Genomic DNA, 110,375 nt, shown 5'->3' with positions numbered 1-110,375 from the left:
CAGACGTCGCTAATGCACGGCCGCGCAAATAATTTTTTCCTTTGTCACTTCCGCCTACTCAGGACAGCCCCTAAGCGAAATTAGCGCCTTCGGCTGCCGCCGATTCAATTCCGCGGAAGATGGCCCGAAACCTCGGCACCCGCGGTGGCCGGCAACGCCAGGAAACGCAAGGCGGCTACCAGCCCGATAGCGCCGATCGCCAGGAAGGCGAGGCGGAAGTCTATGAGGTCGAGCGCCGGCCCGCTTCTCGCGATCTGCGACAGGTTGAGCAGCGCCGCCGCAACCGCCACGCCGAACAGCATCGCCACCTGCTGCAGCATGCTGGACAGCGTCGCTGCCGAACTGCGCTGCGACGAGGCGACGTCGGCGAAGGCCAGCGTGTTGAGGGCGGTGAACTGCATCGAACGCGACAGTCCGGCGATCAGCATAAGCGCAACCACCAGCGCTTGCGGCGTCTGCGGCGAGATCGCCGCGCAGGCCATGATCGACAAAGAGGCGATCACGCCGTTGACGACCAGCACAGAACGGAAGCCGAAGCGCTTCAGCGTCGGCGTCGTCACCGCCTTCATACCGAGATTGCCGAGGAAATAAGCCAGGATCATCATGCCGGCATCGACCGGACTCAGCCCGAAGCCGACCTGGAACAAAAGCGGCAGCAGGAACGGCGTGGCGTTGATGGCGATCCGGAAAATGGTCCCGGCCGACAGCGTCGATAGGGCGAAAGTCTGCACCTTGAACGCTGTGAGATCGAGCAGCGGATTTTTTGCGCGCGCCAGATGCCGCACCGCCAGCCAGCCGAGCAAAGCGCCGGCGGCAAGCAGCGCCACGGTCGGCAAGGCGCCGTCTTCCGCATGCGCGATGCGTTCGAGACCGTAAAGCAGGCAAGCGAGCCCGACCGAGGTCAAAAAGAAGCCCGGCCAGTCTAGCGGCTTGGTTTCGGACTCACGGTCACCGGGAATGAAACGGGCGACCAGCGCCAGCCCGGCCACGCCGAGCGGAATGTTGATGAAGAAATTCCAGTGCCAGGACAGATAGGTGGTGATGAAGCCGCCGAGCACTGGCCCGATCACCGGCGCGAACAGCGCCGGCCAGGTGATCAGCGCCGTGGCATTGAGCAGCTCGGACTTCGGTGCGTTGCGCAGCACCAGGATACGGCCGACCGGCGTCATCAGCGCACTGCCCAGGCCCTGTACCGCACGTGCAGCGACGAACTGGGTCAGGTTCTGCGAGACGCCGCAGGCGATCGAGGCCAGCGTGAACAGCGCGATTGCTACGAGGAAGATGTTGCGCGCGCCGAAGCGATCGGCGAGCCAGCCTGACAGCGGCACGAACACCGCCATGGTCAGCATATAGACGGTGATGCCGATGCTCATCGCCACCGCCGGCACGCCGAAGGATTCTCCCATCTGCGGCAGCGATGTCGAGATGATCGTCGAATCCAAAAGCTGCATGAAGAAGGCGACGGCGACGATCAGCGCCACGCGACGCGCCTGTGTCGCGCTTTCGGGCAAGGCTTCGTTTTCGGGAATGGCGGTCATGCACAGAACTGTACGAGAGTTTTTTCCCGCGCCACTGGGACCAGGCAATTGTCCGGCAAATCGATGACGCACCGGTTTGAACAGCATTTGGGCGGCGCCGTCCAGACATGGCCCAACAAACTTTCGTGTCGCGTCATGGCCTGTTATGGAATGAATTGAGCTCGCGTTCACAACCCACGGCTCGTTTCGTTTCATCAGGACCGATCTGCGCATGAAACCCATCTACATCGATTATCTCAACGCCCTCGATATCGAAGCGCTTGATATGACCGATGCGGAAATCATCGAAGCGGTCGAGGCCGGCCTGGTGGCGCAAGGCAATGGTCAGACGGTGATCGAGCCGCGCGTTCATCTCGAGCCGGACCCGTCCTTCAACGGCCATTTCAACGTCCTGCGCGGCTACGTCGCGCCGCTCGATGCGGCCGGCGTCAAGATCGTCGGCGACTATGTCGACAATTACCTACACGGCCTGCCATCGGAATTCGGCATCCTCAACCTGTTCGATCCGCGCACCGGCACGCCGCGCGCCATCCTCGACGCCACCGTCATCACCGACATGCGCACCGGCGCCGTCACCGCCATTGGCGCCAAACATCTGGCGAAAAAGACGTCGAAAGTCCTTGGCCATGTCGGCGCGCGCGGTACCGCCTATTGGAATGTGCGTCTGCTCGACCATCTCTTCGACTTCGACGAGATCCGCGTCCATTCGCGCCGGCCGGAAAGCCGCGACGGCTTTGCCGCGAAGCTTGCCGCCGATCTCGGCAAGAAGGTCACGGCGGTCGCTGACTGGCGCGCTTGCGTCGAGGGCGCCGACATCGTCGTCGAAGCCTCGCGGCTGCCGGAACCGCAGCCGCTGCTGAAGACTGAATGGATAAAGCCCGGCGCGCTGGTGGTGCCTTACGGCACGATGAGTGCGGTGGAGCTGTCGTTGACCGACATCATGGCCAAGATCGTCGTCGACGACTGGGGCCAGTGCAAGGGCGGCAAATTCGGCTCGCTGCGCGCCCATGTCGAGACCGGACGTCTGAGCGAACAGACGCTGCACGCCGAACTTGGCCAGATCGCCGCCGGCCGCAGGCCGGGGCGCCAGAGCGATGACGAAACGATCCTGTTCTGGCATCGCGGCCTGTCGCTCTCCGATATCGCGCTGGGCACGGCAATGCTGGCCAAGGCGCAGGCGCAAGGCATCGGTCAGCGGCTGCGCTTCGCATGAGTGCGCTCATCCTCACCGGAGCCGGCATCAGCGTCCAAGATGTCGCGGCGGTTGCCCGCGACGGGCGCAAGGTCGAGGTGGCGCCTGCCGTCCACGAGAGGCTGGACAGAGCGCGCAAAGTGCTCGATCGCGCCGCCGCCTCGGGCCAACCGGTCTATGGGCTCAACACCGGTCTCGGCGCAAATCTCGGCACGTCGGTCAGTGGCGACGCCAGCGCCTTCCAGCGCCAATTGCTGGAAGGGCGTAGTGGTGCGGTGGGTGACGTGCTGCCGCAAGACATTGTGCGGGCGACGATGCTTGCCCGCGCGGCGATGTTTTCGGCCGGCGGTTCGGGCATTTCATCGCCGGTTTTCGTCGCACTCATCGACGCGCTCAATGCCGGCGTGCATCCCGCAATGCCGTCGCTAGGCTCGATCGGCGACAGCGACCTGGTGCTGATGGCAGCGCTCGGCCGCATGCTGATCGGTGACGGCGAAGCCGACTTTCAGGGCCGGCGCATGCCGGCGGCCAAGGCGCTGGCCATGGCGCGCCTCGCCCCCGTCAGCCTCGCCCCCAAGGACGGGCTGTCACTGATAAGCGCCTCGGCGGTGTCCGCCGGCAGCGGTGCGCTGGCGGTGGCTGACGCACTGTCCGCCTTCGCGCAACAACAGCAGGCGGGCGCGCTGACGATGGAAGGCATCGGCGCCAACCAGACGATCCTCGATCCGCGCTTGCAGGCGGCGCGACCGGCGGCTGGCCAGCAGCAGGCGGCAAAAGGCTTGCGCGATCTGCTGGCACGCGACAAGGCGCCGATGCCGACGACCTTGCAGGACCCGCTGTCGATCCGCTGCATGCCGTCGATCCATGGCGCGCTGCTGCAGGCAATCGTTCAGGCCAGGCAAGCCGTCGAGATCGAGCTTAACGCCGCCGCCGACAATCCGCTGGTGCTGGGCGACGACGACATGGTGCTGTCGACCGGCAATTTCCATACCCCGTCGCTGTCGCTTGCCTTCGAGACGCTTGGTCTTGCCATCGCTCACTGTGCGGCTGCCTGTGCTGCCCGCTTCGTCCAACTCACCGGCTCAGGCCGCAACGGCCTGCCCAAATATCTGTCGCCGGTCGGCGGTGCTTCGGCCGGCTTCGTGCCGCTGCAAAAGACAGTGAGCGCGATCCTCGCCGCCATCCGCCACAAGGCCAACCCGGTGATGCTCGACTTCTTAGCCGTGTCGGAGGGCGTCGAGGACCATGCGACGCAAGCGCCGCTGGCCGTTTCGAAATGCGCCGGCATGATCGTGCTGTGGCAGCGGCTGATCGCCTTCGAACTGATGGCGGCCGCACAGGCCGTAGACCTGCGCAACGGGCTGACGCTAGCGCCGGCGACTGCCGCGATTCATGCGGCGGTGCGCGCGCTTGTCCTGCCGCTCAAGGAGGACAGGCCCCAAGGCATCGATGCCGAGGCGATTTACGCAGCGCTCGCCAGTGGATCGTGGCAGGCGTAGCGTCGAACGACCGCTCGTCAAAAGACGATTGTCTTGTGGCCGTTGAGCATGACGCGAGCCTCAAGATGCAGCTTGACGGCGCGCGCCAGCACGCGGCTTTCGATGTCGCGGCCAACCGCCACGAAATCCTCCGCGCTCATCGCATGGGTGACGCGCTCGGTCTCCTGTTCGATGATCGGGCCTTCGTCGAGATCGGACGTCACGTAATGCGCTGTCGCGCCGATCAGCTTGACGCCGCGGTCGAAGGCCTGGTGATAGGGCTTTGCGCCCTTGAAGCTCGGCAGGAAGGAATGGTGGATGTTGATCGCCCGCCCGTAAAGCCGGTCGGATAGTCCCTTCGAAAAGACCTGCATGTAGCGCGCCAGGACGACGAGCTCGGACCCCGTCTCCTGCACGAGGTCCAGCAGCTTCTGCTCCTGTTCGGCCTTGTTTTCCCTGGTCGTCGGCCAATGGTGGTAAGGGATATCCTCCATCTCGGCGAAGCGCCGGGCATCTTCATGATTGGAGACGACGGCGGCGACCTCGGCATTCAGCCAGCCGACTCTGATCTGGTAAAGCAGATGGAGAAGCGCATGATCGAATTTCGAGACCATAACGATGATCTTGGGGCGACGAGCCTGATCGACCAGCGCAGTCTTCATCCCGAACCGGTCGATGGACGATTTCAGGGCTCGCTCCAGATCGTCCTTGGTCGAGCCTGCCGGGCTGGTGAAGGCGATCCGCATGAAAAAGCGATTGCTCTGCCGGTCCCAGAACTGGCTGCTTTCGGCGATGTTGGCGCCGTTCGCGGCAAGCTCGGTGGTGACCGCGGCAACGACCCCCGGCCGGTCTTCACACGATAGATTGAGGATATGAACCGGCTTCACATCGTCGGTTGCGGCATTGCTGTCAGATTTCACGCGCCGTCGACCCTTTTCATGAACAGACCGAGTTGGTCGGGGTCCATATGCACCACATGCTTGTCTTCGGGATAGGCCAGACTGTTCACGTCGGCGACATATTCGGAAAAAGCAGCCACGCGTTCCGCCTGCAGGCGGTCATATTCAGCGGCAAAGTTGCGGTAGACCTTGGAATGGCGGGGCATGTGGCCGCGGTTCTGGCCAAGAATGTCGTCAGCGAACAGATATTGCGCGTCGCAGCCGGTGCCCGCCCCCATCGACAGCATGATCAGCGAAGTGCGTTCCGAGATCGCCTTGGCCACCTCGACCGGCACCACTTCGATCTCGGCGCCGACAGCACCTGCGGCCTCGTACTGCTTGACCGCCTCGAAAATCTGCATGGCGCTGTCGGCGGTCTTGCCGACGGCCTTGAAGCCACCGGTCCAGGTGGCGCGCGACGGGATCAGGCCGACATGGCCGATCACCGGTATATTGTCGTCGGCCAGCCGTTTGACGGTGGCGTAGCCGGCGCTGCAATAGACCGCGTCGGCGCTCGCCTTGTAGAGCCGGAACGCCCAACGCACGAAATCGTCTGATGTGCCGATCTCGTAGAAATTGTCTCCCGGCATGGTGAACAGGCTGGGTGCGGCATCGCGATATTGCGGGTTGAGCACCAGCTCCGGCGGCACCGAAACGATGTCGATCGCGGCTCTTTCGGCGGCCTCGGCCTCGTCCATGGTCAGCACGCGCAGCATGGTCAGTTGCCGCTTGCCCTTCATGGCGCGCAGATCGGCGATCGTCGGTCTTTTGCGGCTCATCGATTTGGTCCCTTTTGTTGCGTGAATGGAAGGCCGGTCAGCCTTCAATTTGCATGATCTTTCCCGAAAACCGGTTCCCACTTTTCGGGATCATGCCCTAGATCTGGATCATCACCTTACCGGCCTCGACCTTGACCGGGTAGGTCACGAGATTGACGCAGACGGGAGCCCCTTTGGCCTGGCCGGTCTTGTAGTTGAAGCGGCCATTGTGCTTGGGGCATTCGATGATGTCGTCCATGACCAGCCCGTCGGCCAGATGGGCCTTCTCATGCGTGCAAAACCCGTCGGTAGCGAAAAACTCGTCATCAGGGGAACGGTAGATCGCGAAGGTGCGGCCACTATGGTCGAAGCGGATGACATCCTCTTCTTCGACATCGTCAACGGCGCACGCTTCGACCCAATCGGCCATTTCTGTTTCTCCTGAAATTTCTGCAATGCAGCGGTGCGCAGTGGCTATTCCGCCGCCGCCGACATATTCACTTCGTGGAACTCGCCACGATAGGGCCGCGCCGTCGGCGGCAGTTCGCGTTTGAGGAAATAGTCCTCATATTTAAGCTGCCTGAGCAGGACCGGCCAGACTTCGCGATAGGCATGCCAGATAGACGGGTTCGGCTCCGGCAAATCGTGCTTGATCAATTCATGCAGCCTGGGCAACGCGTGATAGGGCACCATCGGGAACATGTGATGTTCCACGTGGTAGTTCATGTTCCAGTAGATGAAGCGGCTGATCGGATTCATGTATACGGTGCGGGTGTTGAGCCGGTGGTCGATCACATTGTCGGCCAGGCCGATGTGCTGCAGCAGGCCAGTCAGCACCATGTGCCAGGTGCCGTAGAGGCGCGGCACCCCGATGAGCACCAGCGGTATCCAGGACTGCATGGTGAGGGCGAGCGCAATCGTGGCGACATAGATGGCGACATGCCAGCGCGCGGCGATAACTGCCTTGTGCTGTTCCATATCGGGAACGTAGCTTTTCTCGTCGGGCGTGAGCTTGCCGAACGCTTGGCGTACCAGCGCCGGAAGCGAATAGCGAAAATCAAGGATACCGGTGAAAGCGAGCGCCGCACGCAAAAGGTCCGGCGGGCGCATCACGGCGATCTCGGCATCGCGTCCGACGATGATGGTGTCGGTGTGATGGCGGGCATGGCTCCAACGCCAGGTCACCGGATTGCGCATCAGCATGAAGCTGGCGATCTGGTAGACCACATCGTTCATCCAGCGCGTCCGGAAGGCGGTGCCATGGCCGCATTCGTGCCAGCGCGAGTCGCTGGAGGAGCCGTAGAGCACGCCATAGACGAAGAAGAACGGCACGCACCACCAGGTGCCCCAGAAATAAACACCGCCGGCGGCGGAACCCAGGATGGCGACCATCCAGATGATCGTGTCGCGGATCGCGGGGCCGTCGGAGCGCTGCATCAATTCCTTCATCGCCTTGCGGGGGACGTCGGTGTGGTACCATTCGGCCGAGGCCAATCCGGTTTCGATTGCCCTGCGCGTGCTTTCGCCGACCAGGCTGTAATCGCGCTTCATCTTGTCAGCCATTGTGACCTCCAAATCCTGATGGCCGCGAGCCCTCCCCGATTCGGCCGGATCCAAGCTCCCAACTGGTGCCTCGCATCGACCTCATCACGACCTGCCTCCAAGAACCGGAAAATTGCCTGACGGCTGCGGATAGTCCTGCTGCGGCTGCCTAGCGATGCCGGCGATCCGGCGCTCCGCCGCGGCAATCTCATCGGCGCCGTCGAGGACGCGGAAGACCGCATCGTAGGAGCGGCTCTCGCCGTGCTCCAGCCAGATCATCTCGCCGCGTTCGCGGGCGGCCAGATTGCCAAGCACATGATGCGTCGACGGCTCGATGCCCAGCGCATACTGCCCGGCCTGGAAATTCTGCCATTCATAGGCGCAGGGCAACTGGTCCTTGCGGGTAACGACTTCAAGGCCGAGGCCAAGACGGTCGTTGACCACCGCCACCGGCACTTCGCCCTTGGCATCGGCGCCGAGCTCATGCTGCCAGACCTGCTCCTGGAAACCCAGTTGCGGCGCCGGCACCGTGCGATAGCCGACCTTCTGCGCCTCGTAGCGCTCGCCGGCATGGCCGGCCCAGACGACATCACGGATCGGCGCCAGATAGCGGGAACCCTCGTCGAGTACCGGGTGGCTGACATTGATGTGGTAGAAATACATATGCGGCGTGCGGCTGAAGCCGTGATTGACGACGCGGTCTGACAACCGGATCTCGTTGCCGCCGACATCGGCCTCGATCCGCCGCAGCAGATGCAGGTCCTCGCCGAACACTGTCGACTGCTGGACGATGGCCTCGGCCCACAGCACGCAGCGGTCGCCGTCCCAGGCCTCGCCATAGCCGGTCAGCCGCGCCGGGATGGTGCTGACGCGGCCATGCAGCGAATGGCGCACCGTCGTCTTCGGCGGGTAGTTGTAGCTGTCGGCCGGTACCTCGTTCATGAACAGGATATGGTCGAGGCCACAGGTCAGTAGCAGTCCGGAAAATGACCGCGCCCAGGCCAGCCCCTCCTCACCTTCATATTCGTGCAGGCCGGGATGGCGAAAGCCGGTCGGCGAATGCCAGCCGATCGCCTGCCCCTTGAAGTCGCAATCGGCGATATCGAGCGCCCGGTCGACGAGCGCGGTGAAACGCAGCCCGGAGCCGGTGCGGAATTCGAGCATGCGGATGCCGCGCTCGACGCCGTCGCCAAGCGTCATCAGCCGCACGCCGGCGAATTGCGACAGCATGCCGGACCGCTCCGAGACCTGGCGGCGCGACAACGTCTTGCCGTAAAGCTCTACCATGTGACGGCCAGTTCCTTCACTTTGCTCTCGTCTCCTTGAGCAGGGCCGACATGTCGGCGCCGGTGATGATGCTCTCCACGGTCAACAGGTCGGTATCGGCGACCGTCTGCTCGGCGACGATCTCGCCGCGGCGCATGACGATGATGCGGTCGGCAACCTGGAAAACATGGTGGATGTTGTGGGTGATCAAAAGCACGGAATGACCGGCCGCGCGCACCTCCTTGACGAAGCGCAGCACGCCGTGTGTTTCCTCGACGCCGAGATTGTTGGTCGGCTCGTCGAGGATGATGACCTTGGCGGCAAACTGCATGGCCCGCGAAATGGCGATCGACTGGCGCTCGCCACCCGACAGCGTGCTGACCAGTGCATCGGCGTCGAGCTTTTTCGAAATGCCGACGCGCTTTAAAAGCGCCGATGCGGCGTCGCGCAATTTGGCGAGATCGAGTGGCGCGAACACGCCCAGCCATTTCAGATTGACCGGCTCGCGACCGAGAAAGAGATTACGCGCAATGCTCAGGTCCGGCGCCAGCGACGTGTCCTGATGGATGGTCTCGATGCCGAGATCCATCGCGTCGCGCGTCGAGCGGATCAAGACTTTCTGGCCGCGCACATAGATCTCACCGCGGTCGACGGGAAACACGCCGGAGATGGCCTTGATGAGGGTAGATTTGCCGGCGCCATTGTCGCCGAGCAAGGCCACGACCTCGCCCTCGTTCAGTGTGAAGGAGGCGCTCTTCAGGGCGCGGACGCTGCCGAAGGATTTTTGCAGATTCTGCAGCCGAAGCACCTCCATGATCAGCTCCTTGCGGCGTTCTTCTGCAGCAGAGCGTGCAGGATGAGCATGGCGAGGATGATGACGCCGACGAAGATGTTGTAGGCGAGCCCCGGCACGCCGATCAGCACGATGCCGTTGCGAATGGCGCGCAGCATCAACGCGCCGACGATCGTGCCCAGGATCGTGCCGCGCCCGCCGGTCAGCGCCGTGCCGCCGACCACCACCATGGCGATCACTTCGAGCTCGTAGCCGGTGCCGGCTACCGGCGACGCGGCTGAGATGCGGAAGGCGCTGATCATGCCGGCCAGCCCCGCCAGCACCGAGGTCAGGATGAACAGCCAGATCTTGACCGCATCGGCCGGCACGCCGCGCGCCACCGCCGCGTTTCGGTTGGAGCCGATGGCGCTGATCCAGTTGCCGAGCTTGGCGTAGTGAAGCACGTAGATCGCCAGCAGCGACAGGCCGACGAACCACCACAGCGAGGTGTAAAACCGGAACGACCCGATGTTGAAGCTGCCGGCCAGCAGCGTCACGAAAAAGCCGGGCTGGTCCCATGACTTCAGCGGAAACCCTTGCGTGATGTAGAGGGCCGCCCCTCGCACCACGAGCAGCATCGACAGCGTGACCAGGAAGGAAGAAATGCCGATCTTGGTGACGATCAGCCCGTTGATCGCCCCGATCGCCACGCACAGCAATAGCCCGGCCAGCAGCGCCATGCCGATGTCGACCTGCCCGCTCTGCACCAGCAGCATGACCACGACTGGCGCCAGTCCAAACACGGCCCCGACCGAAAGGTCGAACTCGCCCGCCGTCAGAAGCAGCGTCATGCCGAGCGCGATGATGCCGAGTTCCGGCAGGAACGCCATCATGTTGGAGATGTTGAGCGGCGACAGGAAATTGGCGTCGGCGACTGCGAACACCGCCAGCAGCACGACGAGGATGACGAGCGAGGAGAATTGCGGCGAGCGGATCAGGCTCGACCTGCGCTTGACGCCCGGCATTTCCTCTTCTGCGGCAATTGTCATAACGGTTTGAATCATACCTTGGAGCGACGCCCGCCGCCTGCGCGGCGGACGTCAATTTCCATCACTTGTTATAGAGTTTCAGGATCGGCTCGACGCTTGTCGCGTCGTAGAGGCTGAAGGTGTGGATGTCGTAGCCGATCGGTTCACCCGAGGCGGCAAGGCCCAGCAGCGCGACCGGCATGAAGCCCTGCGCCGACGGGAACTGCCAGGCGGCCGCGTTGACGAAGCCGGCCTTGACGGCTTCGGCGGTTTCCTTGGAATTGCCCCAGCCGACGACCGGGATCTTGCCGGCCGGCACGCCGGCGCCGTCGAACACCCGCTTGATGCTGGCCGCCACGGAATCGCCGAGCGCGATGATCGCCGGCGGATTGTTGGCGACCATATAGTCGGTCATCTTGGCGATGATACCGGCCGGGTCCGTGCCGCAATCGACCACGTCATATTTGATGCCGAGCGGATCGAAGACGCTGGCGATGCCTTCGGTCTCGAGCTGTTGATAGCTGGCTCCAGGCACTTCCACCGGCAGGAACACCTTGTCGCCCTGCTTCACCATCTTGTTGTCGACCAGGTACTTGGCCCAAATAGCGCCGGCTTCCTTGAGGTCGGCGCCGACATAGGCTTGCCGCCCGGTTGCCGGATCATCGGTGTTGAAGAACACGATCGGGATGCCGGCGGCCTTCGCCGCCTTGACCTCTTCCGTCCACAGCCCGGGCTGCGCCGATGTGGTGCCGATACCGTCGGGCTTGGCGGCAAGTGCCGAGTTGAACGCTTCCTTCTGCGCCGCCATGTCGCCGCCGCTGAAGGAAATCTTGCAGGTCACCTTGAGCTGGTCACAGGCCTTGGTGGCGCCGGCATTCCAGTCGAGCCAGAATGCATCCGATGGACCGCCATGCGACAGGAGATAGAACGTCTTCTGGCCGTCCTGTGCGAATGCCGGCGAGCCCAACCCTATCCCTGCAAACAAAGTCGCGGCCACCGCCAGTTTCAATCCGAATTTCAACATTTCGCTTCCTCCATTGTTGGTTCCTCCCGGCCGAATGCGCCGCCGCATGGCGGCGACGCAGGACCGCAGTCAGAGGCCGTTGGCGCGGAACTTGGCGTCGAGGAATTTCTTGGCCCGCGGCACGTCGTCTTCCGAAAGATGCTCGATGATGACCGGGATGTTCGGGTGCTTTTCGGCAAGCCGCTTGAGATAGAGGTCGTAGTTCAGCGAACCTAGGCCGGGCGCCGGCAGCTCGATCTCGCCGACACCACGGAACGTGTGGCTCTCCAGCGCGTCCTCGTCGCCGATATCGGCGTGCTTCTCCGACTTGTCGCCGCCCGAACGCTTGACGTCCTTGGCGTGCGCGATCTTGATCTTGTCGGTCAGCGTGTCGAACACCTGATTCAGGATCTGGTCCATCCTGTCGATGTTGTGCGTCTCGAAATAATTGGTCGGATCCATCAAAAGGCCGAGACCGGGATGGTCGACCTGCGCGAACATCTTCACCGTCTCCTCGACAGAGCCGACGACGTTGTTGACATAGGTTTCGAGCAGAAAGACTGCGCCGTGGTCATAGGCGGTCTGGGCAAGGTCGGCGATGACCTTGCGGCATTCCTCGAAGCCTTCCTCGGTCTTGTTCTTGGGGTGATGCACCCAGTCGGACTCGGTGTTGTAGGTGCCGGTTTCCGAGATCACGTAGGGCGAGCCGAAGTGACGGGCGTTGCGGATGATCTCCTTGAGATAGCCGACGCGCTTCTCGCGCTCGCCCTTGTCCGGATGGATGATGTTGGTGTAGCCCGATACGCAGCACACCGGCAGATTGTGGTCGCGAAAGACGTCGCGGACTTGTCTTGCCTTGTCCTTGGTGATCTGCCCGGCCGACAGGTCAACATCCCTGAAATGCAGGTCGAGCTGCACCGTGTTGAAATCAAGCGCGCGGATCTTCTGCGCGGTTTCCTTGAGGCTGTACGGGAAATAGCCCGTGAAAATACCTGCCTGCATCATGATGTGAAATCCTCCCTGTAAGTGATTTAGTTGATTGAGTTTGTCGAGATTTCGGAAAGCTTGACCGTGCGGCCCTCGTCGATCGAGCGGTAGCCGGCTTCGATCAGCGCCATGGTCTTGACGTTGTCGGCGACGGAGAGCGCAGGCGGCTCACCCGTCTTCACCGCGTGCTGGAGCTGCTCCATCACGCCGATGAAGGCGTGCGGAAACCACATCGTGTCCCAGCTGGGTGTCACCCATTCGCCGCCAGTGGTTTCAGTCGAAGCATAGGTCAGCGTCGAGGCGGAACCAGTCGGCCAGCCGATCGTGCCCTTGGCGACGCCCTTGGTGCCATCGACGCGCCAGTTGATGTGCTGGTCGTCCTTGTAACCGTCCTGGCGCGGACCGGACCAGACATCCTCCAGCGACACGGCGAGCACGCCGGACGGGAACCGCAGCGTCGACACGGTGATGCCGTCGGAATGGTCGAAGCGGGTGCGCGGGTCCTTGCGGGTCAGCGTGGTGATCTCCTGGGGATCACCGAATAGGAAGCGCAGCACGTCGAGGTGGTGGACGCTCATATTGGCGAGCGTCAGCCGGTCGTAGTCCTCGAGGAAGCTCTGCCAGTGCGGGATCGCATGCATGTCGATCTGCGCGAAGACGATGTCGCCGAGCGCGCCGCTGTCCATGATCTGCTTCAGCACGCGCATCGACTGGTCGTAGCGCATGTTCTGGTTGACCGAGAGGATCTTGCCGGCCTTGGCCGCCTCGTCGCGCAGCTCGATCGCATCCTTGAGCGACAACGCCAGCGGCTTCTGCGCCAGGATCGCCTTGATATGCTTCTGCTTCAGCGCATGGCGGATCAGCGCCGGCTGCTGGTCCGGTGGAAAGGCAAGGTCGATGATCTCGACATTTTTATCCTCGATGAGCTGTTCCGGCGTGTCATGGACGGTCGGGATCTCCCAGCGCCTGGCGACCTTCTCGGCGCTGGCCTTGGTCCGCGAGGCGATCGCCACCACCGGAAAGCCCGCTTCGTGATAGGCGGCAAGATGGCATTCGGCCATGATCATGCCGGCACCGACGCAGCCGATTCTGTACTCTTTCGTGCGGACCTTCACATCCGGCTCGAAGTCGTTGCCCGCTATTTCTTCGCTTGCCATCTGATCCTCCCGAAGCTCGTTTCTTAAAACCGCTGTCATCGTGCCAGCGCTCCGCCGCTTTGGCCGAAATAATGCACTCTGGCCGGCTCACAGGATATCGCCACCATGGCGTCCGGCTTGATATCAGGCTGGCCGCGCAGCAGCGCCCTCAGGCGTGCCTGCCCGGCAGCGAGCGTCACGACGGTATAACCGCCGAGCGGCTCGACCTCGAATACTCGCGCCGGGCGCCCCGCGCGCCCATCCGATATTTCCCCGTCCAGCCAGGGCCGGACCTTGAGATCTTCCGGCCTGAGCCCGATCTCGACGGCATCGGCCGGAGCAGCGCTGTCCGCGATACGGATGGTGCCTTCGGCCGCCTCGACACCGCCCTCGCCGCGCACCGACGTCAAGATATTCATCATCGGCGAGCCGAGCAGCCGCGCAACGTAGGTGTTCGCCGGGCGATCATAAATCTCGGCCGGCGCGCCGATCTGCCTGATCTTGCCGTTCTCCAGGATGGCGATGCGGTCGGCGACCGACATCGCCTCTTCCTGGTCGTGCGTGACATAGATCAGCGTCTTACCGAGCTCGCGCTGGATGCGCTTCAGCTCGACACGCGTCTCTTCGCGCAGCCTGGCGTCGAGCGCCGAGATCGGATCGTCCATCAGATAAGCGGCGGGATCGCGCACCAACGCACGCGCAATCGCCACGCGCTGCCGCTCGCCGCCCGAAAGCTGCGCCGGCGGCTTGTGCAGGATATGGCCGATATGCAGCTTGGCCGCGACGTCGGCGACACGCTTTTCGATATCGGCCTCGGCGATCCGGCGTTCGACGAGGGGAAAGCGGACATTGTCGCGCGCGCTCATATGCGGAAACAGCGCCAGGTTCTGGAACACCATCGCGACATTGCGCTCGGCCGGCGACACGGTGTTGACCGGCCTGCCACCGATCAGGATCTCGCCCGAGTCAGGCGTTTCCAGTCCGAGCACCAGGCGCAGCACCGTCGACTTGCCCGACAGCGGCGGGCCGAAGAAGCAGAAGAACTCATTGTCGTTGACCGTGAACGAGGCGTCGTCGACGGCGAGCGTGTTACCGTAGCGTTTCGTCACATTGCGGAAGACGATATCTGCCATGGTCTCAGCCCGCTTTCATCGCCAGGCCGGTCGCGGCGTCGAAGACGCGCACCGACTGCGCCGCCGGCGCTACGACTGCCGTTTGTCCGATCGCCAGCCCGACATCATTGTCGAACACCGCCTTCATCGCGCTCTCGCCCTGGCCGAGATGCACGATGGTGCGCGCGCCGATACGCTCGACGAAAGTCACCGGCAAGGAGAGACCTTGGCCGCCTTCAACCAGCGTCGCCTGTTCCGGTCGGAAGCCGTAAAGCACATCGCCTTGCGCGCGCCGCACCGCGGCAGCGACTTCGTCCGGCAGCGGCGGCGTCGCGCCGAGCGGCCCGAGATCGACGACCAAGCCTCTGTCGCTTTCCGCGGGCCGGCCCTTGAGCAGGTTCATGCCCGGCGCGCCGATGAAGCGGGCGACGAAGACATTGGCCGGATTGTTGTAGACCTCGAGCGGTGTGCCAACCTGCTGCAGCACGCCATGGTCCATCACCGCGATACGGTCGGCCATGGTCATAGCCTCGAGCTGGTCGTGGGTGACATAGACCATGGTTTGGCGGAACTGCCGCTGCAGTTGCTTCAGTTCGGTCCGCATCACCGCCCGGAAGGCTGCGTCGACGTTGGACAGCGGCTCGTCGAGCAGGAATATCGCCGGCTCCATGATCGCCGAGCGGCCGATCGCCACCCGCTGCAATATGTTGACCGACAGCCTGTCGGCCTTGCGGTCGAGCAATGGCGTCAGCTGCAGCATTTCGGCAATGGCGCCGACGCGGCGGTCGATCTCAGCTTTCGCGGCGCCCCGCATCTTCGGCCCGTAGGCGAGGTTCTGGCGTACCGTCATATGGGTGAAGATCGCGTAGTTCTGAAAGACGAAGCCGACGCCACGCCGCCCCATCGGCACACCGGCCATGTCGCGCTCGCCAAACAGGATGTTGCCGCTGGTCGGCTCTTCCATGCCGGCGATCATGTTCATCGTTGTCGACTTGCCGCAGCCCGACGGTCCGAGCAGCGCCATGAACTCGCCATCGGCGATGGCGAGGTCCATTGTCTTCAGCGCGGTAAAGTCGCCGAACTTCTTGACCAGGTTCTGCAGATGGATCGCGCTCATGCCGGCACCTCGCGCGCTCGGGCCATGCGCTTCATGGCAAAGACCGCGGCGATGGACAGCACGATCAGGATGGCCAGCGCGATCGCCGCGACATAGCCCCAGATCAGGTCTTGGGTGGTGAGCTTGTAGATGTAGACGGAGATGGTCTCGGTGGCAACGCCGGGGCCGCCGCCGGTCATAATGTAGAGCGTGTCGAATATCTTGAAGTTCTCGATCACCCTTATCGCCAGCGCGATGATGATGATCGTCTTCATCTTCGGCAGCACGATGGTGACAAAGCGCTGCCAGGAATTGGCGCCAAGCAGCGTCGCCGCCTTGATCTGGTCCTCGGGCACGCCGACCAGACCGGCAAGCAGGATGAGGAACATCAGCGGCGTCCACTGCCAGATATCGGCGACCATGACGGCGATGAGCGCTAGCGTCGGGTCCGAAAGCCAGGCGATGGTGACGGGGAAGCCCGATATCGACGACAGGATGTCGTTGACCGGTCCACCCGACTGGAACAGCATGAAGAACATGTAGCCGGCCACCGCCGGCACCACCATCATCGGCATCAGCAGGATCGAGTAGAAGATCCGCTTGCCCGGAAACTCGTCGGCAAACAGCGTTGCCAGCACCAGTCCGAGCAGAAACTCGACGGGCACGCAGACAATCATGACGATGGCCGTGCGCTTTAGCGCACTCCAGAAGCGCGCGTCGACGGCAAGGTCGGTGTAATTGGCGAAATTGTTCCACATCGACCAGGCATTCCACCAACCGGTGCCCGAAAGCGGCGACCAGTCGGTCAGGCTGATGTAGAGCTGCATGAGCAGCGGGAAGACGGCGATGAACAGCACCAGAATCTGCGCCGGCAGCGTCAGCCGGAAGCCAAGCTTTGCCCCTTCGTCCCGCAAGGTCGGCTTTGCCTGGACGGCCGTCATCACGTCCTCCGAAATCGTCGCAGTCACCGTGCTCATTGCTTGAGCGCCCCGAAGGTCAGCCCGCGCACCAGATGGCGCTGGATGGCGATGCCCATGATCACAGGCGGCACCGCCGCGATCAGGCCGAGCGCCGCCTTGGCGCCGTAGAGCTGTCCGGTCATCGAGGAGGACAAGGACGCCATATAGACCGGGATCGTCACCCATTCGCGCGTCGTCAAAAGCAGCGCGATCAGATAGTCCGACCAGTTGAGGATGAAGACGAAGAGCGCGGCGCTGGCCAGCGGCGCACGCATCATCGGCAGCGTGATGCGGGTGAAGACGCGCAGCCGCGAGCAGCCCTCGACCAGCGCCGCTTCCTCGATCTCGCGCGGCATGTCGTCGAAGAAGGTCTTCATCAGCCAGAAGGCGAAAGGCAGTGTGACGATCCCATAGATCAGCGACAGTCCCCACCAGCTGTCGGTGAAGTTGAGGAAGGCCCACATGATCATGACAGGGGTCATGACCGCCATCGGCGGAAACAGGCGAAGCTGGATTAGCGCCAGCGGCAGGTTCTGGCCCGAGCCGAAGCGCGACAGCCCGTAGGCGGCTGCCGTGCCGGCCGACATGGCGATTGCCGTGCCGAATGTGGCCGACAGCAGCGACGACAGGATCGGTTTCAGCGCGGTGCGGTCGAGCGCGACGATCAGATTGTTGGTCGATTCACCGAAGACGAAGCGGAAATTGCTGAGCGTCGGGTTCTTCGGCCACCAGGTCAGGTCGGCACCGGTCGCCGACCATTCGGCGATCGGCTTGAAGGCCATCGACACCATCCACAGGATCGGCACCAGCGTCACCGCTATTGCCGCAAGGATCGCGGCATAGCGGAATATCTCGAAGGGAATTGAACGCTTCATCTTGCAGCTTTGCTGGAGTCATCGTTTGCGGAGGGGAAGAGCAAACTCCTCCCCTCCCTTGGCGCGATCCTGGGAGGAGGATCAGCTGATCGGATCGAGAACGGTGGGCCATGCCTCCTTGTTGGTCTTGATGGCTTCGAGAAGCTTTTCCTCGCCGGTGCGGCGCGCGATCTTCTTCCACTCGGCTTCGGTGTCAGCCATCGCCTGCTCGGCGGTCTTGGCCTTGGTCAGCGCTGCGACGAGGTTCTCGTCCAGCGCATTGTGGAACGCGGTCGCGCCGGGATAGTTGATGCTCGGCACGGTGCGGGCGACCGTCTCGCGCACCACATCCATGTGGTAGGCGTGGTAGGTCTGGCGGACCAGCGGGTCGGAGAAATCCGATAGCCGGAACGGGTCGAAATAGCCGCCCGGATTGGCTGTCATCCAGGCATAGATGCGGCTCGATCCCAGCCATTGCAGGAACAGGTAGCAGGCCTCCGGATGCTTGGCCTGCGAGGACACCGACGCCGAAAGATTGAGCCACAGCACCGAGCGACTGATGAGCTTGCCGTCGATCTCGCGGCCCGGCGGCAGCATCGAGCCGATCTTGCCGGTGACAGCTGAATCCTTGTTGGCGGCATTGTCGAGGAATTTCGGCAGGTTGGAGAAGGCGCAGGTCATGGCGGCTCCGCCCTTGGCGAAATTGCCGTACTGCTCCGGCCAGCCCCATGAGATCGCATCCGGCGAATGATGGACCAGCGATGCGATGTACTCGTTGGTCGCAGCGATGCCTTGCTCGGAATTGATCAGTGGCTTGCCGGTGTCGTCGAACAAGAACTGGTTGGGCGACGCCATTGAGACATAACGCTGATACCAGTTGGTGTAGCCCCAGCCCTGGTTGCGCAGATCGGTCGATCCGAACAGGCCCTTGTCCGGGCGCTGGAAGAAGGCGGCGATCTCGTCATGCTGCTTCCAGGTCTTCGGCGGCGCCAGTTCGTAGCCATGCTTGTCCGAGAAGGCCTTTTTCTCTGCCGCGTCGCCGAACAGATCGGTGCGGTAGACCCAGGTCTGGAAATCGCCGTCCAGCGACACGCCATAGGTCGAGCCGCGATACTGATTGAGCAGCGACACGCCCTTGGCGCCATTGACATAGCCGCGCTCGGGATCGTCCCATTCCGGCTTGTGCTGGGCGACGAAGTCGTCGAGCTTCAGGATGCCGCCGGTTTCGGCGAGATCGCCGAGGCGGTTCCACTCGACCGCATAGATGTCATAGGCCCCACCCTTGGTGGAGATATCCTGCATCGTCTTGGTGAATTCCTGGCCGTTCGGCACGCCGACGATCTCGAGCGGAATGCCGGTTTCCTTTTCCCACAGATCCTTGATCGACGGTGCGCCGGCCGGGAACGGCTGCGTCAGCTGGCCGATCGAACCGTCCGACAGGCCGAGCACGATCTTGGCCGGCGCCTTGCCGGCGCCCTTCATCGCCTTGGCCGCCTCGATGGCGCGGCCTTCCGGCGTGTCGGGACCATATTGATAGCGCTCCGAGCCGTCGAAGCCCGTCGGCCCGCCGATCATGCCCGGTGAGAGCGCATCGGCCGCACAGGCGCGGCCTGGACGGATGAATTGCGGCGCAATACCTGCCGCGGCCACGAGCACGGCCGCCTTTCCACCGGACGCCAGCAAACGGCGCCGCGACACGCGGATCAAATTTGACATTGGAAGTCCTCCCTCAGGGCCCTGTTCCTCCACGACCCTTATGATGGATATTGACGGCAGTATGCGAAGGCTGTCAACATCATAAATACTCAAAACACATCACAACGTCGCAAATGAGGGAGAAAATGCAGTCCACCAGGGTCATCCAGCCGTACCTATTGCTTGAATTTGAGGGGACCATGCGCCGCGCCGGCCCTTTTCGGCCCGGCGCGACGGTTTGGTGTAGCGCGCCGGCTTGCGCATCGGCTAAGGCCGGATACATCATTTCCCATCAGAATCGCGGATGGTGATGAAGCCGTCTTCCGATCCGTGGCATGCGCGATTTTGATGCGCCCGTAGCGCACTAGCAATGAGGTGATCGACTGTGCGGTCCACCCTGACAGACATAGCCCGCGAAGCTGGCGTTTCCGCCGCCACCGTCGACCGTGTGCTGAACAACCGCCCCGGCGTTCGGGCGCGCACGCGGGAAATCGTGATGGAGATGGCGCAGCGGCTTGGCTATATCGCCGAGAATTCGAACAGCCCGACCCAGCGCCCCACCTTGCCCGGCGCTGTCATACGGCTCGACTTTGCCCTGCCCGCCGGTACCAATTCCTTCATCAAGATGCTGCACCGGCATATCGAGGCGCAGGCGCAGGCGCGACCCGACCTCGATGTGCGCGTCGCCACGATCGAAGGCTTCAATCCGGACCGGCTCTCCCGGCTGCTGCATGATCTGCACGGCCAGACGCAAGGCGTCGGCGTCATCGCGCTCGACCATCCGACGGTCCGCGAGGCGATCCGCTCACTGTCGGCCAGCGGCGTCAAGGTCGTCACCATCGCGTCCGACATCCTGCATGTGCCGAGGGTTGCTTATATCGGCATCGACAACCGCGCCGCCGGCCGGTTGGCCGGCTATCTGCTTAATCGCTTCATGGGCACCGACCGTCCGGGCAAGGTCGCGCTGTTCGCCGGCTCGCTGTCCTATCGCGGCCATGAGGAACGCGAGATGGGCTTCCGCCACATCCTGACGGAGGAATCGCCCAATCTGCAGATCGTCGAAATGCGCGAAATGCTCGACGACCGTGAGAAGGCCTATTCCGAGGCCTCCGCGCTGCTGGAGCGGCATCCCGACCTTGCCGCGATCTACAATGTCGGCGCCGGCAACACCGGCATCGCTAGGGCGCTGAAGGAGCGCGGCCGCCAGCACTCGATCGTCTTTCTCGGTCATGAGGTGACGGAAGGCACCAAGGAGCTTCTGCTCGATGGTACGCTCGACGCGGTCATCGACCAGAACCCGCGCGTCGAGGCCCGCGAAGCGCTCAACACCCTGACCCATGCAGTCAGGGGCTTGCCCTACGAGCTGCACCAGCCGAGGCTGCAGGTGATCTTCAGGGAAAGCATCCCGGAGATCTGAATGGAAACTCTGGGATGAGAGAGGCAGCGCCTGTCGGCGCAAGCCCGGAACGCTGCGGCTCTCCTACTGGACGGCGGCGACTTCGGTATAGGCGCCGTCGACAAAGCTCTTGTCGACCCATTTGTCATAGTCGATCGAGCCCTTCAGCAAACCGGCGCCGGCCATGAACTTTTCCTCGCCTTTGAGTGCGGCGATCGCGTCATCGGTAAGTTTGGGATCCTGGTAGAACAGGCCCTGGCTGTAGGTCTTGCGGACGGATTTCTCCGACGACTTGGTCGCCTCGACAAAGGTCTTGATCGTCTCGTCGGGATGGGCGTCGGCCCAGCGCGAAATCTCGATATCGACCTTCAGCAGCCGCCTGACCAGGTCAGGATATTTCGCCGCGAAAGCGCCATTCACCGAGATGACGTTCGGCACGTTCCATTCCGGATGGGTGCTAGTGTCGTAGAGCACGCGGGCCTCGCCGGTATCGACGAGCTTGGCCGCCGTCGAGTCGGTCTCGACGATGGCGTCGATGTCGCCGCGCAACAGTGCCGGACCTGACGCCTCGAAGGGCAGGTTCAGCCCTTCGACATCGGCGGTCGTCAGGTCGACGCTGTTCAGCGCCTTGCTGAAGTTCGAATGCCGCACCGTGCCGGTGAGATAGGCGACCTTCTTGCCCCTCAGATCTTGCAGCGTCTTTAGTGGCGAGTCGGCCTTGACGATGATGGAGGAGCCGCCTGCCTTCACATAGCTCGACACGCCGATCAGCTTGACGTCGGCGCCGGAGGCGGCGACGCGCAGCGCTGGATTGTTACCGGTATAGGTGACCTCGATTGCTCCGGTCGCCAGCGCTGTTGTCGCCTCGGAACCGCCATTGAAAGTCACCAATTCGACTTTGATGCCGTCCTTGGCGAATTCCTTCTGCCACCAGCCATCCTGTTGGGCGAGGATGAATTTGAGGTGGCCCGGTGCGGTGCTGCCGATGCGGATGACCTCGGGCTTGTCCTGCGCAAAAGCGGGGACGCCACCGAGCCCGACGATCACGGCGATGGCGCCTTGCAAGAGCAATCTGCGAACTGCATCGAACGGTATCCTGGACATCTGAAATTCCTTCCTGATTGGACGAATGGCCTGATTGGGATGGATGGCTGGCTTAAATAAGTGAGGTCTCAGACTGGCCCTTCCAGGCGGTTGCCCAGCGTTCGAACCAGACGAGCAGGTAGTTGACGACAAGGCCGATGACGGTGAGCGTCAGGATGCCGGCATACATGTCGGCCGTTTCCATCATCAGTTGCGAGTTCTGGATGAGGAAACCGAGACCGGATTTGGCGGCCAGCATCTCGGCGCCGATCACCGCAAACAGCGAAGATTTCACGCCGAGCCGCGCACCAGCGACGATCGAGGGAATGCTGGCCGGCAGGATGATCTTCCGGAACAGGTCGAAGTCGGACGTGCCCATCGAGCGTGCCGCCTTGATCAGCAGCGGATCGACCGACTTGACACCACTGATCGTGTTGACGAGCAGGAAGAACACCGAGGAGTAGAACGTGATCGCCACCTTCGATTCCTCGCCGATGCCGAGCAGCAGGATGAACACCGGCAGCAGCGCGAACTGCGAGGTGTTGCGCAGCGTCTGCACCAAAAGGTCGGAGACCTTTTCGAACAGCGAATAACGCCCCATCAACAGCCCGAGCGGAATGGCCACCACCACGCCGAGCGCGAAACCAATCGCCGCGCGCTGCAGGCTGATGCCGATATGCTCGACCAGCACGCCCGAGGCGAGCAGATCCCACCAGGCGACGAGCACCTCGCTCAGCGGCGGAAAGAAGATGCGGTTCAGCCAGCCGAGCCGCGGCGCAATCTCCCAGGTGAGGAAGAACAGGCCGAGCAAGGGCAGGCCGTAAATGAAGGTGCCGAAGCCGGCTCCTCGCCTGCGTCTGACGGCCGGGGTAGCGCTGCGGGCCCTGATTGCCGGAACCCTGGCGGCGGCCACCGCTTCACCGGCTCCAGCAAACGATTGAAAGCCGCCGGCGGGGCCAAACTTTTCGGTCAGAAAGGCCATGCCAAAACTCCTCAGTGGCTGAACGCCGGCGACAGCGTCCAATCCTTCTGTGCCTTGTTGACTTCGTCGCGCAGCACGTCCCAGACGCGGGCGCGGTGATTGTTGAAGGCAGCACTTGCCCGAATGTCGCCGGCGCGCGGCCGCGGCAGGTCGATGTCGATGATCTCCTTCACCGTGCCCGGACGCGCGGTCATCACCACCACCCGATCGGCGAGGAAGATCGCCTCGTCGATCGAATGGGTAACGAAGATCACCGTCGTCTTGATCTTGCCCCAGATCCTGAGCAGCTCGCCTTGCAGGATCTCGCGGGTCTGCTGGTCGAGCGCGGCGAACGGCTCGTCCATCAACAGCACTTCCGGGTTGCTGGCGAGCGCGCGTGCGATCGCCACGCGCTGCTGCATGCCGCCGGAAAGCTGGTTGGGGAAGCGGTCCTCGAAACCGGCAAGGCCGAACAGCGACAGAAGATGGCGGGCCGTGGCAGTGCGCTCCGATTTCGGAACGCCGCGCACCTCCAATGCATATTCGATGTTGGCCAGCGCCGTGCGCCAGGGAAACAGCGCATATTGCTGGAAGACATAGCCGGTTTTGGGGTCCGGCCTGGTGATCCGCCTGCCGTCGAGCTGGACGCCGCCGCTGGTCGCCTGCGTCAGCCCGCCGATGATATCGAGCAGCACCGACTTGCCCGACCCGCTCGGCCCGACCACCGTGATGAACTCGCCCTTGCGGATGGCGAGATCGACGCCGTCGAGCACGGTGACGCGGTCGGTCGCCTCGCCGTCGACGGTGACGAATTGTCCCGGCTTGAGCTGGAAGGTTTTTTTGATGTCGCTGACGACGATACGGTCCATGCCTGCCTCCGGTCGCTCTATTGCGCCACGCGGATGCGGTGCGTCGGGTCGAATTGCGAGCCGCCCGCCTTGCCGCGTTTCCAGCCGAGCGCGCTTGCATAGCCGCCAAACAAATGACGTGCCTCGACCTCCGCCTCGCTGATGCCGGTTGGACCTTCGGCGACCTCGGCCACGTAGAGCGCGTCGGTCGGACAATAGATCTCGCAGAGGAAGCAGGTCTGGCAATCTTCTTGGCGTGCGATCACCGGCACGCCGTCCGTCGCGTCGAAGACATTGGCCGGGCAGACCTTGACGCAGATGTCGCATTCGACGCAGCGCGTGGCCGAGACGATCTCGATCATGACGCCAGCTCCGCCAGCCGCTCGGGCGCCCCGGCGATGCGGAAATCATCGACGCCGGTGATGAGCAGCCGGTGTGCGAAGGCGGAGTTCTTGCCCGGAAGATCGGTGCGACGATGCATGCCGCGGCTCTCGCTGCGATGAAGCGCAGCCGCCACCGACCAGCGCCCGGCAGCAGCAATCGACGCCGCCTCGCGCGTACGGATCCGATCCAGCCCCTCGCCCTGCAGATGGTCGCGGACATCGCGCCAGACACTCTCCAGCCGCTCACCGCTCCTTTCCAGGCCGGCACCGGTGCGGAAGAAATTCTTGTCCAGCGGTGTCACCTCTTCGCGCACGGCCTCGATGATCTCGCTTGCCGCGATATCGGCACGCGGCGAAGCCGCCGGGCGCAGGCCGGCCTGGCCGAGCGGCTGGACCTCGCTGCGGAACGCCTTGCCAACGCGGCGCCTGGCATGGGTCGAGGCGCCCTTGCCGGCCCACCAGCCGCTGGCCAGCGCCCAGGACGAATTGACAGCGCCGCCGCCCGAAACCGCGCCGGTCATGATCTCGCGGCTGGCGGCATCGCCGGCGGCGTAAAGGCCAGGCACGCCGGTAGCGCAGTCGTCAGAGACGATGTCGATGCCGCCAGTGCCGCGCACCGTGCCTTCGGCCCGCAGCGTGACGCGGAACAGCTCGGCGAAGGGGTCAATGCCGGCGCGGTCATAGGGTACGAAGCAGTTCGGCTGGCCCTGGCGCAGCCAGCCTTGCAGCGCCGGATCGGCCTGGTCGAGCCGCGCATAGACCGGCCCCTCGATCAGCGCACGCGCCACTTCTTCCTCGCGGTCGCCGATGCCATTGCGCAGCGGTTCACCAGTCGGACCGAGGATGGGCGAACCGTCCTCGCGGTGGAACGAGGCCCAGCGGAACGGCAGGCCCTTGTTCAGCGACGAGCCATGCGGCGCCAGCGTGTACTTGCCGGTGAATTCCATGCCCGAAAGGCTGGCGCCAGCTTCCGCCGCCATCAGGTGACCATCGCCAGTGAGACCGGTCGAGCCGAGGATGCGTTCGCGGAAAGCACAGCCACCGGTTGCCAGCACCACCGCCTTGGCGTCGACGCGCCAGTCGCGCTCGACCTGGCGACCGACGCCGGCGGCACCCACGACCGCATCGCCGTCCGACAGAAGTTCGAGCGCCGGATGATGGTCGAGCACGGTGACGCCCGCCATCAGCACCCGGCGGCGCATGAAGCGCATATAGTCCGGTCCGCGTAAATTGGCGATGTAGAGCCGCCCGTCATCTTCGCTCGGAAACGGATAGCCCCATTCGGAGAGTTTCAGGAGGTTGCGGTACGCCGTGTCGACGCAGCGCAGCATCCAGCGTTGGTCGGCGAGTTCGCCGGTGCGCTGCCAGCGCCGCTCAACCACCGCGAGCCGGTTGTCGCCGGGCGGCACGCACCAGGTGCCGGTGTTGGACGGCGCGGTGGCGCCGCTGGTGCCGAGATAACCCTTGTCGGCCAGCACCACGGTCGCACCGTTCTCAGCCGCGGCGACCGCCGCCCAGGCAGCCGACGGACCGCCGCCCAGCACCAGCACATCGGCGGTCAGGTGCAACCCTTCAGGCGCGGATCGGACGGCTGTGGCAGTCTTCGGCATGATCACTCGCGGAAGGGATTAGCGGTCAGCTAAGGGCGGCAGGTCGGCTAAGGGCGGCAGGTTCGGTTCAGGCCGCCCTGGAGAACCACACCGGCTCGTTGCCGGCGCTCCATTTGATGTTGCAGCCGATCGACGGCAGTTGCTCAGCGGCCGGCGTTTCGCCCTTCAGCACCGTGTCGACCGCGGCGCGCAGATCGGCACCAGTCACCGACTTGCCGTTGCCCGGCCGCGCTTCGTCGAACTGGCCGTGATAGGCGAGCCGCCGATCGGCGCCGAACAGGAAGAAATCGGGCGTGCAGGCCGCGCCATAGGCGTTCGCCGTCTGCTGCGAGGCATCCTTGAGATAGGGGAACGTGTATCCGAACTTTTCCGCCTCTTCGCCGATCCTGGCCAGCGTCTCCTCGGGATGCGCCTCATGGTCGTTGGCGTTGATCGCCACCACTTGCAGGCCCTTGCCGGCATAGTCGTTGGCGAACGCCGCGAGAGCCTCGCGAATCAGCACGACGAAGGGGCAGCGATTGGAGATGAAGGAAACGAGCAGCGCCGGCTTGGCGTCGAAATCGGCCAGCCTGTGAAGCACGCCTTGCGCGTCCGGCAGCAGGAAATCGGCAGCCTTCGTACCAAGGTCGATAGGATTGGATTCTGTCTTCGGCATCGATGCGCTCCCTTTGTGTCTCGCAGTCCAGCCGCGAACGCTCATGCCGTTCGCAGTTAGTCTATGAATTTAGTAGAATTATAGGCTGGAGATGCCGTTCGCGGTCAAGCTGGCGGGATGGAATATCGTGCCAATGTTTAGCCCGGCCCCGCAACTTTGTTCGGCCGGCAAGCGTCCTGGAGAAATCGGCGCTCCGGACCGGCGTCCGACCACGACGGTCGGCGCCTCGACATTTCGCGTCAAATGGCCGTCTCGCATATTGGCCTTAGTCTGCGTCCGCGACTTCTGGATACAGCGCCTGCGCCAGGTCGCGGATCGCGTCGGCGGTGCGTGGGCCGAAGCCGATCATGTAGGCGCCGTCCAGCACGATCAGCGCCTTTGTCTTCGCGGCTGGCGTGGCGCTCAGCGCGCGTGTGCCGAACACCTGCTCGGCGGTCGGCCCGCCCTTGCCGTCGCTCATCATCAAGATGACGTCAGGTGCCATTTCGATCAGCTTCTCCTCCGATGCCGGCTTGTAGCCCTTCACGACAGCCATCGGATTGACGCCGCCGGCATAACGGATGATCGCATCGGCCGCCGTGCCGGCGCCGGCTGCGCTCAGCCGCACGAGGCCGTGGAAGAACACCACCTTCTTGCGGCGCTCCGGCGCAATTTTCGACGCAAGATCGGTGGCCGCTTGAAAGGCGGCAAGCACCTCGGCGGAGACCACCCTGCCCTTGTCCTCGCGCCCAAGCGACGCGGCGATCAGCGTGATCTTGCGCTCGATGCCTTGCGGACTGTTGTCTTCCGGCACGAAGACGACCGGGATCGCCAGCGACCTCAGCACCTCGACGGCCTCCGGCGGCCCGCTGTCTTCGGCCGCCAGGATCAGATCGGGACGAAGCCCGACCAGACCCTCAACCGAGAGCTGGCGCCGGTAGCCGACATTGGGCTTTTGCGCGACGGAAGCGGGATATTTGCTGCCGCGATCGACCGCGATGATCCGTTCGCCGGCGCCCAGCGCATGAACGATCTCGGTTACGTCGGAGCCAAGTGTCAGGATTCTCGAAGCTGCTCCCGGCGCGACGGTGCGTCCCAGCGCGTCGACCACTGTCTCGGCGGCCAGCGCCTTGAAGCCGCAGGAAGGCGCCAGGACAGATAGTGTCAGAATGAACGCCAGCACGATCCTGCCCGGTTGAAACCAGTGCATCCCCCTACCCGCATTGCCGACCATGCCATTCACTCCCATCCAGGATGCTTTCGCCAATGGTGTGGCCTATAAATTTAAAGTTGACTCGTGTCATCATGTTTTAATATGTGACCCATGCCCGGACCGATCGGTCGAGGGATTTCCATCATGCCAGCCAAGGCCGTTCAGCCACCGCCAGCAGTTTGCTTTGCCAGGGGGCTGAGATCACATGAGAACGAACACGACCTTGATGGCGAGCACCGCGTTCGCCTTCGCGCTCGGCTTATGCGCCGTGCCGCAGGCCAATGCGCAGGAACAGGAAAAGAAGGCCGCCGCCAAGACCGGTCGGCTTGCGCCGGCCAACGCCGCTCAGGACCAGCCGGCGACCATGCTCGATGTCATCACCATCTCGGCAACAATGATCAAGACAGCAGTCATCGAATCGATGGCCGCCATCAGTGCCGTCGATCAGGAAGAGCTCGAGCGCATCCAGCCTGACACCGCCGCCGACATCTTTCGCACCACGCCCGGCGTTGCCGCCTCGATGAACGGCGACGATCCGGCGACCGCCATAAACATTCGCGGACTGCAGCAGTATGGCCGCGTGGTGGTGACACTCGACGGCGCCCGCCAGGATTACTGGCGCGTCGGCCACGGCTCGGGCTCGTTCTATGTCGAACCGGAACTGATCAAGGAAGCCACCGTCATTCGCGGCCCGGTCTCGAACGCCTATGGCTCGGGCGGTATCGGCGGCGTCGTCTCCTTCGAAACCAAGGATGCCGGCGACTTCCTCAAGCAGGAGGAGCGCTGGGCGCTGAGCGAGAAGCTCGGCTATGAGGATAATGGCGACGGCTTCACCACCAGCACCACCGGCGCCTACCGCTTCAGCGACGACGCCGATATCATCGGCAATCTCATCTACCGCGACCGCGACAGCTACACCGACGGCAATGGCGACACGGTGCCATGGACCGGCGAGAGCATCACCAGCGGCTATATGAAGGCGACGCTGCGTCCCGCCGACGGCCACGAGCTCAAGCTCGGCGCGATCCTGCAGCGCTACAGCGACCAGATCACCGGATCGAGCGGTTCGACCTCGCCGACGCTCAGCCGTTACGACACCGACACGACCAACCAGACCTACACGGCCGCCTACACCTGGAAACCTGACGACAACGAGCTGATCGACTTCAGCGCCAATGCCTACCACAACCGCACGCGCGCCGAACAGACACAGGTCTGGCCGACTTCCGCGATCGGCAACTTCCGCTACTATGACGTCGCCACGACGGGCTTCAACGTCAAGAACTCCTCGCGTTTCGACGCCTGGGAGATGGCACACACGCTCACCTACGGGCTCGACTACTACTATCTGGAAGCATCATCGGAAGCCGCACATTTCGGCGCCGGCGAACAACAGGGCTATGGCGGCTTCCTGCAATGGCAGGGCGACTATGAGAACTGGCTGCAGCTCATCGCCGCCGTGCGCTATGACGGCTACCAGCTCGACGGTGAGACAAAAACCGTGCCGCCGGAGGAAGCCTCGATGTCGGGCGACCGCTGGTCGCCCCGCCTCACCGTAGGCGTGACACCGCTCGAAGGCTTCCAACTCTACGGCACTTATTCCGAAGGCTACCGGGCACCGGGCTTGCAGGACGTCTATCGCGGCGGCGGCGCGCATGGCGGAGGCGACAGCTACGAGCCCAATTTGCTTCTTCAGCCCGAAACGGCGAAGAGCTGGGAAGCCGGCGTCAATCTGAAATACGATGATGTGCTGACCGCCGGCGACCTGTTTCGTGCCAAGGTCAATGTCTTCCACACCGATATCGAGGACTATATCGATGTCGACCTGACCGTCCTGCCGCGCACGGCGATCAATATCGGCGACGCGCGGCTGAAAGGCATCGAGGCCGAGGCCGCCTACGACTATGGCTGGGGCTTCGTGAACCTCACCGGCGCCCTGATCGACGCCAAGGTCGTCAGCGGCGTTTACTCCGGCCAGGCGCTGAGCAACACACCGCTCGACCGCTTCTCGGCAACACTCGGCTTCAGGATGCTCGAAGACCAGCTCACCGTCGGCGCGCAATATCTCAGCGTCGGCAAGATCACGCGCACCAACCGCACCCAGCCGAACGAGCCGACAGTCGTCGATGACGGCTTCGATCTGGTCAACGTCTTTGCCAATTGGCGGATCAACGACCACGCCAAGCTCGATTTCGCTGTCGATAACGTCTTTGACACCGCCTACACCGACCCGCAAAGCGCATGGTCGACGTCGGCAGCGACGGAACAGGGCAAGGGCCGCACTTTCAAGGTGGCGCTGACCGGCAGGATCGGAGGTTGAGCGTGAGCGAAGCATCGGCAAGCGGACTGGCCTGCGAAGCACGTCTGAACCTGCGCAACCTGCCGCTTTACATCGGCCGCATCAGCGACAGGCTGCAGAGCTTCGATGCCGATGCCTCGCAAGACGGACAGCGGCTCGACTTCCGCTTCGCCTTCGGCGGCGCTTCCTTCGACATGGAGCGGCTGGTGATGCGGGCCAATGCCGCCGACCGCGATGGGCTCGCGCGCATCAAGGATCTGCTGGCCACCGCGGTCCAGGTCTATGCCAAGGAAGAAAACCCCGAGATCGTCTGGACCGGCGATCTCGCCGGGGAGACCCGCCTCGCCCAGTTTCGCGAGATGACCGTCACCCATGTCGGCGATCTCACACCGCACATGCGCCGCATCCGCTTCGCCGGCGAGGATCTCTCTCGTTTTGCGAAATTCGGCGGCATGCATATCCGCATGCTGTTCCCGACCAGCGAAGTGCCCGATCCCCTGTGGCCCATGCTCGGGAGCAATGGTCTGCCGGTCTGGCCTTCGGACGACAGGCGCCCGGTGGCGCGCGTGTACACGATCCGTGCGCTCGACGTGGTCAATGGCATCATCGATGTCGACTTCCTCGTCCACCCCGGCGAGAGCGTCGGCGCCGCCTGGGTCATGCAAGCGGCACCAGGCATGAAGGTCGGCATCATGGGGCCGGTAGGCCGTCCAGTACGGCCAGCGTCATGGTATGTTCTGGGTGCCGACGAAACCGGCATGCCGGCGCTCGCGCGGCTGTTGGAGACGCTGCCCGCAGAGACCAAGGGTGTAGCCTTTGTCGAGATCGCCGATGATGGCGAACGACAGGAGATCGACAACGCCACTGGCATCGAGCTGCACTGGTTGCCGAGAAGTGGTGTAGCGGCCGGCCTCGACGAAAGGCTGGCGCGTGCGGTCCTGTCAGTGGAATGGCCGCAGACCGGCTCGGCCTTCGGCTGGTTCGCGGCGGAAGCCGCCGCCGCCAGGATCGTTCGTGAACATTGGCGCGGTCAGCTTTCACTCGGCCGGGACCAGACGTTGGCCGCGGCCTATTGGCGCCTCGGTGTTGCCGGATTGATGGCCGGCTAAATCTTGCTCACCGTTGCTCGCGCATCCGCGCCCAGGCCGATCGCGATCCGATCGCCGGAGACAATGCCCGATATGTCGCAGACGACCAGCGGCATGCTGACATCGTAGAGGAACTCGGCGACGATGGCGCCGACGGCGAGGATCGGATCCGGCCGCTCCAGGACAATGCCGGCCGGCGCCGTGCCCCTGCGGATCGCCTCAGCGAGGACGGAGGACGAGGACGACGAGCCCCGCCCGCTTGGCATGACCAAGATCCTGCCGGCGACATTCTGGCCGAGATCCGGATGCGAATGATCTGTTATGTCGCCGGTCTCGGCGTCGATCCCGCCCCAGAAGCTGAGCGCTTGCGAAAGTACCAGCGCCGCTCCTTGCGCCTCACCGGCAAGCTGGAAGGTGCCAACTCTGTTCAGGGCTCGACTTTCCTGTTCGCTCACCGCGCGCCTCGCACGACGCGGCCGGCAGCGGCCGAGCGAACGCAGTCTTCCATGTCGCCGAACGCCACAGACACGCCGATATTGCCCGGTGCGTAATGCGCCCATTTGCCGGAATTGGTCATCACCACGCCCTCGAGATGCTCAAGGATCGAGGTGACATAAGTGCAGGTGTCGGCGACCGGAACGAGGCCGAACGCGTCCATGCCGGCCAGCGCGCCCTCGTCCTGAAGCCGCGTCAGTGTCGCGCGCCCGGTGTTGACATAGATCGGGATCCCCCCGCCCGGCGCGATATGGCGCAGCATCGGCAGCAGGCGCATCCACTCGTCGTGGGAAAAATGCGGCGTGCCGAGCGACACGGCTGCAAGCGGCGCGCCGTCTGGGACGCTCGACAGCCTGGCAAGCGCATGGTCGATGTCGGCGCGAGAGATCGGGATCGTCTCCTCCGGCGCGATGCCGCGAGACGCCTCGTCGAGCGTCTTTGCTTCCGGCGTGATGCCGACCGCATGGAACAGCGCCACGGCGCCCGTCGTTGCCGCCGCCGCACCTAGCGCCTTCAACTGGTCCTCGTCGCGCGGCTGCGGCAGGCCCGATATGACCGGGATGCGGTCGCCGCTCTTTTGCCCGATGATCAGCCCGACGCCGACGAACAGGGCATCGGTAGGCTCGAAAGAACCGGTCAGATCGAACAGGATCTGGCCGCGCCGGTTTTCGCTCAGATGCAGGCCCCAAGCCGGCGCGCGCCCAGTCATCGCGCAGCACAAATCGATGAAATCGCCATAGCGGTTGGTGCGCGCTCCAATCACCGAATTGGCAAAGACGATGGCGTTGGACTCGCCCCAGGCGATCTGCTCGCCAAAGCCCGGCCGGAACCGCGTCTGATAGGGCGCGCAGGTGAAGGTCGCCTGGCAACCGAGTTCCAGATGCGCCTTCATCAGACGGCGTGCCGGTGCCGCTTGCGACGGCGGCATCTTCACCAGTCCGGGATGGATGAGGTCGAACGAGCCGACATTCAGCGTCGTCGGCACAAGCACGCGACCGCCGCCCTCGACCAGCCTTTCGACGAAATCAAGGCTGGCTTGGCCATGATAGAGACAGCCATCGATATGGGCCCCTGCAATGTCCAACAACTTGTCCGCGCCGACCGCCTTGGAAAAGGCGATCAGTATTTTCATCGCGGCGGCCACAGCCGGGCCCTGCTCGCCCTGCAGCATCGACTGGTCGCCCGCATTCAGCTCAAGCGTCATCAGGTGTTTCGCTTTCCCGCACTGTGCCCGACCATGCTCTCACTGATTGCGGTCCGCTTGGCAAGATCAGCTCGCGGCGATCAGCACCGTGCTCTCCGGCGACCAGCGCAGCACCACCTCTTGTCCTTCCGCCAACCTTTCAATGCCGGTGTTCTGCACGATAACCTTGAGCGTTTGCCCGTCGCGCTCGACGAAATAGGTGCTGTTGTTGCCGGCGAAGATACGCTTGGAGACTTGGCCACGGAGCACATTGCCATTGGCCTGGTCCGCGCTTCCGGTATCGATGGCGATGCGGATGCGTTCCGGCCGTACCGCGCAGCTGGCCTTGGCGCCGGCGGCAAGCGTCGCGCCCGCGCCGGCGGCGATCGCCGTTCCGTCAGGCAAGCGGATGCCGGTGCCGGTTGTCGCGCCACGCAATATATTGGCGTCGCCCAGAAAGGTGGCGGCGAACTCGCTCTTCGGGCTGTCGTAGATCTCTTCCGGCGGCCCCTCCTGCACCAGCCGGCCATCGCGCAGGATACCGATGCGGTCGCTCATCGTCAGCGCTTCTTCCTGGTCGTGGGTGACGAAGATGGTGGTGATGCCGATCTCGCGCTGGATGCGCTTCAGCTCGATCTGCATGTCGACCCGCAGCGCCTTGTCGAGCGCGCCCAGCGGCTCGTCGAGCAGAAGCACGCGCGGCTTGGTGACGATGGCGCGGGCGAGCGCGACCCGTTGGCGCTGGCCGCCCGACAGCTGGTGCGGGCGGCGGCCACCGAGCTTGCCGAGTTGCACCAGATCGAGCGCGCGCTGCACCTCGCTGGCGATAATTGCCTTGGCCTCGCCACGCACAGAGAGGCCGAAGGCCACATTGTCGGCAACGCTCATGTTGGGAAACAGCGCATAGTTCTGGAACACCATGCCGATGCGCCGCTTCTCGACTGGCACGCGCTCGACGCCTTCACCGCCGATGAAGATACGGCCGGAGTCCGGAAAATCGAAGCCGGCGATCTGGCGCAGCAGCGTGGTTTTGCCGCTGCCCGACGGCCCGAGCAACGCATAGAAACCGCCGTCGGCGAAGTCGATGGAGACATCGTCCAGCGCCTTGTGTGCGCCGAAACTGCGCGACAAATTCGATACCTGCACGCCGGCCATTATTTCTCTCCGCCGAATTTGAAGAACCGCGCCGTGAGCAGCATCAGCGCCATCGAGAGGACGATGATGATGGTCGAGACCGCGTTGATCTCGGGGGTAAAGCCCTTGCGGATCGCGGCGTAGATTTCGACCGGCAACGTTGTCTGGCCAGGCGTCGACAGGAAGTAGGACACCACGAACTGGTCGAACGACACGGCAAAGGCGAACAGCCCGCCGGCAATGACGCCCGGCATGATCCAGGGCAGCGTCACGCGCGAAGTCACCTGCCACTGGTTGGCGCCGAGCGAACGCGCCGCTTCTTCCAGTTCCGGCGCAAAGGTCTGCAGCCGGGCCGAGACGACGACGATGACATAAGGCAGCGCCAGCGCCACATGACCGAGCAGGATTGCAAACAGGCCACGCCCGATGCCGATGCCGAAGAAGAAGATCAGCATCGCCGTGCCGGTGATCAGCCACGGAATGGCGATCGGCGGAAACAGCAGTGCCTGCAGGAGTTTCTTGCCTGGAAAGTCGTAGCGATAGAGCGCCAGCGACGCCGCCGAACCAAGCACAACGCTAATGACGGTCGTGATAATCGCTATTTCGAGGCTGTTCCATGTGGCCGAGATCAGTTGGTCGTTCTGCCACAGCGAGGTGTACCACTCGGTCGTCCATTCGAGCGGCAATTGGTAGAAAGGCGAGACGTTGAACGACATCAGGGCCATGATGATGATCGGCAGGTAGAGGAAGGCGAGCAGCAGCCAGATGTAGAGCCGCCCGATCCATTCGAGGGTACGCGTCGTCGCCATCACGCTGCTCTCCGCAACACTGGCGCGGCCAACGCCAGGATAAACAGAACCACCGCCAGCAGGATGAAGGACAGCGCTGCACCCAGCGGCCAGTTGAACACAGCGACGAACTGGTCCTCGATCACCGTGCCATAGAAGGTGCCGGTGCGGCCGCCGAGGATGCGCGGTTCCATGAAGGAGCCGACGACGGGCACGAAGATCAGCGCGGCTCCGGCGATCAGTCCGGGCATGGACAGCGGAACGATCACCCGCTTCAGCATTTGCAGCCGCGACGCGCCGAGCGAGCGCCCCGCCTCGATCAGCGAGTCGTCGATGGCCTGCAGCGTAAGGTAGCAGGTCAGCACCATGTAGGGCACGTAGGAGTGCACCAGGCCAATGATGACTGCAGGGTAGGAATACATGAGGTCGATGTTGATCTTGAACGGCAGCACCGAGTTGAGCGCGGTGTCGAGAATGCCGCCTTCGCGCAGCACCATCGCCCAGGAGAAGATGCGCACCAGCCCGTTCGACCAGAACGGCAGGATGACAAGCAGGAAGATTGCCTCGCGACTTCGCCCCTTCAGCACCTTGGCCAGCACGTAAGCCGCGGGATAGCCGATGACGACGCACCACAGCGTCACCTCTAGCCCGAGCCTGAGCGACGCCAGCAGCAGCGTCAAATACAGCCCTTGCGAGAAGAAGGTGGTGTAGTTGTCCAACGTGAACGACCATGCCTTCCCCGACAGCGGCAGCTCCGTCATGAAGGAGAAGAACACCATGGCCGATAGCGGCAGGAAAATCGCCACCGTCAGCCAGAGATAGGCAGGCAGGAGCAAAGGCAAAGCCGATCGCAATCCGCTCCTCGAACCGCTCGCGACCTGTCCAGCCATATGCCCTCCTCCCCGAAAAGCCGGCCCTACTTCACATTCACCTTCAGTTCCTGCCACAGCGCCAGATAGACTTCGCGCTGCGCATCGGTGATCGGCGCCTGGAACTGGATGCGCTTGGCGACATCGGGATCCCCCATCACCTTGCGGTTGAAGGCATCTTCCGGAAGCGCCGCGACCGCTTTGGTGTTGGCCGACACCGGCGCGCCAACCTTGGTGACCCATTCGACATAGAAGGACGGGTCGATCATGTAGTTGATGAAGGCCTCGGCGCCGGCGACATTCTTGGAGCCGACCGGTATGGAAAAAGCGTCGAGCCACGCGACGGCGCCTTCCCTTGGGATGACCAGTGAGACCGGCAGCTTGAAATGCGTCTTGGCGCGGTCGGCCGAGCCGCTCCAATAGGTGCCGATATCGATCTGGTTGGAGGCGACCATCTGGTTCCAGTCGTTCTCCGAGCTCCAGAACGTCTTGATCTGCGGCATCAGCGAGGTCAACTTCGCCTTGACCGCTTCCATGTCCTTGATGTCGTTGATGTTCTGGCCGGTGGCGATGGCGCCGAACTGGACCGCTTCGACAGCATCGTCGCGGATGACCACCCGGCCCTTACGGGCTTCGTTCCACATCTCGGCGATGCTGGTCGGCGGCGCGTCGAAGGATTTGTCGTTGATGGCAAGCGCGGTCAGGCCCCACACCCACGGCACGCCATAAACCTTGCCGTCGCGGGCGAGCATCGGCGACCCCGATTTGTCCGGGCTGATGTCGGCGTAGTTTGGGATCTTCGAGACATCGATCGGCTGGATCAACTTTTCCGCCATCGCCTGGTCGTTGAAGGCGGCGTTGATCATGACAACGTCGTAGAGGCCGGGATTGGTCCTGAGCTTGGTCAGCATTTCCTGCTCGGAATTGAAGAAGTCGTTGACGACCTTGTTGCCGGTTGCCTTCTCGAAGGCCGCGATGGCCCACGGCTCGTCGGCCCCGTAGCCCTTCCAGTTGAGCACATGCACTTCGGCGGCAGTGGCGGCCAGCGTGAGTGCAGAGGTGAAGACGGCAGTCGCCGTCAGGAAAGCAGTCAGTTTGGGCATGCGCATGTTCGTTCCTCTCATTGTTTGCCCGGTTGGCGGGGCTTGTTACGTCTTTAGGCTGTCAGGCCTCTTGCTTCCGTCCGTGCACGGTCGTCGTTTGATCGTGGATGGCTGAGGAATGTCTGGATTTCCTGGTCGCTCGGCGCCGACGAGCCGCCATGGCGGGTGACCGAGAGCGCCGCCGCCGCATTGGCGTAATTTGCCGCTTCGAAGGGCGGCACGCCGCGCGACAGCGCGCTGACGAAGGCGCCGATATGGGTATCGCCGGCACCGTTGGTATCGACGGCGGTGACGTTGAAACCCGGTATGGCCTTGCCGCTCCCATCCGCCAGCCGCACGAAGCAGCCTTTTGCCCCGGCGCGGATGATGACCCCCTCGGCGCTCGAGCAATGATTGGAAAGAAGCCGAGCAGCAATGGCCTCGACATCGCCGGGCCCGGCGATCTCAGCCGCTTCGACGGTGTTGCAGCTCAGCCAGGTCGTGCGGGCAAGCACCCGGTCGAGAATGGCGCGAGGAATATCTGAGATGACAGGCGTCGGATCGAAGACGAAGGGAATTTCCGCCGGCAGCGCCTCGACCCACTCGGCCAGCGCATCGCGGCTGCCGACATAGCTCAGCGTGTAGCCGGAGGTGAACACCCAATCCCCCGGCGCAACACTGACCGGCGCCATCATGCCGAGGCTAAGCACACTCTCGGCGCCTGGCCATGACACGAAGGTGCGTTCCGCATCACTGCTGATCATGGCGACGCAATTGCCGCTGTCCATCACAGGTGACGCCGGCGTCAGCGTGGCGATGCCTTCCGTGGCGAAGGCGGCGCGCAGGAAATCGCCGTTCGGTCCGCTGCCGAGCTGGCCGCCGAAGACGACCTTCATCCCGGTGCGGCTGGCCGCCACCATCATGTTGAAGCCGCCGCCGGCGACCTGGGCAAAGCTCGATGCAGTTTTTTCGGTGCCGGGCGCCGGCAAGGCATCGATGCGGTAGACGTAATCGACCACCGCGCTGCCGATATGGACAAGACGGCCGCTCACACCGCCGCATCCTTGCCGGAGCTGCTTTTCGCCATCCGCGCGGTAACCAAGTCAGCCGCAAGCGCGCGTACTTCGGCAATGTCGATGCCCTTCAATCCAGCGATACGGTCCTGTGGCAGCCGGGAAAAGCCCGTGCAGGCACCCGCCATGCCGGCGGCAATGGCACCGATCGTATCGGTGTCGCCGCCAAGATTGGCGCTGATGATGGCCGCCCGCCAGGGATCGCCTCCAGCGATTTCCAGCACGGCGAAGGCGGCCGGAACCGATTCTTGGCTGGCAACACCGGTGCCGACCAGATCCACGATCAGCCGGATGCCGTCTGAGACAGTCTTGCCGCGAACGAGGCCCCTCGCCCAGTCGATGCGCGCGGCAATGTCGCCGCCGGTGACCCAGTGGCCGAGCGCCACCCCTCGCCTTGCCGCCTTAACGGCGCAGTCTGAGGCGGCACGCCAGTCGCCGCCGGCAACGCCGCAGCTGACTGCGGCGGCGACGGCGGCGGCCGAGGCGATGGCGATCGAGGTGTTGTGCGTCGCCCGGCAGGTCTCCGCGACCTTGGCGACCAGTGCGTCGAGCGGCTCCGGCGGCATCATGATGCCGACCGGCGCGATGCGCATGGCCGCACCATTGGTGTCGCCGCCGCTTCCCGCCTCCTCGGCCGGCACGCCCTCGTTGATAGCGTCGATAGCGCGCTTGGTCGATGGACCAAGCAGATCGTAGCTGCCACGCGCCTTGACGTCGCGTTCCCAGTCCAGCAGCGCGTTGACCCAGCGCGCATGATCGAAGCTGTCACCTGAAACAACCAGGATGCGGCCGAGCAGCAGCGCCTGTTCGGTGTCGTCGGTAACAGTGCCGGCGGCCAGGCCTTTCGACACTGGATGGTTGGCGAGCGGGGCGACGAAATCCTCGACATGCCCGTAAAGCTCGGCGATGCGGGCCGGCGACAGAAGCTGCGTCGGCATGCCGAGCGCATCGCCCAACGCACCGCCGATAAGTGCGCCCATAGCCCGGTCGATCGCCTCGGCCGTGTCCATACTCAGAACTCCAGGTGAAGGGCGAAGTGCGCCGGGTTGAGCAGGCTGGTGACATATTCGACGGCGCGGCCGTCGGCGGCGCGAGTGAGGCGCCGCGTGCGCAGGAACGGCGCGCCGGGCGCGCAATCGAGAATGGCCGCGTCCTCGGCGCTCAGCATTTCGATGTCGACCCATTCTTCGCCGTGATCGGGAACAAGCCCGGCGCCACGCAGCGTCTGATGCAGCGAACCCTCGCGCAGGCCGCGCAGCGGTACATCCTCCAGTTCAGGCGACAGTGGCAAGCGGCTGCGCTCGATCGAAATGGCGTGACCGTCATCGGCGTTGGAGCGGACCCGGTCGACGGCGATGAAAAACGGGCTTTCGACGCCAAGCCTGCCGGCAAGATCCGCATCCTGTATCACTTCGAGCCTCAGCGTGCGGGTCTCGGCGTTAGCGCCGGCGTTAGCCAGCGCGCGCGACCAGCCGACGGCGTCATCGACCGGCATGCCGTCGAAGGTGACGAACGAGCCGATGCCGACCTTGGTGGTGATCAGCCCACGGCTCGACAGTTCCTCGAGACCCTTGCGGATGGTGTTGCGGCTGACGGAGAAGCGCTGGACGAGCTCGTTTTCGCTCTGCAGGCGATCGCCGAAACCGAGCACGCCGGAGCGGATTTCATGTTCGAGGACTGTGGCGATCCGTTCGGGCTTGCCCGTTCCGGGAGACGGCAGAGTCGTGCGACGCGCCATGAGAAATACCTGTTTAGTAAACCTGTATGATCCTGTTCAATATCGTGATGTGGCAGTTGCGTCAACGGCTCTCGGCCAGCGCGCTTGTCAAGTTTCCGGCATCTCCATGCCGGTCAAAATTGGGCTGCTGTTTTACGAACGGTTCGTCGCAGGCTGGAATTTTATGGGAACCTTCACCACACCCGAGCGGTTTTTTCTATAGTCGCAAATGCGGCGACAACCGAAAATGGAGACAAACGGAGACAAGCTATGCTTATGAAAATTCTCGCAGCGTCGGTACTTGCCGCCGGTCTGGCCACTTCTGCGATGGCCCAGAATGTCAGCGACCCAAACGCTGACATCGATACCGGCAGCGACAGAAGCGTCGTCATCGACCCGGCCCCGGTCGATCCGGATCTGGCCGATCGGAACGCTGTCGATCCGGGGATTACCGGTAGCATTATTGCCGGTCCTGACGGCTTGAATTCCAATGCCGACCAGAACTGCCCTATAGGTCCGCAGGGCGCGATGCCTGACGCAACGAACAAGGCTCCCGGCACGGTTTCACCGACGGTCAACGATAACCATTGCGGGAAGTAGTAGCCGAGATCGATCTTGATAACTCACGCTTCGGCTGCGGCTTCGTCCCGCGGCCGAAGCTCTATATGCTTTAGTCTGCTGAGGTCTTGCGCGGCTGGGCGACCTTGGAGTCGGTTTTTTGGGGGGCGCTGACGACCGCTGGCTTCTTTGGCCGAGCCGCCCTCCCTTTCGGCTGGCTGTCCTCACCGTCGATCTCGGCGGCGGCTTGATCCCAGTGCTGCTGATGCGCGCCGTCTGGTCGGCCGGCTTGCTCCCAGATTGCGTGAGCCCGCTGACGAATGCGTTCCTGCCTGTCGTCCGTCACTGTTGCCTCCATCGGTTCAAGCCTGAGCAACAGCTGTTTTAGCTGAAATTTCGACTGCCGTCTTGAGCTGCCTCAGCCTAGTCGGACAAAACCGCGACACCGAGAAGTGCCGCCTTCTTGGTGATCAGCCCCGCCAGATCCGCGTCCGAGCGCTCCGTCCCGGTCCGCTTGCGCACCGCTGCGATCACGTCCTTCATCGACAACAGGGAAGTGCCCCTTTCAGCAAGCAATTTATCGACAGATGCGGCTACATTGGATGACTCGACATGCGGCAACATGGAAATGGCTCCTTTCCGTCCCGCGACAAGACAATCAGCAGCCGGTTTTCTGCCGGCAAGCCGCCGCTCCCCTTGAAGGGAGCGGCGGGTGAAGGTCAGTCGATGACCTGCACGATCCTGCGCGTGCCTGGATCGACCAGCACGGTGCGGTCGTCGACGACCACGTATCTGTATTCGACATCGGGAACCTCGATCGGCTGAAGTTCAACCGTGTCGGGCAAGGTGGAACCGACATTGAGCTCCACTCCCAGAAGGCTGATCGACGCCAGCGGGTGCCTGTCCACATATTCGCGGATGACTGTCTGCTGCTCGGGCGTGACAATCACCTGGTCTGCGGTGGCCACGCCGACACCGGTGAGCAGCACCAGCCCGGCGGCGGCAGGAACAAGGTGGATCTTCATCGTCTTCTCCTGTTCTTGTTGGCGGACTTCGCCTTCCGGCTTGGCAACAACAACACATAGTCGGAAGCGGCGGGCCCTGTTTGCAAACGCTCACGCAACCTTCTTGTTCCGTGAGCGGCGGCTAAATGATCGCCGCCCTGATGCGGGCTGCTGCGAGCGACCGCAGTGGCCCGCGTTCCTGTCGCAGGCACGCGGGCCGATCGGATTGCCCGACCAGCAGCGATACCGGAGGGGGGTGATATCGACTGCTTCGAAAGAAACATTTAGCTATAGCTAATGTTCCGCCTGGCGGCAAAAAAGCCTGCCGGCGCTGGACACCCGTCGGGGTGCGAGGCGGCAAAAAATGCCTAATTATTGCTTCGGCGGCTGCGCCGGCACCTCGCCGGGCTTGAGCACCGGGGTCTTGCCTTCGTCCGGCGGCGGCGCGGCCATGCCCCGATCGCCGGTCGGCGGCGGCAGCAGCACGCCGTTGCAAGGATCAAGCGTTTCAGTCAGGCTGCTGCTACCACCGTTGTTGGCGGGCGGCGGCTTTTGCTGCTGGCCGTTCTGCGGTTGGGCCTGGCAAGGGCCGGACTGGGCCGGCGCCTGGTCGGGTGGCTGGTTATCCGCTCTGGCGACAACCGGCGCCGCCAACGCCGTCGCCAATACCAGCGCGCCGAGCATCACCGAACTGCTTGGCAAGAATGCGAAAGGTTTCATACCGAACTCCTTTCCCGCGGAGGATCACCTCCTTGCCAAAGCAGGTGGGCGGCGATTGGTTCCCGCATGCGGCAACGCGTCCGGCACCATGCTGGATTCAAGGAAACGCCCGCAAAATTTTGGGCGGCAATGCGGAATGACATCAGTTCGAGACGCCAAAAAGCCGCCCCGTTGCCGGGGCGGGCGCGGCGTATCTGGCAATCGTTGATCAGCGATTGCTACTGTAGCGGCATCGACCAAGCGTCGTGCTTATAAACCGAGGATCGAGCCCCGGCTGCCTCTCAGTCCGGAAAATCGAAGACCGGTTCCTCGCATCGATGGAGCCGACATTGACCGTCACGCGTCCTGACATAGGAGGTGACAGGTACTTCGGGCCAGTCGCACTCGTTGCCGAACTGACGGACATACCGGTCATAGGTGTTGCGGCCGGTGGTGAGGACGACCGCGCGCCGGCTTCGGATCAGCTGCTGCGTCTGTTCGCATGTCATGGTGCGTGCGTCCGGCCGGGCGTAAGCCATGCTTGTGGCGGCGAGCAGGGTCGCCGCGGCGGTCGAGGCTATTGCGCGAGCTGGCATGATGCATCCTCACAAGGGTTGTGTCTAACGCGCACCTTCGCCCGTGGTTCCGCAACCTTCAACCTAAGCCGCCTTTCCGGCGGATCCTGTGTTGCGGCACAACAAGGCAGGAAAACAGGCGCGATCTCACTCCTCCTCCCCCGGCTTGAACCGCCTCACCACCACCTCGAAGACGATGTCCGAGATCCACATCGCCGAGACGCCGATGAGGAACGCCGCGGCCAGCGTCGTGGTGTCGTCGTCTGTAGCCGGAACCGGCAGGCCGGTGGCGCGGAAGTAATGCACCACCGGAAGCGTCAGATAGGCGGCCGCCAGCGCGCCGCAGATCGGCGACGCCACCATCTCGCGGACCTTGTAGCGGTGGCGCGACAAGGCCCGCAAGATACCGCCGGAAAGGCCGGCGACCACCACCGGCGCCTTGATGCCGAGAGCGTCGAGAAGCTCCTGTATCATCATGGCTTCCACCGGCACCATTTGGCGCCCTTCCCGTTGTAAGCATTCACCTCATCAAGTTCAGGCCGCGTCATGGCGGCGACGACGGCAGCGGACGGACGGCGCGGCTGGTTGTGGTCGCACCAGACCTGACGTGGGTTGCTAAAGGAAGCCGGTGTGGTGCATCCGGCGAGCAACAGGCAGACAATCAGCGCTTTGCCCATCTAATCGCCTCCCGTCGTGCGGCTTCGTCCGGCAGGTCGCGCGCCGCACGTTCGGTACCGGTCGCCTCGCGGCCCATTTCGAGGCGATCCTGCGCAGCGGCAAATTTTTCAGCCGCCTGCTTTGCCGCCTCTTTCTTGGCCCGGCTGATGCCGCCGGCGACGTACAGCCCTAGCCCGCCGATCAGCGCGGCGAAGATCGCCATGATAGTCTTGTTGCCGATGATGGCGCCGAGAATGGTGAGGGTCGTGGTCACAGGATATGCCTCCCCGTCGCCACGCAAAAAGCGATGTAGAGGATCAGGCCGGCCATGCCGAAGCCAAGCCATCCGGCGATTGCGGTCAGTATCCAGAAGGCGGTTGTCATCGGCGTTCCCTCACGAAATATCCGACTGCGAATCCGACGATGATGGGAAACGGCTCCCAGATCATGGGGTCGGCGAATTGCGGCCATGCATTGGTCACGACAGCCTTGATGGCCCCGGCGAGCGAAGCCGAGATCATGGCGGCAGTGAGTTTGCGCGACGGCATCGCGTTGGGTTGATCGACAAGCATGGTCTTAGCCTTTCTGACGAAAGATGAAGCCGAGTACGGCGTTGATGATGCGCCACAGCCAGTTGCGTTCGACGTATTCGGAGGCAGGGCTTGGTTTTGCCGCTGGCGTGAGTACAGGGGCGGGTGGACTGACGAGCTTCGGCGGCTGCGGAGCTGATGGCATGTGCTGTGGAGGCACTGGCGAGGCTGCCTGCGGCCACGGGGTGTCCTTGGTGCGCGACCACTTGGCGAACGCGTTGGCCAGCTTGGTGTCATAGGCGTTTTTCTTGTAGCCGGACCCGTTGTAGCCCTTGGCGAATCCGGCCCAATCGTGGTTGCGCAATTTGTCGTCTAGCCGGTTCGCTGCGATGAAATTGACCGCCGCCGCCAGTTGCAGCGCCTCGTCTTCCATCATGGCTTCGACCATCGCCTGCACGGTGAGGAAGCCGGCCGCCTTGAAATTCTCGCCGAGAACCTGGCCGAGCCCCCACGACGCCGATCTGAGCGCCGCCGTCTGGTCGATGGCGCAGGCGGCTTTCAGGCGCGGATAGCTGTCCCGGGGATAAGGTTTTTCACCCCACCGGGGATAGGCAAGGCCGGCGGCGACGGCTTGCGCCCGCGCCGCGCCCGAGAGGTTGCGGAAAAAGACATGCGGCTCAAACAGGATGATGGGCCGGCCCTGCGCGTCGAAGCCATGCCCGCTGGTCTCGACATCGAGAAAGGCATGGATCTCATCCTCGCCGACGCCAATCCTGGCGCCTAGCCTCGGCAGATCGAGGTCGTCCAGGCGCCTGGCAGCGCCCTTGAATGTAGTGTCCATGGCCTTGTCCTTTCCGCCCTCGCGGGCAGGTTGATGTTTGCAACCGATTGTGTGAAATGAGCCGAACGGGAGGATGGGGATTTGCCTATGTCGCAAGACGAAGGAACAGCCGCGGCGCGCTGGACGGTGAAGGCCGAACTATGCGCGGTCGGCCGCGACAAGCCCCTGCTTGTGGCGCTGGCAGCGATCTTCAGCCTCTATTGCGGGCTGGTCGCTGGGCCGATCCTCTACGCGTTCCTGGCCATCCAAGGCATGGCGGATTTCTTCAAGTGACGGTGTCGACCATCTGAAAACAGCTCGATCCGTACGTCGCCTGGACCGAAATTGCTTAGCCGGGATGAAACCGCTCCCATGAACCGTTCGTACCTTGTGGGACGCATGGTGCGGGAGGGCACGTGACAATAAGGATCAGGCTTCCGGGCGGGACCTTGAAGATCAAGACCAGGGACGAGCTGCGCCGTCGCGAACAGAAGCGCGAAGTCCCGGTCTGGCAGGTCGGAAATTACTTCATCATCTGGTGGCCGAGCAGCATGTCGGATCGTCCATCCCGACGCCCGCCAGAACGATGAGCCGGCGCTGGCGCCCGGATCCTTCTGGAATCAGTCCGGGGAATAGCCCCAGAAATAGTCAATGATCGCCCATTGACTCTTCCCCAACGGAAGCTCTCTATTTGCTGCACTGCACAATGGAGTTGGGCTGATGGCGGTTCGTATCAAGTTGCCGGGCGGCACCTTGAAGATGAAGGTGTATCGGGAATTGCGTGAGCGCGAGCGCGCTCGCCGCATACCGATGCTGAAAATTGGGTGGCTGTATTTCACCTGGTGGTCGAACCGGCGGCGTCCATTGAACGACCAACCCAGTGTGCTGGACATCCCGGCACGCGACGCGCTGTAACCCCGTCGTGATCATAAAACCGTTATCCGACGCCTGTACCGTGGGTCGTCACAGAAATAGTCAGTGATGCGATGTTGACTCTTCCGCGAGGGAAGGTCTCTACTTGCTGCATTGCACATCATCATTGCGTTGCACGGCGGGAGTTGAACCGATGGCAGTGCGTATCAAGTTGCCGGGCGGCACTCTGAAGATGAAAGTCTATCGGGAATTGCGGGCGCAAGAACGCGAGCGCCGCGTGCCGGTCATGAAGATGGGTTCGCTGTATTTTGTCTGGTGGTCGAACAGCCAGCCTCACGGTAAGCCGCAGGACGGCCATAGATAGCCGCTGCGTATTTGGCTGGCGAAGTGTTACCTGTGACTTGCAAAGCAGCGCGGCTTGCCTCAAATGTCGAGGCGACATCCCGCCGAGGGCAATCTCAGATGAGCATCCAAACACGTGCGCATTCGTTCCTGCGCAGCACGCCGCTCCGCTACTACTATCATCTGCTGAAGGCCCGCGTAGGCGGCGCGCCACAATCCGATGAAAGTGCCATCCTCTCCCGGCTGGCCGTCAATTGCCCGCGTACCTTCGTCGAGTTCGGCTTCCACCCCACCGAATACAACTGCATCGGCCTAAAAGATTTTAATGGCCTGCTTGTTGATGGCGACGACACAATTGTCCGCCTCGCAAAAGCTGTCCTCCCGAAGCGCATTGAGGCTCGGCAGAACTTCATCACGCTTGACAACGTCAAGAGCCTTGGATTGCATTTCCCCAAGCTCGGCGTGCTCTCCGTCGATGTTGATGGGAACGATTACTGGTTTCTCAAAGAGCTGCTGCCCGCGCGTCCAGCCGTGATCTCCGTCGAGTACAACGCCAGCCTTGGCCTCAATCCGATTACAGTGCCGTATGATCCGTCGTTCGATCGAAAGCAGAAGCACGACAGCGGCTGGTATCACGGCGCTTCGATCATCGCCCTAACGAAGCTCTGCAGAGATCAAGGATATAAACTGGTCGCTGTTTCGGCGGCTGGCGGGAATGTTTTCTTTCTACCTCACGCTTCGGACATGCCCGAGTTAGATCCCGCCCAAGCCTATCGAGAGAGTGCCCTCCGCAACCGTTGGTCCGGCACGACAGCAAAAGACCAGTGGGAGCGGATCAAACACATGCCGTTTATCGAGGCGCCCTGAGATTGAGACGGCAACGTACACTTGCCCACCACTTCGCTTCACAGCAGCCAAACACATCATTTTACTAGTAGCGCCTCAGGCCGAACTAAAGCGTCGGCGGGGACGTCCGAACGTACGATCGATCCGGCCGAAATGACCGCTCGACTGCCGATTGTTACACCCTTCATGATCATGGCCCCGGTCCCGATCCAAACATCATCGCCGATCGTCACCGGGGCCGAACGAATCCCGGGATCGATTCGCGGGTGTCCTGTACGCCAGATTGCTTCCGTTTGGGCGAACCGCTTTTCCGCATCCATCGGATGAGAGTTGGTGTCGTGAATTGCAACGTATGACGAAACAAGAACTCGATTGCCGATCTTGATCCCGGTGGGGTCCGAGGACCAAATCGTCGATCCTGCTCCCAGATAGAACCAATCGCCTATCTCAATCCGACCCTCGTGGGCGAAGACTTGCAAATGCCCATCCAAATGGCTGTCCGCCCCAATTGAGACCCGAGACCGGTCGCCGTGGATGTTGAAGATTTCCGCCCCTGCACCGAAGCAGGTTCGAGGCCCGATGGTTGCGTTCTCCTTGGCTGCGCCGGTGGCGATCCATGACCAGAAGCGACGACGAAGAGCAAGAATGGCAGAGAAGATGCGCATTCACCGATGTCTGCCATACTGGAGGGTCTCGGTCTAGAGAGATCAAGTCCCGAAAAAGCCGGAACGGACCAGCCACCGCAGAGCCTCCGCCACGAAAGCGGCATACCGAGCACCGCCGAAACCGTTAAGATGCAGTTGGTCAGACATATACAGCAATGGGGTGAAGTAACCGATACCGCTCTTGCCGCCGACGTCGACACAGGGCCAGCCGGTCAAGTTCGCGACGTCCCGAACCGCTTGCATGAACTGGCCCAGGGTGTTCCCTTGGCCGTTGACCCTCAATATCTTGTGGGTCGCGTGGCCGGGTCCGCCGCTGAAAGGCGTGATGAACACGATCTTTGCACTCGGTGCTTGCGCCCTGATGGCCCCAACAGCAGCGAAGAGCGCTCCATAGAAGGAGGTTTCTTTTGTGATGTCGTTTAGCTCGCCGAGTGTGCATTCCTGCGCGCCGAAGTCGTTGATGCCCGCTTCTAGGGTGACGAGCTCCGTATCGGCTGGAATGTTGGCAATCTGGTCAAAGATGCCGAAGCTAGGATAGGCTGTGTTCGACGCACCCAGTGCCGCGCCGCCGACACCGAGATTTGTCTCAAGCATACCGGTCTGTTCGGCCAGTGGATCGGTGTACTGGTTCTGTGCGGTGATGCTGGAACCTAGGGCCGCCCACTTCTTGCCGATAAGCTCTGTGCTACCATCATCATAAGATCCTCCACCGATGTCGGCCGGGTCGGATAGGATGCCCAAGTAGAGGCTATCGTTGGGGCGTGCCGTTGTGCCCACGCTGCGTGTCCACGGCACAATCGAAAGGTTTTCCGGAAATACATTGAGGTTCGGCCCGCCGTTAACCTTGAAGACCGATGACTGCACATGCAGTCCGGACACGCCGTCACCAACATAGGGGTGGCCTCCTGTAGCAGAGAATATCCGGTGCTGCGGGTTCATGCCGCCAGCAACATCTACCTCTTGATTTATCTTGATCTTGTACCATGAATTGCCAAGCGGGGTGATCGAGGCTGTAGCCGGCAACGGAAACGTCGGGTTGACTGTAAGGGATCCTACTTCGAGATTGACCGTCACATCATACCGAGCGCCTGAGTTGGAGAACAGGTTGAGCCGGGCACGTTCATCACGCTTTGCAATAACTTCGATCTCGACATCATCGCCGATAACAAGTCCCGCACGGGGTTGCCAGAAGGCCGGGCTTCCCGAACCTACCGGTTCCACCAGCTTGGTTGCCGTGAGCCTGCCGTTGATCAGCACGTCCAGTTGGTTCACGATGTCTTCAAGTGCTGGGATAGCAAGCGCCTCTGGCGTGGTCGTGTTGATCACGTCTACAAGGTTCTGTCTAGTGAAGGTCAGGCTCGTCGGATCGCTACTCGGGAACAGGTTGGCGGTCGTTCCCTGCTTCCGGATGAGATGCTTGCGGACGTATATTCCAGACACGCCATCGCCTGTGTAGGCGGTGGGTGATATGCGGCACTGTGCGCTGCTAGATACACTTGCGGTAATCTGTGCAGTCACCTTTAGCTCGTAGAACCGACCACCGAGGGCTGTGGCAATGGCGCTGACCAGATTGGCCCCGCCAGAGGCAATGATGGTCCCTTCCAAGAGATTGAGCGTAGCATTGTACGCCGCCCCCGGCACCGTGCTGATAATCTGGACAGTCCCGCGTTCATCCGCCCTGGCCTCGACTATATGCTCAAGGATGTCACCATTGACGTATGAAAAGTTGGCTCTGTAGAGAGACGGGTTGATACCGGCCCCGGCTGCCTCGATAAGCTTCGCAGTCGGGACACTTAGCCCTCCGAGCATCGCTAAGCCATCGACAGTCGATGTAGTCGCGTCGAGCGCCGCCTTGCTCGGATAGCTAGCGATCAGCGTCGCGACGCCGGCGACGTTCTTACACATCAAGGCATAGGTCGAAACGCCATCGCCTTTGACGATGAAGAACTGCCCATTGACCGTTGCGGCAATGCCGAGCGCTGTGGTGTCATAGATGACGCCACCAGCAGCGGCGGCAGCCTGTCCTGCAAACGCAGCCGCTGAAACGACATCGGCGGCGGTCGCCGTACGGTCGGCGGCGGTCAGCCCAACATTTGTTGTTGAGATCGCGGCTGCGTCGATAGCGACCTCCGCTACTCCCTCGATATCAGGAGGCAGGAATGGAATGATCGTGATTGGGTCATTGCCGATCACCGGCTCATCAGTGGTGAACGAAAACACCCGGTCGGCATTGGCGGTCCCGATCTGGGTATGGACTGTCGTACCCTTCTGCATTTCGCGCGAGGCGCGCGCATCGGCGGCGCGGTACCAAGTCCCTTCCGAGGCGGTGTAAATGCCATTCTGTCTTGCGTCGGTCTGGTTCTTGACCAGCACTCGATCGCCGACTTCGGTCATGACACCGTCGATGGTTTTGAGTCCCTGGAGGATAATGTTGGCCGTGGTCGCCAGGCGCACGGGTTCGCGTTCGCCGGTCAGAAGTCGAACGGCGGCAGTTGCAGGTCGGGCCATCAGGCTTGCTCCATGAAAAAAGCCCCGCGAAGCGAGGCCTGAAAAGTGCTCTATGATTTCAGCGCGCCCGCAGGACGTGCGGGTCCATGGCGTATCCGGAGTTTAGCCGGGGTCTTGTCTCGAAAGAAAAAGGGCGCCCAAGACCGCTTCGACCTACGGCAACCCGCCAACGCGCCCCTTTGTCCAGCCGGCGATTGTCAGCCCGAACGCCATGCCGGCGCAGTCGGCAACCCAGTCGAGCACATCCAGATCGCGCCCTATCAGCTGCGCGCCCTGGAGAATCTCGATCGCCGCGCCGATAAAAGCGAGGAGAACAATCAGCCTTACCTTGTGCTCAGGCCAGCCAAGACCTCCCAAGGCCGCCAAAACGGCGAAGGCGGCGGCGTGATTGAGCTTGTCATCATGAACGGCCATGCCGAGATCCGGCAAGAACCGCACCGGCAGAAGAGCGAGCATGAGAACGCCGGCCAACGTGACCAGAAAAACGATCCTTGCCGCCATCGGATAAGAGTCTAAACGCAACAAGATAGGGACAGTCCTTCATCTGAAAAGTCGGCTGGCCTGGCATGGTCTCCCGGCCACCCGCTTGCGCGACAGTTGGAGCCTGCCATAGGCTACCATCATGACCACAATCAGACCACCGCCCGATGACAGCGCGACTGAACGCGGCCGCCCGGCGAATCAGAGCGTTTAGATCCGAAACGGGATTACTCATATATAGCAACGGCTCTACTGCGACGGGCCGCATTCTCGCAAACCTCAACGGTCCTCCTGCCCACCGTCGAACGGCTTGATGGTAGCGGAAGGGAGACCTCTTTCATCAAAGACATCGAAGACCCGCTCTGATAAGACGAGGTTAAGGTTCTTGGCGATCCCGAAATCATCCTGCCCCGCCTTCCCGTTTACCTTCAGCCACACGAAAGATGGAAGCTCTACCTCGGGCTGAAGTTCGCGGAAATCTTCGGACGTTACGACTTCCACAGGGGCGAATGTCGCTCCGGTGAAGCCGATTTTTGATAATGCGTGCGCGGCGTCTTCCGTCACAAGAAAGCATGGAAAGCTTGTTATAAGAACGTCACCGAACCATCCCTCCATCTGGTACACAAGCTTGCTTACGATAGGAGGATGTACACTTGTATCCATGACCGTACCGTCGCCTAATCCGCCAGCCACATCGGGCAGAATGTCATAGTATCTCATCATTCACCTATTGGCGGATCGAACAAATGACCGTACTTCTTGTCGATTTCGGTAACATAGTCAAGGACATTCTCACGGGTAGCATGAGGGTTTTTCTTGTAAAAGCTATCCCACTCGCTCCGAAGAACCTTAAGGTGCAAATTTATGTCGAACTCCTTTCGGACTCCACGAAGATTCTCGATTGAATTTAGCTCTTGCTCTGTAAAAAGCCCGGGATACTTTTCAAAAACTCCCTGCTCGACACCATGATGCACGACATATTCGCTTTTGTTGAGGCCAGGATTCGCGTCGAAGAAGGTTTTTCGATAGTCCTTTGATTTCGCCCATCCAACTTTCGCCCCGGCATGTTTAACAGTTGACGGGTTCCTGGCAAGCATCGCACCTAGTAGCGTGGTCTCAATGGCACTATCGGATATTTCACCGGCTCGCGTCTTCCGGCGTGGAGCTCGTGGCGAGACCGACCGAGCTAAGTCTTGTTGGAACCGAAAGGTTTCAGCGTCGACTCCGCGAACAAGCGCCTCGCCACCTTCGGCTAGGTCTGTCGGCAGCCTCGAAAATACTGAGAGTTTCTCTACCCAGGGCTTGGCAATCTTCCCGGCGGCGCGTTGCAGGGGCACGGCCACCAACTTGCCGCTAGGAATTGCCCCTGCGGCATTGAGCAGTGCTTCGCCGTAATTGCCTTCCAGCGCTGCATTTCCAGCCTTCTCCAGTGCAAACGACGTCCCCAACGGTGTGAAGTCGGCCACCGAGACGCTGTCTTCGCCGAGCCCGTCGGAACCCACGAGCTTTTGCGCGAGAAGACGCCACAGGCTCCCCCTCTCACTGTCGCCGGCTATCAATCTCCCGAGCCACTCTTGATTCGTCGGGATGTAGTTGGTGAGTTCCGCGTTTGCTGCCGATCGTCCTGGATCGACAGTGTTGGCTAGATCGAGCAGCACCATCGGGTCGACTACAGCTGCTCGGACCGACCTGTCCGCTATGCTCTTGTCCGTTTGGGACGCACTGGTCTGAAGCAAGTGGCTCAGTACCGCTTCGCGCGCTGCTTGATGCGGTAGCGCCGCGAACACATTGCGCAGCTCTGCGGTCTGGTTTTGCGGCTGGGCCTTGAGTTCGCCGACAATGTCCTCAGCGACAGAATTGGGTAGCGGCTGGGCGGTCTCAAACCCCAACTGTTGCTGGGCGGCGATAGAGCCGATGATTGCCGCCTGATAATCTTCAGGCTTCGTCAGATTGTTCCAGGCGGCATCCAGGTTAGCGAATACCTTGCGGGCATAGCCGCCCGGATCGGCCTGCCTTGCCTTGAACGTCAGGTCCGCAGCAGTGGCGATAGCGTCGTGACGCGCCTTGTCCTCTTCCGGCGTTGAACTGTCTGCCGTGGGGTCGGCGTCTTTGACCATGGCCCGCACGGCGCTATTCGACAGGTCGCGCATGCCGTGGAATTGGCGGCTGACCTCGACGGTCCTGTTGAAGTCTTGGAAGCGCTTGACGCCTTCGGTGGCGCCATAGAGAGCGACGAACTGTTCCGGCGTTGGGATCGGGCCGGAATAGGTTCCAGTGTCCCTGATGGCGGCTGGCGCATTCTGCTCAGCCAGGCTGATGCTGGTGCGTGTTTCGACTTGCCGTGTCGCGTCGGCGGCTCGGGCCTGCTGTGCCAATGCTGGGCGGTCTTCGGGCGCGATGTCGTCCCGAAAGGCCTGCGCCACGATTTCGTCCGGCGTAGGCCTGCCAACGCGGTTGCCACGCATCGCCAGCACGCCAGACCCACTCGCCTGCGGTCCACCCACCGCCTCGACGGTATCGTCCTTGGTCCTGCCGCCGTTGACCGGCTCCCCACCCAGCATCTCGGCAGCGCGCTTCGGGTCCTGGGCGATCATCGCCTGGACGAGCGCCTTGGCCGTGTTGCTGCGCCAGGCCGCTTCGGCCGCTTGCCTGGCTGCCGGATTGCCTATCTTGGCGATCAGGTCGTGCCCGCTCTGCCGGATCGCTTCGAACGTTGCGGTGTCGTTGGGATCGCTCTGCGCGATGGAGCCGGTGTAGAAGTTATCGACCTTGCTCCACTCGGCCTGCTCATACTCGTCGCGGCGCGCCTGCTGCCTGGTGGCCATCCGCGCCGAACCGGCCGCGCGCAGGATTTCTTTCTGCTTGCTGAAATTTGCGCGCTGGCCCTCGGGTATTTTCGGCAAGGTGCCATCGAAGAGCGTGTCGAACAGGCCTGGCTTGACCACCTGGCCGCTGCGAGGGTCGACCTGGCCATACATTGTGTCGTGCAGGCCGCCCCCGTCTGCCGGCGCGTTCTGGGTCGCGTCATTCTCGGCCTGCGCGATCTGGCCGTCGAACTGCCGGCGCAGGATCTCGGCGTCGAACGCTTCCTGCTGCTCTTTGCGCTGCCGATAGCGCTCGGCGACGGCCATAAGCTCGTCGCCAAAGCCTTGCATGGCCGCACCGAGCGGCGAGCCGCCGGGATAGGAAACCACGCTACCGGTATCGAGCCGACGCTGGGCAAGCTGGAGAGGGATGGTGGCCATCTAGTTGTTCCCTGCCCACGGGGCCCTGAGGGCCGAGCTGCCGAAGATCACGGCTCGGCTCGGCACCGCGCTGGCTGCCGCGCCTGGGACCGACGCCTTGGTCGGGTCCTGGATTTTGGAGAGGCCGTCGACGAGATTGCCGCCGGCCTTGAAGATCGAGGCGGCCACCGCCTGCTTGCCGGAAAAGCGCGAGATCGCGGCTTGCGTGGTGAGATTATTCTGGCGCAGCTGCGAGCCGTACTGGATCGCCTTGATGTCGAGCTGGCCCTGCCTGGCATTGGCGGCCAACACCTCGGTCGGCGAGCCTGATATGCCGACGCCCGAGGCGCCGGCCTGGGCGCGCGCCTGCGACAGCAAGAGTTCCTGCTTGTGACGCTCCTGGCTCTGTTCAAAGGCCGCGCTTTGAGCGTCGGCCTGCGCTTGCTGCTCATAGGCCTTGGCCTGATAATCGGCCATCTGCCGCGACTGCTGGCCCTCGGCCAGCGCGCCGCCGACCGAAAGAGCCGTGCCGATAAGGGCAAGTGTGCACATGGTTAGCCTCGTTCGCTGGCGGGAGTGAACTTGCTTTTGACGCCTTCCACAGGCGCGCCGAGCGCCGGGCGCGGGTCGAGTGCGCCGCCGGGGCTGAGGAAGGACAGAAGCAGTCTGTCGGCCTGGATCGCCGGCCGGCTGAGACGGGCAGGCACTGCCGCGCGCGATCCGGCCATGGCGGCGCGCCGCATGGTGGTCAGATTGATCTTCAGCTCGGCAACGCCGGCGGCGTCGAACAGGCCGTTTGCGGTGGCAATGGTGCGGCTCAAGGCATCGGCCTCGAACAATTCCTGGCGCAGCTGTTCGACCAGCCGCTGGACGGTGCGCCAGCGCGCGCCGAGCGAAGCGGCCTTGGACTTGATCTCGTCGCCAAGTGCCGTGACGTCGGCCCAAGCTTCCCTTTCGGCGGCTTCGGCGCGACGCTTGTTCGCTGCCTCTACGGTTTTCTCCAGCAGCGCGATTGCTACATTGCAGTCGGTGAGCGCGGCGCGCACCTCGCCCAGGTCGCCGTCGCCGAAGATCGCGCGATCCTCGGCCTGTTCCAGTTCCTGCTTGCGGGCCGCAGCAGTGTTGAGATCGGTGTCGAGCAAAGCGATGACGGCAGCGAAATGGTCAGCCGTCCGCGCCCTGCCGAGATTTTCGGCACGGGGGATTATGTTCACGGGGAGTTCCTTGTGGGAAAGCGATGGAGGGCGGAGCGGGTGATCTCCCCCCTCGAGGGGGAGATGGCCGGTAGGCCAGAGGGGGTCGTCTCGCGAGGAGCGTCGGCGTTCTCGCCCGCGATGGAAGCGATGGGGGCCGCGTCAGGACGTGCCGACCCCCTCTGTCGCCTTCGGCGACATCTCCCCCTCAAGGGGGGAGATCAGCGGTTGCTAAGGCTCGGCATCAAATACCGGCGTGAACGCCCGGATGGTGCAGGGCGTCGGGTTGACGTGGCGGATCTTCACTCTGCCCTGCCCTTCCCAGCTGTCGTCGATGGGTACCTCGACGTTGCCGGTGAATAGCGTCGCCCGGCCGTCTGGCGCGACGATGCTCGGCATGCGCACCTTTTCCCAGCGGCCGCGCAGGAAAGACTGCACTTCGAGCCCTGACGTGTCGGTCTCGAGCAGCGACAGCATCACCTTGGCGACCTTCTTGCGGCGGCCGACAATCGAACCGTCGCGGCCGCCGACATCGAGTTCCAGCGTGTTGGCCTCGCAGTGGTAGCCGAGCCCTACCTGCCATTTCGCAGCCAGGGCGCCGCCCGGCAGCGCCACCTGGCCGGCAGCGACGGGCAGGCCTTTATAGACCTTGCCGCCGGCCAGCACGTCGACGCTCTCGCCGTCGAGATGATCGAGCCCGGAGACTGCGTTGACGGCGGCCCCCGAATAGGTCAGGCCGCAATCGACCTGAAAGGCGTCGTCGATGCCGCCATATTCGAACGGCGCCGTCATGATCTCGATGGTGCGCTTGGTCACGCCGCCGATGCTGCGCTTGACGAACAGCCAGATATCGTCGGCGCCGTTCTGGCCTGGCGTCACAACCGCACTTTCAACGATCGCCCATTCCGAACCAGTAAAGGCGCCACCGAGGTGATGCCGGTGCATGCCGCGCACGTCCTGCGACGGCTGGTGCGTGTAGCCCCCGAGCTCACCATTTTCGAGCGGGAACCACAGCACCGGGTCGGGGTCGGTCTGGAACGCCAGCTCGACGACGCCTTGCTTGGGAATATGCTCGGAGATCTGGCCGATGTCGTCGGAGGTGAACTTATTGACCGAGGTCTGCACCAGCTCGGCGATCGATTTGCGGCTGCGGGTGACATAGAGGAACGACTGCCCGGCAGCGACCGGGCGGATGCGGGCGCAGCCGAAGGTGCGCGAATTGCGGTTCTTGAACGAGGACGGCGTCAGCGCCTCGTCGATGCCGGAGCCCGACAGCGCCCGGATGCCGCCTGATGTGCCGATCAAAAGCGCGCCGTCGGAATCGGCGATCCAGACGATGTCGTTGGCCTGGCCGCCGCCGGCCTGGACGAATTCCAGCGCGGCGTCATCCTTCTCGCCCAGCGCAAAATTGTCGAAGTCGCCGGTCGCCGACGCATAGACCGAAAATCTGCGGCTGAAGGCCAGCCGTTCCTCATGGAGCGAACCGCTTTCGACATATTTTCCGGGCACGAATGTCCCGAGCCGCCAGCGGGTAATTGGGCTAAGGTCGGGCAGCGCATGTCCATAAAGCTGGATGGTGACGACCGTGCCGCTGGTCCGGCTGATGATCTTCGCCCAGCGCCAGCGGCCGTCAGAGCCCAGCAAGCGGACAGCCCGCCCGACATCGCTGTTTTGAAAACCAGCATCGTCATTTATCCCGACGATCGAAGAGGCTGTGAGATTGAACGGCGTCTGGCTCGCCGCCGCCTTGTTCATGGTCACTTCGGCGAACTGGGACGATCCTTGCCCGTTGACGCTCAACCAACGGAAGCGGTGATATTCGAACGCCGCTTTGTTGAAGAACTCGTAATATCGCGTCTCCCCACCAAACCAGCCGGATTGCCCGGTCTGGCTGTCAAGCGCCGTCCATGTAGAGCCGTCGTTCGAACCTTCAATCTTCCACGAAACAGGCTGGCGGCCAACATTGACGCTGTCTGTTGCGGTGACATAGTAGGCGTCGACGATGACCTGTGCCCCGCCAGCTTGTTGATATCCAACAAAGCCGGATGTTACTCCGCTCCATTCAACGTCGGTGCCGACGTCCTTGTCGAAAGCCTCCCATGCATCGGCCGCCGCGCTGGTCGATGTAACAGTTCCCGATGGTGAGATGAGACCCGTCATCGCCGGTGTCAGCGAACCGTAATCGGCCGGCGTCAGCGTCGTCGAGGTATCGTTGATCGGGTCGTAGGGACCGTCTTCAAATTGGTAATCCTCCAGCGTCCATGTCGTGTGCGCTGTCCTGGTCAGCACCTTCAGCGGATAGTCCTTGTGGCTGATCCACATCTGGTCGGCCGATTGCAGATAGGCGAGATCGAAGAGGTCGGCTTCCGCATAGGGTGAAGCGAGCTCGACCGTGCCAACGCGGGCGCCATATGCATAGACCCGGATATAGAAATCGCCGAACTCCAGGCAGTAGGCCTGCTCCGAGGAGAAGATGAACGGGATGCCGCGTGTTGTCTTGGCCGCGTTCTTTACCTCGCCGACGAATATGGTGCCGCCGCGTTTCCTGATGCCGCCATGCGGCAAGGTCACGAAGTTCTCGCATTTGGAAAGCGCTGCCCGATAAAGATCGAGCGAAGCGCGCGCGTGCAATCGCGGACTGATCTCGCCACGAACGAATGTGTCCTGGACCGGATAGAGCGTCGTCATCAGCGCACACACCTGATATCGCCGCGCTGGATCGCCCAGGACGATGTCGAAAGCCTGCAGCCACGCTGGATGGCGTTGGCGTGGAACGCCGCGTCGAGCGCCCGGTCATAGGCGCCGCGGGCGATATCGATCATGCCGCTCTTGTGGGTCAGCGGATGCGCGATCTTGATGGCGAGCGCTGCAACCAGCACTTCGGTGAACAGCGCGTCCCAGTCGTTCGGATCGGTCAGATTGGCGACGTAGCGGATGAGGCGCGGCCCCGGCTGGTCGCAATAGATCAGCCCGGCTTCTTGCCGCCACGAGATCGGCACGCCGTCCGGCTCGCCATTGTGGGACAGCGGCAAGGGCCGCAGACAGTCCACGGGCAATTCATAGGCAAAGTTCAGCGTGCCCTCGCCGCTGCCGGTATCGGACCCGGCGACGGCAGCCGCCAGGATGGCGAACACCCAGGCGTGTTTCGTCAGTTCCGCCTCCCGCGTCAGGTCGAAATGCAGATTGAGCAAACGCGCGGGTTTCACATCTTGGTCAAGTGAATCGATCGGTGCCTCATCGAGGACGCCAAGCGCCATGTTGGCGATGTCGAGCGGGGTGATGGCCATGGTTTAAGGGCCTCCGTCAGTGTGGATCGGGAAAGGCAGGGCATGGCGGCCCCACGGCAAAAAGCCGCTTCGTAGCGGCTGGGGATTTGGAATTTTTGGCTTGAGCAAAACGTTCGCACGTCTTGTGCGAGGAACCCGTCACGATACCGACCACCCGTCAGGAACGGGTGACTCGGGCAGCATTTTTGGTCCCTTGTGCCCGTTCGAGCACAGAAAAAGACGATTTATATTAGGGCTATTGCAGTTTCACGATGTCGCCGCGCAACGCGGCGATGACTTGCGGCCTGAAATCCCGCGGCATCAGCCGAGGCGTGCGCTCGTCGAGATCCGCCCTGCTTCGGTTGGCTCGGCAAAAGCGCTTGCTTGCAGCTTGCCAGTGCTCCTCGCCATCGCCAAACCCTTGTCCAGAGCATCTTGAAGACTTGTCGTGTAATAGGCGGTGTTTTCCAAACCGCTGAAGAAGTTTATGCGGTGAACTTCCCCCTTTTTGCTCATGACAATGCCCGCTTTTCGGAGCACTTCCTGAACTGCCTTGTATGTCATGTTCATCATCACCCCCTTTGCAAGACAAGCAAGCATCGCCCTTTTGTGTAACCGTTCGGTGACGGCGATTGGTCGACGTGCAACAGCAGTGTAGCCAGATCCAAAACTCGGATCACTTTGGGCAGCACGGCGCGCGAATTTCGGATTCGCCAAAATGGCCGGTCTAGCGCCCAGAAGGGGCGGAGATTCTGAGGCCCCGCCCCTTCTGACTCCGCTCAGGCCTCGGTCGTCCTCAGCGCGATGAAGGTCATGTTCTTGACGCTCGACGCCGTGCGGTCCCAGTTCGCCGCCAGCGCCAGCTCGGCGTCAGTGGCGAATTCACCGGCCGAGGAGGCGTCGAGGAAGCGCGTGCCCGGAACGTGCGGGACGAAGTGCCGGCGGCCGACCATTTCGGTGACGCCGCCGCCATGGCCCTGGCGCGGCTTGCGGTCGAACTCCAGCGGCCCGCCTTCGGTGTTGACCGGCAGCTCGTTCCACAGGATCGCCTTGTCCTTGAACATGAAGGCGGTGTAGACGCCCGCCGCCACCGGGATGTCGTCATCGACGACGGCCCGCAAGCCCATGTAGTACGGAATCAACGGCCCGCCCTGCTCGGAGGGCGGCACATAGTCGATGAGGTCGGCGAGTTTCAGCACCTTCATCTGCTTCGAATGCATCCAGATCGTCTTGAACTTGTCGGCGCGGTCGCCCATCAGATAGGCGGCCTCGATGATGTCGGTGTCGACGATGGAGGCGCCGGTCGTGCGGACCAGGTCGCCCGCATCATTGGCGATGTTGTCAGCCAGCACTCCTTTCAGGATGCCGAGCAGCGTCAGCTTGTTGGCACGCTGCCAATAGTCGGTCTGGCGGCGCACGATCAGCTTCTGCGGGTCGTCGCCGGCCAGGATCGAGGTCAGGTCAGGAATGCCCCACGCCTGGGCGCGGACATTGCGGGCAGCGACCTCGCGGCGGGCGCCGATCTTCTTCATCTCGATCGAATCGGCCGGATCGTCGTTGACCGGCTCGGACGGATCGTTGCCGAGATCCTTCCAGCCGGGCATGTCGACGGAACGGCCGGCCATGGAAAGCTTCGAGGCGATGGCCGGGTCGGAAAACAGGATCCCGGCCTGGTAGATCTCAAGCGACTGGACGTGCTCCTCGAACGAGTATTGTGCATAGACGGACGGAACGATTGCGTCCGCGATACGGGTATAGGCCTCTGCCATTTTTGTCTTCCTTCAGGTTTGGTGGGGGGCGGCTAGACCATGATCCCGAAAAGTGGGAACCGGTTTCGCTGGAGATCATGGTCCAACTTAGAGGGGGTTGTTGGGCATCCACAGGTCGGGGTTTTCCCCGGCCTCGCGTGCCAGCCGGCGGGCGCGGGCGGGGTCGCTTTTGACGAGGGCTGAGATATCAGTCAGGTTGCGTTCGCCGGCGGCGTTGCGCTTGAAGGGATTGCCTCCACTCAGAGCCGCGCCACCGTCGATCGTGTCTTCTCTAAACATCGCCTCGCCTATGGCGTGGAACGCCTTGGCGATTTGCGGATCGGTCAAGGCGCCGTCAGGCAGGAGGATACCCTTCGCCTTATAGGCATCGACCAGGCCGAGCTTCTTCATCGCCCGGTTGGCGACCTCCAGTCTCTGGCGGAAGCCGTCGCTGTCGGTCGGTCCCCAATCGCGGACCAAGTCGTCGTGAGTGGCTTCGACCGACCGGGCAAGGGCGATCTGCTGCACCTTGGCCTGCTCGGCCATGTAGCCCACGAAGCGGTCATGATAGGCTTGCGCCACCTTTGGGGTGGCACCTGCTTCGACCGCCCAGGCCTTGGAGGCATTGGCGAGCTCATCCGAATAGGCGAAGTTTTCGGGAAGCCCGTCGGGGCGCCTGTACTCGACCTTTTCAGGCGATGTCAGCGGACGCATCGCCTCAGGCAACCGGGCATGGAACCTGTCCCAGTCTTCCCCAGGTGCGTCCGCCGCGGGAACGCGCAGGCTCTCACCCTGCAGCCGCTCCAGCTCCGCATAGGATGTGAAAACCCGATCGAGGCTTGCAGGCTTGGTCCAGCCCTTGGTTTCAGCAAGCTTGCGGTTGCCTTCGGAAAGACCGTCAAACCAACTTTTTGCGGCCGGCGGGGCGGACCCGTTGTCCCCGTTGGCCGGTGGCCGTACTGGGTTGCCCGCCGGTGGCAAAGCCACCACGGACCCGACGTCTGCCAGATCTGTCATGAGATGTTCCTTTGTTGAGAATTAAAGGCAGGCGATGAGGCACCGGCGGCGAAGCGTGGTATCTCCCTCCTCGAGGGGGAGATGGCGCGCGTGGAACGCCGACCTCAGATGTCGCCGGAGGTTACGCTCAGTCGCACCGACCCCTCTGTCGCCTTCGGCGACATCTCCCCCTCAACGGGGGAGATTAGCGCCTAGACATTATCGCCCCAGTTCTCCCACAGCAGCGTGATCGTGCCGGTGATGGCGATCGTGCCATCGGCGTCGATGTCGGTGCCGGTGGCGAAGGCGAGGTTCAGGTAAAGATCGACCGGCGTCGCAGTCCCATCGAGCGTCAACGCCGCAACCACATCGGCGACCGACGCGGTTGATAGTGCAACACCGGCGCCGTCCAGCGTGCGGCCGGTCGCGGCCAGAACGTTGACCATGGTGCCCGCGAGAGCAGCGCTCGACGCCGGCGCCGACCCGAGCGACCAGGTGAGTGCCGCATTGTCGTTGATGGTCGAGGCGCGGGTGGTCAGCACGGCGAATTGCAGCCTTGCGGTGCCACCCTTGATGCGCACCTTGCCGCCGAGAAAATCGAAAAGCTTCTGACTGGCATAGGCAAGCGCATCGGTGACCGGCACTTGCATGGCGTTGAACGAAAAAACGGTGCGGTATGCGCCGCCCTGCCCGCTCGTTCTGGCGGCAAGTCCGGATTTGGGCGGGGCAAAGCCGGCCTCGCGGGCCGCGGCACGGGAAAGCGTCCGGGAAAGACCTCGGGTCATGGCAGTCTCCATTCTTGGGGGATTTGGGGGCTCGGCTGGACTCGCCGCAGGCGGGTTCGTTGCGGCCGGAGCCTGATTCATTTCGATAGAGCCAGCTCTATCATCTTGTTAAACCATGATTTTTATGATTTTTTTATTTGACCATGATCTTTCCGAACGGGAAGCCTCGTTCATCAAGACGAAAGAAACCATGTCTTATTTCGTGAGGCGCGGTGCCCCCGTTCCGCCGCAATGCGCCCGCACTTGGGAATTTATTCGGCCCTTCGGGCTTAAAAGGAGGACTTTACATGATTAAGAAAGCCATTGCCGCCGCGCTTCTGACTGCCGTGCTGGCAGGGTGTGCGCAGACCGAAGGCCAGCAGAGAGCCGGAACCGGCGCGTTGATCGGCGGCGCCGGCGGCGCGCTCGTCGGTCAGGCGATCGGCGGCAACACCAAGAGCACCGTCATCGGTGCAGCCAGCGGTGCTCTTTTGGGTGCGGTCGTCGGCAGTGCGACCACGCCGCAGCGGCGCGGCGAGCAGCTTTGCCGCTACCAGGATCGCAACAGCGGCCGCATCTACACCGCACCTTGCGACGACCGCTACTACGACGGCAATTATTGAGCGTAGCCCCCTTCTCCCCGTTCACGGGGAGAAGGTCCCGACAGAGGGACGAGCGGCAGCGCAAAAATTCTGAAATGCTGGCACCGCCCCTCACCTGCCCTGCCGGCATCCTCCCCGTAGGTTCGTGGGCTTGCAAACCGAAGCGGGCCTCCGCAGGGTCAATGCTCCCCGCACCCTACCCATCCGTCCGTGCCGCCTTTTCCAGTGCCGCCTTACGCTGAATTTCGATAGTTCGATTCCAGAAGCGCACCGCTTCAAAATGCTCTTGTCTGGTCAACCAGATCTTATTCTCCAAACTGACTGGATCGCCGCCAACCGCAATTCGATGCGAACAAGAGGATGCCTGGTGCGTATTTTTCAACCTCATATTCTCGATTGAAGTCTACCAACTCTTCGGCTTTGAAAAAAATTATATAGCTGTCGCCGATGAATCCTTCACCTCCATTATGCTCCTTAAGGAAATCGGTGTAATCCTTGGGCAGCGCCACTCCCAGGTTTGCGGAGAGGCCATCGACAACTGCGGCTTCAGCCGGTGGATCGAAACGTCCCTCAGTTAGACTATATCCCATTCTATCCTCCCAGGTCCTTCAGCAACTGATCCACCACGGCGTACCCTGTTGTCGATGAACATCGCGAGGCAGAACGATCTTGTTGGAGGAGTCGATCGGACTGCCACCAAACTTCACTGGATTGACTTCATGCATATCCACTGCAGTGCGCGAACTAAGGCGACAATAGCGCCTACCGACCGTCGTAAGGCTCAACCGTCGCGGATGGGATACCAAAGTCGTCAAGTAGATCCAGCACGCGCTTGGAGATGACCAGACGCAGATCGCCAGCAATGCCGAAATCATCATGACCTGCCTTCCCATCCACTTTCAACCACACGAACTGCGGGAGTTCTACGTGGGGCTGCAGTTCCAGGAAGTCTTCCGACTTCGTGATTTCGGCGTGAGCAAAGTTCGCACCAGAGAAGCCGATGTTCTGCAAGGCTTGTTTGACTTCAGCCACGACGAGAAAGCACGGGAAGGTCGTTATGATAACATCGCCGAACCAACCTTCCATTTGGTAGATCAGTTTGCTTACAACAGGGGGATGAACGCTTGTGTCCAAGATGGTGCCAGGGCCAATTCCGCCGGCGACGTCGGGCTTTATGTAAAAATATTCCATCATTCACCTACGGGAGGATCAAAAAGATGACCGTATTTTTTATCAATCTCAGTTATGTTATCAAAAACTTCTCGGCGGGTTGCCACTGGATGACTCCTCAAGAAATCATCCCAGTCGCCTCTAATAACTTTCTTGTGTAAATTTACGTCAAATTTTTTGTGTATCCCGCGCAAATTCTCGATTGAGTTCAATTCTTCTTCAGCAAACAAACCTGGATATCGATCTAGGATCTGCCGCTCGAACCCATGGTGAACCACGTAGTCGCCGGGGTTTAGATGCGGATTTCGACCAAAGAATGTTGCGCGATAGTTTTTTGAAAGCTCCCATCCTACTGTTGCTCCGTTATATCTAACTCGTGCCGGATCCCTGGCCAGCATTGCGCCTAATATTGCATTGTCAAATGAGCGTTGGGATTTTGGCACCGGTGGAAAGGCGGAGCTAGCTAGCCCTTGCTGGTATCGGAGTGTGTCGGCGTCCACACCGCCAACAATTGCGTCGCCTTCCTCAGCTAGCTCGCCGGTCCGCCTGTTGGCAACGAGGCCTTCGGCGCGCTTCGCGGCTCCAGAACCGACCGATTCGATTGCGCCCAGTATTCCTTTCTCGACGGTAGCAGCTCGACCAGCCCCGGGCCACGGTATCGACCAGCTCAATGCATCAGACCCCTGATGCATCATCAGGTTCTCGACAGGATTCGACGACTCGTAATAGGCATCCTTGTAGTCTGGAGGGCTGATCGTTCCTCCGGACATGCCGTAGGCAACCCAATCATTTAAGTTGGCCAGGGCGATCCCTGCATTGGCAGCTACCTTGCCAAGGGCTTTCCCTTCTGATGCCAACACCGAAAGTGTCGACGGGGCCTTGTACCCGTATGCATCTGGAATGATCCAGCCCAGACCGGCATCGGCCAGTTGCCGGGCCACGGCGGCCCGAGCGACAGCGCCGGACGTTCCCGCAAGCAGTGCGCCTACCTTCGCATTTTTGTCCTGCTGGTATGCAATGCGGCTGTCATAATTATCGGAGAGATCACGGATAATGGACAGCGGCACAGGCTGGATGTTCTCAATGCCCAACTGTTCCTGCGCGGCGACAGACATGGCTATCGCTCTGCCATAGGCGTCCTTGTCATAGCCGTTTGGATCCTCGAGCCCACCGCCGATCACGGCTTTCCAAGCGGCATCGACATTAGGAAACACGTTGCTGACGTAGCCCCCGGCATCGGCTCGTCTGTGATTCATCACCAGCTCTACTGCCGCGGCAGTCGTCTCACGGTGCGCCTGGTCTTCCCGCGAACTGTTCGGCCCGGAATCGGCATCGCGAAGGGCGGCATGGATCGCCTGGTTCGGCATGAGGCGCATGCCGAAAACCTGACGACCGACATCGGCCCGCCAGTCGAAATCCTGGAAACGCTTGTCGCCCTCGTCGAGTCCATAGGCGATCCTGAAGGCATCCCGGCCAGGCATCTTGCCGGAATAGGCGCCGGTCCTTGCGATGGCGTCTGGCGCGTTCTGCTCGGCCAGACCGATGCTGGCGCGAATCTCAACCTGCTGAGCCGTTTTGGCCGCCTCCGCTTGTCGAACCAGCGCTGCCTGTTCCTGTTGTGGAAGATCGTCTCTAAACGCCTGCGCTACACGCTCATCTGGCGTCCGCTTTCCAACGCGGTCACCTTTCCCGATAGCTGCCTTTGAGCTGCCCGAGACAGAGCTGCCGGCCGCTTGGGTCGTATCGCTGGCGGCATCTCCGCCGAAGGACTCGGCCGGCGTCCCGACACCAAACATCTCCAGGGCACGCTGCGGGTCCTTGGCAATCAGCGCCTCGAAGCGCGCCTTCGCGGCGGTGCCGAACCAGTCCTTCACCTTCTGCTGCCTGATCTGCGGATCGAGCCCCATCTTGTCGATCAGATCGAGCCCGTTCTGGCGAGCCGCTTCGAAGGTGACAATGTCGTCGGGATTGGCCTTGCCGATGGCGATGGCATTGGTCTGCAGTACCCTGTCGACCTGGGCTTGCTCATAATCCTGGCGCCGCTGAAGCTGCCGCTGCGCCATGCGCTGCGCGCCAACCGCGCGCAGCGCTTCCTTCTGTCTGGCGAAATTGGCACGCTGGCTCTCGGGCATGTTCGGCAAGGCATCGTCGAATAGCTTGTCGAACAGACCGGCTTTGACCGCCTGGCCAGTGCGCGGATCGACCTCGCCATACATCGCGTCATGCAGCCCGGCGCCATCGGGCGGCCCATTCGCCGCCACCTCGTCTTCCGCCTGCACGATCTGGCCGTTGAACCGGCGACGCGCGAGTTCGGCGTCGAAGGCCTCCTGCTGCTCTTTCATCTGCTGGTGGCGCTCGGCGACAGCGGAAAGCTCGTCGCCAAAACCCTGCATCGCCGCGCCGATTGGCGATCGCTGTGGGTATTGCACCACCGTGCCGGTATCGAGCCGGCGCTGCGCCAGTTGGAGAGGAATGGTCGCCATTTGATTGTTCCCTGCAGTGGCGCCGCGCCGGAGACCGCGGCGCTGTGCCGGCGGACCGGCCAGGTGCCGCCGCTTTCGCGAGTCATGAATTTTGGGGAGGTCGCCAATGACGGCGCCATTGGCCAAACAGGCTTGGGCTTCAGGGGCCCTATTCTGGTCCCGTTGTGAGCTGGGCGGGTTCGTGGACTCGCATGAATGATACGCCGGAGCGGGTCGTGACCACGGCGAGGCCAGCGCTCCTAAAGTCCCTTACTCCTCCGCCCTCGCCGCCTTCTCCAGCGCCGCCAGTTGTGCCTCGTCCAGCGTCAGAAACCCCATAATGTGCTGCACCACTTCGGCCCGCGCGTTGCTCAGCGCGCTATGCAGTTCGAAGCCGTTCGGTGTCCTGGTCCTGGCCATCCATTCGCCATAGGACGGGCGGCGGTAATAGCCCGTCGTCGCCGCGAGGTCGGCCAGCACCATCTCGCCATCCTGGCCCGAGAACACCCTGAGATAGGCCTTGCTCAGCGCATCGCGCGCCTTGGCCGGACCGCCGGCCTGCCCGGAATGGGCGAAACGTTTGCGGCTCATGCGCCGGCACCCGGCGCAGCCGGGCCGCCCGGCATGTCAGCCTGACCACCCTGCAGCATGCCTTGCAAACCATCGAGCAATCCGCTGTCGCGCGCCTGCACGGCGGCGGGCACAGCATCCTTGGCCACCTTGCCGGCAGTGGCGATCGCCGCCATGCCGGCCTGCGCAGTTTGAGCCTTGGCCCTGGCGTCGCGGATGCCGGCGACCTCGTCCTTTCGCCGAAAAATGCGCTGCGGGCTGCGGCCGGCGCTCTGCACGATCTTCAGCGCCTCGTCGCCGTCGATATTGTCCATCACGCCGGGATCGAACTGCGCCATCTGCATGGCCGTGGTGACCACCTGGATGGTGTCGCGTGCCTCGGCCGAACGGCGCAGCACGTCGAGCGGACCGGTGAAGGTCGGCCGCACCGCCTTGCCGGCCAGGCTCGCCGGCGGCAGGAAGCGGCTGTCTTCCTCATATAATCCTTTGTCCTCGAGGAGGCCGAGTTCGCGATCGAGGTTGGAAGCAAAACCGGCCTGGATAATCGAGCCCGACGGTCCGAGCAGCGCGCCCTTCTCTTCCTGTCTGATCAAGGCTTCGGTCGCCGTCATCTGGGGGTTCTGCACCAGCGTCTGGAACAGGTTGACGAACATCATGTCGCGGATCTCCTCGGCCCGGCTTTCCGCGTAATTGAACGCATAGGTCGGGTTCTGGCCGGTGGCGATCGGCGCGATCAGCGGCCGCCCCTGATCGTCGATCAGGCCGGGATAGTTCTCGCCGGGATTGAGCACCGGCACATAGTCGAGCCGCGCCTTCGAAGCGGTGGCCGGATCGGTGATCTGCTGCAGGGCGCGCAGGCCCGAGCGGCGCACGGCGTTTTCCTCGCGCACCGTGGTCAGCGCCTCGATGGTCGGCGAGATGCCATAGGGGTCGCCCTCGTAGCGGCGCCAGTTGAAACACGACACCGGGAAGGAGCGGAAACCGCTCTCCCTGACGATGACCTCCTCGTCCTCGATGACGTGATAAGAAGCGAATGCCGTGTCGAGATACTGGTAGGAGCCGCCCAGCCGATACATCTTGCGCTCGTCGCGCGGTTGGATGCACTGGATCAGCGAAATCTTGGTCTCGCATTTGGCCGGGTCGTCGACCAGCATCTTGATCCGCGCCGGCAGCTTCTCATAGCCGAGCAGCTGCGCCGCCTGCCGCGCGGTCCGCTCGTAGCGGCGGTGGAAAATATCGACCTGGCCCCAGCGGTTGCGCGAGAGAAAACCCTCGACCACCGGGATCGAGGCATAGCGGATCAGCGTGCCGCCAAACCCTTCCTCGGCATAGAGATAGGCCGGACCGTAGCGCACGACATTGCGCAGGCAGGCTTGCGTCGCCGGCACGAAGTTCGAATTGGCGGAATAGCGCAGCGCAAACAGGAAGTCGCGAAGGCTTTCCGCCCACTCCTTTTCCTCGTCGCTCTCCTCGTCGTTCATGGCGGCGGTCGACAGCCCGTGCCATTTTTCCGACTGCGGGATAATCAGGCTCTCCAGCCCGGCAGCCAGCCGGTTGGCGGCCGAGTTAATGGTGTTGGCGTAGACGCGCGCACCGCGCCGCTCCTGCCGCTCGGCCTGTGAGCCCGCGCCGGATTGCCGGCGGCCACTCCAGACATCGGGCGCATCGGGATCGCAGAATTCCGACACCGCCTCCCAAACAGCCTCATACTGGCTGCGCTCGCTCTCCAGTTCCGCCTGTCGCGACAGGATATCGTGGGCACGGGAATCGCTTGTCATGGCAATCTTTCTTCGGTGGTGTCGCTTGTTCGAGGCTCAGATCTTTTTCTGGGAGCAGGTCGAATTTTGCCCACTTTTTCGATGTTCAAAGATATCGCGGTGGGCCTTTGCAGGAGGCCAATGTGGCAATGACGGAAAGCCTACCCGGTTCCTTGACGAGGCGAAGCAAGCAGGTTGCAAAGCGGCTTATCGGCTACGATTCCCGCAACTGGCTGCGCATCACGCAAATCGAGGCGTTCACCGCGTTTCTTGAGGCGGACGGCCGCAAATCGTCTGACGTGATCGAGGTGTCGCCCGGCTGGAACCGCTATTGGAAGGCGATGTGCTCCAACTATACCTCGGTCGATTTTCCCGACTTCGACATCTGCAAGGACCGCACCGACCGGCAATATTCCGTCGTCATCGCCGACCAGGTGCTGGAGCATGTGCAACGCCCACTCGCCGCGGCACAGAATATCCACGCCATGACCAGACCGGGCGGCTGCGCGATGGTGGCGACGCCGTTCCTGTTCAGGGTGCATGCCAGGCCGCACGACTACAACCGCTGGACTCCAGCCGGCCTGAAGCAGGTACTGGTCGAAGGCGGCTTTCCGGAAGCGGGCATAGAGGTGTTCAGCTGGGGCAACAAAGCCTGCGCAAAAGCCCATATCGGCGGCCCGGTGCGCGCCTACGGCCTATGGCGAGACCTCAGTAACGACGAGGAATATCCGCTGATGGTCTGGGCGTTCGCGAAGAAAAGATGAGACTCGGAGAAACGCTGGCGCTTGAACACCCCCCTCTGGCCTGCCGGCCATCTCCCCCTCAAGGGGGGAGATCGGATGTCGCGTCGGCTTTCGCAAACCACCAACGCTGGAGGGCTGGCAAAAGGTAGAAACTGCCAATCTCCCCCCTTGAGGGGGAGATGTCCGGCAGGACAGAGGGGGGCCTGCTTGGCGCTACCCCTGCCGCCGCTTCACCAGCCGCCCCAGCCGCCGCCAGGTCCACCAGGGCCAGCCGCCCCGGTTCCTGAACACCCGTTTCATCGCGCCCATTTCACACCCCCAGAAGCACGCGGCGCTGGCCGGTAAGATCACCGGGCGCGAGATCGGTCTTCACCGTGCCGGCTGTGCCCCGGCGCTGCTCGAGTTCAGCCCGCAAGGCTGCCTCGCGCGCCTGCACGTCCTTGTCGGCGATGGTCGGTGTCGAAGGCAGCGGCTTCAAGGCGGGTGGTTTTTGCAACAGGCACATGGTTCCAGCTTTCTCTTGTCCAGTCGAAGAGGATGAAGGTTTCGCCGTTGCGGCCATAGCCCGGTAAACGGCAGCGTTCCGTGGCGCCAAGCCGGCCAAGCCAGCGCAGCGCCAAGTCATTGGCGGCAAGCGCCCGGGCCTCGACCCGCCAGGCGCCGCGCGCTGCAACCTGCGGCCCGAGCACCTCGTGAAAGAACCGCGTAATCCCAGGCACGCAGCGCCTCATGCGGCGCGTGCCCCAGCTCCAAGCGATCCACAGGCCGCTGCGCTGCTCGGCGGCGCCAAAGCCGGCTTCCGGATTGCCGTCCAGCTCGGCGACATAGGCAAACCCCTGCAGCGCCGTCAGCGCCAGCAGCGCCGGCGACCACTGGTCGAGCTGGCAGTCGATCTCAGCCCGGTCCTCGGGGCGCAGGTTGGCAGCGATGTAGCTGAGGTCGCGCAAAGTGGCGGGGATGATACGGACGGTCATGGTGTATGGCTGCCGTCAAGTTACCGAAACGCCCCTAGCGGATCGCTCTGCCCGACCTGCCTGCGCGCCGCCTTGAACTCCGCCGGATCGACCATCGCTTCCCTCAGCATCATCACGCCGTAGCGGGTCGCCGCCATCAAATCGTCGCGCAGCTTCACCACCTGGCCGCCCTTGCGGTGGTAGAGGCGGAATTCCTCGAACCAGGGCAGAAGTGTCGAGAACACCTTGAAACGACCGGATTGCATGCGATCGAGCATTTCCATCAGCCCGGCTTCGACCGAGACCGAGCCGTCTGGGAATTGCGCATGGCTGGCCAGCATGTTCAGCCCATGCGCCGCATATTGCCTGGCAAGCGCCACGCCGGCACCTTCCAGCGTCTCGCGGCGGCCGTCGCGCGGCCACGCCCAGGGCAGCCATTCGCCCCAGGGTTTGAGCGTCAGCGCCTGCATCGCCGGCGTCTGCTGCGATGCCCGGCAGGCTTTTGTGACATAGACGACATCGGCCTCCGTATCCCAGGCAAGCTCGACCGCGGCCGACGGATGATCCCAGCCGAAATCCAGCGCGCCGAGCCGCGGCCAATAGCGCGGCAGCCGGAACGGCTCGCAGGCGATCAGCTCCTCGGCCACCGGAAAGATGCGGCCGGAGCCCAGCACCGGAATGCCCTTGGCCCTGGCTTCGCGCTCATGCGCTGGATAGGCCGATATGATCTCGGCGCGCTGCTGCGGCGTGTAATGCTCGGCATCGTCGATGGTCATGAAGGTGACGTGGCGGGTCATCGGGCGCCCTCTCGGCTTGAATCATTTTGGGAGATGCGGTGGGTAGCGCGTTGTTTGGGCGAGAGCTTTTCGCGCTGGCGGGACAGCGCCCCCCTCTGTCCTGCCGGACATCTCCCTCACTTGGGGGGAGATTGGCAGTTTCCGCGTCCCGCTTGCCTGCAACCGTTGGAGATTGGCGAACCCCCCTCGTGGGGAGATGTCCGGCAGGACAGAGGGGGGCGCAAAGGAACGCAAAGGATGAGAGGAAGCGAATGCATCCTTCCTGAACTCTCCTCACCCCTTCCCCATTCCCTCCACCTCCTCCGCCGACAAAAACAACAACACCACCTCCGACATGCCGAGCAGCGGCGTGAAGGTGACGATGGTGATGCCGCCCGTCGCATTGGTGCGGGTCAGCCCTTCGGAATAGACGTTGAGCGGCGGTTCCTCGTCGAACCAGACGCCGTGCAGTGTCTCGCCCTGCCATTTCTCGCGGCCCTTCTCAAAACTCTTGAACGACAGCACCGATTCAGCGGCCTGGACGTCGCCGCCGCCGCCATGGCGGACCACCACGCTGTCCAGCCCATGCGGCGCGCCGCGCCCCACGATGGTGCTGACAATGGCATCGGCCGGGATCATGCCGGTGCCCCACGCCGCCGGCTGCTGCGGCGGGCCGATCAGCATGCGCTGCGGGTTGTCGCGCGTGCCCTCGGCGGTGACGCCGGCCGCCCACAGCCGCACGGCCGTGTCGAACACCTTGCCTTGCCACCACTCGGGATAGCGGCCGGTCAGGTGCATTGCCCATTCGGCACCGCCGGCCCTTGTCTTGCCAAGCTGGTTGCCGGCCATGAACAGCCGCTCGCGGCTGGTCGCACCCGCCGCATGGAACTCGGCCTGTTTTGGATAGGGCCGGTAGGCGGCAAGCTGATTAGTGCGGCGTCTGCGGTCCAGTTCGCTGAGCAGGCTCAGATACTCGGTCTTTGCCGCGGCCTGGCTTTTCGAGGCCAGGCTCTTCGAGGCTCGGCTTTTCGAGACCCGGCTGTTGGAGGAACGGCCGGAGGACGGCTTCGAGGCCGCGGATGCGCTGCCTGATTTCGTCATCGCTCAATCCATCCAGAGTGTTGATGTTGGCGCCGAGATCCTTGGGCAGCACCGACAGCACGATCTTCAGATACTGGTCGGGTTTTTCCGCACGCACCTCGGCGATGACGCCGGCGCCGTGCGCCCGGAAATCGGCACGGATAGCTTCCAGGAAACCATCGGCCAGCGTCTTTTTCGTCCGCTTCGGCCGGGCGGACGGCCTGGCTTGCGGCGTGGATTTCGCCGCAGCCGGCGGATTGTCGGTGATCTCCGCCATGCCGCTACTCCGCAGCCCCGGTAGGCGCCGCGATCTCGGGCTTCGTCGCTGTACCGGCCTTCGCCGCTGTCTTGCGTATCGGCCTTTTGTGGGACCTGCTCCCCTTGCCGGTGCGCACCGGCTTAGCCTTTGACTTGAGCCTTGCCGCCTCGGGCTTCGCCGCCTCGGACAAGGCCTTCAGCCTCGCTCTGACGAGACCCACCGCACTGCCGCTAACACCCGCCTGCGGAAACCCGAAGCCACCGGCCGCATCGACGGGACCGCCCCGCACCATGCCGATCCGCACACCGGCCGCAACGGGCTCGAAATGGCCAGCGCGCCCCTGCGGCGCCGCACCCTCGAACTGGCCAAGGGCGCTAACGACCTCGCGGCCGTCATCGTCGGTGATGATGGTTGCGTAACGATTGGACATGGGGTGATCTCTGGACGCGCGTTGCGGAACGGATGCATCGATGTGAGGCTTGCCACACGACAGTGGCGGGGCGAGACTATGAATAACCGGATCGCGAAAACTCTGACCGACCTGGCGGCCACCCGCCGAGTCATAGTGTTCGAAATCCGCGGCGGCCTCTTCCAGTGGATGGAGGAAGAACTAATCCCTGCCGATCCGGAAAATGGCTACCCCCTGCCTGAATGGCGTGGATGGCGGACATCCGGGCTGTTCTCCCTTAGCCATGAGGCTGAGCACGAAGCGCGTATGACCGTTGCATGGCTGCGGGAGATTGGCTGAAACAAAAAACCCGCCTCGGCGGGCGGGTCGTTGGCGCAAATCAGCATCATGCCCGAATCTATAGCATAGCTGCCGGCACGATGTCAATGGTAAAGCGGTCGATTAAAGGAAAAAATTCCTGAAGCGAGCGATTTGCACACGAGAGCCTGCGAAGCGCCCGATCCCGGTACCGCCATGCCGGATCGGAAAAGACGCTCGCGCGTTTGCAGCTTGATGCATGTCGCCAAAGCTCGGAACGCGACGTGCTTTAGCCAATGGGAGCAACCAGCTATGAATGTCGCCAATCTGCAACTCGAAGGCCTGCTGATGGCCATCGCATCGATCAACCAGGTCCTTGTCCGCAAGGGCGTGCTCTCGGTCGAGGAGATAGACATCGCCTTGCGCAAGGCCGAAGCCGGCGAGACCAGCGAAGAACGGTCGGAAGGCATGTCGGCATCGAGCCGCGATGCCGTCAACTTCCCGATCCGGCTGCTGGAACTGGCCAATCAGTGTCAGCCGGAGGCGGATATGCCGTCATTCTCGAAACTGGCGCGCATGGTCGGCCAAATGAAGGAACCCTACAACGACCAGATGTGACGTCGCGATCGCCTCCCCGTGTCGGAATGCCGCTTGCCAGCCAAAGATTCGATCAGCTGGCCGATCCCGGTTTCCAGGTCAGCACGCGGCCAGGCCCATGCACTGCGGCAAACAGCAGTCCGGCCAGGAAGCTGAAATGGTCGACGAAGAAGCCGAACTCGGCCTGGTTGCCGGCCCAGTGCGACGGCCCGTGGAAGGCGAAGCCGAGGAAGATGACGTAGAAGGCGGCAACGAGCGCGGCCGGTGTGAAGAAAGCGCCGGTCAGGAAGCATATGACCAGCACCACTTCAAGCAGCGCCGCGCACCAGGCCAGAAACAGCGGGAACGGAAATCCGGCGGCGGCGATGTAGCCCGCGGTGGCACCCATATCGGTGAACTTGAAGACCACCGCCAGGAGGAAGACGGCCGCGAAGATCAGCCGGCCGATGAGGATTGCCGCGGTTTGCCACGGCGTTTGAGCGGGTGATTGAGCGGTTTCCAACGACATGATGTCCTCCAGGCTTGCGACGGGTTTCGCCCCAAGGACGATACACCAGCCGCAAACCCGACATCATCCCCGAAGAATACTAGCTGGGCCAGCGCAAATCGCCGGCCGCAGGTGCTGGGCTCGGACTACTCGGCCGCGTGGTGGCTGATCGGTGCCCGCACTGTGCCGTACTGGCTGCCCCAGCGGTCGGTCATGGCGCAGCGGACATCCCACAGTTCCGGAAAGAACCGATGGCGGGCGCCGGCCTCGAGCAGTTCGACCGGCCGGCCTTTCAGCGATTTCGAGCCCAGCCCGATCGAGCGATGGATGAGGTAGAGGTGGTTGGCGCGGAATTTCTGGAACAGCTCGTCGAATTCGATCAGCGCCTCGGCCACGACGTAGCTGTCGCCATGATCGTAGCCGGTATCGTAGACATCCTCGACCGAGAGCCCGCGGCCATCGAGATAGGACGCTTTGAAAGCCCGCCACAGGTCCGGCGGCATGCGCAGCAAGAGTTTGAAGCCCGGCGATTCCTGGCCGCTGCCATTGCCGAGCTGCAGCCGAATCTCCTGGTATTCTTTGGGCGACATGGTTTCGAGCAGGTCGAGTTGCGCGGTCATCATGCGCATCAGCCGATGCACGCGGCCCATCAGCGTGACAATCCGATGCGTGTTCTGCTGCTCGAGGAAGTCGACGACATCGATCAGCGTATAGGTGATGAGCTTCATCCACAGCTCCTCGACCTGGTGCACGATCTGGAACTGCAGCTCGTCGGCATTGACCATCTCGGCCAGCGGCTTCTGGCAGGCGAGAAGCTTGTCGCACCTGAGGTAGACGCCATAGTCGCGCATTTCGGGTGCTTCGATACGGGCATAATAGTCCGGCTTGTGCATGGCAGCTGCTCCTTTGCCCGGCCCATCGGCTCAGGGCATCTGTTCGGTTCGAGTCCTGGAGGATAAGCGCTTTTGGCTTGAACATTGTTCCTTTCTGTTATCCAAATGGCATAAAATGAAGGACGGAAGTTCGTTCATAGAACGATTCGGGAGAACGGCTTATGCTGGATGCCCTCGACCGGAAGATCGTCGCGGTGCTGGAACGTGACGCGCGGATCTCCTTCGCGGCGCTTGCCGACGAGGTCGGCTTAAGCAAGACGCCGTGCTGGAAGCGGGTCAAGGCGCTGGAGGACGCCGGCATCATCCGAGGTTACTCGACACGAATCGACCCGGCCAAGCTCGGCTTCGGCATAGAAGCCTTCATCCAGGTGTCGATCGATTTCGAGCTTTCCGAAGCCTTCGAGACCGCGGTCCAGGCACATCCGCTGATCCGGCGCTGCCACGCCACGACGGGCGATGCCGACTATCTCCTGCAGATCGTGACGGTCGACATGATGGCGCTGGACAGGATGTTGCGCGTCGAGCTCAGCCGCCTGCCCGGCGTGCGCCGGACGATCACCTCGATGGCTATGCGCGAGATCAAGGGCGGCATTTCCTTTGCCAACGCCGTTGGGCATGCGCAGAAGCGATAGCGGGCCGACAGAGGCTGGGGTTTCATTCGATTTGGATGGTTCAGGCTGCGGTTTTGTCGGGCTTGTCTATCCTCGGTGCCGGGCTTGGGGCTGGATCGACGTCCTGCTCCTTCTGCTGTTCGGCGTCGGCTTTCCGCTTCGGGCAGTCCTCGTAGCCATGGTCGCGCCCGCCGCAATAGGCGCAGCATTTTGCCGGGATATCGGGGCGAAACATCGTCATGCATTGAAATGCACGTGGCGCCCGTCTGGTTGCGTTGCACCGTTACGCTTCGCTTACATTAGGGATTTAGGCGCTGAATCCGAGGCTTTAAGGCGTGTAGCCCAGCACGGCCAGGACCGACAGTCCTGCAACCAGGCCAATTGCAATAACAATGCCGAAATGCCGTTCCAGGAATCTGGGCGGCCCCTGCCAGTCGTATCGCATGTCTGAAACTCCGCCGGGTAATCTGGGGCGAAACGTTCAGGCGTCAAGGCCGGCGGTCCTGACAGCGGTAGACTTGACAGGCGGTAGACAGAACGCTGCCATTGTTCATATCGTGGTTCATATCCGAACGCGGGACGGCACTCATGCCCGAGCATCCTTCATCAGCGGGAGAAAGCCTTTCCCAGCCCGCTGCGGCACCTGACCCTCGCCTGGCCTTCGTCTATGCGGAGGCGGTGCGGGGTCTCCAACACCAGCAGAACGTGGTGGAGAGCCTCAATACGCGGGCGGGCAATCTGATCTTTGCAACCGCGTTCGTGAGTTCTCTTCTCGGCGGCAGGGCTCTCGTGGATGGGCTGGGGCTGTGGGACTGGCTGGCGCTGGCGCTGCTTTTCCTGATCGGCCTGCTGGTCGTGATCATGTTGTGGCCCTACTACAACCTTACGTTCCGCTTCGACCCGGAGCAGCTGCTCCAGGATTTTGTCGATCATAATCCTTCTGAAACCCAAAACCCTTCTGGAGCCCAAACCCCTTCTGGAACCATGGATGTGATGCACCGCGCGCTTGCGCTCCGCATTAAAACCGACATGGCCAGCAACTGGCGGATTATTCAGCGCCTGCGCGTCGCGCTACAGCTGGCCTTGTTTCTATTGTTGCTGGAGCTTTTGGCGTGGATGCTCGCGATAGTGCGGGTCTAGGCTCAGGGCCCGGACAGTTCATTGGCTGACCCAGAAAGCTCTCGCGCTTATGGACCGGGGTGCGCATTTTCCGGAATGAAGGCATGAAGCGGCTTCATGCGTGAATGAGAAGGTGCTAGACAGCGTCCACTTCCTCTATTCCCGCTTCGTCTAATGGTAGGACAGCGCCCTTTGAAGGCGTGAATCGTGGTTCGAGCCCATGAGCGGGAACCAGCCGCGCCCGTGCCGATCGGGCTGCTGCAACGCGCCAGCACATTTTTGAAATTCCCAAGGATGGTCGGCCGGACCAGGGGACCCTATAACGACCAGATGTGACGGAGGACGACATGGCCGACGACAAATCCAAGATCAAACAGGACCGCAAACCGGCCGCCGGCGAGGAGCCTTACGACGTTGCCGCTTTTGCGAAAAAATACGGCATACCGCCGAGCGAGGCCGCGACCATCATCAAGCGGTACGGGCCTTCGAGAAAGAAGCTCGACGCGCACATGGCAAGCCGCAACGCCTGATCCGGGTCCGCGTTCGTCGATCCGGACATCATCCGGTTGACCAAGCCGCCTGTTCCTGCCTGCCGGCGCAGTCGGCCGGATTCAACGCCAGGTTTCAGGAGCGCAATAACTCATTTACTTTGACGCGCTACCACCCAGGCGGGAAATCGGTGGGGGTCGGATGTCGGACCGTGTATTGCGCTTTGAATGTGTCATGGAGCCAACCGGCCGGTGGATGATCTGGGACACCAGGCTCGATATTCCGGCCCAGTTCTCGGCGCTTGCGCTGACCGGCCTCTGTCACGGTGAGGCCGTTTCGCTCTGCAGCCTCTTGAACGAGACAGACTCCGAGGCCGCCTCGATCGAGGCCCGGCAGAGCCGAGCCTCCTGATCGTAGCGCTGTCAGCAGCATAAACTTTCCTCCCTGGAACGCTGCCTTTGACTGCAGAAGGCGTATTGGCCCGGCAGGCGGATCTCGCCCACCAGCCCGCTCGCCATTTGCCCGGGATTTTGCCTTGACAAACAAAGGTGCTATATTAGCTGACTAATCGATTCACAGTCGGCGAACCGGCATGGCCAAGAAGAAGTCAAAACTGGAATCTTCCAGCATTTCCGCAGTCTCTTCGGCAGAAGCCTATGAGGCGACCTATTTTGCCCGCAAGTGCGGCCTGACGCCGGATGAAGCGCTGAAGATCATGCGTGAAGCCCAGGACTGGGTCAGTACGACGACGTCATCCGGCGCCAAGCGGAAGAACTAGTCTACGCTTGCCGTCCCGCCGGCAGGGCCACTTGCGCGCTCGCTCGTGCCACGATCGCTTGCAGCGGCTCCGGCCGGTGCAACAGAAATCCCTGGCCGAAGGCAACACCCATGTCCCTGAGGATGTCGAGCGCATCCTGTTCTTCGATCTTCTCCGCCACCACGGAGCAGCCGAGGCTTCTGGCGATGCCCGATATGGCCGAGACGATTTCGCGGTCGAAGCGGCTCTCGGCAATATGCTCGATGAAGGACCCGTCGATCTTGATCACGTCGACGGGAAAGCGCCTGAGATATTCGAACGAGCTCATGCCCGCCCCGAAATCATCGAGGCTAACGCGGCAGCGCCGCTCGCGCGCCTTGCGGACGAACTGTTCGGCAGCCGTGAAATTTGTGACCGCAGCGGTTTCCGTGATCTCGAAGCCGATGCCCGAATGCGGCGCCCCGGTCTCGTCGATTGCGGCGTCGACGAAATCCCAAAGCTGCGGATCGCTCAGCGTCTGCGCCGAAAGGTTGAAGCCGAGCGTGAGCGCCCCCGACCTCAGCGCCGGCCCATGAAGCGAGAGTGCCGTCCTGATGATCCAGCGGTCGAGCCGCGAGGCAACGCCGAACCGCTCCGTTGCCGGGATGAACTCGCTCGGTGGGATCAGCTGTCCATTGCGCCCGACGAGACGAGCCAGGACCTCGACTTGGCGGCTCTCTCCCCAAGATTTTCCGAGCCGGTGGATTTCCTGGCCGAACAGTTTCAGCCTTCCGTCCTCCATGGCGTCGACAGTGTCGGCTGCCAGCCGCGCCGCATTGAGGCCGCCGGCGCCGGATGTCGTCTCGGGGGAGAACACCGCGAAGCGATTGCGCCCGGCGGCCTTGGCCGCATAGCAGGCGTCGTCGGCACAGGCGAGCGCGTCAGCCACCGCAGTATTTTGATCGGCGACAAAGGCGATGCCGATGCTGGCGGCGAGCTTGCGCGACGTCGCCGTCGAGCCTAGGTCCGCGTCGCGAACCCCCGCGAGGACATCGCCAGCCAGACGCTCGGCTTGCGCTGCATCGCAATCGGGCACCAGCAGCGCGAACTCGTCGCCGCCAAGGCGCGCGGCATGCGCCGACGGCGGCAGGCAGCCCAGAATGCCCATGGCGACACTCTTCAGCGCGAGGTCGCCGGCGGCGTGGCCGGCGAAGTCGTTCAGCGCCTTGAAGTAATCGAGATCGACGTAGAAGACTGCGAGCGGGCGCGCCGTTGCGATATGATGGGCCAGCAGCCGGTCGAATGCGGCACGGTTCAAAAGGCCGGTCAGGGCGTCGTGATGAGCCGCATGGGCGAGTTCCTGCTCGCGTTGCTTCGTCTCGGTGATATCGCGCACCGTGCCCAGGATCTGGCCTGACGATTGAGCGTCGGCGATGAAGCGTATCAGCGATTCGACATGTCGGACCTCGCCGTCCCGCTTGACGATCCGGTATTGCACGGCGACGACCTTCTGGGTTTGCAACGGCACCTTGTGGGCCCGCTCGGCGTTGTCCCTATCGTCCGGATGCAGATAGCTGTGCCAGAGGTCGCTCGACACCTCGTCGGTGTCGGCGACAAGCCCGAAGATTTCCCGGGTGCGCTCGTCCCAGTAGCTTTTGTGTGCGGCAAGGTCGTGATGCCAGATCCCGGTGCCGCTGGCCGCCAATGCCAGGCGAAATCGAGCATTGACCTGTTCGAGCTCTGCTTCCGCTTGCTTCTGCTTGGTGATGTCGGTCTGGACGCCCATAAGCCGGATCGGCCGGCCTTCAGCATCCCGCTCGACCACACCGCCGCGATCGAGAACCCACACCCAGTGGCCGGATTTGTGTTTCAGCCTGAGTTCGGTCTCGATAGAATCGGTCAGGCCGGCAATGTGGCGTTCGCCGCTGGCCACCGCCCGCTCGCGATCGTCTGGGTGCGTCAGCTGCAGCCAGAGGTCGCTTGTCTTGGCAAGCTCACCTTCGCCATAGCCCAGCATCTGCGACCACATCGCCGAGTAGAAACAGTCGCCGCTCGCGAGATCCCAGTCCCAGACTCCAAGATGCGCGCGTTCGAGCGCCAGCTCCCAGAACTCTCCGTTGCGATCCTTCTTTTCGGCCATGCCCTGCACTTCGCCCGACCCGTCGCGGCCATTGTGCGGCAAAAGCAAAGAAGAAACCGTTACTGCGCAAGGAGTGGGCGACGGGGTATGGAGGCACTACGAGGGCAGTGCTTCTAGAGCGGTTCAGGAAAAGTGTGGCACGAACGCCCGGCCACAACCCCTCACTTCTTCCCTTGCGGGTAGATCGTCTCGCCGCGCTTTAGCATTTCGACAAACGCCGCGATCTTCTTCTCGCGTCCGGCCTCGGTCTTCATGTTGTGGATGCGGAAGGCGAGCGCGAAACGATTCTGCGCGCTGAGCGTTGCCATCATCGCCTTGGCCTCGGGCACGGCATCGATGGCGGCCTGCAAATCGCCGGGGATTTTCATGTTCTTGCCGCTTCCATAGGCGCGCGCCCAGCGGCCATCGGCCTTCGCCGCATCGATCTGTTTCAGCCCGTGTTCGGTCATCCGGCCCTGCTCGATCAGCCGGGCAACGTTGTCGACATTGATCTGGCTCCAGATGCTCTTGCTGCCACGCGGCGTGTAGCGCTGCAAATAGCTCTTGTCGTCGAGCCCCTTGCGCACGGCGTCGATCCAGCCCCAGCACAGCACGACGTCGATGGCCTCCTTGGGCGTAATCGAAGGCAGCCCCGAACCGACCTTGTGGATCTTGATCCAGACCTCTGTCTCGGTGTCGTGGTGCTGGCCGAGCCAGGTGTAGAAGATTTCGGCATCGCTGAACTCGCGCACCTTGGCAGGATCGACCTTGATGGGCGCCATTAGCGGGCCGGCCTTTTTGCGGTGGTCATCGGTTTCCTCCTTGCTGCTTCGCCTTCATCTGATGAAGCAGCAACGGAGCCACCGTTGCAAGGCTGGCGAGACAGCGAAACTGCCAATCTCCCCTCGACGGGGGAAGATCGGCAGCGTCACCGAGGGCTCAAGATGCCGCCGCTAATCCCCAGGAATCGTGAACACTTCGTCGGCGCGGCCGTAGCCGCCGTCGGCGACTTCCTCGATCAGCACCATTGTGTAGGGCCGCACGCCTTCGCCGAACATCTCGACGAACAAAGCGGTGGTCTTATGGATGAGGTCTTCCTTCTGCCGGGCGGACAGAGCGCGCTCAGGCACCTTGAAATTTGCGAATGGCATGGCGTCGATTCCTTGTTGGTTGTTGGAGAAAAATCAGACTGTGCCGCCATTGGCGCGCAGCACCTGGCCGTTGATCCAGCCGCCATCCGGCCCGGCGAGGAACGACACCACCCCGGCGATGTCGGCTGGTTGGCCGAGCCGGCCGAGCGGGATCGTCTTGGTGATGGTCTCGACGAGCGTCTCAGACTTGCCGCCGAGGAACAGCTCGGTCGCCACCGGCCCCGGCGCCACGACATTGACGGTGATGCCGCGCGGCCCGAGTTCCTTGGCCAGCACATGCGTCATCGCCTCGACGCCGGCCTTGGTCGCGGCGTAGACGCCGTAGGTCGGCTGGTAGAGCCCGACGACGCTGGACGAGAAGCTGATGATACGGCCGCCGTCGCGAAGCCGCCTGGCGCATTCGCGCATGCCGCGAAACACGCCGCCGAGGTTCACCGCGATCTGCCGGTCGAAATCCGCGTTGTCCATCTCAGCGAGCGGCGCAAGTTTCATGATCCCGGCATTGTTGACCAGCACGTCGAGCCCGCCGAAGGCCTGCTCGGCAGCGTCGAACAAACGCGCCACGTCAGTGGGCTCGCCGACATCGGCCTGGGCGGCGATTGCCACCCCGCCCGCCGCCTCGATCTCGCGCACCACGCTGTCGGCGGCTTCAGCGCCTCTGGCGTAATTGACGACGACCGAAAAGCCGTCGCGAGCCAGCCTTCTGGCGATTTCCGCGCCTATGCCCTTCGAGGCGCCGGTCACCAACGCCGCCCTTCCATTCTGTATAGCCATGACGGATCTCCAATTCTTGTCGCCTGAAGGTAGGTGATAAATTCACCGGGATAATCGTTCGGGTCTTGCCAACACCGTTCGGATATGGCGAACAATTGCCATGGACAGTCTCGACCGGATGCGCCTTCTCTCCCGTGTGATCGAGCGCGGCAGCTTCACCGCCGCCGCCGCCGACCTTGGCCTGTCGCGATCCACCGCCACCGAAGCGATCAAGCAGCTGGAGGCGCGGCTCGGCGTCAGGCTGCTCGAGCGCACCACGCGCCACGTCACCCCTACCCTCGACGGCCAGGCCTATTACCAGCGTTGCCTCGCCATCCTGGCCGATGTGGAGGATGCCGAGGCCGGCTTCCAGGCGGCGCAGCCGCAAGGGCAGCTCAGGATCGACGTGCACGGCTTCATGGCTCGCCATTTCATCCTGCCGCGGCTGGCCGAGTTCCTCGACCGCTATCCCAGAATCGATCTGCATATCGGCGACGGCGACCGGCTGGTCGACCTGGTGCGCGAAGGCGTCGACTGCGTGCTGCGCTCCGGCGAACAGGCCGACAGCGGCATGATCGTGCGGAGGGTAGCGACGCTGCGCGAGGTGACCTGCGCCAGCCCCGCCTATCTGGAGAAGCACGGCGTGCCGGCAACGCCTGCCGATCTCGGTGGTCATGCAATGGTCGGCTTCCGCTCGTCGCGGACCGGCGAGGTCATGCCGCTCGAATTCACGGTGAGCGGCGAGCTACGCACCATCACGCTGCCGAGCCGGGTGACGGTCAACGGCTCCGACACGATGGCGGAGCTCGCTCGCCTCGGCTTCGGCCTCGTGCAAGCGCCGCACTACCGCTTCGCCGGCGATTTCGCGCGCGGCACGCTGGTCGAGGTGCTGCCGGACTATCCGCCGTCGCCAACGCCACTGTCGGCGCTCTACCCGCAAAACCGCCAGCTCGCGCCGCGCGTGCGGGTGTTCATCGACTGGGTAATCGGGATTTTTGGCGAGGATGAGAAATCGGGCCCGGCGTGATCGTGCCGGGGCTGCTGGCTACTTTGAGCAGGTCGCGTCCTTCGCGCCTGCGGCGCCCATGGCGGTTCTTCCCGTCGTACTGTAGGAATTTCCCTGGCAGAACCGGCCTGGTGGACACGGCGGGCTTCAACTTGGGGAAATATTGCCATGCGAGCGATGCTGTTCGGCCTGATGCTGTTGCTGCCGACCATGGCCCGGGCGGAACCGATCGAAACCCAGAAGATCATCACCGCGCTGACCGGCGACTGGAATGGCGACAGCGCCGTCGATCTGGTGATGATCGTCGAGACCAAGCCCGGCGACCCGATGGACATGTACTTCTTCCTCAGGGACCGCGAGGCCAACTTTCTAAAACCTGCCGGCATCGTGCGTGAGCAGATCTACGGGGAGTGGAACGGTTACGACCGGCCGGGCTACGAGGCTTCCGACACCGAGCCGGGGCTGACCGCATTGCCGAACGGCTCGATCAAGCTGCATCTGCCGGCAATGCCGGTTGGTAGTAAACGAACCAACCAGACGCTGACGCTCGCATACCGCAGTGATGCCTTCATCGTCGCCGGTTTCGCCTATAACTATCACGATTATCTTGAGGACAATGTCGCAAGCGATTGCGACTACGATGTTTTGTCCGGCAAGGGCAAAAGCAGCAAGATGCAGCCCGATGGCACCACAAAGCAGAAGACCGTGGCGGTGGAAGGCAAGGTCATTGCCTTTTCGGAGTGGAACCCCGGAATAGGCTTCAGCGCCTGCGGCGAGTGAGGCACGCCGCACCATCGGATTTTCCGATAGCACTATCGTTTTCTTCCGTTTCCGCTTCAAACCCAGACCTGCGACTTCCCTGACGAAGTGATCGTCTGTGGAAGCGAAGGATGGCGGATGTGGCAAACAAGAAAGTTCTGGTCGTCGGCGGCAGTTCGGGGATGGGTCTGGCGCTGGCAAGGCGATGTCTCGAGGCTGGCGCCGAGGTCATCATCGCCGGGCGCAACGAGGACAGGCTGAAGCGCGCCCGCGAGCAACTGGGTAATCCTGCCACACTGGACACGGTCGCGGTCGATATCACCCGGGAGGACCAGGTCGCCGCTTTGTTCAGGCGGATCGGCCGGCTCGACCATATCGTCAGCACCGCAGCCGACATCGACGGCGCCTATCAGCTGTTGCCTGCGGTCGAGCTGAAGGCTGCGCAGAGGGTCGTTGAAAGCAAATTCTACGGGCCGCTGCTGCTGGCCAAATACGGCGCGCCCATACTCTCGGCCACGGGCTCTATCACCTTCACATCCGGTATCGCGGCCTACCGGCCAGCGGCACGAGGCTCGGTCGTCGCCGCCGTCAATGCGGCACTTGAGGGGCTCGTGCGGGCGCTCGCCGTCGAACTGGCGCCCATCCGCGTCAACGCGGTCTCGCCTGGCTGGGTCGATACGCCGATCTGGGGTTTCGTTGCCGGCGACAAGAAGGACGACACGCTGAATGCGATGGCAGAGCGGCTGCCGGTTGGGCGGATCGGACAACCCGACGACATCGCCGACGCTATCTGCTTCCTGATGGGCAACGCCTTCACGACAGGGACGACACTGCATGTCGACGGCGGGCATCGGCTGGTCTGACCGGCGCGAAATTGGCGCCCGCGGCCGCCAGCAGCAGTTTCAATGCGGGCGGCTGAACCCGTCTGCGGCGCCAGATCATGGCGAACGACGCTGTGTCAACCGGACCCGGCCAGGGCATTTCGATGACCTCGCCACGATCGAGCGCCTCGACCACCGCCAGGCGCGGCACCAGACCAAGGCCGGCCCCAGCCGCCACCAGGCGCGCGATCGTGCCGATGCTGCCGACTTCGGCGGCAAGCCTCGGCGATGCAATGCCTGCCTCGGCAAATGCCTTGTCGAACAGGTGGCGATAGATGCATCCGGCTTCGGTGACGACGAAGCGCGTGCTGGTAAGCGCCGTGAGATCGCCTCTCATCGCTGCTTCCTCAGGAGGAACGATGAGGATCAATGGCTCCGCCGATAGCGTCCGCTTGGCGAGGTGCTCGTCGACCTTGTCGAAACCGTCCCTGTCGAAGCAGAAGGCGACGTCGATGTCGCCATCTTTCAGCTTGCGCATGAGATCGCCGCTGCCCGCGACCGTCAGCCGAAGCTCGATGTCGGGACGGGCGGCCTGGAAATCCGGGAGCCACTGCGCAAGCTTCGCCGAGGCGATCGTCTCCAATGCGCCGATCGTCACCGATCCGGCGGTATGTCGGGCAGTCACGTCCACAGCCGCCCGTGCCTCTTCGGCCAGCATCAGAATGCCTTGCGCGTAAGGCAACAGCGTGGTGCCCGCCGGCGTCAGCTGGAGGCCTTGCTTCGACCGTGTGAACAGCACCGTGCCAAGCTCGGTTTCAAGCGTCTGGATCTGGTCGCTCACGCTCGATTGCGCGAGGTGGATCTCCTCTGCGGCGCGGGTGATGTTTCGACATCGCGCAACCGCGAGGAACGTCTTGAGCAGTCTTGGATGCATCAGGAGGATCTGACCAGTTGCCTGCTTTACTGCAGCTGAGGCTTCTTGAGAAAGCTGTTGCGGTCGGCCGACTTGACGCGCAGCCAGGTTTCGCGGCCATCGCGCACTACCCGCAACGGGATTTCGGCGCCCGCCGGGTTCTGCCACAGCTTGCGGTAGAAATCGGCGAGCCCGTCGACTTCGCCGTCGCGCACATCCGAGATGATGTCGCCCTGGCGCAGGCCGGCTTCGGCTGCCGGGCTGCCCTCGGCGACACTCATCACCACGACCTCGCCATTGCTTTCGGCGGAGAAGGCGCCAAGCCAGGGGCGCGGTGGCTTAGCAACTTGGCCGCGTGTCAAGAGATCGTCGAGGATGGGCGGCAGAAGGTCGATCGGCACCACCATGTTGATATCGGCGATCTCGCCGGCGCGGCTCATCTGCAGGCGCAGCGAACCGATGCCGAGCAGCCTGCCGTCCTGCCCGATGAGTGCCGCACCTCCCCATGACGGATGGGCCGGCGCGGTGAAGATCGCCTCGTCGAGCAGATACTCCCAATAGCCGGCGAATTCCTGCTTGGTGACGATGTGCGCGCTGACTGACTGGCCGATGCCGTCGGCCAGCACGACGGGATCGCCGGCCTTGGCCCTGGCTGCGTCGCCGAGGGCTACCGCGGGCAGGCCGAGCGGCGCCAGCGCCTGCACCAGACCGAAGCCGGTTTCCTGGTCGTAGGCGAGCGCGTGCGCGGGAACCACACGCCCATTGTGGTCGGTCAGCCAGACTTCTTCCGCCTCGGTGATGAGATAGCCGATGGTAAGCACCAGCCCGTCGTCGCGAATGACCACGCCGCTGCCTTCCCGGCTCGTGCCCAGCGCATTGGCAGTGAAGGCGTCGTCGGGGATCGAAGCGCGCACCGCCACGATGGATCGCAAAATTGTATCGATAGTCATGCTTTCAATCCCGGCAATATTCATGGCGGCCGGCAAAGGCCTGATATCTCCTATAGGTATGGCGCATGTGGCGAGGCGCAAGGGCATCGGTGGGCCCTTACCAAAGGCGAGAACGTGGATCGGCACGCAGCATCGATAATAGTTCAACACAAGTTGAACTTCCTGCTGCCCGCACTACCTGTATCGCCACGCTATCTGTATCTATGTGTGGATGAGCCCGCTCCATCCTCGCTCCTCTCTCGTTGTGCAAGCTGAACGTCCCACGCCCTTCCAAACACAAGGCCTCCCGAGATGACCGAATACACTCCGCCGAAAGTATGGACCTGGAACAAGGAGAATGGCGGCGCCTTCGCCAGCATCAACCGGCCGATCGCCGGCCCGACGCATGATAAGGAGCTGCCCGTCGGCAAGCATCCGCTGCAGCTCTATTCGCTGGCGACGCCGAACGGCGTCAAGGTGACGATCATGCTGGAGGAACTCTTGGCGCTCGGCCACAAGGGCGCCGAATATGACGCCTGGCTGATCAGGATCAACGACGGCGACCAGTTCGGCAGCGGCTTCGTCGAGGTCAATCCCAACTCAAAAATCCCGGCGCTGATGGACCGCAGCGGGCCAAAGCCGATCCGCGTCTTCGAATCCGGCTCTATCCTGGTGCATCTGGCCGAAAAATTCGGCGAATTCCTGCCGACCGAGCAGCCGGCGCGCGCCGAAACCCTGTCATGGCTGTTCTGGCAGATGGGCTCGGCGCCCTATCTCGGCGGCGGCTTCGGCCATTTCTACGCCTATGCGCCGGAAAAGATCGAATATGCCATCGACCGCTTCGCCATGGAGACCAAGCGCCAGCTTGATGTGCTTGATCGGCGCCTGGCCGAGACTGAATATCTGGCTGGCGCCGACTACACCATTGCCGACATGGCGGTGTGGCCGTGGTATGGCGGGCTGGCGCTCGGGCGCATGTACAATGATTCCGGCGAGTTCCTGTCGGTCCAGGAATATAAGAACGTACAGCGCTGGGCCGCCGCGATCGATGCGCGACCGGCCGTACAGCGCGGGCGCATGGTCAACCGCGCCTTTGGCGAGCCGGCGATGCAGCTCCACGAGCGCCACGACGCCAGCGATTTCGACACCAAGACGCAAGACAAGCTGGCGGCGGAGTGAGCGGCGAAGCTGCCGATCTCCCGCCTCGTGCGGGAGATCGCAGCGTCATCCGCCCGCCTCGTCTCGACCGCGGATATCCGGAGCCGGTCGGGCAAGAAGCGTCCTTTATCTTCTGGGGTAGCGATTGCACGAGCCTCAGGCAGGCTTCCGCGCGGCCCAACCCAGGTATATGTATCAGGAAATATATACTGGCTGACTAAAGTAATAGAACGTCCAAAGCACATTTCCAGAACCGAACATGTCCGGCTTCAAAAGGCTTAGACCATATTGTCTATTTCAGCTACATTATGATCTAAGCATATGACATTCAGCCCGCATGGATCTGAATCTCGACACGCCCGGATACCGATGGTCCGGCCAGACAGCGGGTCGCGGATCACCTGTGTGTCTTTCGCCCGGCTCTGTAGATCAGCCGGACGACGAACACAAAATATCCAACCTGCAGAACGATCAAGGTCAGGACTGTCCAACCCAGCGCCTTCCAAATTGAACCGGTCGCCAAAAAAGTCGAGAGCGCCACGACGAGTGACGCGGTGGTCGTCCCCACCAGGAACTGTGGAAAATTCATCGCTTTTCAAGGTCGTCCCGGAGCTTGCAACAGCCGCGGCGACCCCCCTTGCCCATTTACCCCAAGCCAACGTTTTCACCCTTTCAATGGTTGCGCAAGTGGCAAACGGGCCTGAAGTGTGCCCATGCTCTGGGACAATCGTTGGTTGAGGCCTATTCGGGCGAAGGCACCGGCGGCTTGTTCGTCACGGTGGCGCCGAAGGCAGCGGCTATGACGGCGGCTACCCCCAGGCACTGCAGCCCGGTGAGGATCTCGTGCAGGAACAGGAACCCCGCCAGCGCGCCCAGCGCCGGCTCCAGGCAGGTCAGCGTGCCGTAGAGCCTGGCGGGCATCCTGGTCAGCGCCACCATCTCCAGCCAGAACGGCAGGGCGCTGGAAAACAGCCCGACCAGCAGGGCGCCGGCCAGAATCGACGGCGCGACCAGCGCCGGCCCAGCCTCGGCCACGCCGAACGGCAGCGCAAGCACTGCGGCGATTGCCAGGCCGTAAGCCGTGGTCTGGCCGCCGAGTTCGGCGCCCGCCTTCTGCGCGAACACGATGTAGAGCGCCCAGAAGCCGCCGGCCGCCAGCGCCAGCATCACGCCGGCCGGATCGAGCGCCTGGCGCGAATGGACGAGGGGCGACAGCAAAACGATGCCGGCGACGGCAAGCGCCACCCAGGCGAAGTCGCTGCCGCGCCGCGACGATAGCGTCGCGACCAGAAGCGGGCCGGTAAATTCGAGCGCCACCGCGATGCCGAGCGGGATCGTCTTGAGCGCCGCGTAGAACAAAAGGTTGAGCGCGGCGAGCGTCACCCCATAGGCGGCCAGCCACGGCCACACAGCCCGCGACGGACGCACCCGCCACGGCCGCAGCACCGCCGCCAGCATCAGCGCGCCGACCACCAGCCGCAGCGCCGTCGTGCCTTGCGCGCCGACCAGCGGAAACAGGCCCTTGGCGAAAGCCGCGCCGATCTGGATCGACACCATGGCACCGAGCAGCGCCGCGATGGGCAGGGTCTCGGAACCAGGCTTGATAACCGGCGTCGACGTCACTGTGGTTGGTCCTCCCCCTGCCGCCGGGCGATGCGCGACGGCATGCGGCGGAGATAGAACCAATGGGCTTGGCTGTCGTGAGGCAGCGAGAGGTGGTTGGGTGGGGCAAGCAAAGACTGTGATAGACGCTGGCGGGACAGCCCCCTCTGTCCCGCCGGCGTAAAAAATTGCTACAGGCGCAACCCTGCCGCTCAGGCCGACATCGCCAATGGCCTTGCGCTCTTGTTGGGAATCTGGATGTCGATATCCAGCGTCGACATCGTCTCGCCGCGCTCCATCGAGACCTGCAGATAATCCTGGTCGATCTGCACATGCCTGGCGATGACGGCCATGATCTCCTCGCGCAAGATGGAGACGAGATCGGGCTGGCTGCGGCTGCGGCGCTCATAGGCGAGCAGCACCTGCAGCCGCTCGCGCGCCACCGGCGCGCTGCCGCGCCGCTTGAAAAGGTCCAACAGGTTCATGCTGCCCTCCTTCCAAAGATCCGGTCGAGGAAGCCCTTACGCTCGAACGGCACGACGACCGGCAGCTCCTCGCCCTCAAGCCGTTTGGCCGCCTCGATATAGGCGCGGGCGGCGGCATTGGTGGGATCGCTGAGCGTCACCGGCGAACCAAGGTTGGAGGCCTTGAGCACATCCTGGCTCTCGGGAATGATGCCCAGGAGCGGCGTCGACAGGATCTCCAGCACGTCGTCGATCGAGAGCATTTCGCCGCGCGCCGCGCGCGCCGCATCGTAGCGCGTCACCAGTACGTGCTTGGCGATCTGCTCGCCCCGCTCGGCCTTCACGGTCCTCGCATCGAGCAGACCGATGATGCGATCGGAATCGCGCACCGAACTGACCTCAGGATTGGTGACGATGACCGCCTCGTCGGCAAAGCGCATGGCGAGCTGCGCGCCGCGCTCGATGCCCGCCGGGCTGTCGCAGAAGACGTAGTCGAACACCGAGCGCAGCTTGTCGATAACCTCGCCGACGCCCTCCTCGGTCAGCGCATCCTTGTCGCGCGTCTGCGAGGCCGGCAGCAGGAACAGCGTCTCGACCCGCTTGTCACGGATCAGCGCCTGCGACAGCTTGGCCGTTCCCTGGATGACGTTGACCAGGTCGAACACCACCCGCCGCTCGGCGCCCATGATCAGATCGAGATTCCTTAAACCCACATCGAAGTCGACCAGGGCCACCTTCTTGCCGGTTCTCGCGACCGCGGCACCAAGGGCGGCCGTCGAGGTCGTCTTGCCGACGCCCCCCTTGCCTGAGGTGACCACCACTACCTTGCCCATATATGCCTCCATTATTGTTGTTGGGATCGTCAATTGAACGGCGCGATGCGCAGCGTGTCTTTTTCGAGAAAGGCCTGGACCGCTTTGCCGCGCAAGGACGGCTCCATCTCCTCGGCGGTGCAATACCAGCCGTCGACCGACAGCAGCTCGGCCTCGTTTTTGCGGCAGAAGATGCGCGCCGCCGAATGGCCGAGCACACCGGCCGACGCGCGTCCGCGCAGCGTGCCGTAAACATGGATGGAGCCGGCGGCGACGATCTCGGACCCGGAGGCGACGGAGCCCAGCACGATGACGTCGCCATGCGCATGGAAGACCGACTGGCCCGAGCGGATCGGCGTCTTCACCATCAGCGTCGCCGGCGCTTCCTGCTGCCTGTCTTCCGGCTGCTTACCCTCTTCCGCCTTGCCTTCTTCTGGCTTGCCCGTCTCTTCCGGCCTGCCCTTGCTGTCGGCCTGCATCAGCAGCCCGGCAGTGGCCTCCTTCGCGCCGATCAGCACCGGCGGCAGATTGGACTCAAGTGCGGTGCTGCCGTCGAGCTCGATGGCATAGATGCGGATGCCGCGCAGGCCAAGCTCAGCGACTAGCGCTTCGATCTGACCGATTTCCGGCTTTAACGTATTGAGATTAAGCACCACCGGCCGGCCGGCAAAGTAGCCCGGCGAGTTGCCGATCCAGCGATCGAGGCTCTCCAGCCACTCCGAAAGCGGCGCCTCCGGGGTGAGCGTGAAGGCGACAAAGGAGCGGGCGCGAAAGCGAATGGATTTGGTCTCGACGGGGGCGGCGAAGGTCACGGACAGCGATTCCTTACTGATAGGTAAACGCTAGCCAGCCATGGTTAACGAAAGGTTAACGGAGGGGGTGTTTGCGGCATCTGGAAAGCTATTGCTGACAGACTTAGCGGTGCCAGCAGCCGAGCGACAGCGCTGGAAATTGCCCGCCCTCGGCACCTTGCTGGCTAAGTGCCCTTCGCTGCGTCCTCGATCAGTTCCGCCAGCAAGGTAGAGAACCGCTCGTCAGTCCTATCCCCTATGTTTCCCACTTCTCTCGCCACGATCCCGGGCGACGAGACTGACACTTCCCCACTCAGATGAACGTCGACCGTGAACGTCCTCCTGACTACTTCTTTCTCCATGCCTGGCTTCCTGTAGACTTGGAACCGAATGGACGGTGTTGACGCTTTGGTTTGGCGGCCTGGCGCGGTGTCCATCTCGACAGACACTTCGCCCGTCACGTCGGCTTGGGCCGCTTGCAACGACGCGACCACGACATCGTTTAGCCAGGCCCTGGCTTGCGCGCCGAAGTCCACCCCCTCGGCCTTCTCATTGCCGACCTTCCCCTCTTGCTCACGGCGAGCTTCCTTCCCGCGATCAAGGGCTTCTTTGTACTTTGACATCATGGTTTTGCCTCCGATTGTGAGCGCATGAGACCGGCCGTCGCCATGCTCCTCCTAATGGGTAGAACGCGCGGGATCGGCGTGCGTTGCGTAAGTGAGCCCGTGGTTCGCCGCTGTGCACGGTGGCGTCCTTTCGGCCGCACCGTTTGCACCTGAACTTGATGGCTCAGCACATTGACGGGATTGCAGATGCCACAGGCGAGTGACAGGCGCCGCTCAGCGCCCGCCTACTCGCACTGCCTGCGGGGTCGCCGGAATAGGGCTGGTAGCTGTTGTCTTCGGCAATAGGAGCGGTAGCGGCTTGTTAGGGGCTGGAATCCGCCAGGCGTGCGGTGCGACTGGCTGGTGGGCACCGGCCACCATCGCCCCTCAATGCCTCTTGAAATACTGCACATCGCGCTCGTGCTTCTCGGCGGCCTCGCGGGTATCGAAGGTGCCGAGATTGCGGCGCTTGCCGGTCTTGTCGTCCTTCTTGCGCGAATAGAGGCGGTATTTTCCGTCTTTGAGTTTTCTGATCATCTGTCACTCCCCGAGCCGCTGCTTTCCCTTGAGGTTGCGCGCGGCTTGCTCGATCGCCGCCCGGTCGTTGCCCAGCCTGTCGATCAGCTCCTGCGCCTGGTCGCCCGATATGCCGGTGCGTATCGCCAGGGCCTCCACGGTCAACACGTCGGAGCTCGCGATCTCGCGGGTTTCCGGCAGGGCATCGCCTGCCGTCAGCGGCAGGGCTGCCTCCCTGTCGATCTCGGCCTCGGCCCGGTGCCAGTGCCGCTCGGGATCGCCATGGATGCGGCCTTCATGTTCCCAGATCTGGTATGCGCGCTCACGAATCTTGTCTTCCCGGTCGTCGCCCATGTTGATTCCTCCTTTGGGTATCGGATGAACGCCGCGCCAACCCGAACGATCCAAAAAATCTGCGTGATCGTAGGTGGGGTCACACAAGGCGCCATGCACTGCGGCCGCCAGCCCGCCCCGCCTACTCGCACTGCCTACGCGGGCCGCCGGAATAGGGCTGGTAGGTGTTGTCTTCCGGCCGATAGGAGCGGTAGCGGCTGAAGCAATATTGCACGTGGTCGGGCGGAAGCCAGGCGCCGCCGGCTTCCTGCGACGGAACGTAGCCATCCATCGGCAACGTATCGCTCGCCTCGACATAGCTGGCGCCATCGTCGGGAGGCTGTGCGGCGCCGTTGGCCGCGCCGGCATCGAGATAGGGCGAGATGCAGGGCCGCTGTTCTCCGCTGTAGGATGTGTAGTGGTCGTCGCTTGGCCTATAGGAGCGGTAGTGGCTTGCGCACCATTCCACATGGCCGGCAGGCACCGTCTGCTGCTCGTCCGCTTCCGGCTGGATAGAGCCGGTAACGATGGGCGCCGAAGCTGCGGCATCGGCAGGTTTGGTCGGGACCGGACGGGCGGGAAGGCGCTCGAGGTGCTGAGAAGCGGGATCTATTTTCCGCGGCTCCTTGGGCCACAGTTCGGCGACGCTGGAGGTCGGGGCGGCTTGCCGCACCGGCTCGGCGGCAAGAATCCAGACGGCGAAGGCCAACCCGCTGGCGAAAACCGCAAGCGTCAGCACGAAGCCACCAAGTACCGCCGATAGAGCTTTCACCCTGCGCTCCCTTGCCCCTCATCTTTAAAATGCGAGGCATTGGATCCGGTTCCAACCAGGCGCGGCTGGAGCTCCTGCGCTTAGCTTAGGGGAAGGCCACTGTCTCTCGAAGCCCCTCATCCGGCCGCTTCGCGGCCACCTTCTCCCCGGGGGGGAGAAGAGAGAGGCGTCAGTGCTGGCTCCTCTCCCCTCGGGGAGAGGTCGGATTGCCCCGAATTGCCCTTTGCAATTCGGTTGGCAATCCGGTGAGAAGGCACTTACGGGGGCGAGGAACCCAAGCTTTCACAGGTCGCTGACAATCTCCCTATACGCCCTCAACTCGCCGTCCTGCCCGCGAATCCGCCAAGTCTCCCCCTCCCGCGCCTCGACATAGCACGGCCCCAGCGGCACCTTGCCGCCGCCGTCCGGCAGGTCGAGCACATAGACGGGGTTACAGATGCCCGACAGGCGTGCGCGCAGGGCGCTGGCCAGCGCCTGTCCCTCGGCGATCGTGGTGCGCCGATGCGCCATGCCGCGAGCGAGGTCGCCGTGGTGCAGGTAATAGGGTTTGACGCCAAGGCGGTACATTAGCTCCCGGCACAGTTCCTCCAGCACTTCGACCGTGTCGTTGACGCCTTTCAGGAGAACGCTCTGGTTGAGCAGCACGAAACCGCCTTGCCGCAACGTGCGGCAGGCCCGCTCGGCGGCGTCAGTGATCTCGCGCGCGTGGTTGAAATGGGTGACGACCGTGACCATCAGCCGGCCCTGCAGGGAGCGAACCAGCCCTGATGTGATGCGCAACGGCAGCGCGACAGGCACGCGGGTGTGGATGCGTAAGAGCCGCACATGCGGAACCGCCTCGATGCGAGCGCGGATTTCGGCCAGCGCCTTGTCCGGCAGCGACAGCGGGTCGCCGCCGGTCAGGATCACCTCGCGGATTTCGGGATGCGCCTCGATATAGGCGAAGGCCGGCTCCAGCGCCTCGCGCGTATAGCCGCGGCCGATTGAGGTCAGCGACTCCTTGCGAAAGCAGAACCGGCAATAGACCGCGCACTGATAGGTCGGGAATAGGAGAACCCGGTCGGCATGGCGATGCGTCAATCGCGGCACCGGGCTGAAGGCATGGTCGGCGATCGGATCGTCGAGCTCGCCGTCCTGCTCGGCCAATTCGTCAGGCAACGGGATAACCTGCGCCCGTATCGGATCGGCGGGGTCGCTCCAGTCGATCAGCTCGAGATAGGTTTTCGGGATGCGCACCTTATGCCGCGAGGCCGCCTCTTGGACCGCCGCGCGCTCGGCCGGTGACAGCGGCAGCGAATCCAGGTCGCGCACATGCCGCACGCCGGCCCGAACATCGTCCTGCCACGCGGCGTCGTCATGAGCGTGCTCGTCATCGGCTGCCATGCCGGCTGCATCCATGCTGGCGCCGGCGAAGTGTGAGGTCATCGAAGGGCTCCTTGAATTCGGGGGTAGATACAGCATTGGAGCCAAGGCTTGAAGGCAGTAAGCGGTGTTGATGGACGAATGGGAAACAACCGCTGGCCAGCGCCAATGCCAAACATTAGCTTGCGCTTACATTAGCTTCAGCGTATGTATTGATGTGGCCGGTGATCTACCCCCCAACCGGTTAGGCTCGGCGCCAGTCCCTCCCCCTCAGGCCACGACGCCGGGCCGCTCGGCCCTTGTTGCGCGCTCACCGCAGGGTTAACTTCGCAGCCCCGGCGCTTCCTGCCCGGTGCGCTCCACATATTCCGTATAGCCGCCGCCATAGGTGTGGATGCCCTCGGGCGTCAGTTCCAGCACCCGGTTCGACAGCGCCGCGAGGAAATGCCGGTCGTGCGAGACGAACAGCATGGTGCCTTCGTACTGCGACAGTGCTGTGATGAGCATTTCCTTGGTGGCGATGTCGAGATGGTTCGTCGGCTCGTCCAGCACCAGCAAATTGGGCGGATCGAAAAGCATCAGCGCCATCACCAGCCGCGCCTTCTCGCCGCCCGACAGCACTCGGCATTTCTTCTCGATCTCGTCGCCGGAAAAGCCGAAGCAGCCGGCCAGCGCCCTGAGCGGCGCCTGGCCTGCCTGCGGAAACGCGTCCTCCAGCGTCTGGAACACGGTGCGCTCGCCCTCCAGCACTTCCATGGCGTGCTGGGCGAAATAGCCCATCTTGACGCTGGGCCCGCGCGCCACCGTGCCATTGTCGGGTTCGGAAGCGCCGGCCACCAGCTTCAGCAGCGTCGACTTGCCGGCGCCGTTGATGCCCATCACGCACCAGCGCTCGCGGCGGCGCACCTGGAAATCTAGCCCCTCATAGATCGAGCGGCTGCCATAGCCCTTGTGGACGTTCTTCAGCGTCACCACGTCCTCGCCGCAGCGCGGCGCCGGCTGGAAGTCGAACGACACCTTCTGGCGGCGCTTGGGCGGCTCGACGCGGTCGATCTTCTCCAGCTTCTTCACCCGACTCTGCACCTGGGCGGCATGCGACGCCCGCGCCTTGAAGCGCTCGATGAAGGCGATCTCCTTGGCCAGCATCGCCTGCTGGCGCTCGAACTGCGCCTGCTGCTGCCGGTCGGCGATCGCCCGCTGCTGCTGGTAGAATTCGTAATTGCCGGAGTAAGCGGTCAGCGAGCCGCCATCGATCTCCACCACCTTGTTGACGATGCGGTTCATGAACTCGCGATCGTGCGAGGTCATCAGCAGCGCGCCGTCATAATTCTTCAGGAACTGCTCCAGCCAGATCAGGCTTTCCAGGTCGAGATGGTTGCTCGGCTCATCGAGCAGCATGGCGTCGGGCCGCATCAACAGGATGCGCGCCAGCGCCACGCGCATCTTCCAGCCGCCGGAAAGTTTTCCAACGTCGCCGTCCATCATCTCCTGGCTGAAGCCGAGACCGTCAAGCACCTCGCGGGCGCGGCCGTCGAGCGCATAGCCGTCGAGTTCCTCGAACCGCGCCTGCAGGTCGCCGTAGCGAGCGATGATGGCGTCCATTTCATCTGATCGCTCCGGATCGCCCATGGCCGCTTCGAGCGCGCGCATCTCGGCCGCCACCTCGCTCACCGGCCCGGCGCCGTCCATCACTTCGGCGACGGCGCTGCGGCCTTCCATGTCGCCGACATCCTGGCTGAAATAGCCGATGGTGACGCCGCGGTCGACCGAGACCTGGCCCTCGTCTGGCTGCTCCTCGCCGTTGATCATGCGAAAAAGTGTGGTCTTGCCGGCGCCGTTGGGGCCGACCAACCCGACCTTCTCGCCCTTCTGCAGGGCGGCGGAGGCCTCGATGAAGACGATCTGCCTTCCGTTCTGCTTGCTGATGCTTTCCAGTCGAATCATGCTTTTCAGGCGTACCCAAGGGATTTTCCCCGGCCCAATACGCGATAGGCCGCGCCTGCGGAAGCCCGCAAATCAACGGAATACTACGGCCGACAGATGCCCCGCCCGCTAGATGCCAGAACGATCCACTTGGCGTTCAGTTGGAGGCTCGAGCTGAATTAGCGGAACCTCAGATGGTGCCGTCAGTTTAGAAGGATGACCTCAAGCACTCAAAGGAGGATGAGATGAAAACGCTAAAGGCTATTTTGCTCGCCACCTCTATAATCGGCCTCAGCGCCGGCACCGCAAGCGCCAACTGCCATGACACGACCGCATCGGTCGACGCTCAAACAGGTATAGCAAAGGACGGAACGCGTGCGCCTCTCGAAACTGATGCGAACGCCGGTAGCACGGCAAAGGGCGGCCCGGCCAACAAGGACGCCAACACCATGCCGCTTGCCAACCAGGAAGGCGGTGGGGATAAAAACCTTGCCACTTCGCAGCAGGATGCCCAGGCGCAGCAGGAGGGCGACAAGACAGCTGCGGCCAAAGCCGACCCCTGCAAGCCGGATTGACGCGGATTGAAAAGTCGGCTGCAGACGCCGCGCTGAATGCCGCCCATCGGGTCAACCCGATCAGCACCGGGTTGCCCTTAGCGGCTCGACGGTAAGGGCAGCGAGCGAGATCTCGCGTCGTCTCGAACAAGATAGCCGCGTGACCGCCATTCGCAGTAGGTAATAGATGGAAATCCGGCCCGCGCCGCACTACAATCTTCACTGGCGGCAACCGGGGGTGGAAATGGAAGAGCAGCATACCGTATTCCTGATCGGTGGCGGCACGGGCGGCGACGAGCAGGCGGTGTTCACCTTGCGCTCGTCCGAAAACGCCTGCCACCTCACCTGCAGCTACCGTGACAAGGTGATCGAGGCCGAGGAGGAAGACTATTTCGAAGCGCTGTTCCAAATCCGCCAGCAACTCGAACTCGATGGCCTGCTGCCTTTTTGTTATGGAGCGAGCGGGAATGTTTATCCCGAAGGAACGGTCATCGAGATGAGCCGCGGATTGATCGCCTGCAAGGTGAAAATGGGGCAGCTCCCCCAGAAGTCTGATTTGGTCAATATATTTGACGACGGGTACGACGTTGCGCCGACCTTCGTCCGCATACAACAGGAATTTTGGGATGAATGGCTGGCCTCGCTGCCTTCATAGCGACCAGCAACTGTCTCACCTGGCGCGATCTCATCCAGCCCCTCCCGTCACCGCATAGGCGCCGGCGACGCTTCCGTCCTCAAGACGCACGACGGCGGTGACGATCGAGCCGTACGAGCCACGCCAGACGCTGTGGACCGCCTTGTGCGTGGCGGCCGGCACAAGGACACGGCCGGTGAAGCGCCCGCCGGCGCGCTGCATGGCGACCGGCGCGCCATTGGCATGCACTTTGACGCTGGTGGACTCGGCGCCGTCACTCAGGTCGAGTGTGATTGCTATTTCGTCCTGATCACCCGCACAGCGCGTTATGGCGTCAAGCGAGATCGGCAGCGGCGCCTCGCCGGGCTGGCGGGCGGCAGGCCGGACTGGAAAGACATCGTCGGCCAATTCCGGCGTGCGCGGCGGTCGGGTGCGGCGCAGGCCAAAACGCTCGAAATCGCCGGCCAGCCTAAGCAGCTTCGTATCCTCATAGGCCTTTCCAGCGAAGGTCAGCCCGACCGGCATGCCGATATCGGCCATCGTGCCCATCGGCACGGTGACGGTCGGAATGCCGAGATGGCGCCACACCAGATTGCCGTTGGCGACCCAGGTGCCGTTGCGCCAGGCAAGTGCTGCGGACGCCCCGTTGACATCCGCATCGGCCGGCCCGACATCGGCGACGGCGGGAAACACCACGGCGTCGAGCCCTTGCGCGTCGAGCCAGTCTTCGAAATCGATCCGCCGCGTCGCCTCCAGGCCTTTCAGGCCGGCCTCCAGCTCGGGGATATCAGTGAAAGGTGTCACGCCGCGCTTGGCCCGCTCGACATATTCCGCCAGATCGAAGCTGTCCTCGTAACGATCCGGCAGCGTGCCCGGCGGCTGCGGAAAGATCTTTGGACCGTCGACCGAGGCGAGATCGGGGATGGCAGGGTCGGCATTGGCGCGCAGGAAATCGTCCCAGGCGAAGACGCACAGGTCCCATATCTCGCGCTCGGCGAATTCCTTGGGAATCAGCCCGCGATCGACCAGGTTTTTTGTGCCCGGCCGGTCGCGCTCGTAATTGGAGACGACGGGAAAGTCGATCTCGACCACGTCTGCACCGAGCCGTCGCAAAACCGCTGCCGCCTGCTCCCATAGGTCGAGCACCGACGCGCGGGTTTGGATCGGAACGTCGGCCTTCGTGTCGCGGCCGATATACATGCGGGGCACGCCGAGCCGCACGCCTTGCAGCGCCCCCTCCAGCTCGAGCCCGGTATAGCGTGGCGGCCGTACATCCGAACTCTTCGGCAGCATCACCCAGGGCTGCGCGCGCCAGAAATCGCCCCTGGTGTTCGGGTCGTCGACGACGATCACGTCGAGCAATTCGAGCATGTCGGCGACGCTACGCGTATGCGGCACCACCACGTCCATCGTCGGCACCAGCGGCCAGTTGCCGCGCACCGAAATGACGCCGCGCGACGGCGTATAGGCAACCAGCGCGTTGTTCGATGCCGGCGCCCGACCCGACGACCATGTCTCCTCGCCGAGCCCGAAGGCCGCGAAGCTGGCCGCTGTCGCCGTGCCGGAGCCGTTCGACGAGCCTGACGCGAAAGCCGCCGTCAGGTAATCGGCATTGTAGGGGCTTTCCGCCCTTCCGTAGACGCCGCGCTGCATGCCGCCATTGGCCATCGGCGGCATGTTGGTAAGCCCGATGAGCACCGCACCGCCGGCCCGCAACCGCGCGATGGTGAAGGCATCCTCGTTGGCGATGAGATGTTCGAAAGCGGGCGAGCCGGCGGCGACCGTCAGGCCTGAGACCTTGTAGCTGTCCTTGGCGGTATAGGGGATGCCGTCCAGCGGGCTAAGCATCGCGCCATTCCTGCGGCGCCGGTCGGACGCGGCGGCCTCCTCGAACATTTTGGGATTGAGCACGGGAACGGCGTTGAGGGTGATGCCATGTCGGTCGTAGTGCGCAATCCTGCGCAGGCAGGCGCCGACAAGCTCGACGCTGGTAACGATGCCGTCATCGAGCGCCCGCCGCAACTGTTCGATCGACGCCTCGACGATGTGGAGATTGGTCGTCATGTTCGGTCCCTCCACCCTGCGCGACGGTGCGGCCTCGCGCCGATATTGTACAGGTCGCGTTCCTTCACACCCAAGCTCCGGCCTGGAAATTGCTCACTCCGGCGCACCCGGGAACAGCGCCACCGCATCACCGCCATCGGCAGGCCAGTCCCTGATGGTGCGGTCGTAGCCGCCGGTCAGGACCGTGCCGTCGGCGGCGAACGCCACCGCGTAGACCGGTCCGGACCGGCTGTCGAACAGGGCGATCTCATTGCCGGCATCCATGTCCCACAGCCGCGCTGTACCGTCGAGCGAGCCGGAGAGCAGCCGCTTGCCATCGGCCGACAGCGCCAGCGCATAGACCGTGCCCGAATGACCCTCGAGGCGCCGGACTTCCCGGCCGCTGTCGAGATTCCAGAGCTTGATCGTATAGTCGCCGCTGCCGGTGATCAGATGGCGCCCGTCGGCCATGAACACGACGCCATAGGGGCCGCGCTCATGCCCGTGCCAGCTGCGCAGCTGCTTGCCGGTGCCGATGTCCCATAGTTTTAGCGTGCCCTCGATACTGCCGCTGATCGCGCGTGTGCCGTCGGGCGAGACGGCGATCCCGCTGATCGACCAGTCATGCCCCGGCATCACATGCAGCACGGAGCCTTTCTCGATATCCCAGACGATGACCCTGCCGGTGTCGTGCCCGCTGACGGCACGTTTGCCGTCGGGACTGATCGCGAGCTTGTTGACGCCACCGTTCTGGCCCGACGAGAAGACATGCAGCACAGCGCCATCGGAGAGCTGGCGCAGCACGATCTCGCCATCGTCACCGGCTGTCAGCGCCCGCGCCCCATCCGGCAGGAAAAGCGCGGTTCGAGCCATGTCCTTATGGACGCCGAGAGTGCTGATCAGGCGCTTGCCGTCGATATCCCAGAGCTTGACCGTGCGGTCGGTACTGGCGCTCAGGATCGAGTGCCCGTCGGGCGATATCGCCAGCCAGACGACCGCGTCCCGGTGGCCATCGGGTTGGGTCGGCTGCGGTGGCGGAGCCGGGGGCAGCGGCGCGACGGTCTGCGGCGGCGGAACTGGGGCTGGAGTAGCCTCCGGCGGTGAGGCGGGTGGGGCAAGCGCGACCTCGGGTGGCGAGGCAGGAGCCGGAGGCGCAGCCGTTTGTTCAGGCGCTTCGGCCGCTTGCTCAGGCAGTGGAATCGAATCCGACGCCGCAGGCGCTTTCGGCGCAGGGCCTGGTGCAATGGCGACGTCTTGGTTTCTCGGCGCGGGTGGCTCGGCGGTCAGGCTTTTGCCGGCGTCCTGTGGCTGCCGCGACCAGGGGCCGATCTGGTCGGCCACCAGAGCGAGCACGGCAAGGAACGGAACGACAGCGAAGAGCTGCCGCAGGCGTGGTCGTCCGGCGGGTTGCGTTTCGGCGCCTCTGCCGAACAGAGGCGTCTTCGGATCGAGCGTCGATCGGCCCGGCAACAGGCCGGCCCAGAACAGCAGGGCTGCAAGGGCTGAGACAACGCCCGCCGCTCCGAAAAAAGCCAGGCGCATGGAGGCGAAAGCGTCGCCGGCGCCCTCGCCGCTCAGCGCGAAATACACACGTATGGAGCAGAGCAAGCCGATCGCCAGCAGCAGCACGGCAAGCAGCCTGTCGACAAACCTGTTCATCGGGCTCCCCCTCGGGCCGCTTTCGCTTCACCCAGCTTGTCGATGCCCGTCTGATAGAAGCCAATCTCCCACTCGTGGGGAGATTGGCTCTCCATCCTTCACCGCAATTCCACCCACACCGGCGCGTGGTCGCTGGCGCCGGTCTCGCCGCGCACATCGCGGTCGATCCCTGCCCCGATCAGCCGGCGCGCAAGCTTCTTCGACAGCAGGATGTGGTCGAGGCGCATGCCGGCATTGCGCGGCCAGCGGTTGCGGCGATAATCCCAGAATGTGTAGAGCGTCTCCTTCGGATGCTTCTTGCGCAGCGCATCGGTCCAGCCCTGTTCGAGCAGTGCTGCGAAAGCTTCCCGGCTTTCCGGCTGCACCAGCGCGTTGTCGTCATAGGAGCGGGTCGGGTAGATGTCGCGCGGCTCGGGCACGACGTTGTAGTCGCCGACGAGTGCCACTGGCAGGCCGGTGTCGAACAATTCCGCGGCATGCGCGTTCAGGCGCTCGTGCCAGGCCAGCTTGTACTGGAATTTCGGACCGGGCTGCGGGTTGCCGTTCGGCGCATAGAGGCAGGCGACGACGATGCCGTTGACCGCCGCCTCGATGTAGCGGGCCTGCTGGTCCGCCTCGTCGCCGGGCAGCGCCTCGCGGGTCGGAACGGGTTCTGAACCCCGCGCCAGTATGGCGACGCCATTCCAGGTCGGCTGCCCCACCCACACCGCGCCATAGCCCGCATCCGCGAGCGCGGTGCGCGGAAACTGCGTGTCCCTCGCCTTGAGCTCCTGCAGGCAGACGATGTCCGGTTCGGCGACAGCCAGCCAGGCCAGCAGGTTTTGCAGCCGGCTGTTGATGTTGTTAATGTTGAACGTGGCGATCTTCATCGGCCTGCTTCAGCGCACGATGCGCTCAGTCCACGCCTTCACCGCATCGGCGAGTGTCTTCAGATGATCGGCAGTGGAGAAGCCGGAGATGCTCTTGCGCGGCTTGAGGTCGTGGTCGCCGTCCTCCAGCCAGAGGATTTCGATGCGGTCGGAAAGGTCGTAGGTCGCGACCTCGTCCCTGGTCCCGAACTCGTCACGCGTGCCCTGGATTATCAACGTTGACGTCTTCAGCGCGGCCAGATGCTTCGTGCGCAGCTGAGTCGGCTTGGCCGGCGGATGAAAGGGATAGCCGAGGCAGAGCAGGCCTGAAATCTCGCCCTTTGAAAACATCTCCTCGGCGACCATCGAGGCGACGCGTCCGCCCATCGACTTGCCGCCGATGATGAGCGGCCCCTTCACGCCCTTCGCCCTGAGGTCGGCGATCGCCTTGATGTATTCGGGATTCACAGTCTCGGCCCGCGGCGGCGGCTTGCGATGGCCGTAGCGGCGGGCCGCCATGTAGTGAAATTCAAAGCGCGCGACGCGGAAGCCCGCAGCAGCGAGCGCCTTGGCCGTGGCGGTCATCGAGGCCGAATCCATCGGCGCGCCGGCGCCATGGGCTAGCAGGATGGTGATGGCGGCCGTTTCGGGGCCGTCGAAGAGGAAGGCGGTTGGCATCGGGCTTCGAACTCCAGAAAGGTAGGCCCGCAACGACTATGGCCGCGCTGCACTCACGTTACAAAGCTGTGACCGCAGATATTCGATCTGGGCTGTCTGATATTCGGGCCAGTTTGCCCGATCGAGACCGCCGACCCAGGAGCAAGCTGCTTCACGCCCATGAACCTGTTCCAGCAGGCAAAAGTAGGCATGATCTCGCCACGTTCCGCACAACTGCTCGTTACCGTTCATGACATCTAGCGCCGAAGACCAAGTGAACCACCGTTTGATCCACTCGCCAACCTTGCCATCCAAATCATCGATACACTGGGCTATAAACGCATCAAGGTCCTCTTCATTCGCGACCCAGAAGGGGCCTCGACCTCCAGATAAAAAATTTCCGTCGATCCTATCGAAGGCAACTCCGAGGAATTGTGCGTTCAATTGCTCAGAACTTTTAGTTTTGAACTGCGCCGAACTTGCATCTTTAACCTCATACCAGGCGCTAAAATCTCTGTATGACTTGGCGAATTTCTTCCATTTGAACACGGCCGAGAGTGAGCAGTCATATTCTCCGTGCCGGCGGTCAGCGTGGCAATCGAACGCGATGCTGAAGTCCGTCAGATTGTTTGCTGAAAAGACCACGAGCCTGCCGCTGTCCGGCTTGAACCATTTCGCCCCAAGGCGCGAGTGAAGTTCTTCTGAAACTCTTTTTCGAATGGTCCTTGAATCTAGCATCTGGGTCAGGACGCCGATTTCTGCGCGAGCTGCAAATCGACGAACTGTATCCCCTTGGCCGCGATGCGCGCCCATTCGGACTCCGCGTCGAGCTCAAGGTACCGCACCCAGCGCAACCGCGCCTCGGCGAGATTGCCGGCGTCGAACTCCAGCCTGGCGAGGTTGAACACCGCATCGGCGTACTTCGCATCCAGCGCGATCGCCTTGACGAGATGCCTTCGCGCCGAAGCCACGCGGCCCTCATCGCTCATCAGTCCGGCCAGATTGAACCAGGCTTCGACGAAACCCGGATCGAGCTTTATGGCGCGGGCATAGTCATGTGCGGCCTCGTTCACTCGACCGGCGCCGCGCAGGCAGTTGGCGCGGTTGAAGGCGGCGACGGCATCGCTTGGATCGATGGAGAGACAGCGCTGGTAAAGGGCGACGGCATCGTCGTGCCGGCCCTCCTCTTCCGCCGCCTCGGCCTCGGCGAACAATTCTTCCAGCGTGTCGTCATCAGGCGCGCCCAGATCGAACAGCAATTGCCCGTCGAGCTCGCTCTGCCCCTCCTCCAGGTAGATCGCGTCAGGACGGCCATGTTGCGAGCCGACGGCGAGCGACTTGGCGGTGAGCGAGGCGACCGGACCGGAACGGTGGACGGAGCGAGCGATCGCCCCCCATGAAGCGCCGCCGGCGATCAGGCCCGCATATTTGCGAGCCAGGATAAGGTCGCGGAAAGAATAAGGCTCGCGATCATGTTCAAAGGCATCGAACAGCGACAAAAGATCGAGATCGACGGCGGCTAACCGCGACTGGTCGATGAGCGACTGCCGTGACAGCGCCGAGGCCTCCGGCGCCTTCATCAGGCCCAAGAGGCGCAGAAATCCGTTTTCGCTGAGAAGGGCGCGCCCTGCCCGGCGCTCGGCATCGGCGCGGCGCTCGATCTCGGCATCGCCTGCCTTGGCCAGAAGCGTGCGACCAAACACGACATGGTTGGTGCGCCTCGTGACGCCACGCCGCAACTGGCCCTGCTGGCGCGCGACCTCACGCGCGGCCAGCCGCAGCGGAAACGCCGCCAGCGCGCCGACGACGCCGAAGATGCCGCCGGCGGGGACCGTCACGCCTTGCTCTTGCCGACGGCCTTCAGCAGATTGGCCTTCAACGGGTTTTCCTTGGCAGCGCCGCCTGCTGCCGCCTTCTTGGCGGCCGGTTTTGCCGCCTCATCGGCCTTGCTCTTCGACTTGGCCGGCGGCTTGGCCGATTGCGACAGGCTGGCCTTCAGCGCATCCATCAGATTGATGACATTGCCGCGCTCGGGGGCAGCCGCGATGATTGGCTTGTGGCCCTTGAGCTTCTCGCGGATCATCGCCATCAGCGCGATCTCGTAGCGATCCTCGTAGTTCTTCGGATCGAAGGTGGTTTCCTTCTGCTTGATCAGCGCTTCGGCAAGCTGCAGCATTTCCGGGTCGGGCTTGCCGGCCGGGATGTTGCCGAAATATTCAGCCGTGCCGCGCACTTCGTTCGGGTTCCTCAAGGTGCAGACGAACATGCCGTTCTCGCGCGCGCCGATCGTCACCACGCGTTCGCGGCTGGACAGCACCAGCCTTGCGATCGCCAGCTTGCCCGACTTGCGCATCGCTTCGCGCAGCACCGCGAAGGTTTCCTCGGCCATCGCGCCATCGGGCGCCAGATAATAGGGCGCGTCCTGGTAGATGACGTCGACCTCGCCCTCGTCGACAAAGGCCTCGATGTTCATCGTGTGATTGGATTCGATGCGCACCGCGTCGAGGTCGGTATCTTCGATGATGATGTACTGCTTGTCTTCGTATTCGTAGCCCTTGACGAGGTCCGAGCGCTCGACCAGCCCGAGTTCGGGATCGACCGGCTTCATGTTGATACGGTTGTGCGTCTTCTTGTGCAGCTGATTGAAGCTGATCCGCTCGCTGGCACTCGTCGCCGGATAGAGCCGGACCGGACAGCTGACGAGACTGAGCTTGAGGTAACCTTTCCAACTTGCCCTGGGCGCCATGAATTCTCTCCTACGCGGCCGTGCACTGTCGAACTGTCGCAGCGCTGTTCGTCCGAAGGACGAAAGACAACGCCGAAATCCTACATCGGGCCCTTACAATACCGGCAAATCCCTAGCGAAATCTTCCATGTCGGCCCAGGGATCGCCGGAACTGGCCAGAAGGCCCGGCAACGAAGAATAATTCAAATCCTGCGGAGCGTCGATGGATTCCAGATCGGACCAGCTCACCGGCGTCGAGGCCGGCAGGTTTGTGCGGGCGCGCAGCGAATAGGGCGCGGCGGACGTGTGACCGCGCGCATTGCGGTGATAATCGATGAAGATACGCCGCTTGCGGTTGTCCTTGCCCATGGTCGTGGTGAAGGTATCGGGCGCCGTGGCGGCCAGATGCGTGGCGATGGCGCTGCTGACCTGATGCAGCTTCTTCCAGTTCTGCTTCTGCGTCACCGGCACCGATATATGGATGCCGCTGCCGCCGGAGGTCTTGGCGAACGGCGTCAGCCCCAGACGTTCCAGCTCGCCCTTGATGTGCACCGCGGCTTCCACCAGCTCGCGCCATGCGATCCCCTCGCCCGGGTCGAGGTCGAAGACGACCAGGTCGGGCTTGTCCAGTTTGGTGCGATGGGTGCCCCAGGTGTGGAACTCGACCACGCCGAACTGCGCCAGCGCCAGATAGCCCTTGGCGCCCTCGACCGAGAGATAGGATTTTGTCTCGCCCTCGGAGTTGATCGCTTCGAAGGTGACGACCGAAGGCGGCATGCCGGTGAAGGCATGGCGCTGGAAGAAACAATCCTGCGGCTTGCCGGTCGGGCAGCGCACCAGAGACACTGGCCGGCCGAGAATGTGCGGCAGCATGAAGTCGCCGACCAGCGCGTAATAGACCGCGATGTCGAGCTTGGTCGGTCCGGTCTTGCCGAACAGCCGCCGCGTCGGGTTGGTCACCCAGATCGTGGCGAGATCGGCCTCGGCGATCAGCCGCTTGCGCTTGGCCGATACCGGCGTCGACAGGCCGACATCCCTGAGCCCGCGGAATACGCCGTGGCGCAGCGCATTGTCCGCGGTGCGGTTGGCATAGTGGATGCGGGCCGACAGCAGCGGCCGCACCCAGTTCATCTCGCGCATGATCTCGCGCGGAACCCCTTCGGGCGCCGACGCGCCGGCGCGCAGCGGCTCCAGCCGGGCCAGCAATTCGCCTGCTGTCGCGGCATCGAAGCCGGTGCCGACCTTACCGCGATAATGCAACTCGCCGTCCTCGAATTCGGCCATGCCGAGCGCCGCCAATCCCTCAGCCGCGTCGGAGGTTGTGTAGCCGGCGATGACGAAGTCGTCGGATTTGAGCGCCTTGGTCTTGGTCCAGGTCTTGGCGCGGCCGCTCTGGTAGCTTGCCGTGGCGCGTTTCGAGACGACGCCTTCCAGTCCCATCTCGGAGGCCTGGTCATAAAGTGCCTGGCCGTCGCCTTCGACATGGTCTGAAAACTGGATGGCGGAGTTGGAGCCCAAACCGGACAGCAATTGCGACAGCAGCGACTTGCGCCGGCCGAGCGGCGCTTTTCTCAAGTCCCATCCATCGAGATACAACAGATCGAAGGCGTAGAAGTGGAGCTTGTTGCCGGCGCCCTCGGCCAGTGCGTCCTGCAAAAGCGCGAAGCGGCTGATGCCCTTGGCGTCGAGCGCGACAACCTCGCCGTCGATGACAGCCTCGCGGCAGGGCAGCCTGGCGAAGGCGAGTGGCAGGTCGCCATAGCGTTTCGTCCAGTCGAGGCCGGCGCGGGTAATAAGTTTGACCGCGCCGTCCGCCAGATGTGCCATGGTGCGGTAGCCGTCGAACTTGATCTCGTGCAGCCAGGTTTCGCGCGTTTTTTCCGCGGGACCTTCGCCGCCCGGCGGCTTCGGAACCTGCGTCGCCAGCTGTGGCTCGATCCGCGAAGGCGGCGGCGCCTTGACGGCGCCCGGCAAAGCGCCGGGCCTCAGCACGACCGGTTTCGCAGGCCTCCCGGCAGGCTTCGGCGCTTCGACCAGTTCCTCGATGCGGCGGCCGGATTTCACGCTTTCGGGCCGGGCTTCCAGTATGTCGAGCTTGGCGTCGGCCGCGAGATCGCGCTCCTTGAACAGCAGCCAGTTCTTTTTGCCCTCATCCTCGCCGGGCTTCGGTTTCAGCCTGGCCAGCATCCAGCCGCCATTCAGCTTGTCGCCGGCTAGACGGAACTTGAACGAACCGGTGCGCAAGCTCTTTTCGACATCGTCCATCGGCGCCCAGATGCCGGTGTCCCAGACGATCATCGGCCCGCCGCCATATTCGCCCTCGGGGATGACGCCTTCGAAGTCGATATATTCGAGCGGATGGTCCTCGGTCTCGACCGCCAACCTTTTGTCAGCGGGATTGAGCGACGGGCCGCGAGGCACCGCCCAGCTCTTCAGCACATCGCCGACCTGCAGGCGCAGGTCATAGTGGTCGGCGGTAGCGTGATGCTTGTGGACGACGAAGCGGTTGCCTTCTGCGGCAACCAGTCCGCCGGCGGGCTCCGGTGTCTTGCTGAATTCGCGCTTGGCTCGATAGGCCTTGAGCTTCGACGTCATGTCCGCATGCCAAACGGGATGCGTCGGCCCTGTAGAAACAAGGGCTTGACCCACATCACATGAATCATTTTGTCAGCATGCGGCGGGCCGATGTCGTGCCTCACACAGCTCAATCGTCAGTGGCCGGCGTCAATTCGAGCTCGGCCGGCGACAGACCCTGCTGAAGCTGGCTCAGCCGGAATTCATCGACCCAGTAGGCCTCGCCGTCAACGAGGACACGCGCCTTGTAGGCGCCGGCGGAAAAGCTCTGTGCGGTGATGTAGACCTTGTGGCGGTCGAGTGCCCTACGCACCGCGGCCCGCTTGGATTTCTGGCTGGTGACGGAACTGGCCATGACTCGCTCATACACACGCTGCCGCAGAAGAAGGCGGCTGGCGTAAGGATGGCCGAGACCGGCTGTCGTGTCAATTTGGGATGATCAGGCTATCTCGAGCGCACACCTTGAGCGCACTCGGCACCACCACTCACATCCACTATCCGATGCCGCCCACCAATTCCTCCGCCTTGGCAATAGCGGCCGCCTGGTGCGGCTGCAGGGGCTGGCCGGCGTAGGCTTCGAAGACCGGCAGGAAAGGATCATCGATATCAGTCCTGATTCCGGACAATTGCTCCATCACCGCTAAGCCGCAATAAGGCACGTAGGAAGCCGAATAGCCGCCTTCATGTGACATCATCAGCCGCCCGCCGCAGAGATCGTCGGCCGCCTGCATCAGCAGCCGCGTCATCTCGCGGTAGCTGCCGCTGTGCAGCATCATGCGCCCCAGCGGATCGGCCGCTGAGGCATCGAAGCCCGATGGCACGACGATGAGATCGGGCTTGTAGCGAGTGAGCGCCGGCAGCACGACGCGCTCGAAGACGGAGATATAGGCGCCGTGGCCGCATCCGGCTGGCAGGGGCACATTGATGTTGTAGCCTTCGCCCCTGCCCTCGCCGCGTTCCTTATGAAAGCCGCTGTCAGGCGGATAGAGCCCGTCCTGGTGGATCGAGATCGTCAGCACGGACGGATCCGCATAGAAGGCCGACTGGGTGCCGTTGCCGTGATGGACGTCCCAATCGACGGTGGCGACCCGCTCGAAGCCATGTTTGGATCGGTTCTTCAGGATAGCGACCGGGACATTGCCGAACAGGCAAAAGCCCAGGCCTTGCGCGCGTTCGGCATGATGACCGGGCGGCCGCACCAGCGCGTAGCCATTGTTGATATCGCCGCTCAGCACCGCATCCATCACTGCCGCCGTGCCGCCGGCCGCCAGGCAGGCGATCTCGTAGCTGCCGTGACCGAAAGGCGTGAGATAGCTCGCATCGCCGCCGCGCTCGTCGCTGAGCGCCTTGATACGGCGGATATAGTCGCGGTCGTGAAACAGGGCCAGATCGTCCTCGCTCACCGCGACCGAGGCGACCTTCGACAGCTTTTCAGTGAGGCCCGAAACCTCCATCAGGTTGCGGAACCGGCGTTTGGTCGCGGCATTTTCCGCATGCTCCCCCGGCTCTATGGTCAGGCTCGGCTGAAAGAACAGCGCCGCATTGCCGGTCTCGTGCCAGAGATAGAGTTCGTGGAAGTTCCAACCCGTCGCCATTGTTTCCTATCCTCCCAGGATCATCGATGCGGCGCGTTCGGCGATCATGATCGTCGGCGCGTTGGTATTGCCCGAGACCATTTTTGGAAAAACTGAAGCGTCGGCGATGCAAAGCCCGTCCAGCCCGTGCACCTTCATCGACGCTGGGTCGACGACGGCCATTTTATCGGTGCCCATCCGGCAGGTGCTGGTCGGGTGATAGAGCGTCGTGCAGTGGCCGCGAATGTACTCGGCGATCTCGGCATCGCTTTCGCATTCGGCGCTTGGCGTGATTTCGCCGACCAGCATTTCCTTGAGCGGCGACTGCGCGGCGATCCGGCGGCTGATGCGGATGCCTTCGACCAGCGTGGCGATGTCCGAGCCGTCCTCGTCGCTGACGAAGTAACGCGGGTCGATCGCCGGATATTCGATGGGATTGGCCGAGCGCAGGCGGATCTCGCCTCGGCTGTCCGGCCGCTGTAGCGTGGTATGCAGCGTGATGCCGGGCTTCGATGACAGGAAGCGCACATAGTCGCGATGCGGGCTGATGGCGCCGTAAAGCTGCAGGTCCGGTTCGACATCCGGTCGGCTCCTGACGAAGCCGCCGGCCGCTACCCAGGGCGAGGAGCGCGGCCCGCTGCGCGAGGTCTGCCATTCCGCAAAATCGCGCTGCAGAGTCTCGTCGGTCCAGGCGCCGACGCCGATCTTGTCCTTTGTGTAGAAGGTGATCGGAATGTTGATATGGTCCTGCAGATCCTTGCCGACGCCCGGCAGGTCGTGGACAGGATCGACGCCGACGCTGCTGAGTTCGTCGGCCGGGCCGATGCCGGAAAGCAGCATCAACTGGCAGCTGCCGATCGAGCCTGACGACAGCACCACCTCGCTGTTGGCAAAAGCAGTCTCCGGCACGCCGTTGATCAGATAGCGTATGCCTTTGGCCCGGCCCTTCTCGACGATCAGGCCCGTCGCCAGCACCCCGGTTTTCACGGTGAGGTTTGGGCGTTGCCGCGCCGGGCGCAGATAGGCCTTGCCGGTGCCCCAGCGTTCGCCGTTCTTGATCGTGAACTGGAAAAGGCCGACGCCTTCCTGCTCGACGCCGTTGAAATCGCGATTGTGCTTGTAGCCGGCGGCCTTGCAGGCCTCGATCCAGGCGAGCTCGTTGGGGTCGACATGTCCGACATTGCCGATATGGAGCGGCCCGTTGGCGCCATGCAGCGGATCGTTGCCAAGCTCGGCATTGCTTTCGCTGGCCTTGAACACCGGGAGCACGTCTTCCCAAGCCCAGCCGGGGCAGCCCATGGCGGCCCAGCCATCATAGTCGGACGGCAGGCCGCGAATATAGATCATGGC

The 110,375-nt window shown here is 63.0% G+C and carries 119 protein-coding genes, 1 tRNA gene and 2 pseudogenes (1 of these 122 running past the window's edge); 27 read left to right on the top strand and 95 right to left on the bottom strand.

Annotated elements, in window-relative coordinates:
* Positions 1–104: 104 nt before the first annotated feature.
* The gene (locus AC0L26_RS17770; protein ID WP_473633718.1) at positions 105–1,538 is read right to left on the bottom strand and encodes a DHA2 family efflux MFS transporter permease subunit; all 1,434 of its coding nucleotides are present in this window, start codon (positions 1,536–1,538) and stop codon (positions 105–107) included.
* A gap of 211 nt (positions 1,539–1,749) precedes the next feature.
* Between AC0L26_RS17770 and AC0L26_RS17765 the strand changes: the two genes are divergently transcribed.
* Together AC0L26_RS17765 and AC0L26_RS17760 are read left to right on the top strand one after the other, a co-directional pair.
* Entirely contained in the window at positions 1,750–2,751 is a 1,002-nt protein-coding gene (locus AC0L26_RS17765; protein WP_473633717.1) for an ornithine cyclodeaminase family protein, read from the top strand.
* On the top strand, positions 2,748–4,229 hold the full coding sequence (locus AC0L26_RS17760) for an HAL/PAL/TAL family ammonia-lyase (RefSeq protein ID WP_473633716.1): 1,482 nt from the start codon (positions 2,748–2,750) through the stop codon (positions 4,227–4,229). The genes AC0L26_RS17765 and AC0L26_RS17760 overlap by 4 nt, the downstream gene beginning before the upstream one ends.
* Positions 4,230–4,246: 17 nt before the next feature.
* Here AC0L26_RS17760 and purU read toward each other — a convergent pair whose 3' ends face one another.
* The 15 genes from purU to AC0L26_RS17685 all read right to left on the bottom strand — a co-directional run bounded on the left by purU (position 4,247) and on the right by AC0L26_RS17685 (position 19,375).
* Positions 4,247–5,128 carry a formyltetrahydrofolate deformylase gene (gene purU, locus AC0L26_RS17755; protein ID WP_473633715.1) on the bottom strand — a complete coding sequence of 294 codons (882 nt, stop codon included), beginning with the start codon at positions 5,126–5,128 and terminating at the stop codon, positions 4,247–4,249.
* Complete coding sequence (locus AC0L26_RS17750; protein WP_473633714.1) at positions 5,125–5,925, bottom strand: 3-methyl-2-oxobutanoate hydroxymethyltransferase; 801 nt, start codon at positions 5,923–5,925, stop codon at positions 5,125–5,127. The genes purU and AC0L26_RS17750 overlap by 4 nt, the downstream gene beginning before the upstream one ends.
* 97 nt (positions 5,926–6,022) lie before the next feature.
* On the bottom strand, positions 6,023–6,334 hold the full coding sequence (locus tag AC0L26_RS17745) for a MocE family 2Fe-2S type ferredoxin (protein WP_354488028.1): 312 nt from the start codon (positions 6,332–6,334) through the stop codon (positions 6,023–6,025).
* Between the two features lie 44 nt (positions 6,335–6,378).
* Positions 6,379–7,467: a fatty acid desaturase family protein gene (locus tag AC0L26_RS17740; RefSeq protein WP_473633713.1), complete on the bottom strand. Its 1,089-nt coding sequence runs from the start codon at positions 7,465–7,467 to the stop codon at positions 6,379–6,381.
* Between the two features lie 84 nt (positions 7,468–7,551).
* Positions 7,552–8,733, bottom strand: a complete 1,182-nt coding sequence (locus tag AC0L26_RS17735; RefSeq protein WP_473633712.1) for an aldose 1-epimerase family protein — start codon at positions 8,731–8,733, stop codon at positions 7,552–7,554.
* A 16-nt stretch (positions 8,734–8,749) separates the two neighbouring features.
* Positions 8,750–9,532, bottom strand: a complete 783-nt coding sequence (locus tag AC0L26_RS17730) for an ATP-binding cassette domain-containing protein (protein ID WP_473633856.1) — start codon at positions 9,530–9,532, stop codon at positions 8,750–8,752.
* Positions 9,529–10,533, bottom strand: coding sequence for an ABC transporter permease (locus AC0L26_RS17725; RefSeq protein ID WP_473633711.1), 1,005 nt, complete (start codon positions 10,531–10,533; stop codon positions 9,529–9,531). Before AC0L26_RS17725 ends, AC0L26_RS17730 begins: the two co-directional genes overlap by 4 nt.
* A gap of 61 nt (positions 10,534–10,594) precedes the next feature.
* Positions 10,595–11,536: a sugar ABC transporter substrate-binding protein gene (locus AC0L26_RS17720; protein WP_473633710.1), complete on the bottom strand. Its 942-nt coding sequence runs from the start codon at positions 11,534–11,536 to the stop codon at positions 10,595–10,597.
* 69 nt (positions 11,537–11,605) lie between these two features.
* Complete coding sequence (locus tag AC0L26_RS17715; protein WP_473633709.1) at positions 11,606–12,520, bottom strand: sugar phosphate isomerase/epimerase family protein; 915 nt, start codon at positions 12,518–12,520, stop codon at positions 11,606–11,608.
* Between the two features lie 26 nt (positions 12,521–12,546).
* A complete protein-coding gene (locus tag AC0L26_RS17710; RefSeq protein WP_473633708.1) occupies positions 12,547–13,659 on the bottom strand; it encodes a Gfo/Idh/MocA family protein in 1,113 nt (370 codons plus the stop codon).
* Positions 13,660–13,694: 35 nt separating this feature from the next.
* Positions 13,695–14,771, bottom strand: a complete 1,077-nt coding sequence (locus AC0L26_RS17705) for an ABC transporter ATP-binding protein (protein ID WP_473633707.1) — start codon at positions 14,769–14,771, stop codon at positions 13,695–13,697.
* A 4-nt stretch (positions 14,772–14,775) separates the two neighbouring features.
* Entirely contained in the window at positions 14,776–15,867 is a 1,092-nt protein-coding gene (locus AC0L26_RS17700) for an ABC transporter ATP-binding protein (RefSeq protein ID WP_473633706.1), read from the bottom strand.
* Positions 15,864–16,823: a carbohydrate ABC transporter permease gene (locus AC0L26_RS17695; protein ID WP_473633705.1), complete on the bottom strand. Its 960-nt coding sequence runs from the start codon at positions 16,821–16,823 to the stop codon at positions 15,864–15,866. Before AC0L26_RS17695 ends, AC0L26_RS17700 begins: the two co-directional genes overlap by 4 nt.
* Positions 16,820–17,680 (bottom strand): carbohydrate ABC transporter permease, encoded by an 861-nt coding sequence (locus AC0L26_RS17690; protein WP_473633704.1) that lies wholly within the window; start codon positions 17,678–17,680, stop codon positions 16,820–16,822. The genes AC0L26_RS17695 and AC0L26_RS17690 overlap by 4 nt, the downstream gene beginning before the upstream one ends.
* 81 nt (positions 17,681–17,761) lie before the next feature.
* Positions 17,762–19,375, bottom strand: coding sequence for an extracellular solute-binding protein (locus AC0L26_RS17685; RefSeq protein ID WP_473633702.1), 1,614 nt, complete (start codon positions 19,373–19,375; stop codon positions 17,762–17,764).
* A gap of 364 nt (positions 19,376–19,739) precedes the next feature.
* Between AC0L26_RS17685 and AC0L26_RS17680 the strand changes: the two genes are divergently transcribed.
* A complete protein-coding gene (locus AC0L26_RS17680; protein WP_473633701.1) occupies positions 19,740–20,771 on the top strand; it encodes a LacI family DNA-binding transcriptional regulator in 1,032 nt (343 codons plus the stop codon).
* A gap of 63 nt (positions 20,772–20,834) precedes the next feature.
* Here the strand turns inward: AC0L26_RS17680 and AC0L26_RS17675 are convergent, their stop codons facing one another.
* From AC0L26_RS17675 to AC0L26_RS17645, 7 genes are all read right to left on the bottom strand, one after another.
* Positions 20,835–21,854 (bottom strand): aliphatic sulfonate ABC transporter substrate-binding protein, encoded by a 1,020-nt coding sequence (locus AC0L26_RS17675; protein WP_473633700.1) that lies wholly within the window; start codon positions 21,852–21,854, stop codon positions 20,835–20,837.
* A 52-nt stretch (positions 21,855–21,906) separates the two neighbouring features.
* Entirely contained in the window at positions 21,907–22,815 is a 909-nt protein-coding gene (locus tag AC0L26_RS17670) for an ABC transporter permease (protein ID WP_473633699.1), read from the bottom strand.
* 11 nt (positions 22,816–22,826) lie between these two features.
* Positions 22,827–23,663 (bottom strand): ABC transporter ATP-binding protein, encoded by an 837-nt coding sequence (locus AC0L26_RS17665; protein WP_473633698.1) that lies wholly within the window; start codon positions 23,661–23,663, stop codon positions 22,827–22,829.
* A 17-nt stretch (positions 23,664–23,680) separates the two neighbouring features.
* Positions 23,681–24,004 (bottom strand): 4Fe-4S binding protein, encoded by a 324-nt coding sequence (locus tag AC0L26_RS17660; protein ID WP_473633697.1) that lies wholly within the window; start codon positions 24,002–24,004, stop codon positions 23,681–23,683.
* Positions 24,001–25,635 carry an FAD-binding protein gene (locus AC0L26_RS17655; RefSeq protein WP_473633696.1) on the bottom strand — a complete coding sequence of 545 codons (1,635 nt, stop codon included), beginning with the start codon at positions 25,633–25,635 and terminating at the stop codon, positions 24,001–24,003. The genes AC0L26_RS17660 and AC0L26_RS17655 overlap by 4 nt, the downstream gene beginning before the upstream one ends.
* A 67-nt stretch (positions 25,636–25,702) precedes the next feature.
* A complete protein-coding gene (locus tag AC0L26_RS17650; protein WP_473633695.1) occupies positions 25,703–26,290 on the bottom strand; it encodes a thioredoxin family protein in 588 nt (195 codons plus the stop codon).
* 265 nt (positions 26,291–26,555) lie between these two features.
* Entirely contained in the window at positions 26,556–27,503 is a 948-nt protein-coding gene (locus tag AC0L26_RS17645; protein ID WP_473633694.1) for a heme/hemin ABC transporter substrate-binding protein, read from the bottom strand.
* Between the two features lie 184 nt (positions 27,504–27,687).
* Between AC0L26_RS17645 and AC0L26_RS17640 the strand changes: the two genes are divergently transcribed.
* Together AC0L26_RS17640 and AC0L26_RS17635 are read left to right on the top strand one after the other, a co-directional pair.
* Positions 27,688–29,802: a TonB-dependent hemoglobin/transferrin/lactoferrin family receptor gene (locus AC0L26_RS17640; RefSeq protein ID WP_473633693.1), complete on the top strand. Its 2,115-nt coding sequence runs from the start codon at positions 27,688–27,690 to the stop codon at positions 29,800–29,802.
* A 2-nt stretch (positions 29,803–29,804) separates the two neighbouring features.
* On the top strand, positions 29,805–30,890 hold the full coding sequence (locus AC0L26_RS17635; RefSeq protein WP_473633692.1) for an SIP domain-containing protein: 1,086 nt from the start codon (positions 29,805–29,807) through the stop codon (positions 30,888–30,890).
* Here AC0L26_RS17635 and AC0L26_RS17630 read toward each other — a convergent pair.
* From AC0L26_RS17630 to AC0L26_RS17590, 9 genes are all read right to left on the bottom strand, one after another.
* Positions 30,887–31,324 carry an aconitase X swivel domain-containing protein gene (locus AC0L26_RS17630; RefSeq protein WP_473633691.1) on the bottom strand — a complete coding sequence of 146 codons (438 nt, stop codon included), beginning with the start codon at positions 31,322–31,324 and terminating at the stop codon, positions 30,887–30,889. The genes AC0L26_RS17635 and AC0L26_RS17630 overlap by 4 nt on opposite strands.
* Positions 31,321–32,568: an aconitase X gene (locus AC0L26_RS17625; protein ID WP_473633690.1), complete on the bottom strand. Its 1,248-nt coding sequence runs from the start codon at positions 32,566–32,568 to the stop codon at positions 31,321–31,323. The genes AC0L26_RS17630 and AC0L26_RS17625 overlap by 4 nt, the downstream gene beginning before the upstream one ends.
* Positions 32,569–32,634: 66 nt before the next feature.
* Entirely contained in the window at positions 32,635–33,702 is a 1,068-nt protein-coding gene (locus AC0L26_RS17620; protein ID WP_473633689.1) for an ABC transporter ATP-binding protein, read from the bottom strand.
* Entirely contained in the window at positions 33,702–34,490 is a 789-nt protein-coding gene (locus AC0L26_RS17615; protein WP_473633688.1) for an ABC transporter permease, read from the bottom strand. Before AC0L26_RS17615 ends, AC0L26_RS17620 begins: the two co-directional genes overlap by 1 nt.
* Entirely contained in the window at positions 34,490–35,359 is an 870-nt protein-coding gene (locus tag AC0L26_RS17610; RefSeq protein WP_473633687.1) for an ABC transporter permease, read from the bottom strand. The genes AC0L26_RS17615 and AC0L26_RS17610 overlap by 1 nt, the downstream gene beginning before the upstream one ends.
* A 26-nt stretch (positions 35,360–35,385) precedes the next feature.
* Positions 35,386–36,447, bottom strand: a complete 1,062-nt coding sequence (locus tag AC0L26_RS17605) for an ABC transporter substrate-binding protein (protein ID WP_473633686.1) — start codon at positions 36,445–36,447, stop codon at positions 35,386–35,388.
* Between the two features lie 47 nt (positions 36,448–36,494).
* Entirely contained in the window at positions 36,495–37,472 is a 978-nt protein-coding gene (locus AC0L26_RS17600) for a PfkB family carbohydrate kinase (RefSeq protein WP_473633685.1), read from the bottom strand.
* The gene (locus tag AC0L26_RS17595; RefSeq protein WP_473633684.1) at positions 37,469–38,503 is read right to left on the bottom strand and encodes an ADP-ribosylglycohydrolase family protein; all 1,035 of its coding nucleotides are present in this window, start codon (positions 38,501–38,503) and stop codon (positions 37,469–37,471) included. Before AC0L26_RS17595 ends, AC0L26_RS17600 begins: the two co-directional genes overlap by 4 nt.
* A 2-nt stretch (positions 38,504–38,505) precedes the next feature.
* On the bottom strand, positions 38,506–39,231 hold the full coding sequence (locus AC0L26_RS17590) for a GntR family transcriptional regulator (RefSeq protein ID WP_473633683.1): 726 nt from the start codon (positions 39,229–39,231) through the stop codon (positions 38,506–38,508).
* On the opposite strand from AC0L26_RS17590, the gene AC0L26_RS17585 reads away from it, so the two are divergent.
* Entirely contained in the window at positions 39,230–39,433 is a 204-nt protein-coding gene (locus AC0L26_RS17585; RefSeq protein ID WP_473633682.1) for a hypothetical protein, read from the top strand. The two genes, AC0L26_RS17590 and AC0L26_RS17585, sit on opposite strands and share 2 nt — an antisense overlap.
* 53 nt (positions 39,434–39,486) lie before the next feature.
* Positions 39,487–39,810, top strand: coding sequence for a hypothetical protein (locus AC0L26_RS17580; RefSeq protein WP_473633681.1), 324 nt, complete (start codon positions 39,487–39,489; stop codon positions 39,808–39,810).
* A gap of 70 nt (positions 39,811–39,880) precedes the next feature.
* Here the strand turns inward: AC0L26_RS17580 and AC0L26_RS17575 are convergent, their stop codons facing one another.
* The 10 genes from AC0L26_RS17575 to AC0L26_RS17530 form a co-directional block, all read right to left on the bottom strand.
* Entirely contained in the window at positions 39,881–40,114 is a 234-nt protein-coding gene (locus tag AC0L26_RS17575; RefSeq protein WP_473633680.1) for a DUF2934 domain-containing protein, read from the bottom strand.
* 77 nt (positions 40,115–40,191) lie between these two features.
* The gene (locus AC0L26_RS17570; protein ID WP_473633679.1) at positions 40,192–40,392 is read right to left on the bottom strand and encodes a hypothetical protein; all 201 of its coding nucleotides are present in this window, start codon (positions 40,390–40,392) and stop codon (positions 40,192–40,194) included.
* Between the two features lie 95 nt (positions 40,393–40,487).
* Complete coding sequence (locus AC0L26_RS17565) at positions 40,488–40,793, bottom strand: DUF1236 domain-containing protein (RefSeq protein WP_473633678.1); 306 nt, start codon at positions 40,791–40,793, stop codon at positions 40,488–40,490.
* A 351-nt stretch (positions 40,794–41,144) separates the two neighbouring features.
* The gene (locus tag AC0L26_RS17560) at positions 41,145–41,492 is read right to left on the bottom strand and encodes a hypothetical protein (protein WP_473633677.1); all 348 of its coding nucleotides are present in this window, start codon (positions 41,490–41,492) and stop codon (positions 41,145–41,147) included.
* A gap of 281 nt (positions 41,493–41,773) precedes the next feature.
* Entirely contained in the window at positions 41,774–42,067 is a 294-nt protein-coding gene (locus AC0L26_RS17555; protein ID WP_473633676.1) for a hypothetical protein, read from the bottom strand.
* A gap of 126 nt (positions 42,068–42,193) precedes the next feature.
* Complete coding sequence (locus tag AC0L26_RS17550) at positions 42,194–42,541, bottom strand: hypothetical protein (RefSeq protein ID WP_473633675.1); 348 nt, start codon at positions 42,539–42,541, stop codon at positions 42,194–42,196.
* Positions 42,520–42,723, bottom strand: a complete 204-nt coding sequence (locus tag AC0L26_RS17545; protein WP_473633674.1) for a hypothetical protein — start codon at positions 42,721–42,723, stop codon at positions 42,520–42,522. The genes AC0L26_RS17550 and AC0L26_RS17545 overlap by 22 nt, the downstream gene beginning before the upstream one ends.
* Entirely contained in the window at positions 42,708–42,977 is a 270-nt protein-coding gene (locus tag AC0L26_RS17540; RefSeq protein ID WP_473633673.1) for a hypothetical protein, read from the bottom strand. Before AC0L26_RS17540 ends, AC0L26_RS17545 begins: the two co-directional genes overlap by 16 nt.
* Positions 42,978–43,083: 106 nt before the next feature.
* Complete coding sequence (locus AC0L26_RS17535; RefSeq protein WP_473633672.1) at positions 43,084–43,275, bottom strand: hypothetical protein; 192 nt, start codon at positions 43,273–43,275, stop codon at positions 43,084–43,086.
* A gap of 4 nt (positions 43,276–43,279) precedes the next feature.
* The gene (locus AC0L26_RS17530; RefSeq protein WP_473633671.1) at positions 43,280–44,074 is read right to left on the bottom strand and encodes an N-acetylmuramidase domain-containing protein; all 795 of its coding nucleotides are present in this window, start codon (positions 44,072–44,074) and stop codon (positions 43,280–43,282) included.
* An 87-nt stretch (positions 44,075–44,161) separates the two neighbouring features.
* Here AC0L26_RS17530 and AC0L26_RS17525 point away from each other — a divergent pair, with 87 nt between their 5' ends.
* From AC0L26_RS17525 to AC0L26_RS17510, 4 genes are all read left to right on the top strand, one after another.
* Positions 44,162–44,347, top strand: coding sequence for a hypothetical protein (locus tag AC0L26_RS17525; RefSeq protein WP_473633670.1), 186 nt, complete (start codon positions 44,162–44,164; stop codon positions 44,345–44,347).
* Positions 44,348–44,773: 426 nt separating this feature from the next.
* A complete protein-coding gene (locus tag AC0L26_RS17520) occupies positions 44,774–44,968 on the top strand; it encodes a hypothetical protein (RefSeq protein ID WP_473633669.1) in 195 nt (64 codons plus the stop codon).
* A gap of 151 nt (positions 44,969–45,119) precedes the next feature.
* Positions 45,120–45,290: a hypothetical protein gene (locus AC0L26_RS17515; protein WP_473633668.1), complete on the top strand. Its 171-nt coding sequence runs from the start codon at positions 45,120–45,122 to the stop codon at positions 45,288–45,290.
* A gap of 98 nt (positions 45,291–45,388) precedes the next feature.
* Positions 45,389–46,135: a hypothetical protein gene (locus tag AC0L26_RS17510; protein ID WP_473633667.1), complete on the top strand. Its 747-nt coding sequence runs from the start codon at positions 45,389–45,391 to the stop codon at positions 46,133–46,135.
* Between the two features lie 56 nt (positions 46,136–46,191).
* Here AC0L26_RS17510 and AC0L26_RS17505 read toward each other — a convergent pair whose 3' ends face one another.
* The 13 genes from AC0L26_RS17505 to AC0L26_RS17445 all read right to left on the bottom strand — a co-directional run bounded on the left by AC0L26_RS17505 (position 46,192) and on the right by AC0L26_RS17445 (position 60,979).
* A complete protein-coding gene (locus AC0L26_RS17505) occupies positions 46,192–46,779 on the bottom strand; it encodes an acyltransferase (RefSeq protein WP_473633666.1) in 588 nt (195 codons plus the stop codon).
* Positions 46,780–46,821: 42 nt separating this feature from the next.
* Positions 46,822–49,287 (bottom strand): SGNH/GDSL hydrolase family protein, encoded by a 2,466-nt coding sequence (locus AC0L26_RS17500; RefSeq protein WP_473633665.1) that lies wholly within the window; start codon positions 49,285–49,287, stop codon positions 46,822–46,824.
* A gap of 153 nt (positions 49,288–49,440) precedes the next feature.
* Entirely contained in the window at positions 49,441–49,788 is a 348-nt protein-coding gene (locus tag AC0L26_RS17495; RefSeq protein WP_473633664.1) for a VanZ family protein, read from the bottom strand.
* 258 nt (positions 49,789–50,046) lie between these two features.
* On the bottom strand, positions 50,047–50,487 hold the full coding sequence (locus AC0L26_RS17490) for a hypothetical protein (protein WP_473633663.1): 441 nt from the start codon (positions 50,485–50,487) through the stop codon (positions 50,047–50,049).
* Complete coding sequence (locus tag AC0L26_RS17485; protein WP_473633662.1) at positions 50,487–53,012, bottom strand: hypothetical protein; 2,526 nt, start codon at positions 53,010–53,012, stop codon at positions 50,487–50,489. The genes AC0L26_RS17490 and AC0L26_RS17485 overlap by 1 nt, the downstream gene beginning before the upstream one ends.
* On the bottom strand, positions 53,013–53,543 hold the full coding sequence (locus tag AC0L26_RS17480; RefSeq protein WP_473633661.1) for a hypothetical protein: 531 nt from the start codon (positions 53,541–53,543) through the stop codon (positions 53,013–53,015).
* A 2-nt stretch (positions 53,544–53,545) separates the two neighbouring features.
* The gene (locus tag AC0L26_RS17475) at positions 53,546–54,205 is read right to left on the bottom strand and encodes a hypothetical protein (protein WP_473633660.1); all 660 of its coding nucleotides are present in this window, start codon (positions 54,203–54,205) and stop codon (positions 53,546–53,548) included.
* A 210-nt stretch (positions 54,206–54,415) separates the two neighbouring features.
* Positions 54,416–56,872: a phage tail protein gene (locus AC0L26_RS17470; RefSeq protein WP_473633659.1), complete on the bottom strand. Its 2,457-nt coding sequence runs from the start codon at positions 56,870–56,872 to the stop codon at positions 54,416–54,418.
* Positions 56,872–57,471, bottom strand: a complete 600-nt coding sequence (locus tag AC0L26_RS17465) for a phage connector family protein (RefSeq protein ID WP_473633658.1) — start codon at positions 57,469–57,471, stop codon at positions 56,872–56,874. The genes AC0L26_RS17470 and AC0L26_RS17465 overlap by 1 nt, the downstream gene beginning before the upstream one ends.
* 300 nt (positions 57,472–57,771) lie before the next feature.
* On the bottom strand, positions 57,772–58,020 hold the full coding sequence (locus tag AC0L26_RS17460; RefSeq protein ID WP_473633657.1) for a hypothetical protein: 249 nt from the start codon (positions 58,018–58,020) through the stop codon (positions 57,772–57,774).
* A gap of 209 nt (positions 58,021–58,229) precedes the next feature.
* Entirely contained in the window at positions 58,230–59,219 is a 990-nt protein-coding gene (locus tag AC0L26_RS17455; RefSeq protein WP_473633656.1) for a Coat protein, read from the bottom strand.
* A gap of 87 nt (positions 59,220–59,306) precedes the next feature.
* Positions 59,307–60,215, bottom strand: a complete 909-nt coding sequence (locus AC0L26_RS17450; protein WP_473633655.1) for a hypothetical protein — start codon at positions 60,213–60,215, stop codon at positions 59,307–59,309.
* 191 nt (positions 60,216–60,406) lie between these two features.
* On the bottom strand, positions 60,407–60,979 hold the full coding sequence (locus AC0L26_RS17445; RefSeq protein WP_473633654.1) for a hypothetical protein: 573 nt from the start codon (positions 60,977–60,979) through the stop codon (positions 60,407–60,409).
* A gap of 287 nt (positions 60,980–61,266) precedes the next feature.
* Here AC0L26_RS17445 and AC0L26_RS17440 point away from each other — a divergent pair, with 287 nt between their 5' ends.
* On the top strand, positions 61,267–61,581 hold the full coding sequence (locus AC0L26_RS17440; RefSeq protein WP_354487959.1) for a YMGG-like glycine zipper-containing protein: 315 nt from the start codon (positions 61,267–61,269) through the stop codon (positions 61,579–61,581).
* Positions 61,582–61,865: 284 nt separating this feature from the next.
* On the opposite strand, the gene AC0L26_RS17435 is transcribed toward AC0L26_RS17440, so the two are convergent.
* The 5 genes from AC0L26_RS17435 to AC0L26_RS17415 form a co-directional block, all read right to left on the bottom strand.
* Positions 61,866–62,150 (bottom strand): SMI1/KNR4 family protein, encoded by a 285-nt coding sequence (locus AC0L26_RS17435; protein WP_473633652.1) that lies wholly within the window; start codon positions 62,148–62,150, stop codon positions 61,866–61,868.
* A gap of 172 nt (positions 62,151–62,322) precedes the next feature.
* Positions 62,323–62,751 (bottom strand): hypothetical protein, encoded by a 429-nt coding sequence (locus AC0L26_RS17430; RefSeq protein WP_473633651.1) that lies wholly within the window; start codon positions 62,749–62,751, stop codon positions 62,323–62,325.
* Positions 62,751–65,213, bottom strand: a complete 2,463-nt coding sequence (locus tag AC0L26_RS17425) for a hypothetical protein (protein ID WP_473633650.1) — start codon at positions 65,211–65,213, stop codon at positions 62,751–62,753. The genes AC0L26_RS17430 and AC0L26_RS17425 overlap by 1 nt, the downstream gene beginning before the upstream one ends.
* A gap of 249 nt (positions 65,214–65,462) precedes the next feature.
* On the bottom strand, positions 65,463–65,783 hold the full coding sequence (locus AC0L26_RS17420; RefSeq protein WP_473633649.1) for a Bbp19 family protein: 321 nt from the start codon (positions 65,781–65,783) through the stop codon (positions 65,463–65,465).
* Entirely contained in the window at positions 65,780–67,540 is a 1,761-nt protein-coding gene (locus tag AC0L26_RS17415) for a portal protein (RefSeq protein WP_473633648.1), read from the bottom strand. Before AC0L26_RS17415 ends, AC0L26_RS17420 begins: the two co-directional genes overlap by 4 nt.
* 128 nt (positions 67,541–67,668) lie before the next feature.
* On the opposite strand from AC0L26_RS17415, the gene AC0L26_RS17410 reads away from it, so the two are divergent.
* Complete coding sequence (locus AC0L26_RS17410) at positions 67,669–68,283, top strand: methyltransferase domain-containing protein (protein ID WP_473633646.1); 615 nt, start codon at positions 67,669–67,671, stop codon at positions 68,281–68,283.
* A 383-nt stretch (positions 68,284–68,666) separates the two neighbouring features.
* On the opposite strand, the gene AC0L26_RS17405 is transcribed toward AC0L26_RS17410, so the two are convergent.
* The 5 genes and pseudogenes from AC0L26_RS17405 to AC0L26_RS17385 form a co-directional block, all read right to left on the bottom strand.
* Positions 68,667–69,236, bottom strand: coding sequence for a hypothetical protein (locus AC0L26_RS17405; RefSeq protein WP_473633645.1), 570 nt, complete (start codon positions 69,234–69,236; stop codon positions 68,667–68,669).
* 20 nt (positions 69,237–69,256) lie between these two features.
* Positions 69,257–70,028, bottom strand: a pseudogene (locus AC0L26_RS17400) (phage terminase large subunit family protein); the annotation flags it as partial.
* 293 nt (positions 70,029–70,321) lie between these two features.
* A pseudogene (locus AC0L26_RS17395) lies at positions 70,322–70,942 on the bottom strand (terminase large subunit domain-containing protein); the annotation flags it as partial.
* The gene (locus AC0L26_RS17390) at positions 70,920–71,348 is read right to left on the bottom strand and encodes a hypothetical protein (protein ID WP_473633644.1); all 429 of its coding nucleotides are present in this window, start codon (positions 71,346–71,348) and stop codon (positions 70,920–70,922) included. The gene AC0L26_RS17390 and the pseudogene AC0L26_RS17395, both read right to left, overlap by 23 nt.
* A 4-nt stretch (positions 71,349–71,352) precedes the next feature.
* Positions 71,353–71,760, bottom strand: a complete 408-nt coding sequence (locus AC0L26_RS17385) for a hypothetical protein (RefSeq protein ID WP_473633643.1) — start codon at positions 71,758–71,760, stop codon at positions 71,353–71,355.
* A gap of 78 nt (positions 71,761–71,838) precedes the next feature.
* Between AC0L26_RS17385 and AC0L26_RS17380 the strand changes: the two genes are divergently transcribed.
* Positions 71,839–72,078 (top strand): hypothetical protein, encoded by a 240-nt coding sequence (locus AC0L26_RS17380; protein ID WP_473633642.1) that lies wholly within the window; start codon positions 71,839–71,841, stop codon positions 72,076–72,078.
* Positions 72,079–72,348: 270 nt separating this feature from the next.
* On the top strand, positions 72,349–72,654 hold the full coding sequence (locus AC0L26_RS17375) for a hypothetical protein (protein ID WP_473633641.1): 306 nt from the start codon (positions 72,349–72,351) through the stop codon (positions 72,652–72,654).
* A gap of 52 nt (positions 72,655–72,706) precedes the next feature.
* Here the strand turns inward: AC0L26_RS17375 and AC0L26_RS17370 are convergent, their stop codons facing one another.
* Together AC0L26_RS17370 and AC0L26_RS17365 are read right to left on the bottom strand one after the other, a co-directional pair.
* Positions 72,707–73,141, bottom strand: coding sequence for a DoxX family protein (locus AC0L26_RS17370; RefSeq protein ID WP_473633640.1), 435 nt, complete (start codon positions 73,139–73,141; stop codon positions 72,707–72,709).
* A gap of 125 nt (positions 73,142–73,266) precedes the next feature.
* Positions 73,267–74,013, bottom strand: coding sequence for a tryptophan 2,3-dioxygenase family protein (locus tag AC0L26_RS17365; RefSeq protein WP_473633639.1), 747 nt, complete (start codon positions 74,011–74,013; stop codon positions 73,267–73,269).
* A gap of 161 nt (positions 74,014–74,174) precedes the next feature.
* On the opposite strand from AC0L26_RS17365, the gene AC0L26_RS17360 reads away from it, so the two are divergent.
* Entirely contained in the window at positions 74,175–74,645 is a 471-nt protein-coding gene (locus AC0L26_RS17360; RefSeq protein ID WP_473633638.1) for an Lrp/AsnC family transcriptional regulator, read from the top strand.
* 40 nt (positions 74,646–74,685) lie between these two features.
* Here AC0L26_RS17360 and AC0L26_RS17355 read toward each other — a convergent pair whose 3' ends face one another.
* Positions 74,686–74,865 carry a hypothetical protein gene (locus tag AC0L26_RS17355; RefSeq protein ID WP_473633637.1) on the bottom strand — a complete coding sequence of 60 codons (180 nt, stop codon included), beginning with the start codon at positions 74,863–74,865 and terminating at the stop codon, positions 74,686–74,688.
* 347 nt (positions 74,866–75,212) lie between these two features.
* On the opposite strand from AC0L26_RS17355, the gene AC0L26_RS17350 reads away from it, so the two are divergent.
* The 5 genes from AC0L26_RS17350 to AC0L26_RS17330 all read left to right on the top strand — a co-directional run bounded on the left by AC0L26_RS17350 (position 75,213) and on the right by AC0L26_RS17330 (position 77,010).
* On the top strand, positions 75,213–75,764 hold the full coding sequence (locus AC0L26_RS17350) for a hypothetical protein (protein WP_473633636.1): 552 nt from the start codon (positions 75,213–75,215) through the stop codon (positions 75,762–75,764).
* A gap of 139 nt (positions 75,765–75,903) precedes the next feature.
* Positions 75,904–75,977: transfer RNA gene (locus AC0L26_RS17345), tRNA-Gln, on the top strand.
* A 113-nt stretch (positions 75,978–76,090) separates the two neighbouring features.
* Positions 76,091–76,273: a DUF3606 domain-containing protein gene (locus AC0L26_RS17340; RefSeq protein WP_473633635.1), complete on the top strand. Its 183-nt coding sequence runs from the start codon at positions 76,091–76,093 to the stop codon at positions 76,271–76,273.
* A 193-nt stretch (positions 76,274–76,466) separates the two neighbouring features.
* Positions 76,467–76,643, top strand: a complete 177-nt coding sequence (locus AC0L26_RS17335; protein ID WP_473633634.1) for a hypothetical protein — start codon at positions 76,467–76,469, stop codon at positions 76,641–76,643.
* Between the two features lie 181 nt (positions 76,644–76,824).
* Positions 76,825–77,010 (top strand): hypothetical protein, encoded by a 186-nt coding sequence (locus tag AC0L26_RS17330; RefSeq protein ID WP_473633633.1) that lies wholly within the window; start codon positions 76,825–76,827, stop codon positions 77,008–77,010.
* A gap of 1 nt (position 77,011) precedes the next feature.
* On the opposite strand, the gene AC0L26_RS17325 is transcribed toward AC0L26_RS17330, so the two are convergent.
* From AC0L26_RS17325 to AC0L26_RS17310, 4 genes are all read right to left on the bottom strand, one after another.
* Positions 77,012–79,108 carry an EAL domain-containing protein gene (locus AC0L26_RS17325; RefSeq protein WP_473633632.1) on the bottom strand — a complete coding sequence of 699 codons (2,097 nt, stop codon included), beginning with the start codon at positions 79,106–79,108 and terminating at the stop codon, positions 77,012–77,014.
* Between the two features lie 161 nt (positions 79,109–79,269).
* Entirely contained in the window at positions 79,270–79,869 is a 600-nt protein-coding gene (locus AC0L26_RS17320) for a YdeI/OmpD-associated family protein (protein ID WP_473633631.1), read from the bottom strand.
* A gap of 171 nt (positions 79,870–80,040) precedes the next feature.
* Positions 80,041–80,238 (bottom strand): tautomerase family protein, encoded by a 198-nt coding sequence (locus AC0L26_RS17315; protein ID WP_473633630.1) that lies wholly within the window; start codon positions 80,236–80,238, stop codon positions 80,041–80,043.
* Between the two features lie 33 nt (positions 80,239–80,271).
* A complete protein-coding gene (locus tag AC0L26_RS17310) occupies positions 80,272–81,012 on the bottom strand; it encodes an SDR family oxidoreductase (RefSeq protein ID WP_473633629.1) in 741 nt (246 codons plus the stop codon).
* A 100-nt stretch (positions 81,013–81,112) separates the two neighbouring features.
* Between AC0L26_RS17310 and AC0L26_RS17305 the strand changes: the two genes are divergently transcribed.
* The 3 genes from AC0L26_RS17305 (at position 81,113) to AC0L26_RS17295 (ending at position 83,619) form a co-directional block, all read left to right on the top strand.
* Positions 81,113–82,018: a LysR family transcriptional regulator gene (locus AC0L26_RS17305; protein ID WP_473633628.1), complete on the top strand. Its 906-nt coding sequence runs from the start codon at positions 81,113–81,115 to the stop codon at positions 82,016–82,018.
* Positions 82,019–82,165: 147 nt separating this feature from the next.
* Positions 82,166–82,777: a hypothetical protein gene (locus AC0L26_RS17300; RefSeq protein ID WP_473633627.1), complete on the top strand. Its 612-nt coding sequence runs from the start codon at positions 82,166–82,168 to the stop codon at positions 82,775–82,777.
* Positions 82,778–82,887: 110 nt separating this feature from the next.
* Entirely contained in the window at positions 82,888–83,619 is a 732-nt protein-coding gene (locus tag AC0L26_RS17295; protein ID WP_473633626.1) for an SDR family oxidoreductase, read from the top strand.
* Here the strand turns inward: AC0L26_RS17295 and AC0L26_RS17290 are convergent.
* Positions 83,570–84,511 carry a LysR family transcriptional regulator gene (locus AC0L26_RS17290; protein WP_473633625.1) on the bottom strand — a complete coding sequence of 314 codons (942 nt, stop codon included), beginning with the start codon at positions 84,509–84,511 and terminating at the stop codon, positions 83,570–83,572. The two genes, AC0L26_RS17295 and AC0L26_RS17290, sit on opposite strands and share 50 nt — an antisense overlap.
* A 26-nt stretch (positions 84,512–84,537) precedes the next feature.
* The gene (locus tag AC0L26_RS17285; protein ID WP_352937654.1) at positions 84,538–85,440 is read right to left on the bottom strand and encodes a S1C family serine protease; all 903 of its coding nucleotides are present in this window, start codon (positions 85,438–85,440) and stop codon (positions 84,538–84,540) included.
* A gap of 291 nt (positions 85,441–85,731) precedes the next feature.
* Here AC0L26_RS17285 and yghU point away from each other — a divergent pair, with 291 nt between their 5' ends.
* Complete coding sequence (yghU, locus tag AC0L26_RS17280) at positions 85,732–86,598, top strand: glutathione-dependent disulfide-bond oxidoreductase (RefSeq protein ID WP_354487918.1); 867 nt, start codon at positions 85,732–85,734, stop codon at positions 86,596–86,598.
* 720 nt (positions 86,599–87,318) lie between these two features.
* On the opposite strand, the gene AC0L26_RS17275 is transcribed toward yghU, so the two are convergent.
* The 10 genes from AC0L26_RS17275 to AC0L26_RS17230 form a co-directional block, all read right to left on the bottom strand.
* Positions 87,319–88,200 carry an EamA family transporter gene (locus AC0L26_RS17275; protein ID WP_473633624.1) on the bottom strand — a complete coding sequence of 294 codons (882 nt, stop codon included), beginning with the start codon at positions 88,198–88,200 and terminating at the stop codon, positions 87,319–87,321.
* A 191-nt stretch (positions 88,201–88,391) separates the two neighbouring features.
* Entirely contained in the window at positions 88,392–88,664 is a 273-nt protein-coding gene (gene minE / locus AC0L26_RS17270; RefSeq protein ID WP_095482719.1) for a cell division topological specificity factor MinE, read from the bottom strand.
* Positions 88,661–89,476, bottom strand: a complete 816-nt coding sequence (gene minD, locus AC0L26_RS17265) for a septum site-determining protein MinD (protein ID WP_352937649.1) — start codon at positions 89,474–89,476, stop codon at positions 88,661–88,663. The genes minE and minD overlap by 4 nt, the downstream gene beginning before the upstream one ends.
* 29 nt (positions 89,477–89,505) lie before the next feature.
* The gene (gene minC, locus AC0L26_RS17260) at positions 89,506–90,267 is read right to left on the bottom strand and encodes a septum site-determining protein MinC (RefSeq protein ID WP_473633623.1); all 762 of its coding nucleotides are present in this window, start codon (positions 90,265–90,267) and stop codon (positions 89,506–89,508) included.
* A 164-nt stretch (positions 90,268–90,431) separates the two neighbouring features.
* Complete coding sequence (locus tag AC0L26_RS17255) at positions 90,432–90,872, bottom strand: hypothetical protein (protein ID WP_473633622.1); 441 nt, start codon at positions 90,870–90,872, stop codon at positions 90,432–90,434.
* Positions 90,873–91,238: 366 nt separating this feature from the next.
* Positions 91,239–91,388, bottom strand: a complete 150-nt coding sequence (locus tag AC0L26_RS17250; RefSeq protein WP_473633621.1) for a hypothetical protein — start codon at positions 91,386–91,388, stop codon at positions 91,239–91,241.
* Positions 91,389–91,391: 3 nt separating this feature from the next.
* The gene (locus tag AC0L26_RS17245) at positions 91,392–91,721 is read right to left on the bottom strand and encodes a DUF2934 domain-containing protein (protein WP_473633620.1); all 330 of its coding nucleotides are present in this window, start codon (positions 91,719–91,721) and stop codon (positions 91,392–91,394) included.
* A 121-nt stretch (positions 91,722–91,842) separates the two neighbouring features.
* Positions 91,843–92,472, bottom strand: coding sequence for a BA14K family protein (locus AC0L26_RS17240; protein WP_473633619.1), 630 nt, complete (start codon positions 92,470–92,472; stop codon positions 91,843–91,845).
* Positions 92,473–92,754: 282 nt separating this feature from the next.
* On the bottom strand, positions 92,755–93,855 hold the full coding sequence (locus AC0L26_RS17235) for a KamA family radical SAM protein (protein ID WP_473633855.1): 1,101 nt from the start codon (positions 93,853–93,855) through the stop codon (positions 92,755–92,757).
* A 300-nt stretch (positions 93,856–94,155) separates the two neighbouring features.
* Positions 94,156–95,778, bottom strand: coding sequence for an ABC-F family ATP-binding cassette domain-containing protein (locus AC0L26_RS17230; RefSeq protein WP_473633618.1), 1,623 nt, complete (start codon positions 95,776–95,778; stop codon positions 94,156–94,158).
* A gap of 224 nt (positions 95,779–96,002) precedes the next feature.
* Between AC0L26_RS17230 and AC0L26_RS17225 the strand changes: the two genes are divergently transcribed.
* Both AC0L26_RS17225 and AC0L26_RS17220 read left to right on the top strand, forming a co-directional pair.
* On the top strand, positions 96,003–96,332 hold the full coding sequence (locus tag AC0L26_RS17225; protein ID WP_473633617.1) for a hypothetical protein: 330 nt from the start codon (positions 96,003–96,005) through the stop codon (positions 96,330–96,332).
* 166 nt (positions 96,333–96,498) lie between these two features.
* Positions 96,499–96,966, top strand: coding sequence for a hypothetical protein (locus AC0L26_RS17220; protein ID WP_473633616.1), 468 nt, complete (start codon positions 96,499–96,501; stop codon positions 96,964–96,966).
* Positions 96,967–96,996: 30 nt separating this feature from the next.
* Here the strand turns inward: AC0L26_RS17220 and AC0L26_RS17215 are convergent, their stop codons facing one another.
* The 11 genes from AC0L26_RS17215 to AC0L26_RS17165 form a co-directional block, all read right to left on the bottom strand.
* The gene (locus AC0L26_RS17215) at positions 96,997–99,009 is read right to left on the bottom strand and encodes an amidase (protein ID WP_473633615.1); all 2,013 of its coding nucleotides are present in this window, start codon (positions 99,007–99,009) and stop codon (positions 96,997–96,999) included.
* A 93-nt stretch (positions 99,010–99,102) separates the two neighbouring features.
* Positions 99,103–100,647: a WD40 repeat domain-containing protein gene (locus tag AC0L26_RS17210; RefSeq protein WP_473633614.1), complete on the bottom strand. Its 1,545-nt coding sequence runs from the start codon at positions 100,645–100,647 to the stop codon at positions 99,103–99,105.
* Positions 100,648–100,745: 98 nt separating this feature from the next.
* The gene (locus AC0L26_RS17205; RefSeq protein ID WP_473633613.1) at positions 100,746–101,516 is read right to left on the bottom strand and encodes an exodeoxyribonuclease III; all 771 of its coding nucleotides are present in this window, start codon (positions 101,514–101,516) and stop codon (positions 100,746–100,748) included.
* A gap of 9 nt (positions 101,517–101,525) precedes the next feature.
* The gene (locus AC0L26_RS17200; RefSeq protein WP_473633612.1) at positions 101,526–102,173 is read right to left on the bottom strand and encodes an alpha/beta hydrolase family protein; all 648 of its coding nucleotides are present in this window, start codon (positions 102,171–102,173) and stop codon (positions 101,526–101,528) included.
* 36 nt (positions 102,174–102,209) lie between these two features.
* The gene (locus AC0L26_RS17195) at positions 102,210–102,965 is read right to left on the bottom strand and encodes a hypothetical protein (protein WP_473633611.1); all 756 of its coding nucleotides are present in this window, start codon (positions 102,963–102,965) and stop codon (positions 102,210–102,212) included.
* Entirely contained in the window at positions 102,896–103,990 is a 1,095-nt protein-coding gene (locus AC0L26_RS17190; RefSeq protein ID WP_473633610.1) for a tetratricopeptide repeat protein, read from the bottom strand. Before AC0L26_RS17190 ends, AC0L26_RS17195 begins: the two co-directional genes overlap by 70 nt.
* Positions 103,987–104,898 carry a non-homologous end joining protein Ku gene (ku, locus tag AC0L26_RS17185; protein WP_473633609.1) on the bottom strand — a complete coding sequence of 304 codons (912 nt, stop codon included), beginning with the start codon at positions 104,896–104,898 and terminating at the stop codon, positions 103,987–103,989. Before ku ends, AC0L26_RS17190 begins: the two co-directional genes overlap by 4 nt.
* A gap of 93 nt (positions 104,899–104,991) precedes the next feature.
* Positions 104,992–107,472, bottom strand: a complete 2,481-nt coding sequence (gene ligD, locus AC0L26_RS17180) for a DNA ligase D (protein WP_473633608.1) — start codon at positions 107,470–107,472, stop codon at positions 104,992–104,994.
* Positions 107,473–107,581: 109 nt separating this feature from the next.
* Complete coding sequence (locus AC0L26_RS17175; RefSeq protein WP_352937627.1) at positions 107,582–107,806, bottom strand: hypothetical protein; 225 nt, start codon at positions 107,804–107,806, stop codon at positions 107,582–107,584.
* A 139-nt stretch (positions 107,807–107,945) separates the two neighbouring features.
* Positions 107,946–109,046, bottom strand: coding sequence for a class II histone deacetylase (locus AC0L26_RS17170; protein ID WP_473633607.1), 1,101 nt, complete (start codon positions 109,044–109,046; stop codon positions 107,946–107,948).
* 6 nt (positions 109,047–109,052) lie between these two features.
* Positions 109,053–110,375, bottom strand: partial view of a GMC family oxidoreductase gene (locus tag AC0L26_RS17165; RefSeq protein WP_473633606.1) — the 3' portion only. 261 nt of this gene lie beyond the right edge of the window; the window shows 1,323 of its 1,584 coding nt (coding positions 262–1,584); its start codon lies off the right edge, out of view; it ends in the stop codon at positions 109,053–109,055.

This window comes from Mesorhizobium sp. WSM4823, assembly GCF_055811195.1.
This window is presented reverse-complemented; position numbering and strand designations above follow the sequence as displayed.

Coding starts and splice junctions, on each gene's coding strand:
- AC0L26_RS17770 (WP_473633718.1), bottom strand. CDS start 1,538: ATGACCGCCATTCCCGAAAACGAAGCCTTGCCCGAAAGCGCGACACAG.
- AC0L26_RS17765 (WP_473633717.1), top strand. CDS start 1,750: ATGAAACCCATCTACATCGATTATCTCAACGCCCTCGATATCGAAGCG.
- AC0L26_RS17760 (WP_473633716.1), top strand. CDS start 2,748: ATGAGTGCGCTCATCCTCACCGGAGCCGGCATCAGCGTCCAAGATGTC.
- AC0L26_RS17750 (WP_473633714.1), bottom strand. CDS start 5,925: ATGAGCCGCAAAAGACCGACGATCGCCGATCTGCGCGCCATGAAGGGC.
- AC0L26_RS17745 (WP_354488028.1), bottom strand. CDS start 6,334: ATGGCCGATTGGGTCGAAGCGTGCGCCGTTGACGATGTCGAAGAAGAG.
- AC0L26_RS17740 (WP_473633713.1), bottom strand. CDS start 7,467: ATGGCTGACAAGATGAAGCGCGATTACAGCCTGGTCGGCGAAAGCACG.
- AC0L26_RS17735 (WP_473633712.1), bottom strand. CDS start 8,733: ATGGTAGAGCTTTACGGCAAGACGTTGTCGCGCCGCCAGGTCTCGGAG.
- AC0L26_RS17725 (WP_473633711.1), bottom strand. CDS start 10,533: ATGACAATTGCCGCAGAAGAGGAAATGCCGGGCGTCAAGCGCAGGTCG.
- AC0L26_RS17720 (WP_473633710.1), bottom strand. CDS start 11,536: ATGTTGAAATTCGGATTGAAACTGGCGGTGGCCGCGACTTTGTTTGCA.
- AC0L26_RS17715 (WP_473633709.1), bottom strand. CDS start 12,520: ATGATGCAGGCAGGTATTTTCACGGGCTATTTCCCGTACAGCCTCAAG.
- AC0L26_RS17710 (WP_473633708.1), bottom strand. CDS start 13,659: ATGGCAAGCGAAGAAATAGCGGGCAACGACTTCGAGCCGGATGTGAAG.
- AC0L26_RS17705 (WP_473633707.1), bottom strand. CDS start 14,771: ATGGCAGATATCGTCTTCCGCAATGTGACGAAACGCTACGGTAACACG.
- AC0L26_RS17700 (WP_473633706.1), bottom strand. CDS start 15,867: ATGAGCGCGATCCATCTGCAGAACCTGGTCAAGAAGTTCGGCGACTTT.
- AC0L26_RS17695 (WP_473633705.1), bottom strand. CDS start 16,823: ATGAGCACGGTGACTGCGACGATTTCGGAGGACGTGATGACGGCCGTC.
- AC0L26_RS17690 (WP_473633704.1), bottom strand. CDS start 17,680: ATGAAGCGTTCAATTCCCTTCGAGATATTCCGCTATGCCGCGATCCTT.
- AC0L26_RS17685 (WP_473633702.1), bottom strand. CDS start 19,375: ATGTCAAATTTGATCCGCGTGTCGCGGCGCCGTTTGCTGGCGTCCGGT.
- AC0L26_RS17675 (WP_473633700.1), bottom strand. CDS start 21,854: ATGTCCAGGATACCGTTCGATGCAGTTCGCAGATTGCTCTTGCAAGGC.
- AC0L26_RS17670 (WP_473633699.1), bottom strand. CDS start 22,815: ATGGCCTTTCTGACCGAAAAGTTTGGCCCCGCCGGCGGCTTTCAATCG.
- AC0L26_RS17665 (WP_473633698.1), bottom strand. CDS start 23,663: ATGGACCGTATCGTCGTCAGCGACATCAAAAAAACCTTCCAGCTCAAG.
- AC0L26_RS17660 (WP_473633697.1), bottom strand. CDS start 24,004: ATGATCGAGATCGTCTCGGCCACGCGCTGCGTCGAATGCGACATCTGC.
- AC0L26_RS17655 (WP_473633696.1), bottom strand. CDS start 25,635: ATGCCGAAGACTGCCACAGCCGTCCGATCCGCGCCTGAAGGGTTGCAC.
- AC0L26_RS17650 (WP_473633695.1), bottom strand. CDS start 26,290: ATGCCGAAGACAGAATCCAATCCTATCGACCTTGGTACGAAGGCTGCC.
- AC0L26_RS17645 (WP_473633694.1), bottom strand. CDS start 27,503: ATGGTCGGCAATGCGGGTAGGGGGATGCACTGGTTTCAACCGGGCAGG.
- AC0L26_RS17640 (WP_473633693.1), top strand. CDS start 27,688: ATGAGAACGAACACGACCTTGATGGCGAGCACCGCGTTCGCCTTCGCG.
- AC0L26_RS17625 (WP_473633690.1), bottom strand. CDS start 32,568: ATGACGCTTGAGCTGAATGCGGGCGACCAGTCGATGCTGCAGGGCGAG.
- AC0L26_RS17620 (WP_473633689.1), bottom strand. CDS start 33,702: ATGGCCGGCGTGCAGGTATCGAATTTGTCGCGCAGTTTCGGCGCACAC.
- AC0L26_RS17615 (WP_473633688.1), bottom strand. CDS start 34,490: ATGGCGACGACGCGTACCCTCGAATGGATCGGGCGGCTCTACATCTGG.
- AC0L26_RS17610 (WP_473633687.1), bottom strand. CDS start 35,359: ATGGCTGGACAGGTCGCGAGCGGTTCGAGGAGCGGATTGCGATCGGCT.
- AC0L26_RS17605 (WP_473633686.1), bottom strand. CDS start 36,447: ATGCGCATGCCCAAACTGACTGCTTTCCTGACGGCGACTGCCGTCTTC.
- AC0L26_RS17595 (WP_473633684.1), bottom strand. CDS start 38,503: ATGGACACGGCCGAGGCGATCGACCGGGCTATGGGCGCACTTATCGGC.
- AC0L26_RS17585 (WP_473633682.1), top strand. CDS start 39,230: ATGAGAAATACCTGTTTAGTAAACCTGTATGATCCTGTTCAATATCGT.
- AC0L26_RS17590 (WP_473633683.1), bottom strand. CDS start 39,231: ATGGCGCGTCGCACGACTCTGCCGTCTCCCGGAACGGGCAAGCCCGAA.
- AC0L26_RS17580 (WP_473633681.1), top strand. CDS start 39,487: ATGAAAATTCTCGCAGCGTCGGTACTTGCCGCCGGTCTGGCCACTTCT.
- AC0L26_RS17570 (WP_473633679.1), bottom strand. CDS start 40,392: ATGTTGCCGCATGTCGAGTCATCCAATGTAGCCGCATCTGTCGATAAA.
- AC0L26_RS17565 (WP_473633678.1), bottom strand. CDS start 40,793: ATGAAGATCCACCTTGTTCCTGCCGCCGCCGGGCTGGTGCTGCTCACC.
- AC0L26_RS17560 (WP_473633677.1), bottom strand. CDS start 41,492: ATGAAACCTTTCGCATTCTTGCCAAGCAGTTCGGTGATGCTCGGCGCG.
- AC0L26_RS17555 (WP_473633676.1), bottom strand. CDS start 42,067: ATGCCAGCTCGCGCAATAGCCTCGACCGCCGCGGCGACCCTGCTCGCC.
- AC0L26_RS17550 (WP_473633675.1), bottom strand. CDS start 42,541: ATGGTGCCGGTGGAAGCCATGATGATACAGGAGCTTCTCGACGCTCTC.
- AC0L26_RS17545 (WP_473633674.1), bottom strand. CDS start 42,723: ATGGGCAAAGCGCTGATTGTCTGCCTGTTGCTCGCCGGATGCACCACA.
- AC0L26_RS17535 (WP_473633672.1), bottom strand. CDS start 43,275: ATGCTTGTCGATCAACCCAACGCGATGCCGTCGCGCAAACTCACTGCC.
- AC0L26_RS17530 (WP_473633671.1), bottom strand. CDS start 44,074: ATGGACACTACATTCAAGGGCGCTGCCAGGCGCCTGGACGACCTCGAT.
- AC0L26_RS17525 (WP_473633670.1), top strand. CDS start 44,162: ATGTCGCAAGACGAAGGAACAGCCGCGGCGCGCTGGACGGTGAAGGCC.
- AC0L26_RS17520 (WP_473633669.1), top strand. CDS start 44,774: ATGGCGGTTCGTATCAAGTTGCCGGGCGGCACCTTGAAGATGAAGGTG.
- AC0L26_RS17515 (WP_473633668.1), top strand. CDS start 45,120: ATGGCAGTGCGTATCAAGTTGCCGGGCGGCACTCTGAAGATGAAAGTC.
- AC0L26_RS17510 (WP_473633667.1), top strand. CDS start 45,389: ATGAGCATCCAAACACGTGCGCATTCGTTCCTGCGCAGCACGCCGCTC.
- AC0L26_RS17505 (WP_473633666.1), bottom strand. CDS start 46,779: ATGCGCATCTTCTCTGCCATTCTTGCTCTTCGTCGTCGCTTCTGGTCA.
- AC0L26_RS17500 (WP_473633665.1), bottom strand. CDS start 49,287: ATGGCCCGACCTGCAACTGCCGCCGTTCGACTTCTGACCGGCGAACGC.
- AC0L26_RS17495 (WP_473633664.1), bottom strand. CDS start 49,788: ATGGCGGCAAGGATCGTTTTTCTGGTCACGTTGGCCGGCGTTCTCATG.
- AC0L26_RS17490 (WP_473633663.1), bottom strand. CDS start 50,487: ATGAGATACTATGACATTCTGCCCGATGTGGCTGGCGGATTAGGCGAC.
- AC0L26_RS17485 (WP_473633662.1), bottom strand. CDS start 53,012: ATGGCCACCATCCCTCTCCAGCTTGCCCAGCGTCGGCTCGATACCGGT.
- AC0L26_RS17480 (WP_473633661.1), bottom strand. CDS start 53,543: ATGTGCACACTTGCCCTTATCGGCACGGCTCTTTCGGTCGGCGGCGCG.
- AC0L26_RS17470 (WP_473633659.1), bottom strand. CDS start 56,872: ATGACGACGCTCTATCCGGTCCAGGACACATTCGTTCGTGGCGAGATC.
- AC0L26_RS17465 (WP_473633658.1), bottom strand. CDS start 57,471: ATGGCCATCACCCCGCTCGACATCGCCAACATGGCGCTTGGCGTCCTC.
- AC0L26_RS17460 (WP_473633657.1), bottom strand. CDS start 58,020: ATGAACATGACATACAAGGCAGTTCAGGAAGTGCTCCGAAAAGCGGGC.
- AC0L26_RS17455 (WP_473633656.1), bottom strand. CDS start 59,219: ATGGCAGAGGCCTATACCCGTATCGCGGACGCAATCGTTCCGTCCGTC.
- AC0L26_RS17450 (WP_473633655.1), bottom strand. CDS start 60,215: ATGACAGATCTGGCAGACGTCGGGTCCGTGGTGGCTTTGCCACCGGCG.
- AC0L26_RS17445 (WP_473633654.1), bottom strand. CDS start 60,979: ATGACCCGAGGTCTTTCCCGGACGCTTTCCCGTGCCGCGGCCCGCGAG.
- AC0L26_RS17440 (WP_354487959.1), top strand. CDS start 61,267: ATGATTAAGAAAGCCATTGCCGCCGCGCTTCTGACTGCCGTGCTGGCA.
- AC0L26_RS17435 (WP_473633652.1), bottom strand. CDS start 62,150: ATGGGATATAGTCTAACTGAGGGACGTTTCGATCCACCGGCTGAAGCC.
- AC0L26_RS17430 (WP_473633651.1), bottom strand. CDS start 62,751: ATGGAATATTTTTACATAAAGCCCGACGTCGCCGGCGGAATTGGCCCT.
- AC0L26_RS17425 (WP_473633650.1), bottom strand. CDS start 65,213: ATGGCGACCATTCCTCTCCAACTGGCGCAGCGCCGGCTCGATACCGGC.
- AC0L26_RS17420 (WP_473633649.1), bottom strand. CDS start 65,783: ATGAGCCGCAAACGTTTCGCCCATTCCGGGCAGGCCGGCGGTCCGGCC.
- AC0L26_RS17415 (WP_473633648.1), bottom strand. CDS start 67,540: ATGACAAGCGATTCCCGTGCCCACGATATCCTGTCGCGACAGGCGGAA.
- AC0L26_RS17410 (WP_473633646.1), top strand. CDS start 67,669: ATGACGGAAAGCCTACCCGGTTCCTTGACGAGGCGAAGCAAGCAGGTT.
- AC0L26_RS17405 (WP_473633645.1), bottom strand. CDS start 69,236: ATGACCGTCCGTATCATCCCCGCCACTTTGCGCGACCTCAGCTACATC.
- AC0L26_RS17390 (WP_473633644.1), bottom strand. CDS start 71,348: ATGGCGGAGATCACCGACAATCCGCCGGCTGCGGCGAAATCCACGCCG.
- AC0L26_RS17385 (WP_473633643.1), bottom strand. CDS start 71,760: ATGTCCAATCGTTACGCAACCATCATCACCGACGATGACGGCCGCGAG.
- AC0L26_RS17380 (WP_473633642.1), top strand. CDS start 71,839: ATGAATAACCGGATCGCGAAAACTCTGACCGACCTGGCGGCCACCCGC.
- AC0L26_RS17375 (WP_473633641.1), top strand. CDS start 72,349: ATGAATGTCGCCAATCTGCAACTCGAAGGCCTGCTGATGGCCATCGCA.
- AC0L26_RS17370 (WP_473633640.1), bottom strand. CDS start 73,141: ATGTCGTTGGAAACCGCTCAATCACCCGCTCAAACGCCGTGGCAAACC.
- AC0L26_RS17365 (WP_473633639.1), bottom strand. CDS start 74,013: ATGCACAAGCCGGACTATTATGCCCGTATCGAAGCACCCGAAATGCGC.
- AC0L26_RS17360 (WP_473633638.1), top strand. CDS start 74,175: ATGCTGGATGCCCTCGACCGGAAGATCGTCGCGGTGCTGGAACGTGAC.
- AC0L26_RS17355 (WP_473633637.1), bottom strand. CDS start 74,865: ATGACGATGTTTCGCCCCGATATCCCGGCAAAATGCTGCGCCTATTGC.
- AC0L26_RS17350 (WP_473633636.1), top strand. CDS start 75,213: ATGCCCGAGCATCCTTCATCAGCGGGAGAAAGCCTTTCCCAGCCCGCT.
- AC0L26_RS17340 (WP_473633635.1), top strand. CDS start 76,091: ATGGCCGACGACAAATCCAAGATCAAACAGGACCGCAAACCGGCCGCC.
- AC0L26_RS17335 (WP_473633634.1), top strand. CDS start 76,467: ATGGAGCCAACCGGCCGGTGGATGATCTGGGACACCAGGCTCGATATT.
- AC0L26_RS17330 (WP_473633633.1), top strand. CDS start 76,825: ATGGCCAAGAAGAAGTCAAAACTGGAATCTTCCAGCATTTCCGCAGTC.
- AC0L26_RS17325 (WP_473633632.1), bottom strand. CDS start 79,108: ATGGCCGAAAAGAAGGATCGCAACGGAGAGTTCTGGGAGCTGGCGCTC.
- AC0L26_RS17320 (WP_473633631.1), bottom strand. CDS start 79,869: ATGGCGCCCATCAAGGTCGATCCTGCCAAGGTGCGCGAGTTCAGCGAT.
- AC0L26_RS17315 (WP_473633630.1), bottom strand. CDS start 80,238: ATGCCATTCGCAAATTTCAAGGTGCCTGAGCGCGCTCTGTCCGCCCGG.
- AC0L26_RS17310 (WP_473633629.1), bottom strand. CDS start 81,012: ATGGCTATACAGAATGGAAGGGCGGCGTTGGTGACCGGCGCCTCGAAG.
- AC0L26_RS17305 (WP_473633628.1), top strand. CDS start 81,113: ATGGACAGTCTCGACCGGATGCGCCTTCTCTCCCGTGTGATCGAGCGC.
- AC0L26_RS17300 (WP_473633627.1), top strand. CDS start 82,166: ATGCGAGCGATGCTGTTCGGCCTGATGCTGTTGCTGCCGACCATGGCC.
- AC0L26_RS17295 (WP_473633626.1), top strand. CDS start 82,888: ATGGCGGATGTGGCAAACAAGAAAGTTCTGGTCGTCGGCGGCAGTTCG.
- AC0L26_RS17290 (WP_473633625.1), bottom strand. CDS start 84,511: ATGCATCCAAGACTGCTCAAGACGTTCCTCGCGGTTGCGCGATGTCGA.
- AC0L26_RS17285 (WP_352937654.1), bottom strand. CDS start 85,440: ATGACTATCGATACAATTTTGCGATCCATCGTGGCGGTGCGCGCTTCG.
- yghU (WP_354487918.1), top strand. CDS start 85,732: ATGACCGAATACACTCCGCCGAAAGTATGGACCTGGAACAAGGAGAAT.
- minE (WP_095482719.1), bottom strand. CDS start 88,664: ATGAACCTGTTGGACCTTTTCAAGCGGCGCGGCAGCGCGCCGGTGGCG.
- minD (WP_352937649.1), bottom strand. CDS start 89,476: ATGGGCAAGGTAGTGGTGGTCACCTCAGGCAAGGGGGGCGTCGGCAAG.
- AC0L26_RS17255 (WP_473633622.1), bottom strand. CDS start 90,872: ATGATGTCAAAGTACAAAGAAGCCCTTGATCGCGGGAAGGAAGCTCGC.
- AC0L26_RS17250 (WP_473633621.1), bottom strand. CDS start 91,388: ATGATCAGAAAACTCAAAGACGGAAAATACCGCCTCTATTCGCGCAAG.
- AC0L26_RS17245 (WP_473633620.1), bottom strand. CDS start 91,721: ATGGGCGACGACCGGGAAGACAAGATTCGTGAGCGCGCATACCAGATC.
- AC0L26_RS17235 (WP_473633855.1), bottom strand. CDS start 93,855: ATGGCAGCCGATGACGAGCACGCTCATGACGACGCCGCGTGGCAGGAC.
- AC0L26_RS17230 (WP_473633618.1), bottom strand. CDS start 95,778: ATGATTCGACTGGAAAGCATCAGCAAGCAGAACGGAAGGCAGATCGTC.
- AC0L26_RS17225 (WP_473633617.1), top strand. CDS start 96,003: ATGAAAACGCTAAAGGCTATTTTGCTCGCCACCTCTATAATCGGCCTC.
- AC0L26_RS17220 (WP_473633616.1), top strand. CDS start 96,499: ATGGAAATCCGGCCCGCGCCGCACTACAATCTTCACTGGCGGCAACCG.
- AC0L26_RS17215 (WP_473633615.1), bottom strand. CDS start 99,009: ATGACGACCAATCTCCACATCGTCGAGGCGTCGATCGAACAGTTGCGG.
- AC0L26_RS17210 (WP_473633614.1), bottom strand. CDS start 100,647: ATGAACAGGTTTGTCGACAGGCTGCTTGCCGTGCTGCTGCTGGCGATC.
- AC0L26_RS17205 (WP_473633613.1), bottom strand. CDS start 101,516: ATGAAGATCGCCACGTTCAACATTAACAACATCAACAGCCGGCTGCAA.
- AC0L26_RS17200 (WP_473633612.1), bottom strand. CDS start 102,173: ATGCCAACCGCCTTCCTCTTCGACGGCCCCGAAACGGCCGCCATCACC.
- AC0L26_RS17195 (WP_473633611.1), bottom strand. CDS start 102,965: ATGGGCGCGCATCGCGGCCAAGGGGATACAGTTCGTCGATTTGCAGCT.
- ku (WP_473633609.1), bottom strand. CDS start 104,898: ATGGCGCCCAGGGCAAGTTGGAAAGGTTACCTCAAGCTCAGTCTCGTC.
- ligD (WP_473633608.1), bottom strand. CDS start 107,472: ATGACGTCGAAGCTCAAGGCCTATCGAGCCAAGCGCGAATTCAGCAAG.
- AC0L26_RS17175 (WP_352937627.1), bottom strand. CDS start 107,806: ATGGCCAGTTCCGTCACCAGCCAGAAATCCAAGCGGGCCGCGGTGCGT.
- AC0L26_RS17170 (WP_473633607.1), bottom strand. CDS start 109,046: ATGGCGACGGGTTGGAACTTCCACGAACTCTATCTCTGGCACGAGACC.